85 protein-coding genes and 1 tRNA gene (2 of these 86 cut by a window edge) are annotated in these 115343 nt (G+C 38.6%); 56 read left to right on the top strand and 30 right to left on the bottom strand.

The annotated features are described in order from the left end of the window. The 3 genes in view from ACQ334_RS07940 to mce are tightly spaced (at most 12 nt apart) and all read right to left on the bottom strand, a layout consistent with a single transcriptional unit that may run on beyond the window. A protein-coding gene (locus ACQ334_RS07940; protein WP_430987652.1) for a LytR/AlgR family response regulator transcription factor crosses the window boundary here: on the bottom strand, positions 1 to 622 show its 5' portion. The gene continues 122 nt to the left of window position 1, outside the view; only the first 622 of its 744 coding nucleotides appear in the window; it begins with the start codon at positions 620 to 622; its stop codon lies beyond the left edge, outside the window. Positions 623 to 624: 2 nt separating this feature from the next. Further along, on the bottom strand, positions 625 to 3663 hold the full coding sequence (locus ACQ334_RS07935) for a histidine kinase (RefSeq protein WP_430987651.1): 3039 nt from the start codon (positions 3661 to 3663) through the stop codon (positions 625 to 627). 12 nt (positions 3664 to 3675) lie between these two features. Further along, entirely contained in the window at positions 3676 to 4077 is a 402-nt protein-coding gene (mce, locus tag ACQ334_RS07930) for a methylmalonyl-CoA epimerase (RefSeq protein WP_430987650.1), read from the bottom strand. A gap of 132 nt (positions 4078 to 4209) precedes the next feature. On the opposite strand from mce, the gene ACQ334_RS07925 reads away from it, so the two are divergent. The 3 genes from ACQ334_RS07925 to ACQ334_RS07915 all read left to right on the top strand — a co-directional run bounded on the left by ACQ334_RS07925 (position 4210) and on the right by ACQ334_RS07915 (position 6300). Further along, positions 4210 to 5427 carry an IscS subfamily cysteine desulfurase gene (locus tag ACQ334_RS07925; protein ID WP_430987649.1) on the top strand — a complete coding sequence of 406 codons (1218 nt, stop codon included), beginning with the start codon at positions 4210 to 4212 and terminating at the stop codon, positions 5425 to 5427. Positions 5428 to 5512: 85 nt separating this feature from the next. Beyond that, positions 5513 to 5932, top strand: coding sequence for a Fe-S cluster assembly scaffold IscU (iscU, locus tag ACQ334_RS07920; protein WP_430987648.1), 420 nt, complete (start codon positions 5513 to 5515; stop codon positions 5930 to 5932). Between the two features lie 11 nt (positions 5933 to 5943). After that, a complete protein-coding gene (locus ACQ334_RS07915; RefSeq protein WP_430987647.1) occupies positions 5944 to 6300 on the top strand; it encodes a HesB/IscA family protein in 357 nt (118 codons plus the stop codon). An 86-nt stretch (positions 6301 to 6386) separates the two neighbouring features. On the opposite strand, the gene ACQ334_RS07910 is transcribed toward ACQ334_RS07915, so the two are convergent. After that, complete coding sequence (locus ACQ334_RS07910) at positions 6387 to 6845, bottom strand: hypothetical protein (protein ID WP_430987646.1); 459 nt, start codon at positions 6843 to 6845, stop codon at positions 6387 to 6389. Positions 6846 to 7242: 397 nt separating this feature from the next. Between ACQ334_RS07910 and gldF the strand changes: the two genes are divergently transcribed. The 7 genes from gldF to ACQ334_RS07875 all read left to right on the top strand — a co-directional run bounded on the left by gldF (position 7243) and on the right by ACQ334_RS07875 (position 16805). Continuing rightward, positions 7243 to 7965, top strand: a complete 723-nt coding sequence (gene gldF, locus ACQ334_RS07905) for a gliding motility-associated ABC transporter permease subunit GldF (protein ID WP_430987645.1) — start codon at positions 7243 to 7245, stop codon at positions 7963 to 7965. Next, entirely contained in the window at positions 7966 to 9675 is a 1710-nt protein-coding gene (gldG, locus tag ACQ334_RS07900; RefSeq protein ID WP_430987644.1) for a gliding motility-associated ABC transporter substrate-binding protein GldG, read from the top strand. It abuts the gene before it with no gap. A 2-nt stretch (positions 9676 to 9677) separates the two neighbouring features. Next, the gene (locus ACQ334_RS07895; protein WP_430987643.1) at positions 9678 to 10628 is read left to right on the top strand and encodes a TerC/Alx family metal homeostasis membrane protein; all 951 of its coding nucleotides are present in this window, start codon (positions 9678 to 9680) and stop codon (positions 10626 to 10628) included. Between the two features lie 31 nt (positions 10629 to 10659). Continuing rightward, positions 10660 to 13140, top strand: coding sequence for a bifunctional UDP-N-acetylmuramoyl-tripeptide:D-alanyl-D-alanine ligase/alanine racemase (locus ACQ334_RS07890; RefSeq protein ID WP_430987642.1), 2481 nt, complete (start codon positions 10660 to 10662; stop codon positions 13138 to 13140). 188 nt (positions 13141 to 13328) lie between these two features. Continuing rightward, positions 13329 to 14027: a lipoprotein signal peptidase gene (locus ACQ334_RS07885; protein ID WP_430987641.1), complete on the top strand. Its 699-nt coding sequence runs from the start codon at positions 13329 to 13331 to the stop codon at positions 14025 to 14027. Between the two features lie 40 nt (positions 14028 to 14067). Further along, the gene (locus tag ACQ334_RS07880) at positions 14068 to 15888 is read left to right on the top strand and encodes a hypothetical protein (RefSeq protein WP_430987640.1); all 1821 of its coding nucleotides are present in this window, start codon (positions 14068 to 14070) and stop codon (positions 15886 to 15888) included. Positions 15889 to 15944: 56 nt separating this feature from the next. Then, positions 15945 to 16805: a hypothetical protein gene (locus tag ACQ334_RS07875; RefSeq protein ID WP_430987639.1), complete on the top strand. Its 861-nt coding sequence runs from the start codon at positions 15945 to 15947 to the stop codon at positions 16803 to 16805. Positions 16806 to 16948: 143 nt separating this feature from the next. On the opposite strand, the gene ACQ334_RS07870 is transcribed toward ACQ334_RS07875, so the two are convergent. Further along, positions 16949 to 19189: a T9SS type A sorting domain-containing protein gene (locus ACQ334_RS07870; RefSeq protein ID WP_430987638.1), complete on the bottom strand. Its 2241-nt coding sequence runs from the start codon at positions 19187 to 19189 to the stop codon at positions 16949 to 16951. A 440-nt stretch (positions 19190 to 19629) separates the two neighbouring features. On the opposite strand from ACQ334_RS07870, the gene ACQ334_RS07865 reads away from it, so the two are divergent. Beyond that, positions 19630 to 21003 carry a hypothetical protein gene (locus ACQ334_RS07865; protein ID WP_430987637.1) on the top strand — a complete coding sequence of 458 codons (1374 nt, stop codon included), beginning with the start codon at positions 19630 to 19632 and terminating at the stop codon, positions 21001 to 21003. 29 nt (positions 21004 to 21032) lie between these two features. Here ACQ334_RS07865 and fumC read toward each other — a convergent pair whose 3' ends face one another. After that, a complete protein-coding gene (fumC, locus tag ACQ334_RS07860) occupies positions 21033 to 22430 on the bottom strand; it encodes a class II fumarate hydratase (RefSeq protein WP_430987636.1) in 1398 nt (465 codons plus the stop codon). An 88-nt stretch (positions 22431 to 22518) separates the two neighbouring features. Here fumC and ACQ334_RS07855 point away from each other — a divergent pair, with 88 nt between their 5' ends. The 4 genes from ACQ334_RS07855 to ACQ334_RS07840 all read left to right on the top strand — a co-directional run bounded on the left by ACQ334_RS07855 (position 22519) and on the right by ACQ334_RS07840 (position 29165). Then, entirely contained in the window at positions 22519 to 23109 is a 591-nt protein-coding gene (locus ACQ334_RS07855; RefSeq protein ID WP_430987635.1) for a C40 family peptidase, read from the top strand. Between the two features lie 75 nt (positions 23110 to 23184). Beyond that, on the top strand, positions 23185 to 25587 hold the full coding sequence (gene galA, locus ACQ334_RS07850) for a beta-galactosidase GalA (RefSeq protein ID WP_430987634.1): 2403 nt from the start codon (positions 23185 to 23187) through the stop codon (positions 25585 to 25587). 18 nt (positions 25588 to 25605) lie between these two features. Then, a complete protein-coding gene (locus ACQ334_RS07845) occupies positions 25606 to 27030 on the top strand; it encodes an alpha-L-fucosidase (protein ID WP_430987633.1) in 1425 nt (474 codons plus the stop codon). An 11-nt stretch (positions 27031 to 27041) separates the two neighbouring features. Then, a complete protein-coding gene (locus tag ACQ334_RS07840; RefSeq protein WP_430987632.1) occupies positions 27042 to 29165 on the top strand; it encodes an alpha-L-fucosidase in 2124 nt (707 codons plus the stop codon). Positions 29166 to 29230: 65 nt separating this feature from the next. Here ACQ334_RS07840 and ACQ334_RS07835 read toward each other — a convergent pair whose 3' ends face one another. Continuing rightward, positions 29231 to 30025 carry an enoyl-CoA hydratase/isomerase family protein gene (locus tag ACQ334_RS07835; RefSeq protein ID WP_430987631.1) on the bottom strand — a complete coding sequence of 265 codons (795 nt, stop codon included), beginning with the start codon at positions 30023 to 30025 and terminating at the stop codon, positions 29231 to 29233. A gap of 11 nt (positions 30026 to 30036) precedes the next feature. Between ACQ334_RS07835 and ACQ334_RS07830 the strand changes: the two genes are divergently transcribed. The 5 genes from ACQ334_RS07830 to ACQ334_RS07810 all read left to right on the top strand — a co-directional run bounded on the left by ACQ334_RS07830 (position 30037) and on the right by ACQ334_RS07810 (position 36205). Then, on the top strand, positions 30037 to 30183 hold the full coding sequence (locus tag ACQ334_RS07830) for a hypothetical protein (protein WP_430987630.1): 147 nt from the start codon (positions 30037 to 30039) through the stop codon (positions 30181 to 30183). Positions 30184 to 30397: 214 nt separating this feature from the next. After that, the gene (locus ACQ334_RS07825) at positions 30398 to 30646 is read left to right on the top strand and encodes a hypothetical protein (RefSeq protein ID WP_430987629.1); all 249 of its coding nucleotides are present in this window, start codon (positions 30398 to 30400) and stop codon (positions 30644 to 30646) included. Positions 30647 to 31203: 557 nt separating this feature from the next. Next, entirely contained in the window at positions 31204 to 34830 is a 3627-nt protein-coding gene (locus ACQ334_RS07820; RefSeq protein ID WP_430987628.1) for a sensor histidine kinase, read from the top strand. A gap of 4 nt (positions 34831 to 34834) precedes the next feature. Further along, the gene (locus tag ACQ334_RS07815; protein ID WP_430987627.1) at positions 34835 to 35575 is read left to right on the top strand and encodes a LytR/AlgR family response regulator transcription factor; all 741 of its coding nucleotides are present in this window, start codon (positions 34835 to 34837) and stop codon (positions 35573 to 35575) included. 222 nt (positions 35576 to 35797) lie between these two features. Beyond that, the gene (locus ACQ334_RS07810) at positions 35798 to 36205 is read left to right on the top strand and encodes a hypothetical protein (RefSeq protein WP_430987626.1); all 408 of its coding nucleotides are present in this window, start codon (positions 35798 to 35800) and stop codon (positions 36203 to 36205) included. Between the two features lie 66 nt (positions 36206 to 36271). Here ACQ334_RS07810 and ACQ334_RS07805 read toward each other — a convergent pair whose 3' ends face one another. After that, complete coding sequence (locus ACQ334_RS07805; RefSeq protein WP_430987625.1) at positions 36272 to 36685, bottom strand: cobalamin B12-binding domain-containing protein; 414 nt, start codon at positions 36683 to 36685, stop codon at positions 36272 to 36274. A gap of 100 nt (positions 36686 to 36785) precedes the next feature. Here ACQ334_RS07805 and ACQ334_RS07800 point away from each other — a divergent pair, with 100 nt between their 5' ends. Next, positions 36786 to 37934 carry an ATP-binding cassette domain-containing protein gene (locus ACQ334_RS07800; RefSeq protein ID WP_430987624.1) on the top strand — a complete coding sequence of 383 codons (1149 nt, stop codon included), beginning with the start codon at positions 36786 to 36788 and terminating at the stop codon, positions 37932 to 37934. Between the two features lie 20 nt (positions 37935 to 37954). Beyond that, positions 37955 to 39457, top strand: coding sequence for a hypothetical protein (locus tag ACQ334_RS07795; RefSeq protein ID WP_430987623.1), 1503 nt, complete (start codon positions 37955 to 37957; stop codon positions 39455 to 39457). A gap of 6 nt (positions 39458 to 39463) precedes the next feature. Here ACQ334_RS07795 and ACQ334_RS07790 read toward each other — a convergent pair whose 3' ends face one another. The 3 genes from ACQ334_RS07790 to ACQ334_RS07780 form a co-directional block, all read right to left on the bottom strand. Beyond that, positions 39464 to 40690, bottom strand: a complete 1227-nt coding sequence (locus tag ACQ334_RS07790) for a hypothetical protein (RefSeq protein ID WP_430987622.1) — start codon at positions 40688 to 40690, stop codon at positions 39464 to 39466. A 41-nt stretch (positions 40691 to 40731) separates the two neighbouring features. Continuing rightward, positions 40732 to 42264, bottom strand: coding sequence for a glutamate--tRNA ligase (gltX, locus tag ACQ334_RS07785; protein ID WP_430987621.1), 1533 nt, complete (start codon positions 42262 to 42264; stop codon positions 40732 to 40734). 336 nt (positions 42265 to 42600) lie between these two features. Beyond that, positions 42601 to 43461 carry a hypothetical protein gene (locus ACQ334_RS07780; RefSeq protein WP_430987620.1) on the bottom strand — a complete coding sequence of 287 codons (861 nt, stop codon included), beginning with the start codon at positions 43459 to 43461 and terminating at the stop codon, positions 42601 to 42603. Positions 43462 to 43639: 178 nt separating this feature from the next. Between ACQ334_RS07780 and ACQ334_RS07775 the strand changes: the two genes are divergently transcribed. From ACQ334_RS07775 to ACQ334_RS07750, 6 genes are all read left to right on the top strand, one after another. Beyond that, a complete protein-coding gene (locus ACQ334_RS07775) occupies positions 43640 to 44326 on the top strand; it encodes a polysaccharide deacetylase family protein (RefSeq protein ID WP_430987619.1) in 687 nt (228 codons plus the stop codon). 402 nt (positions 44327 to 44728) lie between these two features. Further along, on the top strand, positions 44729 to 45496 hold the full coding sequence (locus tag ACQ334_RS07770; RefSeq protein ID WP_430987618.1) for a TatD family hydrolase: 768 nt from the start codon (positions 44729 to 44731) through the stop codon (positions 45494 to 45496). A gap of 37 nt (positions 45497 to 45533) precedes the next feature. Beyond that, positions 45534 to 45620: transfer RNA gene (locus ACQ334_RS07765), tRNA-Ser, on the top strand. A gap of 288 nt (positions 45621 to 45908) precedes the next feature. Then, positions 45909 to 46358: an Hsp20/alpha crystallin family protein gene (locus tag ACQ334_RS07760; protein WP_430987617.1), complete on the top strand. Its 450-nt coding sequence runs from the start codon at positions 45909 to 45911 to the stop codon at positions 46356 to 46358. Positions 46359 to 46433: 75 nt separating this feature from the next. After that, complete coding sequence (locus ACQ334_RS07755; protein ID WP_430987616.1) at positions 46434 to 47066, top strand: hypothetical protein; 633 nt, start codon at positions 46434 to 46436, stop codon at positions 47064 to 47066. Positions 47067 to 47261: 195 nt separating this feature from the next. Next, complete coding sequence (locus ACQ334_RS07750) at positions 47262 to 47726, top strand: hypothetical protein (RefSeq protein ID WP_430987615.1); 465 nt, start codon at positions 47262 to 47264, stop codon at positions 47724 to 47726. Between the two features lie 24 nt (positions 47727 to 47750). Here the strand turns inward: ACQ334_RS07750 and ACQ334_RS07745 are convergent, their stop codons facing one another. Both ACQ334_RS07745 and ACQ334_RS07740 read right to left on the bottom strand, forming a co-directional pair. Continuing rightward, positions 47751 to 49049 carry a UDP-N-acetylmuramoyl-tripeptide--D-alanyl-D-alanine ligase gene (locus tag ACQ334_RS07745; RefSeq protein WP_430987614.1) on the bottom strand — a complete coding sequence of 433 codons (1299 nt, stop codon included), beginning with the start codon at positions 49047 to 49049 and terminating at the stop codon, positions 47751 to 47753. Positions 49050 to 49135: 86 nt separating this feature from the next. Then, entirely contained in the window at positions 49136 to 50716 is a 1581-nt protein-coding gene (locus ACQ334_RS07740) for an SUMF1/EgtB/PvdO family nonheme iron enzyme (RefSeq protein ID WP_430987613.1), read from the bottom strand. Between the two features lie 743 nt (positions 50717 to 51459). Here ACQ334_RS07740 and porV point away from each other — a divergent pair. The 6 genes from porV (at position 51460) to ACQ334_RS07710 (ending at position 58073) form a co-directional block, all read left to right on the top strand. After that, positions 51460 to 52608: a type IX secretion system outer membrane channel protein PorV gene (gene porV / locus ACQ334_RS07735; RefSeq protein WP_430987612.1), complete on the top strand. Its 1149-nt coding sequence runs from the start codon at positions 51460 to 51462 to the stop codon at positions 52606 to 52608. 99 nt (positions 52609 to 52707) lie between these two features. Next, positions 52708 to 53190, top strand: coding sequence for a 2-C-methyl-D-erythritol 2,4-cyclodiphosphate synthase (gene ispF / locus ACQ334_RS07730; protein WP_430987611.1), 483 nt, complete (start codon positions 52708 to 52710; stop codon positions 53188 to 53190). Positions 53191 to 53207: 17 nt separating this feature from the next. Next, complete coding sequence (locus tag ACQ334_RS07725) at positions 53208 to 55301, top strand: T9SS type B sorting domain-containing protein (protein ID WP_430987610.1); 2094 nt, start codon at positions 53208 to 53210, stop codon at positions 55299 to 55301. Positions 55302 to 55356: 55 nt separating this feature from the next. After that, positions 55357 to 55800, top strand: a complete 444-nt coding sequence (dut, locus tag ACQ334_RS07720; protein ID WP_430987609.1) for a dUTP diphosphatase — start codon at positions 55357 to 55359, stop codon at positions 55798 to 55800. A 29-nt stretch (positions 55801 to 55829) separates the two neighbouring features. After that, positions 55830 to 56657: a DUF4292 domain-containing protein gene (locus ACQ334_RS07715; protein ID WP_430987608.1), complete on the top strand. Its 828-nt coding sequence runs from the start codon at positions 55830 to 55832 to the stop codon at positions 56655 to 56657. A gap of 93 nt (positions 56658 to 56750) precedes the next feature. Next, positions 56751 to 58073 carry a murein hydrolase activator EnvC family protein gene (locus tag ACQ334_RS07710; RefSeq protein ID WP_430987607.1) on the top strand — a complete coding sequence of 441 codons (1323 nt, stop codon included), beginning with the start codon at positions 56751 to 56753 and terminating at the stop codon, positions 58071 to 58073. 2 nt (positions 58074 to 58075) lie between these two features. Here ACQ334_RS07710 and bshA read toward each other — a convergent pair whose 3' ends face one another. Further along, positions 58076 to 59194, bottom strand: coding sequence for an N-acetyl-alpha-D-glucosaminyl L-malate synthase BshA (gene bshA / locus ACQ334_RS07705; RefSeq protein ID WP_430987606.1), 1119 nt, complete (start codon positions 59192 to 59194; stop codon positions 58076 to 58078). A gap of 213 nt (positions 59195 to 59407) precedes the next feature. Here bshA and ACQ334_RS07700 point away from each other — a divergent pair, with 213 nt between their 5' ends. Both ACQ334_RS07700 and ACQ334_RS07695 read left to right on the top strand, forming a co-directional pair. Beyond that, positions 59408 to 60793, top strand: a complete 1386-nt coding sequence (locus ACQ334_RS07700) for a M20/M25/M40 family metallo-hydrolase (RefSeq protein WP_430987605.1) — start codon at positions 59408 to 59410, stop codon at positions 60791 to 60793. 23 nt (positions 60794 to 60816) lie between these two features. Next, positions 60817 to 61248, top strand: coding sequence for a hypothetical protein (locus ACQ334_RS07695; RefSeq protein WP_430987604.1), 432 nt, complete (start codon positions 60817 to 60819; stop codon positions 61246 to 61248). A 3-nt stretch (positions 61249 to 61251) separates the two neighbouring features. Here ACQ334_RS07695 and ACQ334_RS07690 read toward each other — a convergent pair whose 3' ends face one another. Further along, positions 61252 to 61950, bottom strand: coding sequence for an SAM-dependent methyltransferase (locus tag ACQ334_RS07690; RefSeq protein WP_430987603.1), 699 nt, complete (start codon positions 61948 to 61950; stop codon positions 61252 to 61254). Positions 61951 to 62001: 51 nt separating this feature from the next. Further along, complete coding sequence (locus tag ACQ334_RS07685) at positions 62002 to 62787, bottom strand: EI24 domain-containing protein (protein ID WP_430987602.1); 786 nt, start codon at positions 62785 to 62787, stop codon at positions 62002 to 62004. 54 nt (positions 62788 to 62841) lie between these two features. Here ACQ334_RS07685 and ACQ334_RS07680 point away from each other — a divergent pair, with 54 nt between their 5' ends. Next, entirely contained in the window at positions 62842 to 63453 is a 612-nt protein-coding gene (locus ACQ334_RS07680) for a DNA-3-methyladenine glycosylase (RefSeq protein WP_430987601.1), read from the top strand. Between the two features lie 76 nt (positions 63454 to 63529). Here ACQ334_RS07680 and ACQ334_RS07675 read toward each other — a convergent pair whose 3' ends face one another. The 6 genes from ACQ334_RS07675 to upp form a co-directional block, all read right to left on the bottom strand. Beyond that, on the bottom strand, positions 63530 to 68683 hold the full coding sequence (locus ACQ334_RS07675) for a T9SS type A sorting domain-containing protein (RefSeq protein ID WP_430987600.1): 5154 nt from the start codon (positions 68681 to 68683) through the stop codon (positions 63530 to 63532). Continuing rightward, positions 68680 to 69228 (bottom strand): hypothetical protein, encoded by a 549-nt coding sequence (locus ACQ334_RS07670; RefSeq protein ID WP_430987599.1) that lies wholly within the window; start codon positions 69226 to 69228, stop codon positions 68680 to 68682. Before ACQ334_RS07670 ends, ACQ334_RS07675 begins: the two co-directional genes overlap by 4 nt. Before the next feature lie 217 nt (positions 69229 to 69445). Continuing rightward, complete coding sequence (locus ACQ334_RS07665; RefSeq protein ID WP_430987598.1) at positions 69446 to 74008, bottom strand: reprolysin-like metallopeptidase; 4563 nt, start codon at positions 74006 to 74008, stop codon at positions 69446 to 69448. A gap of 526 nt (positions 74009 to 74534) precedes the next feature. After that, a complete protein-coding gene (locus ACQ334_RS07660) occupies positions 74535 to 78881 on the bottom strand; it encodes a reprolysin-like metallopeptidase (RefSeq protein ID WP_430987597.1) in 4347 nt (1448 codons plus the stop codon). Between the two features lie 198 nt (positions 78882 to 79079). Further along, positions 79080 to 80084 carry a PorP/SprF family type IX secretion system membrane protein gene (locus tag ACQ334_RS07655; protein ID WP_430987596.1) on the bottom strand — a complete coding sequence of 335 codons (1005 nt, stop codon included), beginning with the start codon at positions 80082 to 80084 and terminating at the stop codon, positions 79080 to 79082. 129 nt (positions 80085 to 80213) lie between these two features. Beyond that, on the bottom strand, positions 80214 to 80864 hold the full coding sequence (upp, locus tag ACQ334_RS07650) for a uracil phosphoribosyltransferase (RefSeq protein WP_430987595.1): 651 nt from the start codon (positions 80862 to 80864) through the stop codon (positions 80214 to 80216). A 174-nt stretch (positions 80865 to 81038) separates the two neighbouring features. Between upp and ACQ334_RS07645 the strand changes: the two genes are divergently transcribed. Beyond that, the gene (locus tag ACQ334_RS07645; protein WP_430987594.1) at positions 81039 to 81458 is read left to right on the top strand and encodes an FxLYD domain-containing protein; all 420 of its coding nucleotides are present in this window, start codon (positions 81039 to 81041) and stop codon (positions 81456 to 81458) included. Between the two features lie 22 nt (positions 81459 to 81480). Next, positions 81481 to 82080: a hypothetical protein gene (locus ACQ334_RS07640; RefSeq protein ID WP_430987593.1), complete on the top strand. Its 600-nt coding sequence runs from the start codon at positions 81481 to 81483 to the stop codon at positions 82078 to 82080. On the opposite strand, the gene ade is transcribed toward ACQ334_RS07640, so the two are convergent. Beyond that, the gene (gene ade, locus ACQ334_RS07635) at positions 82063 to 83721 is read right to left on the bottom strand and encodes an adenine deaminase (RefSeq protein WP_430987592.1); all 1659 of its coding nucleotides are present in this window, start codon (positions 83719 to 83721) and stop codon (positions 82063 to 82065) included. The genes ACQ334_RS07640 and ade overlap by 18 nt on opposite strands. Before the next feature lie 120 nt (positions 83722 to 83841). On the opposite strand from ade, the gene ACQ334_RS07630 reads away from it, so the two are divergent. Together ACQ334_RS07630 and ACQ334_RS07625 are read left to right on the top strand one after the other, a co-directional pair. Then, entirely contained in the window at positions 83842 to 84543 is a 702-nt protein-coding gene (locus ACQ334_RS07630; protein ID WP_430987591.1) for a hypothetical protein, read from the top strand. A gap of 87 nt (positions 84544 to 84630) precedes the next feature. Then, the gene (locus tag ACQ334_RS07625) at positions 84631 to 87744 is read left to right on the top strand and encodes a hypothetical protein (protein WP_430987590.1); all 3114 of its coding nucleotides are present in this window, start codon (positions 84631 to 84633) and stop codon (positions 87742 to 87744) included. 50 nt (positions 87745 to 87794) lie between these two features. Here ACQ334_RS07625 and trmD read toward each other — a convergent pair whose 3' ends face one another. Beyond that, positions 87795 to 88469: a tRNA (guanosine(37)-N1)-methyltransferase TrmD gene (gene trmD / locus ACQ334_RS07620; protein ID WP_430987589.1), complete on the bottom strand. Its 675-nt coding sequence runs from the start codon at positions 88467 to 88469 to the stop codon at positions 87795 to 87797. A gap of 76 nt (positions 88470 to 88545) precedes the next feature. Between trmD and ACQ334_RS07615 the strand changes: the two genes are divergently transcribed. Further along, positions 88546 to 89535 (top strand): hypothetical protein, encoded by a 990-nt coding sequence (locus tag ACQ334_RS07615; protein ID WP_430987588.1) that lies wholly within the window; start codon positions 88546 to 88548, stop codon positions 89533 to 89535. Positions 89536 to 89561: 26 nt separating this feature from the next. Here ACQ334_RS07615 and ACQ334_RS07610 read toward each other — a convergent pair whose 3' ends face one another. Further along, a complete protein-coding gene (locus tag ACQ334_RS07610; RefSeq protein WP_430987587.1) occupies positions 89562 to 90020 on the bottom strand; it encodes an energy transducer TonB in 459 nt (152 codons plus the stop codon). 249 nt (positions 90021 to 90269) lie between these two features. Between ACQ334_RS07610 and ACQ334_RS07605 the strand changes: the two genes are divergently transcribed. Continuing rightward, positions 90270 to 92966 (top strand): PAS domain-containing protein, encoded by a 2697-nt coding sequence (locus tag ACQ334_RS07605; RefSeq protein ID WP_430987586.1) that lies wholly within the window; start codon positions 90270 to 90272, stop codon positions 92964 to 92966. Positions 92967 to 92974: 8 nt separating this feature from the next. On the opposite strand, the gene ACQ334_RS07600 is transcribed toward ACQ334_RS07605, so the two are convergent. Beyond that, the gene (locus ACQ334_RS07600) at positions 92975 to 93370 is read right to left on the bottom strand and encodes an RNA-binding S4 domain-containing protein (RefSeq protein WP_430987585.1); all 396 of its coding nucleotides are present in this window, start codon (positions 93368 to 93370) and stop codon (positions 92975 to 92977) included. A gap of 81 nt (positions 93371 to 93451) precedes the next feature. Here ACQ334_RS07600 and ACQ334_RS07595 point away from each other — a divergent pair, with 81 nt between their 5' ends. From ACQ334_RS07595 to ACQ334_RS07580, 4 genes are all read left to right on the top strand, one after another. Then, positions 93452 to 95659, top strand: a complete 2208-nt coding sequence (locus ACQ334_RS07595; protein ID WP_430987584.1) for a S9 family peptidase — start codon at positions 93452 to 93454, stop codon at positions 95657 to 95659. Between the two features lie 115 nt (positions 95660 to 95774). Next, entirely contained in the window at positions 95775 to 96080 is a 306-nt protein-coding gene (locus ACQ334_RS07590; RefSeq protein WP_430987583.1) for a YXWGXW repeat-containing protein, read from the top strand. A 139-nt stretch (positions 96081 to 96219) separates the two neighbouring features. Beyond that, complete coding sequence (locus ACQ334_RS07585; protein WP_430987582.1) at positions 96220 to 96840, top strand: porin family protein; 621 nt, start codon at positions 96220 to 96222, stop codon at positions 96838 to 96840. Between the two features lie 152 nt (positions 96841 to 96992). Continuing rightward, complete coding sequence (locus ACQ334_RS07580) at positions 96993 to 97715, top strand: ribonuclease H-like domain-containing protein (protein WP_430987581.1); 723 nt, start codon at positions 96993 to 96995, stop codon at positions 97713 to 97715. 68 nt (positions 97716 to 97783) lie between these two features. Here the strand turns inward: ACQ334_RS07580 and ACQ334_RS07575 are convergent, their stop codons facing one another. Beyond that, positions 97784 to 102775, bottom strand: a complete 4992-nt coding sequence (locus ACQ334_RS07575) for a cadherin-like beta sandwich domain-containing protein (RefSeq protein ID WP_430987580.1) — start codon at positions 102773 to 102775, stop codon at positions 97784 to 97786. 164 nt (positions 102776 to 102939) lie between these two features. Here ACQ334_RS07575 and htpG point away from each other — a divergent pair, with 164 nt between their 5' ends. Beyond that, a complete protein-coding gene (gene htpG, locus ACQ334_RS07570; RefSeq protein ID WP_430987579.1) occupies positions 102940 to 104814 on the top strand; it encodes a molecular chaperone HtpG in 1875 nt (624 codons plus the stop codon). A gap of 95 nt (positions 104815 to 104909) precedes the next feature. Here the strand turns inward: htpG and ACQ334_RS07565 are convergent, their stop codons facing one another. The 3 genes from ACQ334_RS07565 to ACQ334_RS07555 form a co-directional block, all read right to left on the bottom strand. Next, positions 104910 to 105581, bottom strand: coding sequence for a class I SAM-dependent methyltransferase (locus tag ACQ334_RS07565; RefSeq protein WP_430987578.1), 672 nt, complete (start codon positions 105579 to 105581; stop codon positions 104910 to 104912). Then, positions 105578 to 107281 carry a single-stranded-DNA-specific exonuclease RecJ gene (recJ, locus tag ACQ334_RS07560; RefSeq protein WP_430987577.1) on the bottom strand — a complete coding sequence of 568 codons (1704 nt, stop codon included), beginning with the start codon at positions 107279 to 107281 and terminating at the stop codon, positions 105578 to 105580. Before recJ ends, ACQ334_RS07565 begins: the two co-directional genes overlap by 4 nt. A 94-nt stretch (positions 107282 to 107375) precedes the next feature. Next, positions 107376 to 108338, bottom strand: a complete 963-nt coding sequence (locus tag ACQ334_RS07555; RefSeq protein WP_430987576.1) for a polyprenyl synthetase family protein — start codon at positions 108336 to 108338, stop codon at positions 107376 to 107378. Positions 108339 to 108623: 285 nt separating this feature from the next. Between ACQ334_RS07555 and ACQ334_RS07550 the strand changes: the two genes are divergently transcribed. The 8 genes from ACQ334_RS07550 to ACQ334_RS07515 all read left to right on the top strand — a co-directional run. Then, positions 108624 to 110267: an OmpA family protein gene (locus ACQ334_RS07550; protein ID WP_430987575.1), complete on the top strand. Its 1644-nt coding sequence runs from the start codon at positions 108624 to 108626 to the stop codon at positions 110265 to 110267. A 213-nt stretch (positions 110268 to 110480) separates the two neighbouring features. Beyond that, entirely contained in the window at positions 110481 to 111314 is an 834-nt protein-coding gene (locus ACQ334_RS07545) for an outer membrane protein assembly factor BamD (protein WP_430987574.1), read from the top strand. Continuing rightward, positions 111283 to 111624: a DNA-directed RNA polymerase subunit omega gene (locus ACQ334_RS07540; protein WP_430987573.1), complete on the top strand. Its 342-nt coding sequence runs from the start codon at positions 111283 to 111285 to the stop codon at positions 111622 to 111624. The genes ACQ334_RS07545 and ACQ334_RS07540 overlap by 32 nt, the downstream gene beginning before the upstream one ends. Before the next feature lie 83 nt (positions 111625 to 111707). After that, complete coding sequence (gene coaBC, locus ACQ334_RS07535) at positions 111708 to 112901, top strand: bifunctional phosphopantothenoylcysteine decarboxylase/phosphopantothenate--cysteine ligase CoaBC (protein ID WP_430987572.1); 1194 nt, start codon at positions 111708 to 111710, stop codon at positions 112899 to 112901. Further along, complete coding sequence (locus tag ACQ334_RS07530) at positions 112894 to 113811, top strand: DUF4835 family protein (protein WP_430987571.1); 918 nt, start codon at positions 112894 to 112896, stop codon at positions 113809 to 113811. Before coaBC ends, ACQ334_RS07530 begins: the two co-directional genes overlap by 8 nt. After that, positions 113808 to 114188 (top strand): DUF4296 domain-containing protein, encoded by a 381-nt coding sequence (locus ACQ334_RS07525; protein WP_430987570.1) that lies wholly within the window; start codon positions 113808 to 113810, stop codon positions 114186 to 114188. Before ACQ334_RS07530 ends, ACQ334_RS07525 begins: the two co-directional genes overlap by 4 nt. A gap of 2 nt (positions 114189 to 114190) precedes the next feature. After that, positions 114191 to 114898: a CoA transferase subunit A gene (locus ACQ334_RS07520; RefSeq protein ID WP_430987569.1), complete on the top strand. Its 708-nt coding sequence runs from the start codon at positions 114191 to 114193 to the stop codon at positions 114896 to 114898. An 11-nt stretch (positions 114899 to 114909) separates the two neighbouring features. Next, a protein-coding gene (locus tag ACQ334_RS07515; RefSeq protein WP_430987568.1) for a CoA transferase subunit B crosses the window boundary here: on the top strand, positions 114910 to 115343 show its 5' portion. It continues 223 nt past the right edge of the window; the window shows 434 of its 657 coding nt (coding positions 1–434); it begins with the start codon at positions 114910 to 114912; its stop codon lies beyond the right edge, outside the window.

Genomic DNA, 115343 nt, shown 5'->3' with positions numbered 1-115343 from the left:
TTACTAAATAAGCATGATGAATGCGGAAGAAACGATGGCTCAGTAAAAGATCTTCATATTCTTTTAAATTTTTTGTTGCCACAATTTTTTTATTGTTGGTAAGATAAACCAGGGTATTGTTAGCACTGGCTTCGCAATACAAAATATCGTCTACGTTAATAAGGTCGATAGAACTTAACGAAGAAATAGCAATTTTTCCCAGGTCTGTATTTCCGGTCCTGGAAGCTGTAAGTAATTCGGTAAACTGGTTATGTGTATGCGCCTGTGATGAGCGTAATAATTTTTCGATGGTTTGTTTTAATTCATCCAGGTCGATGGGCTTTAATAAATAATCAAATGCATGAAATTTTATCGCTTTTAAAGAATAGTGATTATGTGCAGAAACGAAGACGACTTTAAAATCAATAGTATTTAATTCACGCAATAATTCAAAGCCACTTTTGCCCGGCATTTCCACATCTAAAAAAACAATATCGGGTTTGTGGGTATCTATTATTTGTAAGCCTTCATCAGCATTGGACGCAATACCAACAATATTTAATTGCGGTGCATGTAATGCCAGTAATTGCTGCAGAATGCTGCGGCCCCTTGGCTCATCGTCTATAATAATTGCCCTCAACATTTTTAATTGTGCGGTAAATGTATGATAACTTTTGTACCTGCGGCATTGTTGTCTGAATCAAACAGATCAATGATTTCAATTGAAGAATCATGCGAATAACGCTGTAGTCTTTCCTTGGTAATGTCTAATCCCATACTTTGCTTATCGGGCCGTTTAGGTAATAAGGTAGCTGCTTTGCGGCCAATGCCATTGTCTGTTATTTCTATACTGATGCCATCAGTATCATCAGTAAAAATCAGCGTAATATTTTTTTTGCCCTGTTTATTAGCCAACCCGTGCCACAACGCATTTTCAATAAATGGCTGAACTATCATTGATGGAATTTCTATCTGGTTATTGCTGCAATTATTTTGTATACTGAATGTAAATTCATCAGTAAAACGAAGTTGCTCTAAACTTAAATACCATTGCATCAGTTCCTGCTCTTCTTTTAAAGGCACGGTTTCCTTACCTGAATTTTCAAGTATGCGCCTTACCAATTTAGAGAACTGTGACAAGTAACCGTATGCGGCATCTGTATTTTTTGATATAATACATTCCTGTATGGAATTAAGCGAATTAAAAATAAAATGCGGGTTCATCTGGGCTCTCAGTGCTTTCATTTCCAGTTCGCTCATTTGTTGCTGTAGTGCTGCTTTTTTCTGAATGCTCTTTATCCGGATCTTAAAAGTGCGGTAAATAAAAATACCTGCAACCAGTAAACAGGATAGAAGAAACCAGCCTGTTTTCCAGAATGGCGGATGAATAATAAAATGAATACTGATATTTTCATTGGCAAAATCGCCATTGGCATTAGCCGCACGCAATACAATAGTGTAATTGCCCGGTGAGAGATTGGCATATTGTACTTCTCCTTTGTTGCCTACATATCTCCAGCCACTATCAATACCCTGTAACCGGCAATAATATTGATTGCGGAAAGGATTGGTATAATCCGGCAAAGCCCATTCAAAAAGAAGATTGTTATTATTATAATCCAGATTGATGGTGTTGCTACCGGCAATCACATTATTTCCGTTAACAGTAAAGTTGGTAAATAAAAGAGGTGGTACTATTTGTGATGCCGCCACTATTTTCTGAGGATTGAAAGCAGTTAAAAAAAACAGGCCACCAAGAATTATTTTCCCATTTGGAGCGCAATATACAATTGCATTTAAATCGTTGCTGTATAAACCATCTGCAGTAGAAAAGCGTTTAAAAATATTTTTGTCTTCATTAAAATAAATAAGGCCGTTTTTTGTTGCAAACCACCAGTTGCCTTGCTGGTCCGGTGCAAAGTCGTAAACGAATTTTTCAATTTCAGGAGGAAAATTTTTGATGACACAGTTATTTTTATCTTTCCATTTAACAATAATATTGTTGGCAAGTGAATAAAAATAACCGCCATATTTATAAATCCGTTCTGTGTGTGCGCCTGCACCAATTTGTTTTGTAAAAGGCCTTGTAAAACTGTTGGCCTTGCGATCGTAAAAAATAATGCCTTCGTCCAGATCACAAAGCCATAAATTACCTTCATCATCTTCTGCGGCATCTGCAATTACTAATTTTTTAGTAAGGCCGGTAGTTACCGGAAAACCTTCAAATATTTTATTGCATTTTCCGGATGTAGTGTCCATCTGCCACACCCCTCCACGCCAGGGGAAGATCCATAACTTTTTTTGGCTGTCGAAAAAAAGATAGTTGATAAAATTCCTGGGTAAAGAAGTGCTGTCTGTTGCCTTATGTTCAAACCATTTGGTATAGCCTGTTGCAAGATCAAAATTTACAATGCCTTCCGAAGTACTTAACCACCACCGTGAGTCAGATACTTTTATCATGGCAAGTGCAGCACTGGCTCTTTTTTTACCCGGATTATTCTTAAACAGCATATCGCTGAAATTATGTACCAGCTTCAGGCTGCTGTCGTATTCCATGAGTATGCTGTCTCCCTGTCCGCACAGGAGTAAATTATTTTTTACAGGATTCAGCATTACTTCCTGCGAAGTGATAGAAGAATTATACACCAGCGTATTAAATAACTGACGTTGCGGATTGTAAATGTATAATCCCTGGTCCGTGCATGTCCATACCCAGTTATCCGGCGAAACATAATTGCTTTTTACTACCGGGTACTCAGGTAAAAGCAATGGTTTTTTGTATTGAAAAAAATTTGTTGTTGCAGGATTGAATCCATTTAAGTGGCCGTTTAACCAAAACAAATCACTGCCATCGGGCTGCGGCACTTTGGCAATACTGTATACAGCAGAAGGAGAACCGGGCTTATTAAAAAAACTGGTCACCCGACCTGTTTTTTTGTCAAATAATTTTAAGCCGTATTGCCAGTTGCCTACCCATAATTTATTAGTACCTTCATTAAGTGCAGTTAAAAATAAAGGATTGTAATAAGGATCGTTACCAGCAGCAATTTCTTTTTTAAAACTATTATTTTTTGTGTTGAACGACCATAACCCTTCTGCTGTGCAAAGCCAGCAAATTTTATTTTCATCAAGTAAAACATAATTTGTCTTATTGCAAAATCTTTGATTGGTAACAGGTTCTTCTTTACCACAGAGAAAAAAAATACTGCTTCCATCATCTTTTTTAAATTTAAACAGGCCGCCATCTGTGCCGCACCAGATAAATTGCCCGTCAATGGCTATCGAAAAAATAATGGCGGATGTGCTGTACGGGCTTGCCGCCAGGTAGTAATTAATAAAACGTTGTGTTTTTTTATTGTAACAATTCAATCCCAGTGAAGTAGCTATCCAGATATTACCATCTTCATCTTCTTTAATTGCATTAATCGCATTATTACTGATACTCGTACTGTCTTTATCCCGGTGTTTAAAAACTTTTATAGAAGAGCCGTTCAATAAATTCAGTCCGTCTTCAGTACCAATCCATACCAATCCCTGTTTGTCTTTAAGCACACAGGTCACATGGTTATCACTAAGGCCGTTCTCTTCATTTATTTGTGAGAAGATAAGGTTGGTGGTGTTTTGCGCCCGGCTGTAAAAAGCAGGGCACAAGAGCAAAATGATATAAAAAATTTTTTTCAGCAAGTTGAAGAGGGTTTATTTCCTTTCCATACACAATTCCACCAGCACACCATTGGTGCCTTTGGGGTGAAGAAAACAAACCATTTTATTGTCCGCCCCTTCTTTCGGGGTTTCGTTCAGCAACACGAAGCCTTCTTTTTTAAGGCGTTCCATTTCGGCTTCAATATCAGTCACGTTAAAGGCAATATGGTGCATACCCTCGCCCTTTTTTTCTATAAATTTTGCAATCACGCCGTTGGGGTCAGTGCTTTCCAGCAATTCTATTTTGGTGTCTCCGGCTTTAAAAAAGGCAGTATTTACCTTTTCCGTGGCTACCAGTTCTGTCTTGTAACACTGACTATTCAGCAGTTTTTCAAACAGCGGAATGGAAATTGCGAGGTCTTTTACGGCAATACCAATATGTTCTGGTTTAAGCATAATTATTCATATTTATCAACACCTGTTTACGAAATCGGTAAATTGAACGCCTGCAGGCGAATGGAATAGCTAAAATAGAACCTTTTGCAGTAAATTTGCTTTATTAAGACAGAAACTAAATAGATTGATTTTATGTTGAAATTACCCATCTACCTCGACAATAATGCTACCACACCAATGGATCCAAGAGTGCTGGAAGCAATGACACCTTACTTTTTGCAGCATTTTGGTAATGCGGCAAGTCGTAACCATCCTTTTGGCTGGGAGGCAGAAGAGGCGGTAGATTATGCACGTGAGCAGGTAGCCAAATTAATTGGTGCCGATCCTAAAGAGATCATTTTTACCAGTGGTGCAACCGAAGGCGATAACCTGGGTATTAAAGGCGTGTATGAAATGTATGCCAGCAAAGGCAATCATATCATTACAGCAACAACTGAACATAAAGCGGTTTTAGATACCTGCAAGCATATTGAAAAATTAGGTGGAGAAGTGACTTATTTGCAGGTAAAAGCTGATGGCTTAATTGACTTGAAAGAACTGGAAGCAGCGATAAGGCCCACTACAATTCTTATTGCCATCATGTATGCCAATAACGAAATTGGAACAGTAATGCCGATAAAAGAGATCAGCACTATTGCACGCAAACATGGTGTGCTGGTATTTACTGATGGTACACAGGCAGTAGGTAAAATTCCTGTTGATGTAAATAAAGATGGTATTGACCTGATGGCGTTCACTGCACATAAAATGTACGGGCCAAAAGGTGTTGGGGCATTGTATGTTCGTCGTAAAAATCCAAGGGTAAAAGTTACTGCACAAATGGATGGCGGTGGCCACGAAAGAGGTATGAGAAGTGGTACTTTAAATGTGCCCGGTATTGTTGGATTTGGTAAAGCCTGCGAAATATGCATGCTGGATATGGCAGAAGACAGTAAACGTATTGTGAAAATGAGAGACCATTTAGAAACAGAATTAATGAAACTGGAAGAAGCTTACGTAAATGGCAGCAGAGAACATCGTTTGCCACATGTAACCAATATTTCTTTTAAGCATGTGGAAGGTGAAGGTTTGCTGATGGGCTTCAATAAAAACATCGCATTAAGCAGCGGAAGTGCTTGTACCTCTGCCTCATTAGAACCAAGCTATGTGTTAAAAGCATTAGGTTTGGGAGATGATCTGGCACATAGTTCTTTACGTTTTGGTTTAAGCCGTTTTACTACCGACGAAGAAATTGAATACACCATCAAAGCAATCAGCGAAACCGTATTGAAATTGAGAGATATGAGCCCGCTTTGGGAAATGTATAAAGAAGGCATTGATTTGAGCACAATCGAGTGGGCAGCACATTAAATAATTTCAGATTGTAGATTTGCGATTGCAGATTTACAATCTGAATAAATAAAAAATATACAATCATAAATCTAAAATACTAATCATGGCATACTCAGAAAAAGTTATCGATCACTACCAGAATCCTAAGAATGTTGGTACGTTGGATAAATCAAGCAAGAGTGTTGGCACCGGCCTGGTGGGAGCACCGGAATGTGGTGACGTAATGCGTTTGCAAATTGAAGTAGATAATGCAACCGGTATGATTACCGATGCAAAATTTAAAACCTTTGGTTGCGGCAGCGCTATTGCATCATCTTCATTGGCTACAGAATGGCTGAAAGGCAAAAGCATTGATGAAGCGCTAACAGTAGACAATATGGATTTTGTGGAAGAATTAAATCTTCCCCCTGTAAAAATTCACTGTTCGGTGTTGGCGGAAGATGCTATTAAAGCAGCTATCAACGATTATCGTGTTAAAAATGGTATGGAAGCTATTAAGTTTGAAGAAAGTGTAATTCACTAAAATTGTAAAAGATGAGTGCTGTAGCAACAGAAAATTCCATTTTTATCAGCGATAAAGCCAAAGCCAAAGTCATCAGCCTGATGACAGATGCCGGTGTTGCAGACGATCCCTCTTATTTTTTAAGAGTGGGTGTAGTTGGCGGCGGTTGCAGCGGACTGAGTTATAAAATGGATTTTGATAACGAAGTAAAACCAATGGACCAGGTGTTTGAAGACAAAGGCGTTAAATTAGTGTGCGACCTAAAAAGTTTTTTATACCTGGTAAATACAGAGCTGGAATTCAGTGATGGATTGAATGGCAAGGGTTTCTTTTTTAATAATCCTAATGCCAGCCGCAGCTGCGGTTGTGGAGAAAGTTTTGCAGTATAGTTAAGCTCCGGCTTGACTTCCTGTAACGGCTAAAATATTAAGCCCCCGGTTTTCCGGGGGCTTTTGCTTTCATAACGGTAATATTTTTATTGCTTCGGTGGCCTTGGTGGTGGTGGCGCATCTTTCACAATTTTGGGTGGCGTAAATTTTACACCACCTTCCGGCATGGGCGGTGGCGGCGGCGGAAGTTTGCCATATTTATTTTCAAAATATTCAGGCTTGGCATTCCAAACACTCATCCGAATTTTTTGCGTTATTCCCTTTTTGGTTAATAATATTACAGGCTCATCTTTTGCAGGCTGCACTAAAATGGCATAACCTTTTTCATTAATCTTTACCGGAGGTTTGGGTGGTCTTGGTGGCGGTGGAGCATCTTTTACATTTTTGGGTGGTGTAAATTTTACTTCTTCGGGGGGAGGTGGCGGTGGTTTGTGCATGCCTTTAGCCTGGGGCGGCGGTGGCGGAGGAATTGCTTTTTGGCCGGTTTGTGCCATACTATCGGCGGCAATTATACCAACTGCCAGCACAATGATCAATTTTTTCATAAAATTTTTTTTGTGAGATGCCTGGCAGGGAATAATCCATAAAAAAAGCCTCCCGATATTCGGGAGACTTTTCAGCAGTTGGTTTTGGGTAAACAACTATTTTGGTGAAACGAATCCTAAAGCGATTGTTTGCAGGTAATAAAACTTAAAAAACTTAACCCCCTGAAAGTGCTTTAAGATCTGGAATTTTAAAAACTGTCAGTTGTTTAACAGCATATCCGGGAAATATGACAGTGGCTTTACAAAAAGTGCTGCTTAAAAAGTTAAAATTTATTTTTTAACTGGTTATTTTGAAGGGTAAAAGGTATAGCCGGCATTCATATAAAATTTAATATGGTGTATTTTATCGCTGTAAATTAACTGGTTAAGTAGTAAATTGCAGCAATTTTAAAACCACATGTGGAGTATTTGTAAAAAAGAACTGCAACAATTTTTCAGTAACCTTACCGGCTATATTGCCATCATTTTGTTTTTAGTGGTAAACGGGTTATTCCTGTTTGTATTAAAAGACAGCAATATCTTCGATTTTGGTTATGCTACTTTAGATAAATTTTTTGAGCTGGCACCCTGGATCTTGCTTTTCCTGGTTCCGGCCATTACTATGCGCACACTTTCCGATGAATTTAAAGGTGGCACTTTTGAAATTCTGCAAACCAAACCACTTACTAAATGGCAGATTGTGCTGGGGAAATATCTTTCTATTATAATTGTATTGCTGTTTGTAATTCTGCCCACTTTCATTTATGTATTTACTATAAAAAAATTAAGTGTACTGGGTGGAATTGATGGCGGCGGTATAACGGGTAGCTATATCGGCTTATTTTTTTTAGCCGCTGTTTTTGCAGCTATCAGCTTGTGTTGCAGCGGCCTTACCAATAATGCGGTGGTAGCTTTTTTGATAAGTGTATTTGGTTGCCTCATTTTATTTTTTGGTTTCAGTGCATTGAGTAAATTATCTTTTTTTGAAAATGGATTAGATTATTATGTTGAAATGCTGGGTATCGATTTTCATTACCGCAGTATCAGCCGTGGCGTACTCGATAGCAGGGATGTAATTTATTTTCTGAGCATTATCTTTTTATTCCTTTTAGTAACAGTTAAAAATCTGCATAAAAAATAAATGGGCCTGCTTAAAAAAATATGGAACAGTAAACTTTGGCTGCCAATCACACTAGTCTTGCTGGTGCTCATCAACTGGCTGGCATCATCATATCATACCAGGATAGATTTTACTGACGAAAAAAGATTTACTTTATCTAAACCCACAAAAAAAATATTAAAAACACTGGATGATGTAGTGCAGGTTGATGTGTTTTTAAAAGGAGATTTTCCCAGTGGATTTAAAAAACTGGCGAATAGCGCCAATGAAATATTAAGTGAATTTAAGGAAGTAGCGGGCAGCAAAATACAATACAATTTTATTAGCCCCGATGAAGAGATGGAAGGTACCACGGTTAAGTGGGGCGATACATTGTCTGCACTGGGCTTATATCCATACAATTTAAAATCGCAGTTAAAAGAAGGTGAAAAGCAACAGTTGGTTTACCCTGTGGCATTAATGCGGTACAAAGAAAAAGTACTGCCGGTTAAGTTATATAATGGCATACCCAATATTGGCAGGCAGGAAATAAACAGTGCCGAGGCTTTAATGGAATTTGAATTAGCCAATACCATTTACAAATTAACACATGATGATAAACCAATGGTGGCTTATTCCATTGGTAATGGCGAACCACCGGTAGGTAGTTATATTACGTATGATCTGGTTGAAAGTGTATTACGTCCCAATTATAAATTATTTACGTTCAACTTAAATACACAACCGGAAATACCGGATACTTTTAAATTACTGATTATTGTAAAACCAACACAACCGTTTAGTGATATTGAAAAATTAAGGATCGACCAGTTTTTAATGCGGGGCGGTAAACTATTATTTTTTATAGATAAGCTGAATGCAGAAATGGATAGCCTGCGTATAAAAAATGAAGTGATCGCTTACGACAGAGGGTTGGAATTAAATGACCTGTTGTTTAAGTACGGCGCAAGAATTAACAGCGACCTGGTGATGGACCTGCAAAGTGATAAACTACCTTTTGACGTAAATGGCAATGGACAATTTGAATTTCTTACCTGGAATTATTTTCCGGTGTTTGCATCAAAGTCGGATAATATCATTAATAAAAACCTTGGTTTTGTATCGGGTAAGTTTGTAAACTCCATTGATACCATAGAAGCTGAAGGAATTAAGAAAACAATTTTATTAAGTTCATCTCCCAACTCCCGTACTATTGCAACACCAGCACTTATCAGCGGAAAAGAAAATGTAAATGCGCCGGAGGATGATAAATTTAAAAAGGCCAATATTCCGGTTGCAGTTTTATTAGAAGGGAAATTTCAATCCTTATACACCAACAGGTTATCGCAGGCATTAAATGATTCGCTGCAAAAATATGATGCGGTTTTTCAGCAACAATGTTTAACAGACAATAAAATTATCATTGCAGCAGATGGCGATATGGTATTGAACAGTGTTCAAAAAAACGAACCGTTGCCAATGGGTATGAATCCCTACACTTACGGAACGCAACAGCAATTTCAGTTTGCTAATAAAGATTTTTTACAAAACTGTTTAGACTATCTCATCAATCAATCGGGGCTTTCAGAAGCAAAATCAAAAGATTACACCCTGCGTTTACTGGATTCAAAAAAAGTGACTGCAGAAAAAACCAGCTGGCAGCTGATCAATATTGCGCTGCCGGTTTTACTGGTATTTTTATTCGCCATTATTTACCAATGGTGGCGTAAAAGAAAATACACTAAAAAATAAAAATGGACAAGAACCAATTGATATACGTTGTTTTCAGTGCTGTTATAATTATTGCATTGGTTTTAGACCTGGGTTTGCTGAGCAAAAAAAATAAGACCATCAGTTTAAAAACGGCTTTAATACAAACTATTTTCTGGGTATTGCTATCTGTTGCGTTTTGCGGTTTTATCTGGTTCGAAAATGAAAACGGCAATGGTAAAGCCGACGCCATTGCATACATCTCTGCTTATTTATTAGAATGGTCCTTGTCTATCGATAATATTTTCGTGTTTATCATCATCTTTTCTTTTTTTAAAGTAAAGGAAAATAATTATTCAAGAGTATTGTTGCTTGGTATTTTGATGGCCATTGTTTTCAGGATTTTATTTATTGCTGTTGGTAGTGCCGCTGTAGCTAAATATGAATGGATCATGTACATTTTTGGCGTGTTCCTGGTATACACCGGTATAAAAATGTTTGCCAGCAATGAAGAGGCAGAATTTAATCCGCAGGAAAACTGGGCCTTCCGTTTTATGAAAAAATTTATGCGTACTACTGATGAAGAACCGCATGGCCGTTTCATCATCACCAGGAATAATAAATCCTACTTTACTAAACTATCAATGGTAGTGATAATGCTGGGTTTAATTGATATTGTATTTGCGGTGGATTCCATTCCTGCTGTATTCTCTATCATCCCTGACCCCAGTAAAAAATTATTGATCTACTCTTCCAATATTTTTGCGGTGTTGGGGTTACGCAGTTTGTTTTTTTTATTGCGTGGTGCTGCCAGCAAATTCGATTATTTACAACAAGGTATTGCTATTGTGTTATTGTTTATCGGTGTAAAAATGCTGATCGCTAACTGGGTGCATATGCCGGTTTGGGTATCGCTGCTGGTGATTGTGGTTTGTATTACAGGATCAATATTATATTCTATCTATCATAAACGTAAAGGGATCCGTGAAGATTAAGGTGAATAAACAGTTACTCTAAAACTTTTAGATGTACACCATTACAGCAATAGAAAAAATAATTGACGGTCGTTTTTTGGTAAACAAAAACCGGGATGCAGCTATTGAACATTTACTGATCGATAGCCGTAAATTATTATTTCCATCCTCTACTATATTTTTTACCATCCCCGGCCCACGCAGGCAAGGCAATGCTTTTGTAAAAGACCTATACCATAAAGGTGTACGGCATTTTATAGTTGATAAATCTTTTGTTTTTTTACCGGAAGAATATGATGGCGCCAATATTATACTGGTAGAAAGTGTGTTGGCAGCTTTACAAAAATTAACGGCATATCACCGTAGCCGGTTTAATTTTCCGGTAATTGGTATTACAGGAAGTAATGGAAAAACAATTGTGAAAGAATGGTTGTATCAATTGCTGCAGGCAGATTATACTATTGTACGCAGCCCCAAAAGTTATAACTCACAAATTGGCGTGCCGCTCAGTGTGTGGCAAATGAATGACACCTATACGTTGGGTATTTTTGAAGCTGGCATTTCTTTAGCTGGTGAAATGGAGAGGCTGGAAAAAATAATTCAACCTACTATTGGCATCTTTACCAATATTGGTGAAGCACACAGCGAAGGCTTTGAAAATATCGGGGCCAAGATCAATGAAAAAACAAAACTTTTTAAAAATACTGAAACAGTTATTTATTGCAAAGATGAAACTTTAATTGACGAAGCGTTATCAGAACTGCAACAAAAAAATAATAATACACTATTCAGTTGGGGGCAAAAAGAGGAGGCCACGCTTTGTATCAACACCATACAGGTGCAGCCATTTAATACAGTTATAAAAGCGATATTTAAAGAAAGAAAAATAAGCATCTCCATACCGTTTAATAATGATGCAGCTATAAAAAATGCTATCACCTGCTGGAGCGTATTATTGCATTTGCAGGTAAGCGACGAGGTGATACAGGAGCGCATGCTGCAACTGAAGCCTGTTGAAATGCGGTTGGAATTAAAGGAAGGCATCAACAATTGTTCGGTAATTAATGATAGTTACAGTGCCGATATCACTTCACTTTCTATTGCACTGGATTTTTTACAACAACAGCAACAACATCCAAAGCGTACAGTTATCATCAGCGACATTTTGCAGAGTGGTAAAACCAATGCTGCATTGTATGAAGAAGTGGCGGATATTCTGCAACAAAAAAATATTAACCGCCTTATTGGAATAGGAACAGAAATTTCCAAATACAGTACTTGTTTTGAAAAGATCAGGGAAACAGCCTTCTTTACTTCCACCAATGAATTTAAACAACAGTTTCCTTCACTGCATTTTTATAATGAAACCATTTTATTAAAAGGAGCCAGGATATTTGAGTTTGAACAGATCAGTCATTTGCTGGAACAGAAAAGCCACCAGACCGTACTGGAAATAAATTTAAGCGCACTCATTCATAATTTAAAAACCTACCAGCAACAATTAAAGCCCGGCGTAAAACTAATGGCCATGGTAAAAGCTTTCAGCTATGGTAGTGGTAGTTTTGAAATTGCGAATTTATTACAATTTCAAAAAGTGGATTATTTAGCGGTGGCTTATGCCGATGAGGGTGTGGAATTAAGAAGAGCAGGCATTACGTTACCCATAATGGTGATGAATGCAGAAGAAAGTACTTTTGATATGCTGGTACAATTTAACCTGGAACCGGAGTTATATTCCTTTGGTATTTTAACAGCTTTTGAAAATTATTTGCTGCAATCGGGTATCAACAATTACCCGGTGCATATAAAATTAGATACCGGTATGCACCGCCTGGGTTTTGAAGCAGGAGAAATAAAAACGTTGAGTAAAAAATTACATGCTTCGCCTCAATTCAAAATTCAATCGGTATTCTCACACCTGGCAGCGAGTGACAATAAAGTGCACGATGATTTTACAAAATATCAATCGGACCTGTTTTTAAAAGGCTGCAAAGAAATTGAAAAAAATATCAGCTACCCTTTCATCAAACACATTGCCAATACTTCTGCTATTCACCGGCATAAAGAGTTGCAATTAGATATGGTACGGTTGGGAATTGGTTTATATGGTGTGGATAGCAACCTGGGCATGCAACAGCAATTGAAAAATGTAAGCACCTTAAAAACCACCATCTCACAAATAAAAAAAGTAAAGGCCGGCGAAAGCATTGGCTATAGCCGTAATGGTATTGCTGAAAAAGATTCGGTAATTGCCACAGTGCGTATTGGTTATGCCGATGGTTATCCAAGAAGCCTGGGCAACGGTATTGGTAAAATGAATGTGAATGGTATACTGGCGCCGGTAATTGGCAATGTATGTATGGATATGACCATGCTGGACATTACAGGCATTGCTGCAAAAGAAGGCGATGACGTAATGGTATTTGGCGAGAAGCTTGCAGTAACAGAAGTTGCCCACTGGGCCAATACAATTGCCTACGAAATATTAACCGGTATATCCCAAAGGGTGAAGAGGGTGTATTATGAAGAATAGAGAGGTTACGGGTTAGAGGGGTTACGAGTTAGAAGAGTTACGGGTTAATTTTGTTTTTTATTTACATTGTTAATAGCCGCTTTGATCTCTTCGCAAACAATCAATTAACCCGTAACCCGTAACATAACTTCTAAACTGCTAAACCCTAAACTCTAAACCCCCAAACTGTCTTATATTTGCGCCTTATTATGAAAGCAAAACACATTGCATTTATTATTGCGCTGGTTGTATTGGCCGACCAGGCTTTGAAGTTGTACATCAAAACACATTATGGATTAAATGAATCGCACAATGTTTTGGGCAGCGGTTTTCAACTTTATTTTGTAGAAAACCCCGGTATGGCCTATGGTTGGAAGTTTGGCGGCAACTGGGGTAAACTGGCACTTACCGTGTTCAGATTGGTGGCCGTGGTATTTGGTACCTGGTACCTGGGCAGCATTATCAAACAGCAATACCATAAAGGATTTATCGTTTGTGCGGCATTAATTTATGCAGGCGCATTGGGTAATTTGATCGATTCTGCATTTTATGGATTAATTTTTGATAAAGGAATGGTGCCAGATCAGGCAACAGGAGAATATGCAGGGTACAGTGGTTTGGCAGTATTGGCAAAACATGGGTATGCCTCCTTTTTACATGGTAATGTGGTGGATATGCTTTACTTCCCGGTTATTCACGGCACTTTTCCTAAATGGTTGCCATTCTGGGGAGGACAGGAGTTTGAATTTTTCAGGCCGATATTTAACCTGGCCGATGCAGCAATATCAACAGGTGTAATTACAATTTTAGTTTTCCAGAAGCGCTTTTTCAAGCAGCGTAAAAGCGATGAAACTAATCATACGGTGGAAACCAAGGCTTTAGTCAACGACGAATCGCAGGTTTCATAAAAAACTTATCTTTATAAAACATTAAATTTAATACCGGGGTATGAAAATTTTTAAGTCAGTTATCCTTGTTCTGGCAATAGTTGTAGCATTTTTATCCTGCCAGAAAGAAATAGCTTTTGATAATAACGGAGTATCTGCCGGAGCTTTTAAAAAAGATGCAGGAGGCAATTGCCTTCCTGTTACTGTAACCGGTGTTTTTAAAGTGGATAGTGCATTAACCAATGCCTTATTTGTAGATATCCAGGTAAATGTAACTACTCCCGGCACCTTCGAAATTAAATCAGACACCATTAACGGGTTTTCTTTCAGCAGAACAGGCTCGGTAGTTTTTGGCACTAATACCATCAGGTTGTATGGTAGTGGCAAGCCGCTTGCAGCAGGCACCAATACATTTACCGTAAAGTATGGTATAAGCACCTGCTCATTTAGTATAACTGTAATTAACTCCAGTACATCAAATGCAGTATTTACGTTAGACGGCTCTCCCGGAATATGTGCCAGTGCATCAGTTGCCGGTACCTACACTGTTGGCGTGGCATTAACCCCCGCAAACACACTTACCATTCAGGTTAATGTAACTGCTACCGGTACTTATGCTATTGGCGCAGCTACTACCAGTGGTTTTCTTTTTACAGGATCAGGTGTTTTTACTTTACCCGGTTTACAAAATGTAACGCTAACGGGTACCGGAACACCTTTAACAGCAGGGCCTGCAACAGTAACAGTATTAAATATTGCGGGTAGCACCTGTACTTATGATATTAATGTGCTTCCGGTGGGTGGTGCAGCAGCTGTATTTACTTTAGATGGTGCACCTAATACCTGCACTAATTTTATTGTAAACGGAACCTATACAGCAACCATTCCTGTTACTGCAAGTAATAACGTTAAGCTAAATGTTACCGTAACAACGGCGGGTAGTTATTCTGTTACCACCAACACAGTTGATGGTATAACTTTTAGCGGATCAGGTACATTAGCTGCGGGTGCGCAGGTGATTACATTAACTGCCTCCGGAACACCAACAACCCTTGGTACCTTTAATACATTTAAACCAAATATCACCAACAGCTGCGATTTTGCAGTGACGGTAGCAGCGGCACCTGCCCCTGCAGTATACACGTTAAGCGGCGCTCCTTCAGCATGTGCGCCTATTACAGTTAATGGCACTTATGCCGGATCAACAGCTTTAAATGCAACCAATACTGCTGTAGTACAGGTAAATGTAAGTTCGCCAGGGTCTTACACACTTACAACAAATACTGTAAATGGAATGACATTCTCTGCAACAGGGATCTTTACCGCAACAGGCATACAGCCAGTTACATTACAGGGTTCGGGTACGCCGGGTGCTGCTGCAACCACCAGCACTTTTACGCCACAAACCGGTACTTCAAGTTGCACATTTGATGTGGTGGTAGCTGCAGCTCCAACCGGTATTCTTACTTGTAAAATTGATGGTGTTCAATACACTTTTAATTTCCTGGCGCAAGGAACTTATTTTGTACCTGGAGATTTACTGATGTCAGGATATACAACTGCAACAAATTCTGAAGGGTTGGTTTTAGATATTGATAAGTCAAGCACAGGCGGCACTGTAACCACCGGCACCTATGTGAATACATTGCTGGGAAGTACTACCGGCGGTTATATTTTAGGGGCGAATTACAAAGATTTAAATGCCGTTACCTGGTCTCCTAAAAGTATACTTTCAACTCCTGATCCGTTTACTATAATTATAACCAGCCTTACTGCTACTACTGTAACGGGAACCTTTAGCGGTACAGTGAGAGAGAATTTCGGGTCTGGAACTAATACAAAATCAATTACCAATGGCGTCTTCAATTTACCCATTCACTAAAAATTATTTATAATTAAACACAGTATTTTTTAGTATTCACCTTATTGATATTACAAATGAAAAAATTAACAGGGATAGCAGGAATAGTTACAATATTGTTTTTATCCGGTTGCCAGAAAGAATACAGTACTGAAAATGGCGGTGGCGATGGGGCAGGTGTTCTTATTGGTGCCGATTGCCGTATCAGCAAGATAGCCTTCAGCGACAGTACAACCGGTGTAAGCATAGGTTCCCTCGGTGCTACAATCGATGGCTCAGATGCGGTAACTGATATTACTAAATTCGACAGCCTTACCTTAACCATTGATTTTAATTCGGTGCCACAATATTTCAGCGATACGGTTTATGTTGATCCTGACCAATATTATGTTTTTGATGCTACTACCAAGCGCATTAAATTATTGCACGGGCTTATTGACCCCACCTTGCCAGGTTCACCCGAATTTGATGTAGCGTATAATTATGATGCAGCAGGATTCCTGATCAGCAAATCATACACTTATTCTTCGCTACCTGCTATTCCGTATCAAACTGTTACGTACACATATACTGGTGGTAACCTTACACACATGACTATGATAGATGAGTTTACTACTGGTATCATTAAAGATGCAGACCTTACCTATTACACGAATATCTCCCCTAAAAATTACCTGTATCTTTTTCCTGATGAAGATACTTATGCACCGTATAACCAGTTTTTTAATTTTGGCAGAAAATCAACCAATGCAGTTAAAAACCTGAAAGTGCGTTTTTACGATCCGGGTAATGTGGTGGTTGATTCAGCAGTGTCTGCATTCAGTTCGTATATAATGAGCCGTGATAATTACGTGGTCAGCACATATATGCTGGGTGATGATCAATCAAGCATTCCTGCAGTTGAGGGTAAATTGAAGTTCTCTTACAAATGTAAATAAAGCGTGAGTAGTGAGTCATGAATCGTCAGCAGTTTAAGAGACTGCTTATTTTACGACAGACTATTCCCGTTTCACGAAAAAAGCCCTTCCGTAGAAACGGGAGGGCTTTTCTTTTGTATTTCAAACTTCACGGCGAAGTGTCTTTATTTCATTTTAATTATTCTTTTATTGATCACCTGGTTATTGCTGGCTACCGAAAGCATATACATTCCCTGGGGCAGGTCTTTAACAATATCCAGCCTTACTTTATTCCAGCCTTTTTTACCATCTACCCATTGCTGAAATATCATGTGGCCAAACATATCTGATAACTGAATGTTTATTTTATTTTGCCTTGGTACGGTAATATCCAGGAGTATATAATCTGTAACGGGATTGGTAACTCCTTTTACTGCAAAATCAATCGACTTATTATTGAGTATGATAATGGGGCTGTAACTATGCAATCCTTCATGGTCATTTAATTTTAAGCGGTAATAAGTAAGTCCTGCTAATTTATCCGGATCGTTAAAACTATAGTTTGTTGTAATAGCGGTATTGCCCGCTTTAACAGTGCCGGCTATACTAAAATTAATACCATCAATACTTTTCTCAATTTCAAAATTAGTAACGTTACTACCCGGTGTTAAAGACCAGTTTAGATCTGCATTGGATTGTACCTCCTGCCCGGTAAATGATCGTAGATTTACATTGAGGATAACGCCGCAGTTAATAATGTTTAACATGGTACTGGCATTGTTACTGTATGCACAGTTTACATTGGTTAAGTTAGAGGGCGTGGTGGCAACTACTGCCCTGTAACGATGACCACTATCGGCCATGGTAGCTAAAAACAAAGGATAATTGGCAGTATATTCCCATTGCCCGCTCACTAATGCCGGAGAGCCAACACCACTTATGCCTGTATCAAACCAGGTGCTGCCACCGTTGGTGCTCTTTTGCCATTTGTAATACACATAATTAGGAAAGAAACAACGGATGGTGGCCGAGAGATCTATCTGTGCATCTTTACACACTTTTATTTCGGGATTATATTTTAAGATAAGGTCGGGTACACAGGTAGATAAATTCACATCATCCACTGCCCAATCATTACCACCTCCACCAGGAGAATTATTGCGTATAGATAATGTAAAAGATGTTTGTGCCCCACCGGTTAAATAAGTGAATCCTTTTTTTACCCATTGGGCATTATAAGAAATATCTCCTGTGGTATAATAATCAATACCATTTAATTGAAACGTAAGGTTGGGCTTTACACCGGGAGGATACGGCCCGTTGAATAAAGCATTTAAGGCACCACGCCCATTACTGTCGCAGGAACATTTAGAACAGATATTCCTGAACCATGCACTAAAATCGTAGTAAGTAGATGGGCATAAATTAGTAATGGTTTGCTGTATGGCCGGGTTGGTGGCATAACTGGCATTAACAATAGCCATATAACCACCTGTACTACCCACTGTTGTGGCAGGGTTACCGGCTGTGGCACTTACTGCACCGGTATGGTCGCCAATAATATCCCATACGCTAAACACTCTTGAATTATCAGGGTATGGTACACCGTTATTAGTGGCTCCGGCAGCACTGGTGTTGTTAGCAATACCATAGCTGCCATCGTTGGGTTGATTGGCCGAAAAGTTTACAAATGAATAACCAGGTACAATTGCAGAGGCACTCCTGTTCCTGGTGTTACCACTGCCAAAAGTACCGTTGTTTTCAATCACTGCATTACCACCAACATAATTAGGGCATACGCCGATATTCTGAAACACCATGATATTATTGGCAGCAAAACCTGCTGTTACCGCTGCAGCGCTTTGTGTGTAGCGGAAAGCGCCACCCGGCATAGTGATCAGACTATTATACGTAACTGCATTTTTTATTTTTACCCTGAAGGAAGCTACCATAATGCAGACACCTCCATAAAAAGAAGGTTTATCATTATAAGCAATTGTACCACCACCTGTAACAGCATTGCCTGTATTAGCAGCAACGCCTGCTGTTTTACCCATGTTGATACGCAAGGTTTGGTTGATGCCGTTAAACATGGCGGCATCATCGCTTGCTGCATCTGTATACGAACGAAAGGTTAAGCCTTCGTTAGTAATGATCTTAAGTGTACCGGGTAAATAGGTGAAGTTGGCATTGATAGTATCGTTATACCTTACTTGCGTAATAGAAAATGCGGCAAAATTACCTACAGCAATGGCCGCTCTTATTTCAAGGGTATCGCCGGGTTCAAAAGTGCCCCCGGTAATATTTTTTGAAACGTTGATATAACTTTTTCCTGTTTGTACCTGCGCATACAAATGCTGATTACTGATCAGGCTCAGCAATAAAAGTGTACCAATAAATAAAAGTTGAGGTAAATGTATTTTCATAGTGTTTCAGTTTTGGTGCTGAAATATGGATTCGGATATTTATAATGTTCATCATTATACTTTCTGTTTAATATTATCCCGTTGGGACAATTCGATTTACCAGGAGGGACTATAAGGGTAGTATCAGGCCACGGTATTTTATCGTTGTGATAAAACACATCGGGGCATAGTAAGGTTTAATCTGAAGTGTATTAATCTGACAACGTAAAAGCCATACTGTTATTTTATAAAAAGAAACCTATTTTTTCAAATTGTTTATAAAGGCTTAATAACCAGTTTTTTTACGGAAAATGCAACTGAATACTACGGCTTTTTTTACCAGGCAGTAGTAAAAAACTATAAAGAACTATAGTGTTTTTACAGGTAAATTTAACAGGGTTGCGCTTTGAAAACTGTTTTAGGGATAAAAACTTATCTTTATAAGAGTACTTATTGCTGATATGAAAGTTTTTAAAACGATACTGCTTTTAATAACAGGGGCACTGTTTTTTCAGTCTTGCCAGCGGGAATTATTTTTTGACGGCATCTCTACAGGAAAATTAAAAAAAGATGCAACCGGCAATTGCCAGCCTGTTAAAGTAAGCGGTGTGTACAATATTGATTCTGTATTCAGCAATAAAAATTTTATTGAGGTAGAGGTGGAGGTTTCTTTTGCAGGCACTTATGAAATTACTTCGGATACTATAAATGGTTTTTATTTTCACCAGGCAGGAAAGATTAATAAAGGTACCAGCACTATTCATTTAATGGCAAGCGGCAAACCCGTCACAGAAGGAAATAATTGTTTCACTATCAGGTATGGATCCAGTACCTGCAATGTTTGTATAAAAACTTCCGGACCGCAACCTGCACAATATACCCTGGCAGGAGCACCCAACAGCTGTACCGGCATATTTGCAGATGGCAGTTATGTTATTGGTAAGCCCCTTTCACCTTCTAATATTTTAAAAGTGCAGGCTATTGTTGCCACACCGGGTGATTATACTATAAACGCTACAACAACCAACGGTTTTTCATTTTCGACATCTGGAGTGTTTACCACAACCGGTTTACAGGATGTATATTTAAAAGGAACAGGTACCCCATTAAAAGCAGAAGTATCAACAGTAATAGTAAATGGTGTGGTTAGCAAATGTAATACAGGTATTACAGTGCTGTCTGATACCGCAGGTAAAGCCGTATTTAGTTTTGAAGGTTCGCCTAATGATTGTATCAACTTTACCATTGATGGCAATTATTATGTGGGTATTGCTGCAACAACAGGAAATACCGTTACCATGCATGTAAATGTAAGTAAGCCGGGTTCCTATTCTATCAATACCAATACAGCAAATGGCATTAGCTTTAGTGATGCAGGAGCTTTTGCTACAGTAGGCCAGCACACCGTGGTATTATTGGCAAAGGGTACACCTGTACGTGCAGAGTCAACAGCTTTTGTACCTAACACGGGAACAGTATCCTGTAATTTTTATTTAACTGTTGCACCATTGCCACCACCGGCAACATTTACTTTAAGCGGGGCACCTGGCGCATGTGCACCGGTTACGGTAAATGGTTTTTATATTCTTGCCAAACCATTGGATGGCGCTAACACAGTAATGATCCAGGTAGATGTGAGTAGTATTGGTTCTTATACCATTGCCACCAATTCAGTTAATGGTATGAGTTTTACAGCATCGGGAGTATTTTCGTCAACAGGTTTGCAGAATGTACTACTGCGTGGCAGTGGCGTACCAGGGTCAACGGGATCGTATACACTAACACCGAGAGTTGGAACTTCAGCCTGTAACTTTAGTATATTGGTTATACAATAAAGCTACAGGCTAAAATGCTTCCGTTTTGTTTATATTTTTCCCACCATATTTGCAGGTATCACCCATTCATCAAATTCTTTAGGCGTTACATAACCCAGTTTAACCGCCATTTCTTTTAATGTGGTTCCTTCTTTATGAGCTTTCTGTGCAATTTCTGCGGCTTTGTAATAACCGATCTTTGTGTTAAGTGCTGTAACCAGCATTAAACTATTGTCAACATGTTTTTTAATGTTGGCTCTTAATGGTTCAATGCCAACAGCACATTTATCATTAAAGCTCACACAACCGTCACCAATTAATCTTGCGCTGTGTAAAAAATTATAGATCATCACCGGTTTAAAAACGTTCAGTTCAAAATGGCCATTGCTGCCACCGATACCAATGGTAACATCATTGCCCATTACCTGGGCAGCAATCATGGTCAGTGCTTCGCATTGTGTCGGATTTACTTTGCCCGGCATAATTGATGAGCCCGGTTCGTTATCAGGAATATGAATTTCTCCAATACCACTTCTTGGTCCGCTTGATAACATGCGTACATCATTAGCGATCTTCATTAAACTAACAGCAACAGTTTTTAATGCACCATGCGCTTCTACTATTGCATCATGTGCAGCCAGGGCTTCAAATTTATTATCAGCAGTCCTGAATGGCAGCCTGGTTAATTTTGCAATATGCTTTGCCACATTCACATCATACTTTGGTGGAGTGTTGATACCGGTACCAACAGCAGTGCCGCCTAAAGCCAGCTCACTCAAATGCGCTAAAGTATTTTTTATTGCTTTTAATCCATGGTCTAATTGCGAAACATAACCACTGAATTCTTGTCCTAAAGTAAGTGGGGTAGCATCCATAAAATGTGTGCGGCCAATCTTCACCACTTTTTTAAAAGCCTTTGCTTTTTTATCTAAAGTATTCCTGAGCTTAGTAATACCCGGAATGGTAGTTTCCACTAAAATTTTGTAAGCGGCGATATGCATTGCAGTAGGAAAAGTATCGTTACTGCTCTGGCTTTTATTTACATCATCATTAGGATGCAGGTATTTTTCTTTATCAGATAGTTTGCCACCATTTAATACATGGCCACGATAAGCCACCACTTCATTTACATTCATATTGCTCTGGGTACCACTGCCGGTTTGCCAAACCACCAAAGGAAAATAATCATTCAGCTTTCCTTCTAAAATTTCTTTACATACTTTACCGATAAGGTCGGCTTTCTTTTTGGTTAAAACGCCTGCATCGTAATTGGTTAATGCCGCTGCATGCTTTAAATAAGCAAATGCAGCAATAATTTCTTTAGGCATTTTGTTGATGTCCTGTGCAATTTTAAAATTGTCGATGCTGCGCTGGGTTTGTGCGCCATAATACGCATTTACGGGTACCTGCACTTCACCCATAGTATCTTTTTCTATTCTGTATTCCATAAAATGATTTTATTGTAATTAGAGGATGCAAAATTAACACAAAAGCGCTATCAATTATAATGTAGTTTTAGGTGAACAAAACTATTTTATGAAGCTTGTTGTGATCTGCTTTTTTATTGTATTAGCCAGTTGTACCGGCAGTTCGCAAAGGAACGTTTTTACAAATGGTAGCGATACAGGTAAAGCCGTAAATAAGGATACTGTACCGATAGCAGATGCCGATAGTATAAAACCGGTTACACCTGTAATAGCAACCAGTAGGGATACTGTTGCAGTTAAGAGAAATGGGTTACAAGAGCAATTACTTGTCTATGCAGGATCGCTTATTGGCACACCTTACAAGTATGCGTCCACCGATCCTGAAGAGGGATTCGACTGCTCTGGTTTTATAACGCATGTGTTTAATCACTTTAATATTACAGTGCCAAGATCGTCGGTTGATTTTACCAATTACGGTAAAACCGTTTCGGCTGTGGAGGCCAGGCCTGCGGATTTAATTTTATTTACAGGAACAGACAGCAGCAGGATTGTAGGCCATATGGGAATCATTGTAAGTAATGATACTGCTGAAATTAAATTTATTCATTCCACATCGGGCAAAGCAAATGGCGTAACCATTACGCCATTAAACGATTACTACAAACACCGGTTTGTAAAAGTGATAAGGGTGTTTAATTAAAGTTGATAAAAATTCAATTAATTTTAAAAGCATAACTAAAGTATATTTAAATTCACTTCCTAAAAACATACATTAATGAAGCCTCTAATCTTCCTGTTGGTATTAATATTCCCGTTTTACTTAAATGCACAAACACCGGTAAGAGAAAAAATTTCCATGGATAAGAACTGGAAATTTCATTTCGGGGATGCTGCGGATACCAAAAATGATTTTAATTACAACATCAACTACAACTTAGCTAAGGCGGGCTCGGGCAGAGGTTGCATTGCACCCGATTTTAATGATTCTGCATGGCGCACACTGGATGTGCCACACGACTGGGCAGTAGAACAGGATTTTGTAAATATTAAAGATGAAGGTTTACAGGACCATGGTTTTAAAGCTGTAGGTGGTTTATTTCCCAAAACAAGTATTGGATGGTACCGTAAAACATTTACAGTAGCTGCAGCTGATTCCGGCAATAAATTCAATATCCATTTTGATGGTGTGTTTCGTAATTGCAAGGTTTTTTTAAATGGGCATTACCTGGGTAATAATGAAAGTGGCTACAGTGAATTTTTGTTGGATATTTCAGATTATGTCAACTTCCATAAAAAAAATGTATTGGTGGTAAGAGTAGATGCTTCGCAATATGAAGGCTGGTTTTACGAGGGCGCAGGTATTTACAGGCATGTATGGTTAGAGAAATTTAATCCGTTTCATGTTGCACAATACGGCACATTTGTAACGAGTACGGTTAAAGACAGTGTGGCTACGGTTGCAGTGGAAACTACTGTTGCCAATAATACTTTCAGCAGGGCATCAGGCAGTTTACAATATTTTATCTACGATAAAAACAATAAAAAAGTAACGGGCACTATTGTAGAAGGTGTTTCTGTTACTAACGGCGAAACCAAAAAAATACAGTACCAGTTTAAGATCACTAATCCAATGTTGTGGGATTTAGATAATCCCAATCTTTATAAACTGGTCACTGTCATCAGGCAGAATGATAAAGTTACGGATAGTACCAGCACTACATTTGGAATACGAACCATTATTGCGGATGCAACAAAAGGCCTGAGCTTAAATGGTAAGCCGATAAAAATTTATGGCGTATGCTGTCACCAGGATCATGCCGGTGTAGGCAGTGCATTACCAGATGCTTTGCAATACTACCGTATTAAGTTATTAAAAGAAATGGGCGTAAATGCTTATCGTACTTCTCACAATCCTCCAACACCGGAATTATTGCAGGCCTGCGATGAATTGGGCATGCTGGTATTAGATGAAAATAGGTTGATAGGAACTTCTGCCGAATACATGAGCCAGTTTGAAAGATTGTTGTTAAGAGACAGGAATCACCCCAGTGTTTTTATGTGGAGCATTGGCAACGAAGAAGGATGGATACACGGCAGCGATGTTGGGCGAAGGCTTGCACAAACTTTAATACAAAGACAAAAAGAACTGGATCCTTCCAGGGTGTGTACTTATGCAGCCAATAACGGCGGCAACCGTACAGGCATAAACGAAGTGATACCTGTAAGAGGTTTCAATTATTTTGTACAAAAAAGTGATCAGTACCATGCTGCTTATCCCAACCAGCCGGTGATGGGATCAGAAACCGGCAGTACCGTTACAACAAGAGGTATTTATGCAACTGATACTATTAAAGGGTATGTTGTTGACCGGGACTCCACACATCCTTCATGGGCAACTACTGCTGAAGAATGGTGGAAACCTAATGCACATAAAGATTGGTTTATGGGAGGTTTTGTGTGGACGGGCTTTGATTATCGTGGAGAGCCCACACCTTATGAATGGCCTTGTATCAACAGTCATTTTGGTATCATGGATATGTGTGGTTTTCCTAAAAATATTTATTACTATTATCAAAGCTGGTGGAGTAATAAAGATGTATTGCAATTGAGTCCGCACTGGAACTGGACAACAGGAGATAGCATTAAAGTATGGGTAAACAGTAATGCAGAAGAAGTGGAATTAAAATTGAATGGAAAAAGTTTAGGAAAAAAAATGATGGAAAGAGAAGGGCACCTGGAATGGAAAGTAAAATACACTCCGGGAAAACTGGAGGCCTTTGGAAAAAGAAACGGCAAAAAATTATATGCTAAAGTAGAAACCACTACAGCACCTTACCAGATTGTTTTATCACCCGACAGAACAGCGCTGAAAGCAGATGGTGCTGATGTTTGTGTAATGAATGTGACCGTTACTGATAATAAAGGAAGAGAAGTGGCAACAGCGATGAACAATATTAATTTTTCGATAGAAGGCGATGCAAAAATTATTGGAGTGGGTAATGGTGACCCCAGCAGCCATGAGCCGGATAAGTTTTTTGATAATAACTGGCAGCGAAAATTATTTAATGGTAAATGCCAGGTGATCATACAATCTGCAGAAGTAACAGGCGATATTAAATTTACTGCAACGGGTAACGGATTGCAGGCTGCAACAGTTATTGTAAAAACAAAGAAATAATTCTGTCAAAAATAAACAATGAATAAAAAAATAACCAGCCAATTTTCTTTAGTGATAATTTTAGCTTTGCTTTTTTCTTTTGCATCAGCACAGGTAAAACCTTCTCCTGCACAATTAGCCTGGCATGAAATGGAGTTTTATTTATTTGCACATTTTGGGCCTAATACATTTACTGATCTGGAGTGGGGGCATGGTGACGAAAAAGAAGAAGTGTTTAATCCTGCAAAACTGGATTGCAACCAATGGTGCCGTGTGGCAAAAGCTGCCGGTGCAAAAGGTATCATCATCACTGCAAAACACCACGACGGGTTTTGTTTGTGGCCCAGCAAATTCAGTAAACACACCGTAAGAGAAAGTAAATGGAAAAATGGTAAAGGCGACGTGTTGAAAGAATTATCTGTAGCCTGTAAAAAATATGGTTTAAAATTCGGCGTGTACATTTCTCCATGGGACAGAAACCATCCTGATTATGGTACAGAAAAATACAATGATGTTTTTGTGGGAATGATGAAAGAATTGTTTACCAATTATGGCCCGATTACAGAATTATGGTGGGATGGTGCTAATGGCGAAGGCCCCAATGGAAAAAAGCAAGTATACGATTGGAAAAGATTTAAGGAAACCGTAAGAACACTTTCGCCCAAAACTGTAGTGTTCAGTGACATTGGTCCGGGTATAAGATGGGTGGGTAACGAAAATGGCGTGGCGGGAATCACCAACTGGAACACATTGACTATTGATGGGTTTGAACCGGGCGCCAAAGCACCATCAACAGATACTTTAAACGCAGGCAATGCCTATGGTAAATACTGGATACCTGCAGAATGCGATGTCAGCATCAGGCCGGGTTGGTTTTATCATAAAGCGGAAGATGATAAAGTAAAAACACCAGAGCAGTTATTTCAATTGTATGAAAAAAGTGTAGGCCGTGGTGCCAATTTATTGTTGAATGTACCACCCGATGGTAATGGATTAATTACAGCATTTGATTCAGTTGCGTTGGTTGGCTTTAAAAAATTAAGAGACGAAAACTTTGGCACAAATATTTTTAAACATGCAGATACCTATCACTTGTTTGGCGGCATCTTAAAAAAAGCGCCTGCAGTTAGTGATGGCAATCTGCAAACGGGAGAAAAATTTACAGCCGTGGAAAGAGAATCAGTAGGCGTGGAAATTAAAGCTGATAAAAAAGTGAATTGCGTAGTGCTGTACGAAGATATTAAAGGCGGACAAAATTGTTCATCATTCAAATTACTTTTGTTTAATAAAATGGATGAACTGGTAAAAGAAATTCACGGTACTACCATTGGCAGAAAACGCATTCTTACTTTTCCTGCTGTTGATATTAATTCGATTGAGCTAACGATAGAAGGGGAGCATGGTGCAACTATCATTAAAGAAATTGAAGGTTATTTGATAAACGAAAACCTGGTTGAAAAATAAAATCATTCTCAATGAAAAAAACGATTGCTTTATTATCTCTTTTCTTTGCCGCTCAGTTAGCTGCACAAAATTATCAACCCACCTGGGAAAGTTTAGATAAGCGCCCTACACCATCCTGGTTTACAGATGCCAAATTCGGCATCTTTATTCATTGGGGTGTTTATTCAGTACCTGGCTGGAGCAGCAAAGGGCAGTATGCAGAATGGTACCAGCAAGGCTTGCAGGGGAATGATACGGCACGGCAAAAATTTCACAAAGCAAAATTTGGTGATCGTACTTATTACGATTTGGCCAGGGATTTTAAAGCAGAATTATTTAATCCGGATGAATGGGCAAAAGTATTTGAACAAAGCGGAGCAAAATATATTGTACTCACTTCAAAACATCATGATGGATTTACATTATGGCCCAGTGCAGTATCAGACAGGGATTGGGGCTTTAAATGGAATGCTGTAGATGTAGGACCAAAAAGAGATCTGATTAACGATTTGTTTAAAGCGGTTCGTAAAACTTCTGTTCATGCAGGAATGTATTATTCTTTGTACGAATGGTTCAACCCGTTATGGAAAGCAGACAAGGGAAAATTTGCAACAGAACATACCTGGCCGCAAATGAAAGAACTCATCAATAATTATCAGCCCGATGTTTTCTGGACGGATGGCGATTGGGAAGCAAGTGATTCGGTATGGAAGAGCAAAGAATTTTTAACCTGGCTGTACAATGAAAGCCCGGTTAAAAATAAAATTATTGTGAACGATCGCTGGGGTGCCGGATTACGTTTTAAGCACGGCGGTATTTACACACCCGAGTATCAACCCGATCTTGATTTTGAAGATCATGCCTGGGAAGAAAGCCGTGGCATGGGGTATAGCTATGGGTACAACAGGGAAGAAGATGCATGGGATTACAATTCCACACAATCATTGGTGTTGCAGTTGATAGATAAGGTAAGCCGTGGTGGAAATTTTTTATTGGATATCGGTCCTGATGAACATGGAAAAATTCCTCCCATTATGCAGGAGCGTTTATTGCAAATGGGCGAATGGTTAAAAACAAACGGAGAAGCGATCTATAATACTACAAGATGGAAAATACATTCGCAATGGAGTGAAGGCAACAGGGAATATAAAGACAGAAGCGGCGATATGTTATTAAAAATAACGGTTGATCCTGATCCGGGTTATGCAGTAAAAGAACTTTTTTATACTTACAATGCCAACAATAATTCTTTGTATGCCATCTTTCCAAAATATCCTGATAATAAAAAATTAGTGTTGAAAGATATAACACTTCCTGCAGGCACAGCTATCAGTTTTTTATCTACCAAAGAAAATGTTAGCTGGAAACAAAACGGTAATAATGTAGAGATCATTTTACCTGATTACAATCCCAACAAAATAAAACTGCCTTATGCATATGCAATAAAAATTGAAAACTTTGGCCGCTATACTAACAAGCCAAAAGTAAATGTGAGTTACGATGCCGCATTAAAACCCACAGCAAGCATAGAGAATATTACACCGGGAGCCGTTATACATTATACAACAGATGGTACAATGCCAACTGTAACATCAGCTGTTTACACCAGGCCATTAGTGTTTAAAAATACTACCACACTTAAAACTATAGCAATAAAAGATGGCCTTATTAATAGTGATGTGCAGGAAACAAATATAAAGGCATACGAGTTGATGAAAGCAGGTAAGCCTGCAAAATCAGTAGCCGGATTAAATTACAGCTATTTTGAAGCAGAAGATATGAGCGCAGGAAAAATGCAACAAATGCAACCTTCTGCAACAGGTGTGGCAAATAAATTCAGTCTCGATAATAAAAAACGGAAATCAAAATTTGGATTTATTTTCACAGGCTATATTAATATTGCCAAAACCGGTTTGCATGATTTTTTTGTCAGCAGTGACGACGGCAGTTTGCTTTACATTGATGATGTATTGGTGGTGGATAATAATGGCGATCATGGTATGGAAGAAAAATCAGGTAAGGCTGTTTTAGAAAAAGGCCTGCATAAGATCAAGCTTATTTATTTTGATTCTGCGGGGGATAATGGTTTAAATGTAAGTTTTAATTTAAACGGGCAAAATAAAATGGAAGTGCCTGCAGGTATTTTGTTTCATTAAAAAAAAATAAACAGGCTTTATTTTCTGTGCAATTTGTGTAACCTGCCTGCCGGCAGGTCTGTGGCTTATTTGCCCGTAAAATTGGCTTTGCGTTTTTCTAAAAAAGCAGCGGTGCCTTCTTTCATATCTTCAGTAACAAAGCAGTCGCCAAAAGCTTCAATTTCTTTGGCGTAACCGCTTTTGCCATTGTTGAAAGAACTATCGCTTAAGGCGGCAAAATTTACGCACTCCACTATTTTGCCAATTGCAAAAGGCGCTTTGCTCATAATCACATGTAAAATATCTTTTGTTTTGTCTAATAAACTTTCAGCGGCGGTTACATGATTTACAAGTTTCAATTGCAAAGCTTCTGTAGCATCAACCAAATGAGCCGTCATTTGCAGTTCCATACTTTTTCCTTTGCCTACTAGTTGTGTAAGCCGTTGTGTGCCGCCATAACCTGGTATCAACCCAAGGTTAACTTCGGGTTGGCCAAACTTTGCATTTTCGCTGCATAACCTGAAATGGCAGGCCATTGCTAATTCGCACCCACCACCTAAGGCAAAACCGTTAACTGCTGCAACAACTGGTTTTTTGCAGTTTTCAATTTTAAAAAAAATTTCCTGTCCACGTTTAGCCAGTGCCATAGCTTCATCTTTATTCAATCCGCCAAACTCGGTAATATCTGCCCCGGCAACAAATGCCTTTGGCCCGGCACCTGTAATAATAACTGATTTAATTTCCGGATTGCTGTTCACTTCATCAATAGCCGTATTTAAATCAGTAAATACCTGTTTGTTCAGGGCATTTAGTTTATCAGGACGATTAATGGTGATGATATAAATACCATTTTCAATAGTAGCCAGCAAAGTTTGGTACATGGGGTAATATTTTGCCAAAAATAGCAATAAAAAGAAGAGCCGCAATAAAAACAGCAGGCTGGTTTTACAAGATCATGATCAGTATTACAATTCCCATCGCAAGAAGGGTAAACATAATGATATCCCTTATCGTTTCTTTCTTCATTTCCGGTGCTTAAAATTTACAAGTAATAGTGGTTACGAATCAGGGCAAAACTATACCAGCAGTTAATATACCAGCACGTGATTTTAGTTAATGGTAAGTACGGATTATCCTGTGGTACAAATATGCCTTGGAGCACTTTAAGAAATTAATTTTCCTTTTAATAAACAGCAGCATCCTTTCAATAATATGCAGCTGCTGCTGTTACAAAGCCTTTCTACTTTTGATGTATGAAAAATATAGCCATCAACAAGACAATAATTCTTTCGATGCTGGCAACAGCAGGCATCTTTGCTTATAATAACTGGAGGCAGCGTATTGAGTCTTCCGTAAAACAAGACACTGGTATTATAAAAAGTATTGTACCCCAAAAAGCGGCGGTAAAAAATACTAGCGCCACTTCAGATGAAAATTCCTGGAATGATATTACAGCATACAAATACATTTCGTCAACAGGCATGCCGGTGGTGAATAATTGATAGTAAAGGAACAAAGAAAAACCGGTTAGGTGCACTAGCCATTTCTTTATGGCCCCGCAATTGAAGGGGCCATTTTATTTACCGGAAACTAAACAACAAATGCCGCAGGCTAATAAGAAAGGATATGATTGTAGTAATGTTTTTATTTTTGTTTTGGAATTAAGGAAATACTAGGTAGCAGGCGATTTTTAGTAGCAAGTATAGCCATGACCACGGCTTCAGAATAAATTAAGGTAAGTTTTTAATCCGCCTTAAACGAAGGCAGCTCCGGGCCTGTTTATGATGGAGCAGGCACAGCAGCACGGAATAATATTTAGGTTTGCAGAATGCTTTATTCTATTGCAGCAATATTATTTCAACAAGGTACAGCATTGATAAGGGTTGGCTTTAAGCCGGCCCTTTGCCGTTTAATTGGCAGCAATAACCGCAGAATAATTTTGCTGTTTTCAATATGCAGTTTCAGGATATTTTACAGCTTGTTACCCCGGTTTATAAATTAACTGCAGTATATTGTTCAGGCATGCCGCAGGTGCTTACCCGGCGTAAAAAAAATTATTTTGCTGGTACATTGGTTTAAAAAAATATCTATAACACTAGCTGTTAGTTTTTGCTGTGCAAAAAGTATTGCCCAGCCGGGCATTGCTTTTCAGCACCTTAATACCTCCAACGGACTTTCTTACCTGGGTGTAAATACCATGTGTGTGGATACAAAAGGTAATTTGTGGGTAGGCACAGGCAATGGCCTCAACATGTTTAATGGTAAAACCGTAGAAAAATATTTTGCAACGGAATACCCTGAGTTAAAGAATAATAATATTGTACAGGTAATTTGCGACAGCAGCAACAGGATTTGGGTTTTAACTGCAGGTGGTAATGTTGTTATGTTTGATGAAAGAAGGCAACTACACAGGGTGGCTTTGTATGAGAAAAATAGTTTTATTAAAACCAGGGTACTTTTAAATGCCCCGGCCGGTGCTGTAACATTATTTACAGGCAGTGGCAATTTTAAATTTAATGCAAACAGTACTTATTTAAAAACTGATTCACTTGCGCAGGGGCAATTTTCTTTTTTGCCGGTAAAAGGCTTTGATACTTTGCAGCAGAAAGGTTTCAGACAGGTGTTTTATTACGATGCGAATAATTATTTTTTTGTACAGGAAGAATTTAGCTATAAAGTAAATTACGGTACTGGCGAAGTGGAAAGAAAATATTTATTCCCCCATTGTACATTACTTACTAAATGGGGCACTAACGAGCTGCTTGTTTTCGACAGGGTAACCAGCGAAGTAAAACTTGTTGATCTTATCGCTACTACCGTTAGTTATCCGTTTAAAGATCTGAAAGACCAGTTTGGCGAAAAAATTACCGCCTCATTTACTGGCGCCGAAAAAATAAATGCTACACAATATCTTTTCACCACATTGAATTCGGGAATTTATATTTACGATAGCCACACACAAAAAATTTATAATCATACCCATAATATTGCCGATCCTTCCTCTATTGCAAATGGCGCTACTACTATTGTAATAGCAGGCGAAAAAGGATGGATATTTGTAGCCACAAACCCCAATGGTGTAAGTTATTTTAATTGCAATGATATTGTTGGCAACCAGAATATTTTTACAGATAATAAAGGGAAAGGTTATGATGGGCATATAGCTGGTATTGCTACAAAGGATAATAACACTTACTACATAGGCACTGCCGAAGGCTTACTGGAATGGAAACGAAATACCAATACCACCACCTTTATTAATTACCCCGGCGAAAAAGGAGAACCACTTTTGAAGAAACAGGAAGTATCATCTATAGCAATTGATAATAAAGACAGGATATGGGCAAGTACAGTAAGTGATGGTATTGTGGTAATAGATAAAAATTTAAAGCTGGCACGCTTGGTTAAAAATACCGGCAGCGGAAAATATATCATTAAACTTAAAAAAGTTTCCTGCCTTACACTGGCACCTGATGGTTATATATGGGCTTGTGGTGGAAATGGTATTTGTAAAATAAATCCTGAAACATTTGAAGTAGATAATTTTGAGCATTCACCATTGGCAAAACTGGACTCTATTTATTGTGTGCCATTAGTATTTACAGATAAGGATAATTTATGGGTGGCAACCTATAATTCGGGCGCCTATCATTTTAACCTGGCAACACAACAATTGGAAATACGCAATACTTCCAACGGGTTATCGAGTAATGGTATTTTTTGCATTAATGCAGACAACAAAAAAAATATTTATATCGGTTCCCGTCAGGGGTTGGATATTTTATATACTGATGGCCGGGTTAAAAACATTTCACAAAAAGATGGATTACTCATCGACAGGGTGGAAGGTTTATTGCTTGACAAACATAACCGCATGTGGATTGGTAATGATATCGGGCTGGCATGTTATAACATTACTGACAGTACTATTACTTCATATGATGAACGTTATGGTTTAAGTACTTACGGTTTTAGAGTTGGTTCGTATTTTCAAACGCCTAACGGAGAATTTATTTTTGGTACACCCAAGGGTCTGCAATATTTTCATCCGGATTCTTTGTTTAATAAAAAAATATTACTCAATGCTTTGGTCAACAGAATTGAAACTAAAAGCATCTTCTCTAATATTACAGAAACCGCCAGTTTTGAATTACCTTCTTCTGATAACCAGGTAAGTTTTTATTTTAGTTCGGTAGATTATACACCACATTTACGAACCTATTATCAATACCGTTTGGAAGGACTGGATAAAGACTGGATAAAAGTTACTGATCAGAATTTTGTACGCTACAGTTCTTTATCTCCGGGAAAATATACTTTTAAAGTAAGGATCAGTAACGATAATAAAAACTGGCAGGCTGCAGAAAATGAAGTGACTATTAATATTGCAACACCACTTTATAAAACCTGGTGGTTTAGATTATTGAGTAGTTTGTTAGGTATTCTGCTGATTATATATGTAATTAACTATTACCGCAAACAACAAATCGAAAAACGCAGTCACCTGGAAACAGAATTGGTGATCACCTATTTTGCTTCGCAGATCAACAGTCATAAAAATACGGATGAGCTGCTTTGGGATGTTGCTAAAAACTGTATCAGTAAATTAAACTTTGAAGACTGTGTTATTTATTTAAAAGACGAAGCAAGAAATGTACTGGTACAAAAGGCAGCATACGGGCCAAAAAATCCGGTTGACTTTACCATTCACGAGCCTATTGAAATACCTGTTGGAAAAGGCATTACCGGAACTGTAGCATTAACAGGTAAAGCAGAGATCATTGATAACACCGAAAAAGACAACCGTTATATTGTAGATGATGATATACGCTATTCAGAAATTGCAGTGCCTATAATAATTGATGAAAAAGTAGTAGGTGTAATAGATAGTGAACACAGGCAAAAACATTTTTTCTCCGAAAAGCATGTGATCATTTTACAAACCATTGCGGCATTATGTGCTAACCAGATACAAAAAACAACGGCAGAAGAAGAAAAGCAAAAAGCCACCATTGAATTATGGGAAAATAAACAGAAAGCAACCGAAAGCCGTTTACAAAGTTTGCGCCTGCAAATGAATCCGCATTTTTTGTTCAATGCGCTTAACTCCATTCAGCAGATGATATTGTCTAATGAAGAAATGGTGGCTACGAGATATTTATCAAGATTTTCAAAATTATTGCGGATGGTACTTTTGCACAGCGATAAAGAATCCATCACATTAAGAGAAGAAATTGATATACTGAAAATGTATATCGAACTGGAGTCGGTGCGTTTTAAAGAATCATTTTCTTACAGTATTCACTGCGATGAATCAATTGAAGTAGAAGAAATAAAAATTCCTACATTGCTCATCCAGCCATTTGTGGAAAATGCTATCTGGCATGGGTTAATGCATAAAGAAAATAACCGAAGGCTTACAGTAACGTTTACTGAGATGCAGGACTTTTTGCAATGCATCATTGAAGATAATGGTGTGGGGAGGAGTAAGGCATCGGAAATAAAAGGTCTTACGGGGAGTGATAAAAAACATACCAGCAAAGGTATTGCAGTATCTGAGGAGCGTTTGAAAACTCTCACCAATAGTTTAGGTAAAAACGGATCTATCCAGATACATGACCTTACAGATATTGATGGCGAAGGACTAGGTACCAAAGTGGTAATTAATTTTCCAATTCAAAACTAATACAATGCTTAAAGCGCTTTTAATTGACGACGAAGAAAGGGCTACAGATTCCCTAAGGCTTATGATTGAAAAAGCCGTGCCTGAAATAATGCAGGTAAAAGTTTGCAATGATTCAAGAAAAGCGGCAGAAATTATTCATGAGTTTCAGCCCGGCCTGGTATTCCTGGATATACAAATGCCACATTTAAACGGTTTTCAGATGCTGGAGAAAATGCCTAATAAAAATTTTAAACTCATTTTTACCACGGCCTATAATGAGTATGCAATACAAGCCATCCGTTTCAGTGCATTCGACTATTTACTAAAACCTATTGATGTGGAAGAACTGCAATTATCTGTACAACGCTTTTTACAAACCACACAGGATTATAAAGAACAATACGATTTGCTGAAAAATATCATGCACAATATACAATCGCCTTCTTCTGATGAGTTCAGGCTGGCACTGCCTACAAAAGAAGGCGTGCATTACCTGCAACCTGCAGATATCATACGCTGCGAAGCGGTAGGCAATTACACTAAATTTTTTACAGAAGGTGGTAAAAGTTACCTGATATCAAAAACGCTGGGTGAGTATGATGCTTTATTAACACCGCAGCATTTTATCCGCACACATAAAAGTCACCTGGTAAATAAAAAATTTATTTCCTTTATCGACCATGATGGGTTTGCAGTATTGAAAGATAAAACCAAAGTAGAAGTAAGCCGCCGGCGCAAGGAAGAAGTGATGGAAGCATTGAAATAACAAATTGCCTTTTACTAAAGTGTAAAAAAAATATAACCATTCAGCCTTATCTTCAGCTGCTTCTTTTTCAGAAGCAGCTTTTTTTATGTGTTCTGGTTTAGCCCAATACCGTTGGTTAGTCAGCTGCGTCCTTTCAATAGTTTATTTTATTCATACGTTGTATTTCTTCTTTCTTTTGCATTCAATTAAAAAATTAACCCCTAACAAAATAAAGTACATTGTATGAACACAGTATTAAAAACGCAGGTAAAGAAATTTTTGAAACAAACATTTTTCATTGGTGCACTATTTTCTGCAAGTGCATTTGCTTTTATACGTTTAATGATCTATCCGCTACCTATTGAACTGGGAGAAGACGGTATGATATTTCTAAAAACAATTTTAACAGGATGGCTGATAGTAATGATTGGTAAAGGTGCATTTGAAGGGTTGGTTTATATGGGTGAATCAGCACAAAGGTTTATTCAAAACTATATTCAATCAGCAGTTGATAGAACGAGCATTTATAAAAGCACAAATTTTGTTCAGGAATATTTATTTAAGGCAGAGGAAAAAAGACGGATTGGCCAGGTTAGATTTTTCAATAAGATAGTAAAGACAACAGAAACAAAAGCATTGGTACAAGAGTAAAAAAAATGCAGGCAACGGGTAGCAGAAAACAATTTTTTCTGCTACCAATTTAAAAATTGTAGCTGCTTAAAAACTTCTGTTCTCTTTTACCCAACCCTTAATGTAATCCGCAATATCAGTGGTCGGTGTACCTGGTGCAAATAATTTTCCTACACCCATTTCATTAAGTGTCTTCATGTCATCTTCGGGTATAATGCCACCACCGGTAAGCAACACATCAGTCATTTCTTTTTCTTTCATCAATGCAATTACTTTGGGAAAAACGGTATTATGTGCGCCACTTAAAATGCTGATGCCGATTGCATCCACATCTTCCTGTAAAGCAGCATTCACCACCATTTCAGGTGTTTGGCGCAGGCCGGTATAAATCACCTCCATTCCTGCATCACGTAAGGCGGTGGCAATTACTTTGGCACCACGGTCGTGGCCATCCAAACCTACTTTAGCCACCAAAACCCTTATCGGCCTGTTTTTTTCCATATGCAATTGATTAAAACTTTTGTAAAAGTAAATCTATTCATCAAATATCTGTAATACTTTCCTATTTTGCAGATTACTAATTTACCCTTCATTTTATTTTATGAACACATCTGTTGCCGGTGAAATTTCCGATTACTTAAAACATGGTGATTATTCTGTTGCAGTAAGAAGAACCCTGGATTATTGTTTGGATACAGGGGACGATACACTGATAGAAACTGCTATCAGCTGGAGCAGGGAGTATCATGAAAATGAAAATTCAAAATCAGAAAAGCCACTGCCTGATAATTTTATCGGCAAAGCCGAAAGCATTTTACAACAGGCAAAAACTATAACAGGTACTGCCAGTGTTTCTAATTACCCGTTAATAAGCGCCGAAAAAATTTCTAAAACTTATAGCGGCGGTAACTTTAGTTTAAAACCAATTGATCTTTCCATCGGCACAGGAAATGTGTTAGGTGTGGTGGGCGAAAATGGCAATGGTAAAACTACGTTACTGCGCTGCCTTGCCGGGCAGCTGGCACTGGATAACGGCGAAATAAAATATCATTTATTGCAACAGCCCGATGCGTATGCAATAAAAAATCATATTGCATTTATACCACAGCGTATTCCTAAATGGTATGGATTGCTGAAAGATAATTTACATTTCAGTGCATCTATTGCAGGCGTTTATGGTGCTAAAAATAACCTGATGGTGAATTTTATGCTGGAACGCTTGAACCTCAGCAGTTATGCTCATCTTACCTGGAACCAGATCAGCAGCGGTTACCGCACCCGTTTTGAAATTGCCAGGATATTATTGCAAAAACCAAGGCTGTTAATTTTAGATGAACCATTAGCTAACCTTGATATCAATGCACAGCAAACTATTTTAACCGATCTTATTTTTATGGCCAAGGGCACACATAATCCGATGGGCATTATTTTAAGTTCGCAGCAATTACATGAAGTGGAAAAAGTAGCTGATACGGTGATCTTTATTAAACAAGGTAATTGCCTGTACAGCAGCAACGACAAGGCAGAAAAAATAACCAGCAATGCAATTGAATTTGAAACCGCAACCAGCAGGGAAAGTATTGTGGAGCTGTTTGGAGAAGGTACCATAGAATTACAATTCAATGGAGGATTTTATACCATCATTTCATCTGCACTATCGGCACAGGAAATAATAGGAAGAATGATAACGGCAAATATTCCTGTTACTTATTTCAGAGACATCACTTACAGTACCAAACGCTTTTTTTAAACACTGCAACAACTACTTCAATGAATAAACGGCCATTAGTTCCTGCTTTTTTACAAAAAATTGATGACAACTTATTGCGCAATAAACCCAATACATGGGCCACAAGAACACATTTAGTTCTTTGGTTTGCGGCTTTATTTGCATTGGCATTAAGTGTGTTTTGTTACCTGGCTTTTTTTGATGCCAGGCAATACAACAGCATTGGTGGCTGGATTACATTTGTTGGCCTGTTGGCATTTATAGGTTTTGTTTTCTGGTTAATATTCCTGCTACGTTTTAATGTATTTAAGCGGTATGGTAATTGGTTTGCCTGGGATGGCTTAAAGGGTTTTGGATTGTATTTTGTATGTATCGGCGCCATGGTAGCAGTTTGTTTTATTCCTTCGGCAATAGAGACTTACCGTGCCAATCAGCAATTTGGGAATGAAGAAATTGTAAACGACATCAATGAATTAAATACCAATGCCTGTAAATTAGAATATAGTTTGTTGCCTTTAGATTGGAAAAAAGATACCTGTAAAGTGGTGAATGAATTGCCAACTGAAAATACTTCCGGAGTGCAGGTTGAAAACAGGGGCGATACAGTGGTGTATGTTGACAAACCAGTTTATCGTATTATTGATACTGCAGAGTTAAGAACAAAACTTTTTCAAACAGATAGTGTGGTGAAGATCAGCGATTCTTTGTATGTTTTTTTTGAATGCAATAATTATAATTTCGTTGGATCTTATAATGCTGATGGCTACACCACAAAAAAAGTACTACGCTCTGCAGAAATATACAGAACGGTAATAAGAAACTATCAAAAGCCAGACAGGGCAGTGCTGCTTAAAAGGATGGATGCATTAAAAATTAAGTATGCCGCTGATAGCCGCTACGGTTATTATTATGATGGCGATGATAGTTATAATGTAAATGATAATTATGAAGCAAAGATCAGGAAACAATACAGCCTATCAAGAATTGGCTATGGTATTGATAATGCAGTAACAAAAAAATATGCCTGGAAAGAAGACTGGAGCAGTTACCTGAGAATATTTTTTTACATCACCCTTGTACTGACTTTGCTGGTATTTATCTTCAGGCATAGTACTACTAAAGCTTTTTTTCTTTCCCTTTTAGCTGCAGTGATACTGATAATTTTTACGGGGTTTATGATGGTGGCAAATTACAGCAGCAGCGAAACATCAGTGCTGTCTTTTATTGTGGTGTACTATATCATATTTGCAGCCATAGCGCTTTCCATATTTGGCGCAAAAGTGCGTAAGGCCATACAAGGCATTGCGCTGAATATATTTTTATTTATGACACCATTCATTCCCTTGGTTTTTGTAGCCTTGAATGATGCAATGAAAAACCATTATGGCAGGTACCAGGCCAACGGTATTGCAGTGGAAGAACCTTATAATCTTCCTTTATATCTTTTAATTGCAGAGATAGTGGGTGTTGTAATTTTCTTAGCATTGCTGGAACCTTTATTCAGAAAGCTATACCGTAAATGGTTTGCAGCGGCTGAAGATTAATTCATTTTACAAACACTGCTTATTTAAGAATTTCAAAGTAGCCCTGTTATAATCACTGTACATCTGGTGATCGGATACAGCAAGATCAATTTGCTCTACTACAAAAAGTTTTTGTAATGCATTCAAACTATTCAATTGCGGAAATGCAGTTGGGTTAGATTGGTAAGTGGCCACAAATGCATCTGAATAACCAATAAAATAATTTTTACTGGTAAGATAACCTTTGCTTTTTAGTTCATTAAAAACAGCGGTGGATTGCGCTATGGTAATATCACCTCTTCTTGCAAAACGTTCTGCATATAAAGGCGAATGTTCTTTAATAAAATATTTACTGCAAATGCCACGGCTGGTAAATGTGCCGGAATTAGTTAATGCATCTGCATTTCCCTGCGGCCCTACAGCATCATTATTATCAAACCTGGCCATACAAAATTGAAATGGGGTAGTGGAGGTTTGTGCAACAGGCGTGCCGCTTGGGGCACAGTAACTCACACCTGCGGCGTATTTAAAAAGTGCAGATAGTGATGCAGAAAAAGCACCACCATTACTCATGCCTGCAGAATAGCGGAGTTTGGTTCTGTTAGTGATACCACGATTATAAAAAGTATCGGTAATTATTTTTATGTTGGCATAATCAACATTTGTGGTGGAATCAAAAGGGCTGTAACCCCATCTTAATTTCCCATCGCCATTGGCATCAATACCAGTTGTAGCTTCTTCTGCTTCTGTAATAATGATACCGAAATTATCATTCACCAGGTCTTTATACAATTGCTTAAACTCAAAACTATTGGCTACGTTAGCGGCATTGCCACCGGTACCATGCAACAAATACACAAAACCTTTATGCCCTGCGGGGAAATAATAATACACGGGCTTCATCCTGTCTCTGCCCCTGATCATTTCGTATTGCAAAGTAAATGGTGTAATACTTTTTACGCTGCCTGTAAATGACACAGCCTTTGCAGGCATAATAAACCAGGTATGCCATTCTTCAAACGCATTTAAAAGAGATACATCACTGCTGCTCCATTTATCAAATACCTGGGCATCAGTATAAGCAGTACTGAAAATATGTACGGTATCGCCAATTTTATATTTACCGCCACCGTAGCCATTGTTTACCGTAACTGTAAAGCTATCTGTGGTTACAACAGGAGGTAATATATCTGAAGATGTTTTTTTACAGGAAACAAAACTCAATACAAGTGCAACAATAAGCAGGTATTTCATGAAGATGATTTTGGCGATAGACTATATTTTGCAGCCCCGGTTTAAAGGGCTGAAAAAATAGCTAACGCCTTTTTAATTCTGTTTATTGTAGCGGCTGCGCCTATAGCTTCTGCAATTACAAATACCGGCGGGCCAAATTTTCCTCCCACCAGCATAATGCGTAAAGGCAATTGCAATTCGCCGGGTTTAATATTTTTTGCTGTTGCTAATTCTTTAAAACTATTTTCTAAACTAATAGTATCCCAGTTTTGTAAATTGTCTAAATTATTTATCCAGTCGGTAAAAAATAATTGTTTATCTGCATTCCATTTTGGTTTCACTGCTTCAGTATCCAATGTCTCAGGGTCTTTAAAAAAGAAAACTGATTGCTCATAAAAATCCGGCAATAATGTGCAACGGTCTTTAACTAATGCAATTACTTTATCAAGATAAATATCGTCCGCAATAGTTAAGCCGTTTAGTTCCAGCACTTCCTTAACTTTCAACTTTAAACTATCAACTTTCAACTCCTTAATCCATTCATGGTTGAACCATTTTGCTTTTTCATAATCAAACTTTGCACCACCACTATGCACACGGTCAATACTGAATTTTTCGATCAATTCTTCTTTGGTGAATAATTCCTGTTCGGTGCCGGCATTCCAGCCTAATAGGGCAAGCAGGTTTATAAATGCTTCGGGTAAAAATCCTTTTTCTTTAAATCCTTCAGTAAGCTCGTTTGTTTTAGGATCCATCCAGTTCATGGCAAAAACCGGGAAGCCGTATTTGGCCCCATCTCTTTTACTCAGCTTACCACTTGGCCCTAATATTAATGGCAGATGAGCCCATTCCGGCATCTTATCTAACCCAAATAAATATTTCCACAGCAATACATGCACAGGCGCACTGGGCAGCCATTCTTCTCCACGGAATGCATGAGTGATCTGCATTAAATAATCATCTACTACAACAGCTAAATGATAAGTAGGCATACCATCCGCTTTCAATAAAACCTTATCATCAACTAAGTCAGTTTCATTTTTTATTTCACCACGTATCATATCCACAAAGGAAGTAGTTTCTCCTTTTGGCATTTTAATTCTTATCACATGCCTTGTACCGTCAGCTAATAATTTATTTACTTCATCCGCTGTTAATGTCAATGAATTTTTCATCTTCATTCTCAAATGATGGTCATATTGCGGCGAAGGATTTTCTGCAGTCTTAAAATCATTACGCATTTTTTCCAGTTCTTCCGGTGTATCAAATGCATAATACGCATGGCCATCTGCAATTAATTTTTCAGCGTATTGTTTGTAAACACCTTGCTCTTTTCTTTCACTCTGGCGGTAGGGTCCGTATGCGCCACCGTGTAAGGGGCTTTCATCCGGTTCAATACCACACCATTTCAGGCAATCAAAAATATATTGTTCAGCACCTTCCACAAACCTTGTCTGGTCGGTATCTTCAATACGAACAATAAATTCGCCACCTTTATTCTTTGCAAATAAATAATTGTACAACACGGTACGAACACCACCTAAATGTAACCCTCCTGTAGGGCTGGGTGCAAATCTTACTCTTACTTTACTCATTTTGCAAAGATACGGGCAGGAGCAACTATATTTTGCACACGGATGACAAGGACTGGACGGATGAACACGGATTTTATTCTGCTTTGCAGAATAATTTGGATTTTTTGTGTACTCCGTCATTCTGCGAAGGCAGAATTATCAATGCTCATCCGGTTTCAGGAAGTATTAGTTGATTCAATAGGTTGTTTAGTACTTGAGAAATCATATAGAATCCATATGATCCGTTGCATCCGTGTTCTTGTTTTATTTGCTGTAACACAGCCACGAAATGATGGCAATAAAAAACCGCTCCTGCTTTGGGTCAGGAACGGTTATGAAATATCAATCATAAAAAGTTTATCGCAGTAATATTGTTCTGGGTGCCTGGCCATCAATTGAAATGGAGGCAATTCTGTCGCAGTCGCCATTGCCAAAATCTATAATGGCATAATGGCTGCCACCCTGTACTTTCAATTTACCAGCGCTGATATTATCGCAGCTGGTTTTCTTTTGCAAGGCTTCTGTAATAAAACAATCTCTTGTTTTACCTGCTGCATTAGTTACAGTGTGGTTACCGGTAACTAAAAAGATATCATCCAACAAAGTATTAGGTGTGTTTGCTCCGGCAATTTGTACAATTTCTCTCAGGCCACTGTGTACCCAATACATTCCATTGGGTGCAGTTATTTTTCCATTTTCCACTTTGCGTTGCCAGCTGCGTGTGCTGGGTATGCTGGTGTTGGTCCACGTAACAGTACCTTCTTTTTTAAAATTATTTACATAATAGTTTACAAATGTCATTACGGCTTTACTGCCTGGTTTTCTAACAGAATCAGACAACACAATATTCAATTTTCCCTTATGCACAATACCGCTTGGCGAAGTGCAGCTTCCGCTTCCAAAATCTATCACTATTGTTTTTGGAAAGCCTGAAGCAGGGCTTACAGATACCGTAGCGCAAGCCAGTAAATTGGCCGTTTCTACAGGTTGAGAGGCAAAATTGTTGCCCAAAAGGTTTTTATCTGCTGCTGCTTCCATAAAAACATTATTGGCATCTTCGGTTAAATTATCTGCAATGGCCTGGTCGCCGCTTAATTCAAAAGTAGTTTCAGATTCCGTATCTGCCGTCACAGCTTCAACGCTTGCTTTTTTACAGGAAAATAAACTGATTGTAAGTGTAGCAAGTACAAACGCAGTTAAGAGTCTATTTGTTTTCATAGGCATTTTTTAAAAATGTCGCCAGCAGGATAAGATTGAGTACAACGGATTTTACCTGGCTTTTTCTATAATGGTAACGACGCAGAATAGAGAATATTGTATGATTTTTTCATTTTATCGGCAAAATACCCGGCTTTTTCCAGCTTTTACGATGTAGATTTGTTTAGATTTTTAAAGTATGATAGCCCCCCATTTCTGGAGAGAATCCAAAGCGAAATTTTTTAGGAAAGATCTTTTCTTTATCACCACGCCTTGGTGGTTACGCAGGCTTTTTCCCGGCTGTTTGTGGGATATAAAAACTAAAGAAAAAGAGATCTACATTAGTTTTGATGATGGGCCGCACCCTACTATTACGCCCTTTGTTTTAGCTGAACTAAAAAAGTATAATGCCAAGGCCACTTTTTTTTGCATTGGCGATAATGTAAAAAAATTTCCGCAGGTATACCAGCAGGTAATTGACGAAGGTCATGCTATCGGCAATCATACCATGCACCATATCAATGGCTGGAAAACCAGTGATGATGATTACCTGAACGATATTGCAACAGCAGGGCAACAGATCCACAGTAAATTATTTCGTCCTCCATATGGCCGTGTAACAAGGTCGCAACTTCGTAAACTGCATAACGATAACGTTAAAATACAAACTGTAATGTGGTCTGTTTTGGCTGGAGATTGGATTGCCACACTTGCCCCGGAAAAATGTTTCTGCCAGGTCAGGGATGCAGTGTACCCGGGGTGTATCATCGTTTTTCACGACAGCGAAAAGGCTAATGACCGGATGAGTTATGCCTTGCCGAAATTACTGGAGCATTTTACTGCCAGGGGATATTTATTTAAAAAAATTGTGGAAAATACTGCTTGACAGGAAGGGAAAGAGGGGTCTTACCAAGTGGGAATACGCTTAAAAAAAATTGGGCCTGGGTAGAAACCCTGGCCCGTTTTTAATCCGTACCCTATGAAAACTAGGATAAATGTACAACCTTGTTTTTAAAAAAGCAATATTTTTTTTGATATTATTAACTATTTCCATGTACAAGTTGTTTTTGCAGGCTGGCAGTAGTTGCTGATAATTGCTGTATCTATTGCCAGTAAAGGGTTTCAGGCTAATGGCTTATAATGGTGTGCCAACTTTTAAAAATCACAATACAGCAGTATAATTTCTTTCAATGGCTAAACAACGGTCTGCGGCCTTTTTTACACTCCCGCAGGAAACTATTTAAGGCGATTAGTAATTTTTGATGATTTTTGCACTTCAAATACAAAAATGAACCTGATAGACACACATACCCATCTTTATTCAGAAGAGTTTGCAAGAGATATAGAAGTCGTAATGAAAAGGGCAGAACAGAAAGGAGTACAAAAATTTTACCTGCCGGCAATAGACGGCACCACTCATCAGCAGATGATTGCACTGGAAGAACAATATCCCGGTAAATGCATACCCATGATGGGCTTGCATCCCTGCTATGTAAAAGAAAATTACATCAGCGAATTGCAGGTAGTGGAAGACTGGCTGGCTAAAAGAAAATTTGTTGCTATAGGAGAGATCGGGCTGGATTTTTACTGGGACAAAACTTTTACGGCACAGCAATACCTGGCATTCAGAAAACAAATAGAATGGTCGCTGCACTATAAACTACCCATTGTCATTCATACCCGAAATGCCATGCCGGAAACCATTGCCATAGTTAAAGAATATGTAGCACAAGGCGTAAAAGGCATTTTCCATTGCTTTAGTGGCAATGCAGCCGATGCTGCTGAAATTATTGACATGGGATTTTATTTGGGTATAGGGGGTGTAATCACTTATAAAAATGCCGGACTTGCTGAGGTAATAGAAAAAATTGACCTGCAACACCTGGTATTAGAAACAGATGCTCCTTATTTAACCCCGGTGCCCTTTCGTGGAAAAAGAAATGAAAGCAGCTACCTGGGCTATATAGTGGAGAAGCTGGCCCTGGTAAAAAATGTACCTGTAGAAGAAGTCGCTGCAATAACAACTGCCAATGCAGAAAAAATATTCGGCTTATAAAGGCTGATACTGTATTTTTGCCGTCCGCTAAAAATAAGGAGACGTGTCCGAGTGGTTGAAGGAGCACGCCTGGAAAGTGTGTATAGGGGAAACTCTATCAAGGGTTCGAATCCCTTCGTCTCCGCATGAAAGAAGAAAAATTCTTTGTCTACATCCTTCAGAGCCTGAAGGATTTTTCTTTTTATATAGGTCAATGTGGTGACCTGGATTGGCATGTCAGTAAACACAATGTTGAGTTTTTTATTCGATTTCCCTATATACTTCTACATCAATAATATTGTATACTGGTTTATTTTTTAACTCCTCAATGATGACAATATTCATCATTTTTGATGACTAACATCTTTGTTTTCGCTTGTATGTAATAATACATTTGGTACATAATTATTCAACAAAACAAAAGGAGGTAATTATGTCAGCAAAAGCATTAGCAAAACGAAGTGATTTATTCCCTTCAGTTTTCAACGAATTTTTTCAACCTTGGAATGAATGGTTTGATAATTCCAAAGGTGATTTATGGGGTAACGTATTAAGTGTACCTGCAGTAAACATTGTAGAAGCAAAAGATGCTTATAAAGTATCACTTGCCATACCTGGTATCAAAAAGGATGACTTTAACATTAATGTGGAAGGCAATATGCTAACCATCAGCTCCGAAACCAAAGAAGAAAAAGAAGAGAAGGATGAAAAGTTTACCCGTAAGGAATATAACTATTCTTCTTTCAGCAGAAGTTTTACACTGCCTGAAGGTGTAATGCAGGATAAAATAGCTGCTAAATACGAAGATGGGGTTTTAAAACTTACGCTTCCTAAAACTGAAGAAACCAGGAAAATTCCGGCTAAACACATAGCCGTTAAATAAGCAGTTTAATACACTGCTTCACTAACCCTGCCGCATAGGGCGGCAGGGTATTTTTTATCTTTAAAATTTGATGTCATGAAAACAAATCATATTGGCACATTCATATTGGCTATTGTAATGTTGGGTTGTTCCAGTTCAAAAATTACTTCATCCTGGAAAGCGCCGGATGCAACAAATAAAAAATTTAATAAAGTAATGGTGGTGGGTCTTATCAAGGAATCTGATAGAACACTAAGAGAAAAAATGGAACAACATATGATCGGGGATTTAAAGGAGTTGGGTTATAACGCAGTTTCTGCCTACGAAGTGTATGGCCCAAAGGCATTTAACAACCTCGACGAAAATGCTGTGGTGGAAAAATTAAAAAATAGCAATGTAGATGCCGTAGTAACAATTGTATTGCTAAATAAAGAAAAAGAAAATTTTTACAAAGCAGGTGGTATGATGTTTACGCCTTATGCAAGCAGGTATAATAGATTCTGGGGCTACTATACTACGTTATATGATCGGATTTATAGTCCCGGTTATTATGCACCCACTACTAAATATTTCTGGGAAAGTAATTTTTACGATCTCACTACAAAAGAACTTTTATACTCAGTACAAACACAGTCTTTTGATCCGGCATCATCCGAATCATTGGCACATGAGTATGGAAAAATGATTGTAGCAAATATGGTAAAGAAAAGTGTACTGTTAAAACAGTAATTTTTTTTAGCAACGTATTTTTTAATTATGCAAGTGCTTTGGCGTTTAAGTAATTTTCAAAGCAATATTAACCTGTTTAAAAAAATTGGTACAGTTCTTGCCAAAGGGTTTTGAAAATTAATTACAACAAAATTAACCCTTCAAAACACCACAACTGTTGTGGCATTTTTTAACTAAACAACAAACACAAGCATTATGAAAAAACAAATTATTTTGGCTGCTATTATAGCGCTGTTTTCTATCTCCTCTGCAAATGCACAAAGTATGGGAAGAACCTATAAAACAGCATTGGGGGTAAAAGTACTTGATGGTGCCGGTATCACCCTTAAACATTTTGTAAACGACAAAGCCGCTTTAGAAGGTATTGGATATTTCTGGAGCCATGGTACCCGTATTACAGGGTTGTACGAACTGCATTTTGACATCAACGATGCACCGGGTTTAAAATGGTATATCGGGCCGGGAGCACATCTGGGCTTTTATAATACTAAATACGGTGGTGGCAGCTTTGCCGGTGTAGACGGCGTATTAGGCCTTGATTACAAAATAAATAATGCGCCTCTAAATCTTTCTATCGATTGGCAGCCTTCTTTTGAATTTGGTACAGGCAGAGGTTTTACCGGAAGCTGGGGCGGGCTAGGTATCAGATATACTTTTTAGTAGAAATGCTGCAGGTGGAAAAGATTATTCTAATACCTTTTCCATCTGCATACTTCTGCTGCCCTTTATTAAAAATTGAGTGTGTTTAAAATGCTGTTGATTAAACCATTCCTTAGCTTCCAGTGAGTTTGAAAAATTAATGTAAGCATGTTTTAATTTATGATAATCTCCACCCACTAAAACCACGGCCTTCCACTTATAATTATCGATCACATTAATTATTGATTGATGTTCTGGCAAGCTTTCATTTCCTAATTCCATCATTCCTCCAAGCAATAAAACTTTTTCATTGCCTTCCATCTTTGCAAAATTTTCTATTGCGGCTTTCATACTGGTAGGATTGGCATTGTAAGCATCTAATATAATTTTATTGCCATCCTTCTCTATTAATTGAGAGCGGCTATTGGATGGCGTGTAGTTTTCGAGTGCTGATTTAATATTATCATCAGCCACTTTAAAATACTTTCCTACTGCTACAGCAGCCAGTACATTAGGCAAATTATATTCGCCAACTAATTGTGTCTTTATAGTATCGATTGAAGCGCCGCCTGTTATGACAACTTCCAGAAAACCAGTGCTGTTTTTTACCACACCTGTAATTTCAGCGGCAGTGGTACCATAAGTTTTAACCGTAGCAATTCCTTTACTCATTTCCTGCAGGTACACGTAATCGTTCATGATAAAAGCGGTGCCATTATTAGCTCTTAAATAGTCAAATAATTCACCTTTACCTTTTCTTACACCTTCCTCTCCGCCAAAGCCCTCTAAATGGGCTTTGCCACAATTAGTAATTAAGCCATGTGTGGGCAAAGTAAATGTGCAATAGCTTTCAATTTCTTTTTGATGATTGGCACCCATTTCAATTAATGCCATTTCAGCATCTGCTTTTATTTTTAAAATGGTTAATGGTATGCCGATATGATTATTAAGATTGCCTTCTGTTGTATAAGTTTTGTAGGTAGTATTTAATACTTCGTGTAATAATTCTTTGGTAGTGGTTTTACCATTACTTCCCGTAACAGCAATAAACGGAACCTGCCTGCCGCCAGGCATGGTATTAAATTGCTGACGGTGGTGTTTTGCTAATAACTGCATGGTGGTTAAAACATCCTCCACCTTAATTATCCTTTCATCGCTAAGGCCGGTATCCTCGTCAACAACAGCATATGCGGCACCGGTATCCAATGCTTTTTGCGCAAAAGTATTGCCATTAAAATGGGGGCCTTTTAAAGCAAAATAAAGATCGCCGTCTTTTAATTTCCTCGTATCAGTTTGTACCGATGGGTGTTGTAAAAATATCTTGTAAAGATTTTCTATTTGCATTTTTCAAAAATACTATAGATGTTGGTAATTAATAAAATAAAAAACCTCCTGATTTTTTCAGGAGGTTTGTAGTTATTTATAAAAAACTATTTTTTCTTTTTTCTTGAGTTTTGCTTACGGCTGCCAAAAATGTTACCATCTTTAAATCCAGGGCCTTCCGGTGGACCAAGATAAGTTTGAGCACAACGGAAACCAACAGTACTAGATGCCTGGTCTTCCTGCATAAAGCGGCGGGCTCCCGGAGATAACCAGTATGGTCTGTCATTCCAGCTACCACCTTTAATTACCCTTGACTGATCGTTTATTAAAGAAGAAACACCATAACCATAATATACACCACTTGAAGAATCACCATCAAGGTAGTTGATCACATTATTTTTCTGGTAGTTGCTACGTCCTTTTACATCGTCATCAGAGATATCAACTTTTTTCAAACGGTTAACCTGTGTAGTTCCTACACTGTCTTTTTCGTATTCACCAGAACCGTTTTTGTAATATTTCTGGAATTTATTACCACGGAAATAGTTGAAATCCTGTCCATCTTCAGGCGTTAATGGCCTGTACACATCACCAACCCACTCACTAACGTTACCACTCATGTTGTATAAACCAAAGGCATTAGGGTAAAAAGATTTTACCGGGCCTGTAATAGCAGCCCTGTCATTCAAACCACCGGCAACACCCATGTTATCACCACTACCACGTTTAAAGTTAGCTAAGAACTTACCTTGCCAGCTACCACGGCGGTTATCACGTAAACCATTAGGATTATTACTCCATGAATATATTTGTTGATTGCTCAATAATTCTTCACCATTTTTACCCTCTTTTTTACGTGGAGAAGGGTTCTGTGCAAAAATACCATAAGCAGCATATTCCCATTCAGCTTCGGTTGGCAGGCGGTATCCCATGTTTAAAATACCATCATCCATACGTACAATGCCTCTTGGTTTGTTGTTTACATCTTTAAGATCAGATTTTTTAGGTTTACTTCTGCCCTGGATCATATCAGGAGCCATTAAGTAAGTTTCTGTATTAAAGGCATTTTCAGCACCACCTTTCATTTCTTTCTTAGCGGCATCTTTCTTTAAATAGCCTTTTTGTATAAGGTTCAATTCATTTACCCTGTCTGTTCTCCAAACACAAAAATCATGCGCCTGCTGCCAGCTTACACCAACCACAGGATAATAGTTATAAGACGGGTACCTGAAATAATATTCAACATAAGGCTCATTATAAGCCAGCTCTTCACGCCATACCAGTGTATCCGGAAGCGCTTTCCTCATAATATTGGTATCACCTGAAAATGTATTTTCAAGCCAGTACAGGTATTCCCTGTAGTGAACGTTAGCCACTTCGGTTTCATCTATAAAGAAAGAAGGAACTGTAACACGGCGTGGTACATTATTCCAGTCTCCCATCACATCTTCGTCCTTGGCACCCATTACGAACGAGCCGCCCTGAACAAATACCAGGCCTGGTCCGGCTTTTGGATATTTTACTTTTGCCACATGGAAATTACCCATGTTCTTATCATCATAGTTCCAACCAGTGGCAGATGACTTGGCGCTTTTCTTTTTAAATAAACCGCCGTTTTTACACGCACTTAAAGAAAATGCTGCGGCAACAAGAATGAAGAGAGTTTTACTTGACAATAGTTTTAACATGATTCGTTCGTTTATCAAATTGGTTAACGAAAGGTTTTCTTTTTTATTGTATATGGGGTGTACTGGCTGCGAATATAAATACTTTAGCTGACATACGGTTCTGCCGTACTGTTTTTTTAAACTATTTAATGACGAAATGTAAATTATTTAATGACGAATTGTAAGTTATAGAACATTTTTTTTGAAAATTTATTGTGGAGTTATAAAGTTTACGAATATGTTTAAGGATGTTGATATGTTTTACCAGAAAATAAATTGTTGATGCAACAAATAAGCAAAACCTGCTGTCTGGTTACCAGTTAATAATAAGGATAATTTAAATGTGCCGGTTTTGCAAATAATAAAAGGATATTTGTAAAATACTGCGGTTAATTAAATTAATTTCCCGAAATTAGAGTTCTGAAGTTTGATTTAAGGAAGCTGATTAAGAGTAAAATTGTAAATGAAACTTTTAATTAATTCCAAAACAATAATCAGTTACATATACCGTTTGCTAGTGGAAAAGAATACTATAAAGGTATTCGCCCTGATAAAAATATAGCAAATCATACATCAAAACCTGTGGCTTTGTTGCATTAATGAAAAGTCATTATCTTTGAAGCGCTGATTTTTTCAGTTTTTTTTAACAAGATTTTATAATTTAGTTGTTCGTTTCAAGAAAACTACTATTTTTACAATACAACAACCATTAAACTAAACGCTTATTGAGGTAAGTTCTACCTAACCAAGACAAAACAAAACGCATGAAAAGAGTAACATTAAAACTAACTACTTTAGTTGTTTTACTGGGAGGAGCATTCACTGTAGCTAATGCCCAGAGCAAAATCAACGTCGTAACATCTGCCGTTCCATTTTTACGTATTACACCAGATGCCCGTAGCGGCGGTATGGGTGATGCCGGTATTGCAACAGCACCGGATGCCAATGCATCTTTCTCTAACTTAGCAAAAACTCCATTTAATACCAGCAAATATGGTCTTGCCATTAACTATGTTCCATGGTTAAGAGACTTAGCTGTAAATGATGTATACCTGGCTTCTTTGTCTGGGTTCTACAAAATCAGCGATCAGGAAGCTATCACTGCTTCTTTAAGATATTTCAGCCTTGGTAGCATACAGTTTACTGATGGTAATGGTAATGATCTGCAAACTTACCGTCCTCGTGAATTTGCATTTGATGCAGGTTACACAAGAAAATTATCTTCTAAATCAAGCTTAGGTGTGGCTTTACGTTACATCAACTCTAACCTTGCTAAAGGCCAGGTTGGAAGCAGCGGTCCTACTTACAAAGCAGGTAACTCTGTAGCAGGTGATATTCACTACTTCCATCATGGTGCAAAAGAAAATGGCGAAGGATTTAACTGGGGTGCTACCTTAAGTAATCTTGGTGCTAAAATTTCTTATACTAATGATGCTACTCAAAAAGATTTTATACCAGCCAATTTAGGTATTGGTGGTGCCTATACAAAAGTATTTGACGAAGACAACAAAATCACTTTTGCTTTAGACCTTCATAAATTATTGGTACCTACTCCTCCAGCTATTGGTGACTCTGCCGGAATCGTTAAATATCATAACAAAGGTGTAGTTAGCAGCTGGGTTAGTTCTTTAGGAGATGCTCCAGGTGGTATTTCTGAAGAAATTCAGGAAGTAAATGCTGCTCTTGGTATTGAATACTGGTACAATAACCAATTTGCTTTCAGGGCTGGTTATTTCTACGAAAATCCTTCTAAAGGAAACAGGAAATTCTTCTCAGTAGGTGCTGGTTTAAAATACAATGTATTTGGATTAAACTTTGCTTACTTGTTCCCATCAGGTAGCGGTACAAGCCGTAACCCATTATCAAACACTTACCGTTTTGGTTTAGTATTTGATTTTGATGCTGCAAAATAATTGCCACACATCATATTTAAAAGCGTTCCTCACTAAGGAACGCTTTTTTAGTTTTTAGTACCACCCAAATTGCAGATATTTGTGTAACAAAATATTTTAATGAGCTACAGAATAGGTTCGGGGATAGATTTTCATCAGTTGGTACCAGGCAGAGATCTTTGGATAGGAGGTGTAAAAATACCGCATACAAAAGGGGCCCTCGGGCATAGTGATGCAGATGTTTTATTACACGCAGTTTGCGATGCTATGCTGGGTGCTTTATCACTTGGTGATATTGGCGTTCATTTTCCTGATACCGACGCTTCTTTTAAAAATATTGATAGTAAGATATTATTAGCAAAATGCTTTGCACTGATACAAAGCAAAGGATATAAGATAGTAAATGTAGATACTACACTATGTTTACAGGAACCTAAAATAAAGCCTTATGTGGCAGCAATGCAGCAGGTTATGGCTTCAATTTTGCAGGTAACCACCGATGATGTTTCTGTTAAAGCCACCACCACCGAAAAGATGGGCTTTGTAGGCAGGGAAGAAGGTTTAATGGCTTATGCAACAATATTACTCTGCAAAGAGTCCTGATTAAAGAAATGTTCATTTTGAGAAGACTCCTTTTTACATACTGTTTCCTGCTTGCTATTGCTCCTGCTTTAGCGCAAAAGCAGGCTAATTACTGGTATTTTGGTTCCAGGGCAGGATTGGATTTTAATCAGAATCCACCAAAGCCATTTATAACAGATGGCGCAGCCAAATCTTTTGAAGGCACTGCCTGCATGTCAGATAATAACGGGCAATTGCTTTTTTATACTAATGGTTTGATGCTGTTCAACAGGCAACAGTTAAAAATGAAGAACGGAGATGGATTAGCCGGGCACCAGAGCAGTACTAATAATTGTGTTATTGTTCCTCAGCCGGGTAATGATAGTATTTACTACGTTTTTACAACCGGTGCTGCAATGCAGGAAACACACCAGTTTCTCTATAATATAGTTAACATGAACGGTGATGGCGGATTAGGGGAAGCGGTAGTTAAGAATACCATTATTGAAGATACCATTTTTGAAAAAATAGCAGCTGTAAAGCATTGTAATAACAGAGATGTATGGGTGGTTATTCATAAATGGGGTACTGATGAGTATCATTCTTACCTGTTGAGCGCAGCAGGGCTTAGCGGAAGCCCGGTAGTAAGCCATACCGGCCTTGTAATAAACGGGGATGAGAGAAATGAAATAGGCACACTAAAATTTTCAAGTAAGGGTAATAAACTGGCTGCTGTACATTCTTTTGAAAATGATGCAGTAGAATTGATGGACTTTGACAACACCACAGGTATTATTTCTAATCCGGTAGTTTTTTATCCCAATACAAGTAACCCCCGCCAGTTATCTTATACAGGAGTGTATGGGGCAGAGTTTTCTCCTAATGGCAAGTTACTCTATGTATCTTCCAATTCTTCATCTGCAGAACCCTGTTTGTTGTACCAATTTGATATCAGCTCCAGCAATGCAGCTACAATAACATCTACCAAACAAACCATTGCCAACAAAACAGCGTGGTTTGCGGGTGCATTGCAAACCGGGCCAGACCAAAAGATCTACATGGCAATGTGGAAAGACACTTCGGTGTCAGTGATTGATAACCCAGATGTATATGGTACCGGATGTAATTTCAACTACAACAAAATTTATATTGGCCCTGTTGCATTAGAACCGGTACAGTTTGGACTTCCTACATTTATCCAAAGCTATTTTGATACTATTTCTAATCCATATGATTTTGCAAGACTGGGTAATTGTTTAGATAAAGACATCAGTTTTAAGATCAACAGGGTAAATGGTATCGACTCAGTGAAATGGGATTTTGGAGACGGGCAAAAATCGCAGGTACTGCAACCAGTAAATCATTATCTGAATCCCGGATTTTATGATGTACGATTGATTGTTTACAAAGTGGATTGTTCGGGGCAGAATGATACCATCACCAGGCGTATATGGATTGCCGGGGCTGCAGATTTTCTTGGGAAGGATACGGCAAGTTGTGATCAGCTTTCTTTACAACTTGGTATTGAAGATATTTTTGGTGTACATTATTTATGGAACACCGGTGCACTCAGTAATAAAATTACCACATCAGCTAATGGAATATATTGGCTTGAAGTGGAGCAAAACGGGTGTAAGATCAGGGATAGTATAACCGTATCTACCAAGCCTAAGCCTACTGTAAATGCAGGGCGGGATACTTCAATATGCTTAAACAACCAGCTTGTTTTAAAGGCAATCAGCACAGCTAGTCAATACTTATGGAATACCGGTGAAACTACTCCTTCCATTACCATCAATAAACCAGGCAATTATTATGTTACAGTAACAGAAAGTGGTTGCATTGGATCGGATAGCATGATGGTTATAGCCGGCGATTGCGATATTTTTATACCCAATGCATTTACGCCCAACAACGATGGCATTAATGATTACTTCAAGGTACTGGGTAGCATGATCGTTCATGATTATTCCATGAAAATTTACAACAGGTATGGCCAGGTAATCTTCAGCACCAATAATATTGCAGATAAATGGGATGGCAAATACAAAGGCAAGCCTATGTTACCAGGTGCATATCCATGGTCTGTTATTTATATTAATGGCAAAGGATACACCAAGTGGCTCAGGGGTACAGTTTTAATAGTCCGTTAACAAGCCTCATAAAAACAACGTTTTTTTATCTTTCTACATTAGTACCTTTGCGCTCATGCAAATAGTTTCTGTTAACATTATCAACCATTCTGATAATCCGCTGCCTTCTTATGCAACGGATGGTTCGGCCGGTATGGACATAAGAGCCAGTTTAGAAAGCACTGTTACACTACAACCATTAGAACGTTCACTTGTACCTACCGGCCTATTTATTGAATTGCCGGCAGGCTATGAGGCACAGATAAGGCCGAGAAGTGGATTGGCAATTAAACAAGGCATCACCTGTTTAAATACTCCCGGTACAATTGATAGTGATTACAGGGGAGAAGTAAAAGTGATACTGATAAATCTTAGTGATACTGTACAGGAAATTAATACAGGAGACCGTATTGCGCAAATGGTTATTGCTAAAACAGAAAGAGCTGAATTGTTTTTGGTACAGCAATTGAATGACACGGTAAGAGGCACTGGCGGTTTTGGCCATACAGGCGTTAAGTAACAATTACCCTCAAAAAACGTAAAACAGTAATGAAGCACTTAATTATTATTTTTTCTGCGGTACTCGCCATCACGCTATCAACAGAGAGTTGCCGGACCACTAAACATATCAGTAAGGCCATTGCGCCAAAAGACAGTGTGGTAAATATAATTCCCGAGAATACATCTGCTGCGGATTCTTTAAAAATGATACAGGCTACTATGGCAAAATTGCAAAGCCATTATATTGATTACAAAACCTTTAATGCAAAAATAAAAGTAGAGTATGAAGATAGTAAAGGTAAACAGCCTGACATTACTGCTGTGGTTAGAATTATAAAAGATAGCGCCATCTGGGTATCATTATCTGCTACTATTTTAAATTTTGAAGTATACAGGATGCTGATCACTAAAGACAGTGTTATCCTGATGAATAAAAGAGACAAAGAAGTACAATACCGCTCATTGGATTACCTGCAGGATGTAACAGAAATACCTTTTGATTATAAAACCATCCAGGATATTTTAATCGGGAACCCCATCTTTCTTGACAGTAACGTTGTGTCTTATAAAAAAGTAGATTCTAAAATACTGGTATCTACTATCGGCCAGTTTTTTAAAAACCTCCTCACACTGTCAGACGATAATAATTTATTGTTACATAGCAAGCTGGATGATGTGGATGTAAACCGTAACAGAACTGCCGATATAACTTATGACGATTTTGAGAATAAGAATGGTATAGATTTTTCAACGTACAGGGAAATAACTGTATCGGAAAAAAACAAACTGGACATCAGGATGAATTATAAACAATATGAGTTTAACAAAGAATTATCTGTTTCTTTCAGTATTCCCAAAAATTTTAAACGGAAGTAAGCGTTATTTTTAATTATACACAGGTGTGGGTTTTTAACCCGCTACATAATTCCTGTTTCAATTGTATTTTTGATAAACTCCCAAATTCGGCTAATGGTAAAAATAATCTGCACAGTTTTTTTAGTATGCTTTAGCACCATGGCTATGGCACAGCAAACCCGTGAAGAGTTGGAAAAGCAAAGAGCGCAACTGAAAAAAGAACTGGAACAGACCCAAAGAATGGTGGAAGAGAATAAAGCCAAATCAAAAGAAAGTTTTTTGAACTGGAAACTGGTTAACGATAAAGTAAATATACAGGAGCGGATAATAGACAATATTAACAGGGATATTAACCTGCTGGATGATAATATGGTTACTACCCAAAGAGATATTAACCGCTATGATAAGTTACTGGATACACTAAAACAGGAGTATGCAAAAAGTATGATATATGCTTATAAAAACAGGAGTAATTATGATTTTATAAACTTCGTTTTTTCTGCTTCAAGTTTTAATGATGCCATAAAAAGAGTTACTTATTTAAAGAGCTATCGTAATTACAGGGAGATGCAGGGAGAAAATATTTTACGTACCCAGGAACTGCGTAAAAAAAGAATTGAGGAATTAAGCGGTACCAAGCAAAAGAAAAGCATGGTATTACAGGATAAGGATAAAGAGATGAGTGCACTGGAAATACAACAGCGGGAAAAAGACAGGGTGTTAAGCGAATTGAAAAAACAGGGCAAGCAGTTAAATAATCAGTTGGCAGCAACAAGGAATCAATTAAAAAAAGTAGATAATGCTATTACCGCTGCAATTGCCAGGGCTATCAACGATGCTAAAAAACTGGCGGCAAAAAAAGCGGCAGAAGACAAAATTAAGGATGATGCAGTAGCAAAAGCCAATGCAAAAGCCAATACGAATACTAACCCCACTACCAGCCCAACAAAGCCAACTATAATTACTAAAAAGGCCGATCCTAAAAAGGCAGCACCGGAAAGTGTTTTATTAAATGCAGAGAATAAGACGATAAATACCGAGTTTATCAATAACAGGGGCGCTTTACCATGGCCTGTAGATAAAGGGTATACACTGATGCATTATGGGCCAAACACATTGGTAAGTGGTACTGTTTTGGTAAAAACAGGGGTAACTGTTGCGGCGGATATTGGAAGTTCAGTAAAATCGGTATTTAATGGTACTGTTACCACCGTTGCCAATATTGATGATATGCAGGTGGTAATTATTCAGCATGGTAAATATTTCAGTACCTATAGCAATCTAACCAATGTATCGGTACAGCGTGGCCAGGTGGTTACAACAGGGCAGGTAATAGGAAGGGTTGCTGAAAATTTAGATGGTATTGGTGCCATTGATTTTTATATCAGCGATGAAAAAGCTAACCAGGATCCTGAAAGATGGCTGCGCCACCGTTAAAGTTATATCACCCTTTTGTACAAAGCTTCGTAAACAGGTACAATATTTTCAATATCAAATTTTTTGGCCTGCTCCAGGGCATTGGTTTTAAATTGTTGCAATGTAGTATCATCTTTAAGAATAGCTAAAGCATTTTTTGCCATATCATCTATATCACCCACATTACTCATGTAGCCACAATAACCGTTGATATTAATTTCGGGTAAGCCTCCGGCGTTAGTAGATATCACAGGTACTTCAGCAGCCATAGCTTCTAAAGCAGCCAAACCAAAACTCTCGTATTCACTGGTTAATAAAAATAAATCGGCAATAGGCAAAATGTCTTCCATTTGTTCCTGCTTGCCTAAAAATTTAATTTTATCACTTATCACACAGTCCCTGCAAATGCTTTCTACATAAGGTCTTTCGGGGCCATCGCCCAGTAACAATAATTTAGCCGGCATCGTTTCCACAATTTTCATAAACACTTTTACCACATCATCCACACGTTTTACCTTTCTGAAATTACTGGCATGCACAATTATTTTTTCTCCGTTAGGCGCTACAATTTTTCTGAAAGCATCCACCGGTTTTTTATTAAAGCGTTTTACATCAACAAAGTTGTGAATCACTTCAATTTCTTTTTCAATTACAAAATTCTTATAGGTTTCTTCTTTTAAATTTTGTGATACAGCAGTAAGTATATCACTTTCATTCATAGAAAAAGTTACCACGGGGCTGTATGTTTTATCACGTCCTACTAATGTAATATCAGTGCCATGCAAAGTGGTAATTACAGGAATTCTTTTTCCCTGCTTGGCTAAAATCTGCTTAGCCATATAAGCTGCTGCCGCATGCGGTATAGCATAATGTACATGCAATAATTCCACATTATTATTCATGATCACATCCACCATAGTGCTGGCTAAAGCCGTTTCGTAAGGCGGGTAATCAAATAATGGATAAGTAGGCACCCTCACTTCATGATAAAAAATATTGGCATGAAAACCACTTAATCTTACCGGTTGCTGGTAAGTAATAAAATGAATATTGTGCCCTTTGTCGGCAAGTGCCTTACCCAATTCTGTAGCCAATACCCCACTACCGCCAAATGTAGGATAGCAAACAATTCCAATATTCATATAAAAGAAGCTTTAATAATTTTTGCAATGGTTTTAAACAGCAGGCTGCAATTTAGCATATTATTTTTCAGCATTCATTCCACTCATGTAATGAACGTTTTCGAAATCGGATATATTAGCGATGACGACAGTCAGGAAAATTGATCCGCCAGCATGATTATCACACTTTACGTATTGCCAATAAATCGTTAAGTTTGTTGCACAACTCAACTTATGTATAAAAAGAAATTGTTTTTCTCAGCTGTATTGCTATGCAGCTTTTTTACCTGCTTTTCTCAAAATGATGATTCGGTACTGATCAAAAGGATATCAGATGATATTCTGCTTAATGGTAAGGCATATTCCAATTTATATACTTTATGCAAATCTGTAGGCCAAAGGCTTAGCGGCAGCGCAGGCATGTACAAAGGAGAAGCATGGGGGCAGCAGGCTTTAAAAGATGCGGGCGCACAAAATGTTTATTTACAGGAATGCATGGTGCCGCATTGGGTAAGGGGCAAAAAAGAAGAAGCTGGTTTCAAAACGCATAAAAGAGGAATGGATCCGTCGTTTAATGTGCTGTCTATTGGCAATGCAGTGGGTACCGGTAATGCCGGAGTAACGGCTAAAGTAATTGAAGTGAAAAATTTTGCAGAACTGGAGCAAAGAAAAAATGAAGTAAAGGGTAATATAGTATTCTATAATTATCCTTTTAATAAAACCTATTTAAGAGGTGCTTATGGCGATGCTGTTAGATATAGAAGCGGCGGAGCTTCTGCAGCTGCAAAATATGGCGCCCTGGCTGTTATTGTTCGTTCTGTTACTGCGGCTACGGATGATAATCCGCATACAGGTGCATTACGTTACAATGATTCTTTTCCAAAAATTCCTGCAGTTGCTATTAGTACAAAAGGTGCAGATGAACTGAGTAAATATCTTAAAGGCAATTATAAAAATGATCAGTTTTATATAAGGACCAACTGTGTTATGCTTGCCGATACTATCGGGCACAATGTTGTTGGCGAGATAAAAGGAACTGAATTTCCTGATGAAATAATTACCATTGGGGGGCATATGGATAGCTGGGATCCTGCCGAAGGTGCCAATGATGACGGGGCAGGGATGGTACAAAGCATTGAGATTTTAAGAGCATTCAATGCCATTGGATATAAGCCCAAACGCACTATAAGAATTGTGTTATTTGCCAATGAAGAAAATGGCGGCAGAGGAGGAGATAAATATGCAGAACTTGCAAAAACAAAAAATGAAAATCATATCATGGCAATGGAAAGCGATGGCGGATCTGAATATCCCCGTGGTTTTGGGTGTGGTATGACAAAAGCCCAATTTGCAAAAGTAGAACCCTGGAAAAAATATTTTGAACCTTATGATGCCGATAAATTTTCTTTTAGTGAAGGTGGCGGTGGCGGATCTGATATAGGGCCATTACAAACTAAATTTAAAACGGCCCAGTTTGGTTTAAGTACTACAGCACAACGGTATTTTAATTTTCATCATTCTGCCATTGATGTATTTGAAAATGTAAATGCACAGGAATTACACCTGGGTGCTGCAGTAATGGCGGCAATGGTGTATTTGGTCGATAAATACGGATTATAATTATCTTACAAAAAAATAAAAACATGGAAGACATAAAAGCACCGGAGATAGTGAAACCTCAACCTAAAAAAGCAGGGGGCTTTAAAAAATTTGTACGTTGGTTTACATTTATTTTACTGGTGATATTAGGACTGTTTGGCTATTGGAAGTATTATTATAATTATGGGGACGACGGAACCAGAACAGGTTTATTACAAAAATTTTCTCACAAGGGGAATATTTTTAAAACTTACGAAGGAGAGCTGGTACTCAGCAGTGTTTCATCTACTAATAATGTAGCATTAGCATCAGAAAAATTTTTATTTTCTGTTGTAGATGATAGTATTGCTAAAGTGTTACAATCTTATGATGGAAAGAGAGTACAGCTTAAATATATAGAAAAAAATGGGGCTTTACCATGGAGAGGAGATAGCAGGTATATTGTTATCGAAGCCAAATTAGAACCCAATCAATAAAATTTATCCCTGCAATAAAAATATAACCGGCTTTTTATGAAAGTCGGTTTTTTCTTTTTTCCAATCAGCCACAGTTTTTGTTTTAATAAATTCGGTTGCGGCAGTAAGTTCAGCAGCAATGCAGAATTTTGTAGATGGCTTGCAGGTTTTTAAAACAGTTTCTATTAACTGGTTATTTCTATACGGTGTTTCAATAAAAATTTTGGTACTGTTATTTTTTGCAGAAGAGGCTTCCAGTTCTCTAATGGTTTTAATTTTTTCATTAGTATCAATTGGAAGGTAGCCCACAAATTCAAACTGCTGTCCGTTCATGCCACTGGCCATTAAGGCTAAAAGAATAGAACTTGGCCCTACCAGTGGTTTTATTACTGCATTCATTTGTTGTGCTGCAGCAATTAATATTTGCCCGGGATCTGCAATACCCGGGCAACCGGCTTCGCTGATTATAGCAATGTTTTTACCAGCAGTTATTTTTTGTTTAAAAGTACTGATCAGTTCTTCTTCTGCTTTGTGAATAGTAAACCATTCATAATTGTCAATTACAATTTCTTTGCAAATACTTTTTAAAAAGCGCCTGGCTGTTCTTTCATTCTCCGCAAAAATTACGGAGCAATTTTTTACTGCATCAATAATGTATAGAGGAATAGTTTGTGTAGCTGCTTCGTCTAATACACAGGGTACTAAATAAATTGTACTTGTCATTTTTTTTGCAGAATTTTTAAAGATATTTTAATTCGTCTGACGATTCACGCCTCACGCTTGTCTCACCATTGCTGATACACCACCCTCTTTATCACCATACAAACTGATGGTTGCTGCAATTACTGCATAACCCGGTGCCAATACCCACCCCAGTAAAGGAATAAAATGCATCATGTAAAAAACCAGGCCATTGCCAATGGCCAATCCTCTGTGCTTACCTATAAATGCAATACTTTGTGAGGTAGATAATTTATGTCTTTCGCAGCTGTAATCCAGCATCGAAAAACCAAGATAATAACATTCCACCAGCAGCGCAATTAATGGTGTTATCCAGCCGATGACCGGTATAAAGGCTAAAATAAAAATAGACACTGCATACACTGTTTGCCACAGCATATTCCGCAACGCAATTCTAACACCTCGTATAATGTCTTTTATCAATTGCGAAAAACTAAATGGAAAATCATGGCCTTCCATAATGGCTTCTGTTTTTTCACTCAGGTAAGCAAACAAAGGCGAGCCCACAATAAGAAACATGTATTTAAAAAGAGAAAAATAAAATAACAACAACACCAGGTATAAAATGATCTGGGCAAAAATCATCAGCCAGTTTAGCCAGCTGTTCTGCATTTTTTGCATCCATTCTGTAGCGCCGGTTTTTAGCAGTACAAAATCAATGGCATAATTACTGGATTTAAGAAACAGCCAGATACCTGCACAAAACAGGATTGTATATACCAGCCCGGGAATCAGGATCCATTTCCATAACCGGTGCTTTATAATAAAGCGGTGTGTTTGAAAATAGGCTTGTATAGCGGTAATAATTTCTTTAAGCATTGGGAAGGTTGGTGGCTATAGTTTTTTTATTTTAGCTTTAAAGTTAAAGATATAATGAAGAAGTTACCTGTTGAATTTTATGACAGAGATAATGTAGTGCAAATAGCCCGTGACTTATTAGGTAAAATAATAATTACAAAATTTGACGGGCATACCACTTCGGGAAAAATTGTGGAAACGGAAGCCTATATTGGTGGCCATACCGACAGGGCTTCCCATGCATATAATGGCAAACGAACAGCCCGTAATGAACATATGTATGCATCACCGGGTATTTCTTATGTGTATATCTGCTACGGCATGCACCACTTGTTTAATGTGGTAACCAATAAAAAAAATATTCCTGATGCTGTTTTGATACGGGCTGTTGAACCACTGCAGGGGATTGATATTATGCTGCAACGAACCGGTAAATTAAAACTGGATAACACTTTAACCAAAGGACCCGGCAATACAGGAAAAGCATTGGGTATTTCTAAAGAACATTCCGGACTCAATCTATTGGGTAACAAAATATTTATTTGCGATGATGATATTTTCTATGCCAAGAATGAAATTGGTATGAGTGCCCGTATTGGCGTGGAAGGTGCCGGCGATGACGCATTACACCCTTACCGCTTTTTTGTAAAAGGCAATAAATTTGTAAGCGGATATCCCAATAAATAAATCAGAACACTAAGCATTATAAATAAAAAACTCCCGCTTTTAAAAGCGGGAGTTAAAATATCAGGTGTAATCAGATCTAACGAACTAATACTTCGCCTCTCTTAATTACTTTACCATTACTGTCGCTTAACACAACATAGTACACACCGCTTCCATTTCTTCTTAAATCAACTTTAAGTAATTGGTAAGCTTGTGTAACAGGGAATTCGTTGTTGTACACTCTTTCTCCTTTACTGCTGTAAATAGTTACAATCTGTTTAGTAGTTGAGCCACCCTGGTTATAGTAAGCTACTGTAAACTGTCCGTTATTAGGACTAGGGTAGATAAACAGTTTGCTACTGGCAGAATCACTGATGGTAATTGTAGCCGGAACTGAGATACAAGAACCGATTGTTGCTACAACTGTATAAAGTCCCAGTTCATTTACCGAAACATTTACAGAATTACCCACCACAGAGATCGGCACGCCGTTTCTGGTCCACACTGTTGTAAATCCTGTTGGAGGAGTAACTGAAGCAGTGATGGTAGTGGTGAGGCCTGGTAACAATTTAGTGTAAGGTGATGCTGTTAAAGTAACTGTTGGTTGTGCACTTACTGTAAGTGCTGCACTTACTGTGTTTACTGCGCCACATGGTGCTAATCCTGAAACAACGTTGCGGTACAGGTAACCATTCATACCGGCAGTTACACCGGTTAAGGTTAATGTAGCTGTAGTTGCACCACTGTAAATTCCACCGTTGGTGATATTGCTCCATGTAGTTCCGCCATTAGTACTTTCCTGCCATTGCAGTGTTGGTGAAGTACCTGCTGCCACTACACTGAAGCTGGTAGTACCGGTAGCACAAATGGTTGCTGCTGCAGGTGGTGTGGTGATACTGATTGGAGTATACACAGTTAATATACTTGCAGTACTATTTACTGCAGGAGTACAGGTACCACTGATCACACAACGGTAACGATACGTATTCATAGTAACTGTTGCTGCTGTAATTGATAGCGTAGCTGAAGTTGCACCGCTGTACACACCACCGTTGGTGATGGCATTCCATGTTGTACCATTATCTGTACTTAATTGCCACTGATAAGTTAGCGCTGTACCATTTGCAACTACACCATACGATGTATTCTGGCCTGCACAAATAGTTGTGCCTGCTACAGGTTGTGTTGTAATGGCCGGAGCTGTATTTACAGTTAATATACCTGCAGTTGAGTTTACAGCACCACAAGAAGTAGCGCCGCTAACTATACAACGGTATTGATAAGTAGTCATACCTGCTGTAACACCAGTTAAGGTTAATGTAGCTGTAGTTGCACCACTGTACACACCTCCATTGGCGATATTGTTCCAGGTGCCACCACCGTTTGTGCTTTCCTGCCACTGGTAAGTTGGTGAGGTACCGGTAGCGGTTACACCAAATGTAGTGGTGGTTCCGGCACACACTACAGAAGCAAGCGGTTGCGCTGTAATAGCAACCGGTGTATTTACGGTTAATGTTACACAAGCTGATGTTGCAGCTGGTGTACATGTTCCACTGATCACACACTTATATGCATAACCGTTCATAGTAGTTGGAGCGCCTGTAATAGTTAGAGTAGCAGTTGTAGCTCCTGTATAAACACCGCCGTTAACCACATTAGTGAATGTACCAGCACAACCGGTTGTACTAACCTGCCATTGGTAGGTGGCAGCTGTACCTGTTGCAACAGTAGTAAAGGAAGTATTCTGCGTAGCACAAACTATACTACTCACTGGTTGTGATGTAATATTCGGCGCTGTATTTACGGTTAAGGTTGCTGCACTGGAGTTAATAGCAGGGCAACTTCCGGTAACCACACAACGGTATTGATTATTATTCATACCTGCTGTAACACCAGTAAGGGTTAAGGTTACTGTGGTTGCGCCACTGTACACACCTCCATTGGTGATGGTATTCCATGTACCACCGCCATTAGTGCTTTCCTGCCATTGATAACTGATTACAGTTCCTGTGGTAGCAACGGTGTAGCTGGTTGTTGAGCCGGCACAAACAATTGTACTTAATGGTTGTGATGTAATAGATAATGCAGTACCTACTGTAAGCGTACCGGCATTAGAGGTTGCTGATCCGGGGCAAGAACCGCTGATCACACAACGATATTGATAGGTATTCATACCAATTGTAGTTGGATTGATACTTAATGTAGCAGTTAATACACCAGAGTAAGGAGCCCCGTTAGCTAAATTATTCCATGTACCGCCGCCATTGGTACTCTCCTGCCATTGGTAGGTTAATCCACCACCTGCACCGGTTACACTAAAGGTTGCAGTATTACCTGCACATACTGATGAGTTAAGCGGTTGTGCAGTAACCGATGGTGCTGCATTTACAGTTAAGATAGCAGCATTAGAATTTAAAGGTGTACATGCACTTCCTATTACACAGCGGTATTGATTATTATTCATCACCGCAGTAACACCTGTAAGTGTAAGGGTAACGCCACCAGCTCCGCTATAAATACCACCATTAAGAATATTACCCCATGTTCCACCGCCATTGGTACTTTCCTGCCATTGATAAGTAAGAGACGCACCTGTTGCGGCTACAGTGAAACTTGTATTGGCACCTGCACAAATAGCGCTGGCCCCCGGCTGACTTGTAATTGAAGTAGCTGCATTTACTGTTAGGATACCGGCATTGGATGTGGCCGAAGTTGGTGCACAGGAACCCGTAGCCACACATCGGTATTGATAACCATTCATGCCGGCAGTTGCTCCTGTAATGGTTAAGCTGATAGTAGTAGCACCACCGTAAACGCCGCCATTGGCAACATCGGTCCATGAACCGCCACCATTAATACTTACCTGCCATTGATATCCTGTACCTGTACCGGCAATTGAGAAAGTAGCGTTGTTGGTAGCACATATTGTAGCGTTGGCTGGTTGTGATGTAATAGATGCAGATGTGCAACCAGAAGGTATTGTTGCAGTCCACAAACCTCTTCCATAAGTTGCAGCCGCAATAGTACGATCAGATGAACGGTATTTAAGCATATCGCATCTTACTGTAGGGAAACTACTTTCCGGAACCCAAACAGTGCTGGCACCATTTAACAGGTCGGTTGACCATACACCTGTTTCTGTAGCAATATATGCTTTGGTATTATCATCAGGATGATATAGGGCCCAATAAACGGGCATATCAGGTAAGTTACCATCAACCCCAGTCCAGGTGGCTCCTCCATCAATTGATGACCATACATTGGTGACACCATAACTTGAAAAACAAGCCATCAGGTGTTGTTCATCTGAGCCTGCAACAACACAGTTTTGATAGCCACTCATACCAGCACCCGTGATATTTACATCGGTAGGTGTTGCTGTATTGGCATTGTCAACTTTTACTATACGTCCGCCAGCAGTTCCAAAATAAACCCTGTTGGCTGTATATGGAGATACATAAGCAGATGTAACACTTGAACCGTTAAAATTCGGAATAGCAATATTCGTATAAGTAAAACCACTTTGAGGGTCCTCCCATCTCAAATATTGTCCTGCAGTTGTACCTGCATAAACTTTATTACCCAGATTATCATAGTCATAAGGATCGATGAACTGACCGGTATTGTTACTTGGACCAAATGACCAACTTGCACCGCCATTAGCACTTCTTCTGAAATTGGCATATACATAAGCTCCTGTTTGAAACAATGGTTCATTTTGGTCAATGGCAACATAAGCACCGTCACCACCAAAAACTTCTATACTTCCACTAAGCCCGGGGTTATTAAATTGATGTGTACCGTTATCCTGGGCACCAGTTAAATAATAATTGGTAGTAACTGGATGTATCGCAACGGCATAAAATTGCTTTAACCTTAATCCTTCATTCCTGTCACGTATTACCACTCCTCCGTCAGAGGAATAATGTATACCACCATCGCATCCGAATATTAATTTGTTACCTCCATCGTACCAAAGTGCCTTATGTTGATCGGCATGTACATATTGGCCAGCTGTGCCTACCCATGCAGAAATTTTTGTCCAGCTTGCTCCTCCATCTGTTGTTTTAAAATTATCCAGCCCTCCCACAATACATTGATTTGGATCAGAAGGATTGATATTAACTGTGAGAGCATACCATCCCTGACCACTTGCCCAGCCACTTGTAGGCTGACCTGTAGTTGCGGTCCAGTTGTCACCTCCGTCAATCGACTTATACATAGTAGGAACCTGGTAAGATGCATTGGCCGGTGCAGCATAAAGTGTGTTACCGCTAACACCAATTTCGGCTCTCATATTATAAGTTGGGAATGGCGTAGTTGGTGCAACCCAACCAGTAGATGAAGTAGCTGTTGCTGCTATGTCAGTGTAACGGTATGCCTGTGTACTGAAAATCCCTGCCACCATATGGAGCCTTGAAGCTACTGCAGTAGAAGTGATCTCAAGGTCGCAAATATTAGTACTTAAACCGGTGGGAGTGATATTTGTCCAACTGGTACCGCCATTTGTAGATCTCAATAAGCCATTACCCCTTGTAGCTAAATATACATTGCCCTGAAAATCGCAAAGTATCCTGGTACAGTAATAATAGGTTGTGGTACTTGAAAGCTGTGACCAGGTTACACCATGGTCAGTACTTTTAAAAACACCGTTACCACGAACCGCACCACCTTCAAAATAAGATTCACCCGTACAAAAGTACATGGTGTTATAGTTTGTCGGATCTTGGGTGATTGCCGAAATTGAAAGGTTACCAAAATAGTCATTCACCAGCGTCCAGGGTGAAGGTGCAATAGTTATATCGGTTGTTTTCCATAAACCACCATCCCTTCCACCTACCCATACGGTTTTATGCGTAGGGTCTAAAGAGTCCACCATCATGGCGTCTATCCTGCCGGAAGTGATGCCGCTATTGGCACGGGTATTACCGTTTGAAGGGCCTACCACATCGCTGTTAGACCCCCTTTCTATCCAGCTTAAGGCGGAAACTATATTTTGTGAATTTGCTTGCAAGTCCTTTATCTGCTGGGTTTGCAATACAGCATCCCACATCTTTTCAGACGGCACTTGCCCTGTAGAAGGATTTTTGGTGCGATTAAATTGAAATTGTGCGGCCTTATCGGGACCGTCATACATTTCATCTTCTTCTTCGCCAATGGTTTCTGCCTTATGCTGGCAACCAGTCAGCAGTATGCCATAAGCAGAAATAGCAATAAGAAAAACTAAACAACTTTTGTACACTTGTTTCATAAAATTAATTTTTGAAAATATAGATTGTTATTTGGTGGTGGTGTATTTACTTCTTTAGTAACTGTACATACAGGTGCCGTATACACCTGGAATTTTTGTGCAGTTATTGTTTTATTATTAAAAACTGTTTCCTGAATTTGCTCTGTAAAATCTGATAACTGGAATTTTATAGTGTGTTTGCCATCCTTGTTGCTGGAAGTATTGTCTGCATTAGCTTTCTCTTTTTTCAGCATATCTTCCACCAATTGCTCCTCTTTTTTATCATTTAAACAATACAAAATAGTCTTGCCGTTTATAATTTCCTTTTTAGCTACATCATACATCTGGCCATTCAGGAAAAACTCTTTCCCCTCTTCTTCCCAGGTAATTTTATCCTGGTTATCTTCTACATTAACTTGTTCCAACTGATCTTCGTTAACTGTGGAAAGTAGTTGTTCTTCGGCTTGTTCTTTAAGTTGATGTTGCTGAATGAGATATATAAAACGGTACCCTATCTGGGAGAAAAAAAGGAGGGATAAAATTAATATTGTAATTGATTTCTTCAATAGTTGCTAGTTCGATAATAAAAGTAATAAATTTTAGTGCAGGAGTAAAATTTTGTTTGCCCCGTTAACAAAAACCAGCTCAATATAGTACCACAAATGCAGTTATTCTATACTTAGTTTTAATTATATACTTCAGCTTAACAGCATTTAAAGTATCTCCCTGTAAAAACTCCCGCCTTTTACCTGGCAGGAGTTTTAATAATCAGCTTCTGAAATTCTATTTCACCAGCACTTCACCGGTTTTTATTCTGTTGCCAGTAGCATCGGTTAGCACCACGTAATAAATGCCTGCACCATTTCTGCGCAAATCAATATTAAGCAACTGGTAAGCCAATGAAACCGGGAATTCCTTGTTGTATACTTTTTCGCCTTTGCTGCTGTAAATAGTAATAACCTGTTTTACAGGTAAGCCACCTGCATTATAATAGGCAATATTAAACTGCCCGTTGTTGGGATTTGGATAGATGAACAACTTGCTATTTGCTGAATCTGCAATGGTTATTGTCTGAGATTGGTTAACGCATCCGTTGGCATCTGTAACAGTTACTCTATAATCTCCAAGGCTGAATACATTAACAGCTAATGTGCTACCTGTATTATTGATCAAAGTATTATTCTTGAACCAGAAATAAGTAATGGGGGTAGCAGCACTGGTTGCAGTAGCAGTTAGTGTAGTAACCAGGCCCGGGTAAAGGTTTTTATAAGGTGCAACACTTAAAGAAATTGTGGGCAGTGGGTTTACCACTACTGTAACATTACCTGCCATTGGCTGTGTACAACCCGTAGTAGCGTTATAAGCCACAATGGTATAAATGCCCGGGATAGTTCTGTTGCCAAAACTGATGGGGCCACCTGTACCCGCAATCGGGTTGCCTGTATTTACACCATTAAGTAATAATTGATAATTGACACCTGTTTGTGATAAACCTAAACCAACAGGCACTCCGTTATTACCCACACAATAAGACCCGCCGCCAGTTACTGTAAAAGCAAAAGGAAGGGGATTAATACTCAGCACGCCAACTCCTGAATTTACCAGGCCGCAGGGAGCCAAACCATTTACAATACAACGAAACAGGTTGTTGTTTAAGTTAAAAGGTACTCCTGATAAACTTAATGTAGGCGTTGTTGCCCCGGAGTAAATGCTGCCATTTGAAACATTGATATAGGTGGTGCCCCCATTATTGCTCACCTGCCATTGATAGGTTGGTGAAGTACCTGCAGCTGTAATACTGAAGCTGGCATTACTGTTTTCGCAAACTGTTACGTTAACAGGGTTAGCACTTACCGTTATAGGTGTGTACACGGTTAATGTTGATGATGTGGTAGTTGCCGCTGGTGCACAGGTACCACTTATAATACAACGGTATTTATAAGTATTCATACCCACTGTAGCTCCGGTAATATTCAGGGTAGCTGTGGTAACAGTAGAATACACACCGCCATTTACAAGATTAGAGAAAGTGGCACCACCATTGGTACTTACCTGCCATTGATAGGTTAAGGCTGTACCGGTTGCAGTAGTAGTGAACGATGTGTTTTGAGTAGCACAAACCGTACTTCCTGTAAGAGGTTGGGTGGTAATTGCCGGAGCAGTGTTTACCGTTAATGCTGCTCCCAGTGAGTTTATGGATGGGCAGTTACCCGAAATAACACAACGGTACCGATTATTATTAGCACTGGCAGGTACAGCAGACAAGGTTAATGTTGGCGTTGTTACTCCGGAATAAATACCTCCGTTTGCAATGTCGGTATAAGATGTTCCACCATTAGTACTTTCCTGCCATTGATAAGTAACTATTCCCGTAACTCCTACGGCGAATGATGTTGTTGCACCTTCACAGATTACAGAAGCGGCAGGTTGCGAATTAACTACCAGTGTACTTCCAACTATAAGCGAAGCATTAGCGGATGTGGTAGCAGGCGAACATGAACCTGTAGCCACGCAATGGTATAAATTACCATTTTGTGCTAAAGTGGTAACAAAAGTATAAGTGGCTGCAGTGGCACCGCCTATATTAGTAAAAGTGGTACCACCATTTGTACTTACCTGCCATTGGTAGGTAACACCAGCACCTGACGCCGCCGCAGTAAAGCTTACCGAATTGCCTGCACATGCACCAGCATTGGCAGGTTGCTGTGTAAAGGCCGGAGCATTGTTAATAGTTAATATTGCAGCTGTGGAAGTAGTAGTATTACATTGACCCGTTACCAGGCAACGGTATTGATAATTATTTTGAGTTGCAAGAATACTTGGTATAGTGTAGGTGGCACCGGTAGCACCAGCTATGTTGGAAAAGCTAACGCCTCCATTGGTGCTTGACTGCCATTGATAGCTGATGCCTGCAGCTGAAGTTACGCTGAAGGTAACACTTCCGCCTATACATGCTGACTGGCCGGTTGGCTGAATATTAATTACAGGGCCTGTTCCGGGAGCAATGGTAAAAGTTATGGTTTTGCTTTGAGTTATTGTTCCTGAAATACCAGTTATCAAAACACTATAAGTTCCAAAAGGTACAAGGTTGGTGTTGTTGAGCGTAACAATTGTATTATTTCCCGGAATAACAGGGTTAACACTAAAACTAACGGTGGTGCCTGCCGGATTTCCACTTGCAGAAAGGTTTATGGGGGTTACATAACCGCTATTTGAAACAGTACCTAAAGTAATAGCTGCAGAAGTTTCTACACCGCAGGTAACAGAAGCAGTAAGTGCAGCGGTTGTAAAATCAAAGCCTAGAGGCGGAGCTGTTATAGTAAAATTGGCATCAGAAATATCAAAGAAAATATTACCAACTGCTTCTACTTTTATCCTGGCTGTTGTGGTAATTGTTCCTGCAGGAATTACTATGGATTCAGTGCCATCATTAGGCGTGCTTGCTGCCAGTACATAAGGGAATGTATTACCCCCATCGGTAGATAAAGAGATTTTTACGTTGGCACAATTTACTGATCCGCCGGTAGAACCGTTAACAGACCAGGTTACAGTTTGAGCTGTGGTTTCAGCCCATGAAACGTTGGTATTAGGAATGGTTACTCCAAAAGGCCCTGTAGTGCCATCAACGGTTACTGTCATATCTGTAAAAGCAGTCTGGCCAACCGCAACAGGAACAGTTGAACTAAATGGATGATTATCCCTTACTGTTAACCTGAAATTTAATGTTCTAGACACGGAACTTAAAGCTTCTATATTGGTACCAGGATCACCACCTGGTAATACAGGTGTAATAAATAAACCTGCCAGGATGGTGGATAATTTAGGACACAATCTTGTTGACGATACAGCAGGACTAAATGATAACCAGTTAGCCCCAACCAGTTTACCTGGAAATGCCACACTATTAATCCCTGTTACAGTACTGTTTGCCTGGTCATTCTGTTCCCAGCAATAAGTCAGCGGATCATTATTAGCATCTGTTGCTGAACCCGTGAGTGCAAATGGAGTGCTTTTTGGAATAGTAAAATTGGCAACTGCAGCAACAACAGGTGTTGCGTTATTAGCAGTAATATTAGTGGTTACCGGGCAGGTTTTAATAGCCAGGTTATTTTGAATTTGCTGAATAGAACGTTCATGAAAAATATCAATAGAGTGAGGAGCCACATCCTGGGAAGTGATACCGGCATAACCCATTATCGTGATACCAGAACCAACTTCCACATTATTTAAACCACCAGATTCAATGGACATAGAGAAGGTATGATTGCCTCCCAACTGATGACCTACTTCATGTGCTACATAATCAATATCAAAATTATCTCCCATTGGAATATTATCTGCCGGAGAAGTAAAACCGCTTCCTTTAGAACCATTTACACAAACACAACCAATACAACCTGCGTTTCCTCCGCCACCGGATGCGCCGAACAAATGGCCGATGTCATAATTCGCTTCTCCAATAACTGAGGTTAAAGTAGATTGCAATTCACCATTCCAGGCACCACCAGCTCCAACTGCACCGGGAGAATAGGGGTCGGTTGCCGGATTATAATAAATAACATCAGTAGTATTTGCAATAAGGTTAAGGTGCAAAGCAAGATCTTTTTCATAGCAACCATTACAGCGGCTAAGGGTGGCGTTAATAGCAGCTAAAACCAATGCCACATCCGCAGAACTGAATGCGCCAAAATAATTAGAATATTCTGCTGTAACGGATTGGGCTAAACGCATTGTTTTTAATTCACCGGCCGAACTGCCCACTATATTTGAACCACCGATTTGTTTGTTGATGCCGGCAGCTACTTGTTTGTCATCAGTAGAACAGGTCCATGGCAATTGCCCTGGTTTTCTTTGTGATTTGTATACTGCATATATGGTATGGTCTTTAGAATAAGGCTCAATAAACTCATTCTCTTTTTCTGTTCTGAAAACCATTGTTTGAATACCCTGAGGAGAAATACTCAATTTTAAAGTAGCATATTTATCAGTGATTCCTCTGCCCGAAAAAGCCCTGATCTCAGGAAACCTGGCTTGCAAAGCCGGCTCAAAATTAGATGCTTCAAATACTTCAAATTGCTCCAGCTTCCCATCTGCATCTGGCAAAGAAATAATGGCAGAGTGCTTTGCACTTTTATTGTCAATAATAGAAAATAACTGCTGTTTAAAAGGTTCGAAATTTATTGTAAATAAACTCAGATCTTTAGGAAAAGATAGCCTTGCAACAGCTTTGTCAGTTGCGATGCTGCTGCGGCTTGCATTGTTAGCAGACCAGAATTGATCTGTTTGGGAAAACCCTAAAGTTGTAATTAAAGCAAAAAACAGGGTGAGCAGTAAAGCTTTTCTCATATTGTTAGTTTAGTTTTATTAAGTTTGTTTTATTCAATAATTGCTTGCAATATCACTCTTCATCAAATAACTTCATCTGATATAATACTTCCTGAGAAGTACATTTCAATTTTTCATTGGCAAAACAAGGGGGTTAATTTGGGGGATAGTGAATTTGTTGTCAAAAAAAAAGAGTGAATCCTGCAACTAAGCCAATCCCAAAATAATTTTTTTAAAACCGATTATGGTTACCAGTAAATGGATTCACTGATTGGTATTTTTTTTGTTTTCAACAGTTGCTGTTCAATACTAAAAATACATGTCAGTTACTATTGTTTCACGATGAAATTAGCAAATTTTAAAGTACGGATGAAATTTTGTTTTTACTGCATTTTACCGTGCCTGATGTAACTAAGTTTTTACTGTTTTTTTGTATGAGTAATCCTTTAATGCTATGGCTTAAACAAACAATAATAATTACATATACCATAAAAAAAACTCCTGCCGTAATTACGACAGGAGTTTTTTTATTATGATTTTCAAACAATTAGCGAACCAGCACTTCGCCTGTTTTGATCTTATTTCCATTAGCTTCTCTCAATACAATATAATAAACCCCGGCACCATTGCGGCGAAGGTCTATCTGGTGTAATTGATAAGGCTGAGAAACAGCATATTCATTATTCAATACCCTGCGTCCAAAAGCATCATAAATAGTGATGCTTTGTTTAGTGGTATTGGTTAGTGAAGCACCGGCAGTAAAATACGAAACGGTGAACCTGCCATCATTAGGGCTAGGGAAAACAAACAGTTTGGTACTTGGGGCAGCAGTAATTTCTGTAAGGCCAGAAGTACAGCTACCTGTAGCACTGGTAACCACAACGCCATATTTACCTAGTCCGTTCACACTGGCAGTAAGTGTATTTCCAGTTGCGGCAGGTAATAAAGTGCCATTCAGGTACCATGCAAAACTTAAGCCTGGTGCTGGTGTTACATTTACTGTCAAAGTGGTTTGTTGTCCTGCTAATAACGCAGTTAAAGGTGCTGCTGTTATTACCGGTTGAGGGGTAACATTTAGTACAGCACTGTTTGAGTTTACGGCTCCGCAAGGTGCGGTACCGGTAACAACATTTCTATACCTGTAGCTGTTCATACCTGCAGTAATGCCTGTTAAGGTTAATGAAGTGGTAGTTGCACCACTGTAAATACCACCATTAGTAATATTTGTCCAGGTGGTACCGCCGTTGGTACTTTCCTGCCATTGATACGTTGGGCCAGTGCCGGTTACCGCTGTAACAAATGTAGTAGCTCCTGTTGCGCAAACATTTGTAGTTGCAGCAGGCTGAGTAGTAAAGTTAACGGGAACATTAACGGTTAATGCAGAAGTGGTGGTGTTTATTGATGGAGTACAAGTGCCGCTGATTACACAACGGTACTGGTAACTATTCATTGCAGCTGTTGCAGCAGTAATAGTTAAAGAAGCAGTTGTTGCACCACTGTACACACCGCCATTGGTAATATTATTCCATGGGCCGCCGGCACCAGCTGTGCTTAACTGCCATTGGTAAGTTAATGCAGTTCCGTTTGCAGTAACGGTATAAGTTGTATTTGATCCTTCGCAAAGTGTAGTAGCTGCAACAGGCTGTGCACTAATTGCAGGAGCAGTATTAACAGTTAATACTGCATTAGCAGAATTTAATGCACCACAGGAAGTAGCACCTGATACAATGCAACGGTATTGGTAAGTACTCATACCGGCTGTAACAGCAGTCAATGTAAGGTTAGCCGTAGTTGCTCCTGAATACACACCACCATTGGTGATATTAGTAAAAGAAGTACCACCATTGGTGCTTTCCTGCCATTGGTAGGTAGGTGTGGTACCGGTAGCAACTACACTAAATGTAGTGGCAGAACCAGCACAAATAACAGCACTAAGTGGTTGTGTAGAGATAGCCACCGGAGTATTAACGACTAATGGTGTACATGCCGAAGTAGAAACAGATGGAGCACAAGTACCACTAACAATACATTTGTAACCAGCATTGTTTAAACCTGTAGTAGCACCTGTAATTACGAGTGTTGGTGAGTTAACACCGGAATAAGGAGCAGCGTTAATTAGATTAGTCATTGTAGTACATCCGTTAGTACCTATCTGCCATTGATAGGTTAGACCGGTACCCGTAGCGGCTACTGTGAAAGAAGTGTTTTGTGTAGCGCAAATTGTACTTCCTACTGGTTGTGAAGTAATTGCCGGAGGCGTATTCACTGTTAATGTAGCAGCAGCAGAATTGGTAGTATTACACTGACCTGTAACTACGCAACGGTATTGATAAGTATTCTGGGTTGCGGTAATACCAGTTAAAGTTAAATTAACTGTTGTGGCACCACTGTAGATGCCTGCATTATTAATTGGATTCCAGGTAACGCCACCGTTAGTACTTTCCTGCCATTGGTAAGATAAGGCAGTAGAAGTAGCTACGGTAAATGTAACATTGGAACCTGAACACAATACCTGTGATAAAGGTTCTGTAGTGATTGTTGGTCCGGCTCCAGGTTGTACAACATAAGAAATGATTTTGCTCTGTGTTAAAGCTCCCGATATACCGGTTACGGTTATATTGTAAGTTCCTGCACTCAGTGTATTAGTATTAGTAAGTGTAACATCGGTACTGTTACCGGGAACAACAGGGTTGGTACTAAATGTAACCGTTGTACCTGCAGGGTTTCCACTGGCAGAAAGGTTGATTGGAGTAACATAACCACCGTTGGAAATAGTGCCTAAAGTTGCAGTAGCAGAAGTTTGTGCATTACAGTTGATAGTTGCGGTAAGTGAAGCTGATGTAAAATCAAAACCTACAGGTGGGGCTGTAATAGAGAAGTTAGCATCACATATATCAAAGAAGATATTACCTATTGCTTCTATTTTTATCCTTGCAGTAGTAGTGATTGAACTTGGGATAGTAATATTTTCTGTACCATCATTAGCTGTACTTGCTGCCAGAACGGTTGGGAATGTTTGCCCGCCATCGGTAGATAAAGATATTTTTACGTTAGCGCAACTAACCGGCGCAGCAGTAGTATTATTTACATCCCAGGTAATGGTTTGGGTAGTACCGGCCGGCCAGGATACTGCAGTATTAGGTGCCGTTACTCTGAATGGGCCAGAGGTGTTGGTAACAGTTACAGTCATGTCAGAAAAAGCAGTCTGGCCTACTTTTACAGTAGGAACATAAGGAGAATTATCTCTGACGGTTAACCTGAAATTCAGGGTCCTGGCTACTGAACTCAAAGCTTCTATATTGGCGATGGCATCACCACCTGGCAGTACTGGTGTAATAAATAAACCAGAAAGAATGGTTGATAGTTTTGGACACAATCTTGTTGGTGATGTACTGGGGCTAAATGATAGCCAGTTAGGGCCAACCAGTTTAGCTGGAAATGCCACACTGTTATTTCCGGTTACGGTACTGTTTGCCTGGTCATTCTGTTCCCAGCAATATGTCAATGGATCGTTATTGGCATCTGTTGCAGAACCGGTTAATGCAAAGGGCGTACTGATAGGAATAGTATAATTTGTAAGGGCTGCAACAACCGGTGTTGCATTGTTGGCAGTGATATTAGTCGTGATCGGACAGGTTTTAATAGCCAGGTTATTCTGGATCTGTTGAATAGAACGTTCATGATAAATATCAATAGAGTGAGGTGCCACATCCTGGGAAGTGATACCGGCATAACCCATGATAGTGATACCAGAGCCGACTTCCACATTGTTTAACCCGCCAGATTCGATAGACATAGAGAAAGTATGGTTACCACCTAACTGATGGCCTACTTCATGTACAACATAATCAATGTCAAAATTATCTCCCATTGGAATACCGTCGGCGGGTGAAGTAAAGCCACTACCTTTTTGACCGTTTACACAAACACAACCAATACAACCGGCATTTCCGCCGCCGCCAGAAGCTCCAAACAAGTGGCCGATATCGTAATTTGCTTCGCCGATAACAGAAGTTAAAGTAGCTTGTAATTGTCCATTCCAGGCACCACCGGCTCCGCTGGCTGCAGGAGAATAAGGATCGGTGTTGGGATTATAATAAATAACATCAGTAGTGTTAGCTATGAGGTTAAGGTGTAAGGCCAGGTCTTTTTCGTAACAACCATTACAGCGGGTAAGGGTAGCATTAATAGCTGCCAATACCAATGCCACATCAGCAGAACTGAATGCGCCAAAATAGTTAGAATACTCTGCTGTAACAGATTGTGCTAAACGTATAGTTCTTAATTCGCCTGCAGAACTACCTACTATATTTGACCCTGTAATTTGATTTTTCAGGCTTGTGGCAGTTTGCTGGTCATCGGTAGAGCAGGTCCAGGGCAGCAGGCCAGGCTGACGCTGAGATTTATATACAGCATATATGGTATGATTTAAAGAATAAGGTTCAATAAATTCATTCTCCTTTTCTGTTCTGAAAACCATTGTTTGTATGCCTTGCGGAGAGATGCTTAATTTTAAAGTAGCATATTTATCGGTAAGGCCTTTGCCGGAATAAGCCCTGATCTCCGGGAATTTTGCTTGTAAAGCAGGCTCAAAGTTAGAGGCTTCAAATACTTCAAACTGCTCTAGTTTACCATCGGCATTGGGTAATGAAATAACCGTTGAAGAATGCCTGGAAGCCTGGTTGCCAACAATAGAAAATAATTGCTGCCTTAACGGCTCGATGTTTACATTAAATAAATTGAATGTTTTTGGAAAGGATAGCCTGGAAACAGCTTTGTCAGTGGTGATGCTGCTGCGGCTTTCATTGTTAACAGACCAGAATTGGTCGGTTTGCGCAAATCCCCAGGTGCAAACCATTGCCAACAATAGCGTTAGTAGTAAAGCTTTTTTCATGATAAGAGTTTAGTTTAAATTTAAAGTTTTTGCATTTTTTTAATAGAAATGCAGCTATAGTATTTCAACGTAATTGAGTACGTACGGGTAACGGGGGCTTGAAACTGAAATAGTGCTACCTGGAATAAAGGTAACAAAACCGGTTTCAAAATACTTTTGCTATGAGGGTTTCTTAATCAGCAAAAAAGTGTTTGCCAATTAAAATTTAGGACAAGGGATACCTTTGTTTTCGGCGGGTTGTTTGATGTAGATCAATGAGATCTCTGAACCGCCACGGGTACTGGTCGCAGCTTTTAAGCTGGAAATATTTAAATCATAACTTGCTCCAATTCTAAGCCCTCCAAATTCCAAACCAACATAAGGAACAACGGCGTCATTAAAACGGATCCAGCTGCCAAGGTAAACGCTGGTGGGTTTTTCCTCATCCTGGTTTAAGTTAGCAGCAATAGCAGCGCCTAATGTAGTTTCGCTGGCTTTATTTTGAATCTGGTGAATTACCGAAGTGTGTAATGTTAACTGATCAGACACGGGGAATGAACCACCTGCATGCACAGTGATACGGCCACTTAAAAACCAGTTTTTATCTTTAAAACTTACCTGGGGCCTGTTGATATGATACATAGAAACACCAGCATAATAGTTGTTGATACCATTACTTGAACCGGAGTATAACACACCCGCATTCACATCAAAATAACTTTGATTGCTGCCATTGGTTAATACTTCCCTTTTAGATTCATCAGTAAAACCATTTTGCGTAAGCATGGTTTCAAAAGTTAGCTTGGTAACGTCCAGGCTTAAACTGGAATAAGTGCCCTGAAAACCGGCACCAATAGTGCTGTAACCGTTTTCGTCTAAAGATTTATGATAGCTCATAGATACTGAGCCATAATTCAATTTTAAAATATTATTGGCACTGGCATCAGAGAGGCCGGAAATACCCACACCGAAAACATCGTTTTCTGCAATTTTGTTTTTTAAGATGGGAAAATCAAGTGAAGCACTTGAAGTAACATACGCTTTAGGAATAGAAGGCCACTGATCCCTGTGATTAGCTGCCAGGCGCCACAAACCGTTAAACTTACCTGTAAAAGCAGGATTTAATGTAAGCGGAGATGCAAAAAACTGCGAAAAATGCGGATCCTGCGCATTCACAATAACAGAAAATAACAGGGCAGCGGTAAAAAGGATTGATTTTCTCATTTTAGTTAACTATTCAGAAAATTAAAGATAAGGATTTACTGCAAAAAGCTGCACCAAAAATGATGAAAGTTGAAACAGTAAATTGGAAAATCACGCAATCAGCTGACTGCTAAGCTGTAAACCTTTGCCTTAGCTTTGTAATTTTGCACCAAAAGCCAGGTCACCGGCATCTCCCAGGCCGGGAACAATGTATCCTTTAGCCGTGATCTCGTCATCAATATCGCCGCACCAGATAATAGCCTTAGGTTCAGCTCTTTTTACGTACTCAATGCCTACCGTGCAGGCAATGGCGCAAACGATATGTAATTCTTTGATATTACCTTCTTCTTTTAAAAATTGAATGGATTTTACCAGCGAAGCACCTGTTGCAATCATAGGATCACTGATGATCACCACACGATCCTCAATATCAGGACAGCTCATGTATTCCAGCCTTATTTCAAAACTGCCATCGGGCTGGTGCTTGCGGTAAGCACTGATAAATGCATTATCCCCTTTATCAAAATAATTTAATAAGCCATTGTGCATGGCTAAACCGGCACGTAAAATGGTAGCTAAAACAGGTTGCTTGCTCAGTACTTTGCTGGTAGAAGTGCCCAGCGGGGTAGTAATTTCTTTTTCTTCCCAATCCAGTTTTTTGCTGATCTCATAGCCTATCACTTCGGCAATACGTTCCAGGTTTCTTCTAAAGCGCATACGGTCCTGCTGTACCTCCACATTACGTAATTCACTTACCCAGTTGCTAATTAAAGAATGCTGTTCGCTTAAGTTGATGACCATGATGTTAGTTTGGGCTTTGAGGTGATGTTGTTGCAAACAAAACTAAAATAAAAAATTTCCTTTCAGGGATTTTTTTTTGTTTCATGGTCAGACGGGACGTCAGACCATGGAACAAAAATCTTTTAACAAAGCATTTCAGAAAAATGTATTTTTATTGTAATCAAATTAAATCAAATGAAAAGTATACCGGCATTGGTATTTATTGCAGCAATAACCATAACAGCCTGCAGCAGCAGCGATAAAAAAGACGATACCAAAAAAGACAAATACGAACAAACCAAAGAAAACCTGGAAGAAACTGAAAAGAAAAACCCTACCCGTTTTTTAACTGTTACCGGCCACGATAAACGCAACCTGCTTGGCCAGACTGTTGTAAAAGGCACTTTAAGTAATACAGGGAAAGTAGCTACTTTTAAAGATGTGGAAATACGGTTGTCTTTTTATAGTAAAACAGGAACTTTATTAGAAGAAGACCCGGAAACTGTTTTTGAAAGTATTGCACCGGGTAAATCCACCGATTTTAAAACCAAATATTTTGCACCTAAGGGAACGGATAGTGTAGCGCTTAAAGTAATGGGAGCGAAGAGTGAGTAAAAGAATTTACTATACTCCCTTTTTGTGTTTTATATCATGCAATCTATTTGCACAAATTAAAATTACCACAAGAGGGGATAGTTTGTTTTATATTGGATTAGATAATGAAGTAACCATCCAATCATCTACAATTCCTGTTCAGAAATTATCAATAAAAGTAGATGGGGGTACTGTTTACGGAAAATCCGGACAATATACTGTAGCATGTGCAACTCCAAATAAAAATACAGCTATTCAGGTTTTGTATAACAATAAAGTAATTGCTGAAAAGAAGGTAGAAATTGTAAGGGTTTCTGAGTCTGTTGTATATGTTTCGGGAGATACAGCGGTTACAGGAGGCTTCATTTCAAAGAAGCATTTGCTCACTTTTGACTCATTGATCGTAAAATTAAATGTACCGTTTTTGAAGATGAGTGTTGTTCACTTTCAATTCAAAAGAATTTCAAACGGTGTGGTGGTTGATTCTTTGTATAATCACAGTTCTTATTTTTTACCACCATTAAAGCATGCTCTTCAAAAGGCTTTGAAAGGCAATATTATCTTTTTTGAAAATGCTTATTCAACCGGGCCAGATAATAGTTCTATCATTCATGAACCAATCAAACTAACTGTTACTGATTAATTTAAATTCATCCCCATCAAACAATCCCATATCACTCAACTTTAAATGCGGTATAACCAGCAAAGCCATAAAAGATAAAGTCATAAACGGTGCAGTTAAAGTACTACCCAATTCTTCTTTTACCATTTTATCAATAGCGGTATAAGCAGTGGCCACTTTGTAGCCATCATCATTACTCATTAAACCGGCAACGGGTAATGCTAAAACCATTTCTTTGGTATTACTTACTGCACTAACACCACCCTGCGCTGCAATTACTAAATTTACTGCTTTCATCAAACTTTCATCGTCTGTACCAACGGCAACAATATTATGGCTGTCATGTGCAACTGATGAAGCAATAGCGCCTTGCTTCAAGCCAAAATTTTTAATAAATGCAATGGCGACTTTTGAATGAATATACCGGTTAACAACAACTATCTTTAATACATCAATTTCAGGATTGCTGGTCATTTCATATTCATCATCTTCCACAAGCCATTCCACATCCTGCAAATATTTATTGGTAATCAGTTGTCCATCCAATGCCTCTATTACTTCTATTTCCTGTTTAGCTGGCCGGTGTATATAAAGATCTCCTTTTATAATTGGCTCACAATCGAATTGATTAATTATTGAAGATGCAACAGTCTTGATTTTTGATACGCCGTTTGCAGCAACTAACACACCATCAATATAAGTTTGCAGCACTTTAAAATTGGCGAGGTCTTCCACTACAATAAAATCTGCCGCATCACCGGCTCTCAATAACCCCACTTTCATTTTATAATGTAACGCAGGATTGATACAAGCAGCCTGCAATACTTTAAATATATCAATACCTTTTGCAACAGCCCTTGCACACAGTTGATTGATATGCCCAGCTACCAAACTATCAGGATGTTTATCATCACTGCAAAACATCATCATCGCATAATGTTCATGCATAAGTTCAATAAGTGCTTCAAAGTTTTTTGCAGCGCTACCTTCACGAATCAAAATCTTCATGCCGTAGTTTAATTTATCCAGCGCTTCAGCTGCAGTAAAACATTCATGATCGGTACTGATACCGGCATCGATATATTTTTTAGCCAGTTCACCCATCAGTCCCGGAGCATGGCCATCAACTGGTTTGTTGTATTTTTTTGATGCCGCAATTTTTTGGAGTACTGTTTCATCTGCATGTAAAACTCCCGGAAAATTCATCATCTCACTTAAATAAAAAATATCATCGCTTTGCAAAAGCGTATCAACATCGGCCACATCTAAAACGGCACCAGCTGTTTCAAAAATGGTGGCGGGCACACAACTGGGTGCACCAAAATGAAATTTAAACGGTACTGTTTTTCCATTGGCGATCATAAACTCCACACCAGCCATGCCACAAACGTTGGCAATTTCATGCGGATCGCTGATGGTGGCAACAGTGCCATGCACCACGGCCAGCTTTGCAAATTCAGATGGCACCAGCATACTGCTTTCAATATGCACATGGCTATCTATAAAACCTGGAAGAATATAGTTGAAAGTTGATGGCTGATAGTTGATAGTGGGGAGGTTTTGGATTGAGGATATTTTTCCTTCTGCAACAGTTATTTCCCCGTAAAAAATTTTCTTTTGGAAAATATCAACAATATTGCCTTGTATTTTGTAAGAATTCATAATTATTTAATGGTTGTAGTATTTTAAAAAGATGAACGGCATAAGTTACAGGATAAATGGAACACTTAAAAAGTGTCTGACTGCAAATTTAATTATATTGCAGTTCTAAATTTTTTAATAATGAAACCGATAGTAATTTTTGGCCTTTTTATCATGGCAATTGTTTTTGCTCAGTTTGCACAGGCACAAACTGTGGATGAAGTAATTGAAAAAAATATTACCGCCATGGGAGGCAAGGATAAATTAGCAACGCTCAACAGTTACAGGATGGAAGGTGCTATGACTGTACAGGGAACTGATGTAAGTATTACCGTAACCAAACTTCATACTGTGGGCACCAGGAATGATATTTCGGTAATGGGTACAGAAAACTACCAGATCATTACACCGGCAAAGGGAATTATGTTTATGCCGGTATTCGGGCAAGCATCACCACAAGACATGCCGGAAGACCAGGTTAAAGCCTTACAAAATACTTTGGACCTCCATGGCACTTTTGTAAATTATAAAGATAAAGGCATACAAGTAGAATTGTTAGGTAAGGAAAGTACTGATGGAATAGAATGTTACAAATTAAAAGCGACATTTAAGAATGGTAATGTGACCAATTATTTTATAGATACCAAAACTGATCGTTTGTATAAATCAACCACAAAAACAATGGTTAATGGCGAAGCAGTAGAAGCTTTTACCACTTTTACCAATTATAAACAAACACCGGATGGTTACTGGTTTGCTTATACCACTACCAACTCAAGAGGGCAGACAGATTTTGATAAAATTGAAACCAATATTAAAGTAGACGAAAATATTTTTAAATAAAATATATCGCACCATATCTTAAAAAGCCCTGCTGACGAGCGGGGCTTTTAATTTGATTGTGTATCTTACCAAACTAATTTACCAAACATGAAACAACTCCTCCTGCTTGCCACAACTTTTATAGTTGTATTTTTTTCTGCAGCACAAAAAAAGCAAACTGCACCTGTAATTAACGAAGACAGTATTTTATTCAGCAAAACAAAATACCGTTTGGTTGGGCCTTTTCGTGGAGGCAGAAGCGGTGCTGTAACCGGTGATACAAAAAATAAAAATACTTTTTACTTTGGTGCAACCGGCGGTGGTGTTTGGAAAACCATTGATGGCGGCAGCAACTGGAAAAATATCAGCGATAAATATTTTGGTGGCAGCATTGGCAGTGTGGCCGTTGCACCAAGCGATAATACCATTTTGTATGTGGGCGAAGGTGAAAATACTTTAAGAGGAAATGTAAGCGAAGGTTTTGGTATGTGGCGTAGTGATGATGCCGGCAGAAGCTGGAAAAATATTGGATTAAAAGATACCAGGCATATTATTAAAATTGTAATTCATCCAAAAAATCCTGACATTGTTTGGGTGGCTGCGATAGGCCATTTGTTTGGTGCCGGAGAAGAAAGAGGTATTTTTAAAACTATTGATGGGGGCAAAACATGGAAGAAAGTATTGTATGTAAATAATCAAACCGGTTGCAGCGATTTAATTATGGAGCCAGGTAACCCTGCGGTTTTGTATGCTGGCACATGGCGCATACAACGTACACCCTACAGTTTGGAAAGTGGTGGCGATGACGGTGGCATCTGGAAGAGTATTGACGGTGGAGAAACATGGAAAAATATTTCTGCTAATAAAGGTTTACCTAAAGGATTATGGGGCATTACAGGAATAACTGTAGCACCATCTAACACCGATAAAATTTATGCCATCATTGAAAATAAAGACGGCGGTTTATTTGTAAGTACTGATGCCGGTGAAACATGGACCTTGCAAAGTAGTGATAACAACATCCGTCAACGGGCATGGTATTACAGCAAAATATTTGTAGATCCTAAAAATGAAAACACCGTTTACGCACTCAATGTAAATTTTTTAAAAAGCTCTGATGGCGGTAAAACATTTAATAAAACCATCAATACTCCACATGGAGATCATCATGACCTTTGGATAGATCCTGAAGATGGCAACCGTATGGTTATTGCTGATGATGGTGGCGCACAGGTAAGTTTTGATGGCGGTGAAAATTTCAGCACTTATGAAAATCAACCTACAGCGCAATTTTACAGGGTGAGCACTGATACGCATTTTCCTTACAGGATATTAGGTGCACAACAGGATAACAGTACGATCAGGATTTTATCGAGAAGTGATGGCGGAGAAATTACACAAAACGACTGGCAGTCAACAGCCGGTGCAGAAAGCGGTTATGTGGTGGCAGATCCTTTAAATCCTGATGTGGTTTATGGCGGTAATTATAGCGGCTACTTGTCCAGGTTAGATCATAAAACAGGAGAAAACCGTGCGGTAAGTGTTTGGCCCGATGACCCCATTGGCGGTGGTGCAGATGTAAGTAAATATCGTTTTCAATGGAATTTCCCTATTTTCTTTTCGCCACACAATCCTAAAAAATTGTATGCCGGTGGCAATATGTTATTTGCAACAGAAAATGAAGGCGCCAGCTGGACGGCATTGGGTGGAGATCTTACCACTAATGATAAAATACGGCAACGCAGCAGCGGCGGACCTATTACAAAAGATAATACCGGCGTGGAAGTGTATTGTACCATTTTTACGGCAACAGAATCTGCATTGGAAAAAGATCTGTTATGGACAGGTAGTGATGATGGCTTAATAAATGTAAGCAAAGATGGCGGGCAACATTGGGAAAATGTTACACCCAAAGAAGCCGGTCAATGGATGATGTGGAATTGCGTGGAAACAGATCCTTTTATAAAAGGCAAAGCTTATTTTGTGGGTACAAAATATAAGAGTGATGATTTTACGCCTTATATTTTTAAGACAGAAGATTATGGTAAAACATGGGTGAAGATAACCAATGGTATTGGCGGCAATCACTTTGCAAGATGTTTACGTGCCGATAAAAAAGTGAAAGGTTTGTTGTACTGCGGAACAGAATACGGCATGTACATCAGTTATGATGATGGTGCCAACTGGAAATCTTTTCAATTGAATTTGCCAATGGTACCCATCACAGATCTTACTATAAAAGAAAACGATCTGATAGTTGCAACACAAGGCAGGGCATTCTGGTCGTTGGATGATTTGAGTGTGATACAACAGAAAGCTGCAGGTATTACTAATAAAAACCTGCATGTGTTTACCGTTAATGATACTTATTTGTTTGATGGCTATCAAAACCTGAACGCAAAAAATGCAGGGATGAATCCACCCAACGGAGCAGTGATCAACTATTATGTAAAAAATAGTACTGACTCTTCTAAAATAAGTATTGAAGTTTTTGATAAGAATAAAAAGGTAATAAAAACTTTTGGCACAGCTGCAAAAGAAAAAGAAGATAAGATAGAAGTGACCAAAGGCATGAACCGGTTTGTATGGAATATGTTATATCCGCCTGCAGATAAAATTGACGGGCAAATATTATGGCATGGTACAGTGCCGGGCCCTAAAGCGGCACCGGGAATTTATTCCTTCAAAATTAAAGTAGATAAAGATTCTGCAGAAGGGAATTTTGTTCTTAAAGCTAACCCCACCTATAAATTATCACCGCAGGATTATGACGACCAGTTTAATTTTTTAATTACAGTAAGAGACAAATTCAATGACATACAGAAGGCGATAAAAAATATCCGTGATGTAAGAAAACAGATCAACGATTTTACAGATAAGCAGGGAAAGGATTTGCCCGAAGCAATAAAGCAACAGGCAGATACGATCAATAAACAAATGACTGCAGTGGAAGAGGCATTGCATCAAACCAAAGCCAAAAGCGGGCAGGATGTATTGAATTTTCCTATACGGTTAGATGATAAAATATCCGGCCTGTATGGTTTTGCCAACAGTGGTAATGCAGCACCTGCAAAACAGGTTAAAGATGCTTATGCAGAATTAGCTGCACAGGCAGATGTACAATTGAATACGCTAAAGAAAATTATGGAAGATGACCTGGTAAAATTAAATGCTTTGATAAGAGAAAAAGCATTGCCCCTTATTGGATTAAAGAAAGAGTAAAGAAAATTAAATTTATAGAATAATGCGGAGCCAAAGGCTCCGCATTATTTTTAATCCAGTATATCCGGCCTTCTTTCCTTAGTACGTTGTAAACTTTGCTCTACTCTCCATTCTTCAATCAGTTTATGATTGCCGCTTAATAAAATGTCGGGTACTTTCCAGCCACGAAATTCTTCGGGTCTTGTATAAACCGGCGGTGCTAATAAATTATCCTGGAAAGAATCGGTGAGTGCAGATGTTTCATCATTTAATACACCAGGTATTAAACGGCCGATAGCATCTACTAACACTGCTGCAGCAATTTCTCCGCCGCTTAGAACATAATCACCGATAGAAATTTCCCTGGTTACAAAATGATCCCTGAATCTTTGATCAATACCTTTATAATGGCCGCAGATCATTAATAGATTATTTTTTAAAGAAAAACCATTCGCCATTTTCTGATTGAATGTTTCGCCATCCGGTGTCAGGTAAATTACTTCATCGTAAGTTGTTGTTGCCTGTAAACTTTCAATTGCATTTACCAAAGGTTCAATCATCATCACCATACCAGCGCCACCGCCAAAGGCATAATCATCCACCTGCGCCCTTGCGTATGTAGTGTGGTCTCTTAAATTAATCACATTCACTTCCAGCAAACCCTTATCCTTTGCTCTTTTTAAAATAGAGTGAGCAAAAGGGCTTTGCAACAGGTCTGGCACTACTGAAATAATATCAATTTTCATTCTGCAAATCTTTAACAATTTATTGGTTTGGCAATTCTTTTTTAGCATTTAAATTGCTGTACTAAATAAAAACCTTATGAGTAAAAAAATCTACCTGCCATTCCTTACTATATTATTTTTTTCCTGCTCCGATTACCTGCCTTATTCGTCGGCCCGGCAAACAAAATCAATTACCGATATTCCATTGAAACAATCATCGGAAAATGTTGATTGTTTTCTTAATAATCAAACTCCGCATAAACCATTTTACAAAATAAATATTGTGGAAGTAACAGGAACTGCCAATGCAAGCTACGATGAATTAATTATTTCATTAAAAAATAAAGCGAAGCAGGAAGGGCTGGATGCTGTAATGATATTAGACAAACAACAAGAGATTGCTTACGAAAACCTCAACCAGAAAATATACCTGGAAGATACTACCACTGCTAAGTATTACAGGCAGCTGGCTACAGCTTATCAAAAATTAAGTGCCGTGGGTATCAAGTATGCAGCAAATATTAATTATCTCGATACTATCGTAAAAACTGCTGCAATTGAATTGGTATGCAACAATCATAAAATTAATGGTACAATACAATTTGATTTTTATGGTAACCCAATTGCGATTGATGACAATCAGCTTGAAAAATTTTATAGAGATAGTATAGAGCCTTTTGATATTGCCCGGCACAATAATTCAGCAGTTAAAGACTGGCAATATAAAATGAACCCCCTCCTTACAGATGAAGTGGACGGGTTTAAAAAAGGAGCCGAAGGGTATGAAACAATAATTGTTAAAGCAGATGAAGCTGTTGCGAATAAATTTTATTATAAAATTTCAGACCCTGTATCTAATAAGGTTAAGAAATATACACTGGTAATTGAAAGGGATGCTGCAAAAAAAATAACTAAAAAAACATTACTTCAAAAAAGCAATATCATCTGGATTGAAGAGATTCACTATGATAAAAATATAGCCACCGGAAGCAAAAGGTATCGTGTTAATAATAATAAAGAGGAAATAATTTTCACCACAATTAATCAGTTTTATTCGGTGAATGATTTGCCGAAGCCTTTGGAGTAAATTGATATAGTAATAATTTTTTTATCCTATTCTCTTTCAATTAAAACAGTAATAGGTTGCCTGCGGTAAGCTTTAACCGGCCTGCCATCTTGTACAGCAGGAATCCAGTTCGGAGAAAGTCTCATCACTCTTTCAACTTCAGCTTGTATCAATGGGTTAACTTTGTTTTTGTTCTCAGTTGTGATATTGCAAAGGCTGCCGTCTGTACATACAATAAATTTTACTATTGCAGTTTGTTTAAAAACTTTCTTATTCGCAGGAAATTTTACCTTGTCAGAAAATTTATCAATATCCAGGTTATTCATTAAGAATGATCTCCATGCAGTATCTCCTCCCGCAAATTCTGCTTCTGTTTCAACTTCATCAAAAATAACTGCGGTATCTTTTGATATGTGTTTTGCCGGCGGCCGGTGCTGGCTTTTTACCTGGGCATAAGAACTAACGGCACAAACAAAAAATATCGTTATTGTAATTATATATTTCATCAGTTCTTATTTTTCGTAAAAGTATTACTCTTTCTATAAATTTTATAAGCTTATCTCAACTCCTTCATTTTTAATTAATAAGGAAATGGCTAACGAGGTTTGCAGTATAAACTGTTTATTAAGACAGCAGGACATCATTTTTTAATGGTATATAATTATAAAATATCTAAAAAACGGCACTTTTTTTGCTAATATTTTAAGGTTGTCGCCGTTTGCTGTTCGGGATAACCAGTATCATCCAATAAAACTATGAAATTAAACCTCTACTCCAACAAGATCTTAGGCTCAGGTATTGCACTCCTGTTACTTTCTTTTATTACCATCATTATTTTTTTTGGATACGAATACAAAAAGGTAAATGACACTGCTTTACGTGTGGCGCATACACAAGAGCAATTACTGCATTGCGAAAAGATCATGTCATTGGTTGCAGATATTGAAACGGGTACAAGAGCTTATTTAATTACAGAGCAAAGTATTTTTTTAAAACCTGTAGAAAGATCTCAAAAAGAAATTTTTACAGAGATCGCTTTATTAAAAACATTGGCCATTGATAATCCTGCACAAAAGATACGGATTGATTCCCTTTTATTTTATGCTGATAAAAGAATTACTTTTTTTAAACGCATTAAAGCCAGCTACGAAATTTTTGGTGTGAATGCCGCCCGGGAAATGGCAGAAAGCGGGGAAGGAAAATTATATGCCGACCATATCCGTTCTTTAGTTGATACTATACAACGTGAAGAAGATATTTTACAGGGAGCATATAAAGCGGATAACGAAAAAAGTATCCGCAATATAGACCGGATATTAATGTTAATAATAGTGGTCATTCTTTTACTATCTGCTGTGTTTATTCAAAAAGTAATAGCCGATAATGTAGAGAAGGGAAAAGCAGCCGCAGCTTTAAAGAAGATGAATGATGAACTGGAGCAAAGAGTGGCAGACCGTACGCAGGCATTGGATAAAAAAGAAAAACTATTCAGGGCATTAGTGGAGAATAATGAAGGCATCATCCTTTTAGTAGATGAAAAACTGAATGTGCTCTTCCGTAGCGCTTCCACAGCACTTATTACTGGCCGTGTATTTGAAGAAAATGAGAAAATTGCGATAGCTGAATATTTACATCCCGAAGACAGGGTAAAACTTAGCAAATTGATAGCAACAGCGGTTACAAGCCCGGGGATATCTATACAGGTATCCGTAAGAGTTAGGCATTTTGATGGGCATTACATCTGGCTGGAGGGTGCAGTTAAAAACATGACAGACGAGCCAGCAATAGGCGGTATCATAATTAACCTGAGAGATATCAGTGAACGAAAAAAAGCAGACCAGAAGCTCATCAAAGCTAACCGGCTGTATTTTTTTAACAGCCAGGTTAACCAGATGATTGTGCGTACCAAAGATGAAACGACTTTGTTCAGGGAAGCCTGCCAGATTGCAGTTGGTGAAGGCCGTTTTAAAATGGCATGGATAGGTATGATTGATGATACTACAAAAACAGTAATACCAGTAATGCATGCCGGCGACGACTGCGATTATCCTTCCGTTATGCGCCCCATATCAGTGAGTGATGATGCAGAAAGCAGGGGGCCGATTGGTACTGCATTACTGCAGGGAAAGTATACTGTTTGCAATGATATAGAGAGCGATGAAAGAATGATGCCGTGGAAAAAAGAAGCGTTGAACCGGGGGTACCAGTCCTTTATGATCCTGCCGGTAAAAAATTCAGGAAAAGTAATCGGGATCTTTTCTTTTTACACCGCTGTAAAAGATTTTTTTGATGCTGCAGAAATTGCGTTGCTGGAAGAAGCCACTAATGATGTATCCTTCGCCCTGGAAATATTTGAAAAAGAAAGGCTTCGCAATAAGGCCGAAGATGCCATTGTAAAAGCTGTAGAACGATACGATATTCTTGCAAGAGCTACCAGTGATACCATCTGGGATTGGGACATTGTAAATAACACGATGCATTATAACGACGGCATCGCCCAGATGTTTGGATACAGTGCTTCTGAAGTGGAGAACGTAGTAGATTGGTGGAATGAAAAATTATATCCGGATGATTTTAAAAAGGTAACAGAATTGATTGAAGAAGTTTTTGAAAAAGGATTGCAGAAATTTCACATCACTTACAGGTTTCGCTGTGCAGATGGCTCTTATAAATATATTTTCGACAGGGCCTATGTACTCTTTGACGAAAGTGGTAACCCCTGCAGGATGATTGGAGCCATGCAGGATATCACTTATCATGTGGATGAGGAGTTACGTATTTCAAAAGCTATTATAGATGCACAGGAACAGGAACGACGTTTTATAGGAGGTGAGTTACACGATAATGTGAACCAGATATTAGCTGGTTCTTTATTGGCATTGAGTATGGTAAAAAGCAGTAAAAGTTTAACCAAAAAAACATTGGAGTATGTAGAAATGGGTAAGACACATATTTTTAATGCCATTGAAGAAGTGAGAAAACTATCGCACAAACTGGCGCCAGCTGCTTTTGATGATACTTCTTTAAAAGATGCTTTTGAAAATCTGCTGCAGACTTTTAACGTAAACAACCAGTTTAATATAAAATTCGAAATGGATGACGCCTGCAATACAGTTAGCGGTGATGTGCAGATCAATTTGTACAGGATAGTACAGGAGCAGATAAAAAATATTGTAAAGTATGCAGAGGCCAGCGAAATCGAAATTTCAGTAAAGCAATCTGCTCATGCAATAAAAATGCGTATCAACGATAATGGTAAAGGTTTTGATATAAAGACCGTAAAAAAAGGTATCGGCCTCAGTAACATTAAAAAAAGGATCGAATCTTTTTCAGGAAAATTCACTGTAAATTCAGCAGCAGGAAAAGGTTGCGAAATAATTGTGGAGATACCATTATCAGGCAATTCAATTCAACAGCCTGCCAAACGTTCAAAAAAGAAAATGAACTTATAATAATTTACTCAGAGTGCAGGTGGCGTTGTCATAAAATCATCCAGGTCTCTCTTATCTTTTTTAGTGGGCCGTCCTTGTTTGCTCATTCGTTTACCGGTATGAAAAACTGCGGCCTGAAATTTAATACGGTCTAGTTCTTCGGGAGGTGTAATATCTGCATAATATTTTATCGCTTCGCTGTATTGTACACGGTGGTCAAGCAAGCCGGTAACTTTAATTACCCAGCGTTTAGCTTCGGTCTTTACCTCATACTCATCATTCACATTTACAGCCCTGGATGCTTTACAGTTATCGCCATTCCATTTTATCTTTCCATTATCACAGGCATCTCCCGCCTGGCTACGGGTTTTAAACAACCGGATAGCCCATAAATATTTATCTAAACGTAGTTTTTCCTTTTCCATTTGCCAAAATTAAATCCTTTTACACCAATGGTGATTATCGGTTAATGTATTTGCTTACTTTTATTGCCTAAATTAATACATATGAAGTTCAGGATTATTGCACTCAGTTTGTTTTTTGTTTTTGCAGTCCACCTGGTACCTGCCCAGCGCCGTGTTAACTGGACACCCGATGGTAATGCTTATACCAAAATAAAAGAAGGGAGTATTGTAAAAGTAGATGCCAAAACCGATGCTGAAACCGTTCTTATTAAAAAAGAACAATTAACCCCCACAGGAGGAAAAGCATTGTTTCCGCAATCTTATGCTTTCAGCAGCGATAATTCTAAACTGCTCATTTTTACTAATACGGCAAAAGTATGGCGTTTAAATACCAGAGGCGATTACTGGATTCTTGATATCGCTTCCAATAAACTGACACAATTGGGCAAAGGCCGTCCGGGTCAATCATTGATGTTTGCTAAATTTTCTCCCGACGGGAAAAAGGTGGGTTATGTAAGCGAACATAATTTGTATGTGGAAGAAGTAGCTACTAACATCATAAAAAGATTAACCGCTGACGGTACAAGAAAATTGATCAACGGCACATTTGACTGGGTATATGAAGAAGAATTTGGTTGCCGTGATGGTTTTCGCTGGAGCCCCGACGGAACTAAGATAGCTTTCTGGCAGGTAGATGCGACAAAGATCAGGGATTATTATATGCTGAATACTACTGATAGTAATTATTCACATGTAATTCCTGTTGAATATCCTAAAGTGGGAGAAGCGCCATCACCAGTTAAAATTGGTGTGGCCGAAGTTAATTCAGGAACAATCCGCTGGATGCAGATTGAAGGCGATCCACAGCAGCATTATCTGCCCCGTATGGAATGGACCGGCAATAATGAATTGATGGTGCAACAGCTTGATCGTAAACAACAGGAGAGTAAACTGATGTATTGCAATACCAATGATGGTAGTGCCCGTACTTTTTGGGCAGAGAATGATGAGGCCTGGGTGGATTTAAATTCAGCAGATATTTTTGGAGAGCCGGGTGGCTTTTCATTTGTTAATAAAGGCCAGGATTTTATCTGGATAAGTGAAAAGGATGGCTGGCGTCATATTTATAAGATCAGTCGTGATGGTAAAACCGAAACTTTAATAACCAAAGGCAATTATGATATTGAAAGTATTAAATGTATTGATGAAGCTAATAACCTGATTTATTTCACAGCCTCACCAACTAATGCCACACAATTGTATTTATACAAAATACGTATTGAAAACAAAGCCGGCCTTTTAGATAAATTTAAAAAAGTAAAAGAAGATGCGGAATTAGTGAGTGCCGAAAATTTAGTGGGTACACACAGTTACAATATTTCTCCTAACGGGAAATTTGCCACCCATTCTTTTTCTAATTATAATACTCCACCGGTAAGAGAATGGATAACATTACCGGATAACAAACCTGTTAATGCTGCAAAAAGTATTGCAGCAACAATAAAGACCGATAATGAAAATGATGTGGAATACATGCAGATAACTACGGAAGATAACGTAACGGTTGATGCATGGATCAACAAACCGAAGAATTTCGATCCGTCCAAAAAATACCCTGTTATTATGGAAGTGTATGGCGAGCCAGCTGCTTCTACAGTGCAGAATAGTTATGGAGCGCACAGCAATGGTTTATACAATGGAGATATCAGGGCCGATGGGTACATACAGGTATCAGTTGATAACCGTGGTACACCAATGTTGAAAGGGGCTAAATGGCGCAAAGCTATTTACAGAAAAATTGGAGTTATCAATATTCGTGACCAGGCAATGGCTATGAAAAAATTATTAGAAGCAAGGCCTTATATGGATAAAGACCGTGTGGCCGTTTGGGGTTGGAGCGGTGGAGGTTCCTCAACACTTAATTTAATGTTCCAGTATCCTGAAATTTTTAAAACAGGTATTTCGGTAGCTGCAGTAGGCAACCAGTTAAATTACGATAATATTTACCAGGAACGCTACATGGGATTGCCGCAGGAAAACATGCAGGATTTTGTAAATGGTTCGCCCATTACGCACGCCAAAAATTTAAAAGGCAACCTGTTGTATATTCATGGCACCGGCGATGATAATGTGCATTACGATAACGCAGAGCAACTGCTTAACGAACTGATCAAATACAATAAACAATTTCAGTTTATGCCTTATCCTAATCGTACCCACAGTATTTCTGAAGGTGAAGGTACATCGCTGCACCTGGCAACTTTATACACTGCCTATTTAAGAGCGCATTGCGAACCGGGAGCAAAATAATTATCAGACTTTTAGATTGTAAATGGCGGTATTTGTTACCGCCATTTTTATTTTTAATTATTTCCTTTAAACCATTGTGCATTTGTAAAGTCTGACTGGTATTAAACAAATCTTTATGAAAAAATATTTTGTAAGAATGATGATGGCATTGATGGTAACAGTATCATTTGCTATGGCAGCGGATGCGCAAATTGTGGTTAAGATACGCCCTGTGGCACCAGTACTCAGGGCAAGGCCGATGGCACCTTCGCCTGCGCATGTATGGGTGGGAGGTAATTATGTATGGCGTGGCGGACAATATGTATATGAAGAAGGGTATTGGGCAACACCGCCAAGGCGTGGCAGTATATGGATTGAAGGACACTGGAAACACAGAAGAGGCGGTTGGGTTTGGGTACCAGGTCATTGGAGAAGGCGCTAAATGCAGAAATAGTTTTAACGGGTCATAGATGTAAGCGAAGCCTGCCATGTGCAGGCTTCCTTGCGTTATATAATGGTGTTAAAATTTTACTTTGGCATAATGTTAGCTTGAGTATGTGCGTTACTACAAAAATCAACACATGAAAAACTTACTGGCAGCTTTACTTGTTTTTTCTACTTTGTCTGCAACAGCACAAAGAAATAAACTGAGCGATGACCATGAAAACTTTTTTCGCTTTGGTGTAAAAGGCGGCGTTAATGTAAATAAGATCACCGGTCAATCTTACAAAAGTGGGTTTAACTATAATTATCAGCTTGGGGCATTCATGCAATTTAATTTTGCCAGCAGGATTGGTATACAACCTGAAGTGAATTTTGTACAAACTTCAACAGAGTTTACCAACGACCCTAATGATATTTACAATGATATTTTCAGGGATGGCAGCCAGAAGAAATCCAAACTGAATTACCTGGAAGTACCGGTGCTGCTAAATGTGAGTATTGGCCCTAGTAAAAGAGTAAAATTGCAGTTTGGCCCTGCCTATGGTGGATTATTGTCGCAAACAGTGGATAGTTTGAAAACCAATGGCAATATTTATAAAAATGCCGACTGGAGTGCCATTGGTGGCTTATGGATACAGTTGCCTTTTATTAATATGGGGGCAAGATATAAATTGGGTTTGTCAGATATCAACAATATCGACAACCAGCAAACCTGGAAGAACCAGGCTATACAGGTCTTCGTTGGCGTTACCTTTTAAATATCTTCGCCACATGGTCTGACGTCTCGTCTGACCATGTGAATATCTCGTCTGCCCATAACGGTAACGGATTACCTGAAATCCGGAATTTTCCCCTGGGATTTTGGTTTTTTAAAAATGGCTTTGTATTTTACATAGTATAATCACCCGCTATGCAAAATATTATACTGGAAAATCTATTGCTGATAGATATTGAAACTGTACCTGGGCACTCTTCTTTTGATTTATTAAGCGACGATTGGAAGCAATTGTGGGAAGAAAAAACGGTACGAAGTTTACCCGATTTTACTTCCGCAGCGGAATTTTATCCGCAACGTGCCGGTGTAATGGCCGAGTTTGCAAAAATTGTTTGTATCAGTATAGGTTATTTCACCAAACAAGGCACTGTATTGCAGTTACGTTTAAAATCTTTTTTTGGTGATGATGAAAAGAAATTGCTGCAGGAGTTTGTCAGCACGGTAAATCAGATGGAAGCAAAAAATAACAAGTGGAGTTTTGCCGGGCACAATATCAAAGAGTTTGATATTCCTTTTATCTGCCGCAGGCTTTTAATAAATGGGTTGCGTATTCCTGCTTATCTCGATTTTCAAAACATGAAACCATGGGATACCAATACTGTTGATACGTTTCAATACTGGCGTTTTGGGGATTATAAAAATTATACTTCTTTAAAACTATTAGCCGCAGCATTAGGTGTCCCTTCTCCCAAAGATGATATCGATGGCAGCATGGTGGCTGATGTATATTGGAATGAAAAGAACCTGCAACGCATTGCTACTTATTGCCAGAAGGATGTGGTAACTACCGGTAATATTATTTTGCGGTTTAAGAATATGGAATTGCTGAAAGAAGAGCAGGTAGTAGTGGTGCAATAAATAATTATTCTATTTAAAAAGCCCCCAATGATTTGGGGGCTTTTGTTTGAAGATTTTATTTTATTGTACTATTGTACGATCACTTTCAGCGTGGTTACATTATCTGCATCTATAACTTTCACAAAATATAATCCTTTGCTCATACCGGCGGTATTTATCTGCAAATGAGATTGTGTGGTGTTAGTTTTATACACCATTTTGCCATCTGCGTTTAATACCTGTACAGTGGCCTGCTGATTGCCCGTTTTAGCAATGTATAGGTTGATAAAATCTTTTGCAGGATTAGGTACTACTTCGGCAGTATAGTTAGAATTGAACAATGCTTTTTTGATATCAGAATAATCATATTTGGCATCTTTATCTACTTCTTTAAGGCGGTAATAATTAATGCCTCTCATCGGTGCATTATCATAAATGCCATAGTCAGTACGATGAGAACTATTTCCTGCTGCGGCAACTGTGGCAATAGTATTCCATGTTCTGCCATCTACAGATCTTTCCACTATAAAATGGCTGCTGTTAATTTCCTGTTCTGTACTCCAGGTGATCTTTGCACTGTTGTTAATTTTTTGAACAGTAAAGGAATTTAATTTTACCGGTAGCGGGCCACCTGATGCATCATTCCTGGCATACCAGATTGGAGAAGTTACAATACGGCTGGTGCCATTAGTAATATCAATGTAATAATAACCCGTGGTGTTATCAGGTAGATTAATATCTGTAAAACGTAAACTGTTACCAATTACAGAATCGATTTTTACAGGTAATACGCCACTACCCGGTACGCCATACATCACCCTGATAATTGCACCCGAAGTTGATGTAGTAAGATCAGTTAAATTAACCGCAATGTTTGGTGCAAACCTGTCGGATATCAAAGAGCCCATGATTTTTGTGTTGATAGTAAAATCAACTTTGCTATCACAATCCTGAGTGGCATAAAAATTCATATTCTTCATACCTGTAACCAATGCTGTTTTTGTAAGTACAGGCGCAACAATAGCCGTCCTGGAATAAGTGGTATGGCCAAAAGTAGTATTGTGGTTATCATGATCAATAGTTGGCCCAAGGTGATAACCCTTTGCCAACATGGTTTGATAATACCATAAATAAGACATTGATGAACCCGGATTTGAATAAGTAGTATTGGTAGTAGTAGCCGGGCCACTTTCTACTGCCGCCCCTGTAATGGCACTATCTGCAACAATATCATAACCGGTACCAGCAATATTATTATAGTCGGTTAAGTTAGGATGAGCCAACGTGGCAAAAGTATTGGTTGCTTTATTATCGTTTACAGTTTTAAACAATCCTGTACTTCCGGTGTAGGTACTCTTCGGCACGTATACGTCGTAGTTATTAGCAGCGCCCCATGCGCCACTGCCACTTTCCCATCCCCAAAGGTTGTCCATACCATCACCATATATTACTACGTGTCCGCCACCGCTTATCACACCCCATTCCATTCCATACAATGCCAGGAAGCCCGGATGTGCATTGCTGAATGTAGTAGCTTCGTTTACACCAAGGTGATAATTAGTAACCGTATTACCCGGGTTGTTTACTGTAGAGAAATGATTGTGTTCAGATATACCCAGGTAATCCATACACTGTGCTGTCATAGCATAGGTATAATCATCTGTAGGAGTATAGCCGGGATGATCCTGGTTACCATCAGAATAATCAGAATGAGAATGCAGTGTACCAAAATAATAATTATTAGTAAGTACATTGCCTGTAACAATGCTGCTGTTTAATGAAGCGCCGGTTGCATATTTTGTACCACCCGAACAATTTTTATTGGCTGCAAATACAAAGTAATAATAAGTAGTGTTTGCAGTAAGACTGGTGGAAAGGAAGGTAGTAAGACTGCTGTTAGCAACAACTACGCCACCGCCAAAAGCATTTCCCACAGCGTAATCAGTATTGTCAACAGGAGATGCTGATAATGTTGGCGACAAACTCTGAATCACTAAATAATCATCTGCACCGGATATGCCCGTAAATGTGCCGGATACGGCAGTATTAGATGCGGTTAAATTAAGTTGTGTAGCTTGATTAGGGGGTGCAACACATGGAGGCAATGGTTGTGTAGTTTCTGTTCCGGTTAAAGGAGTAACAATATTGTAAACCGGGCCATTAATACAAGAAGATGAATTTAAACTGAAAACGAAGAAATAATACTGCGTATTCGGCAGCAAACCATTTGCAGTAAATGAAGAAGATGCACCCCTTGTTACTACAACTGCATTACCTAAAATATCTCCGGCATTGTACACTTGTGCATTCACAGGATTATTACTTAAAGTTGTTGAAGTACTTCTTAATACCAGGTATTCATCTGCAGTGGTGGCAGTAAATGAACCTTGTATAGTATTAATAGTGGGTGCAGGTGGATTAAGAATTAATCCTGTTGGTTGTGATGCAGGAGCTGCACATGGTGGTAAGCCGGCTATAGTACTTGCAGTTCCGTTAAGTACGCTGGCTGTATTGTATAAAGGTCCGCCTGTGCAAATGCTGTTTAAAGGAAATACAAAGAAATAATATTGAGTCAACGGTGTTAAGCCTGTTGCGGTAAAGCTGGTGCTATTACTTCTTGATACCACAGTACCATCGCCAAGGTTATCACCAACATTGTATATCTGTCCATCCGTTGGGTTGCCTGTAAGGCTGCTGTTAACACTGGCTACCACAAGGTATTCATCTGAAGCAGGGGCGGAGGCAGTAAAGCTTCCGGCAATGGATACGTCGGTTATTGTTCCAAAAGTTAAATTGGTTGCAGGAGCAGTTGGGCTGGCGCAGGGTGTAGTAGCTACTGCAGTAACATTTAAATTATCGATACTGATTTTAGGTCTTGAGCCAGAACCAGTGTTTCCGCTACCGTTATGATAGTAAAACCTTAGCCTTGCTGTAGCACTATTGTTAAAAATTGCTGGTAATGCAATATTTGTTTTAGAACCACTGATAGGAACATTATTAGTAAAATCAAGTACATCTGCAAAAGGTAATTCTGTAAATGTAGTACCATCCACAGTTGCATAAACTCTCAACGAACCATTTCTGTTTCCTGTTGAGTTATTTATGGTGGCATAGTCAAAACTTAAGGTGCCTGCATTTACACCAGTAAAGTCCATATAAAAATCTATCGCTGCAGAAGTGGTATTATCTGGTGAGCCGGTAGACAATAAAATAATAGATTGTGTTGGTGTGGTCTGATCAATAAAACGATGTACACCGCCTGAAGAAGTGAACGAATTGCTTTGAAAATTTGAAGTTGATGCAGTAAGCTTTATACCATCAGGGATAGTACCTGTGGCATTGGCTGAAAGACCACCAAAATGATTGGCACCATTGCCAGAGGTAAAGAAATCTCCCCAAGTACCCACATCTGTAAAATCCTGCGTATAACTTAAACCGGGTTGTAAACCCATTGGTACGGGTAAAGGTGTATTCGTAAATGCCTGCTGGGTACCGTAACTTGTACCTGCTGCATTAGTGGCATAAGCTTTAAAATAATATCTGGTATTGGGAGCAAGACCTGTAATTGTAACGCTGTAATTTCCAGCATTTAAATTTGAAGCAGCTAACGGTGTTCCTGTACCATCCGGGAAGCCAGAACTGGTACTATATTCAATGCCATAGGCTGTAACAGTAGTACAACCGTTACTGTTTATTGTTCCTGCTACAGTGGCAGTAGTTGCACTTACTGCGGAGCTTGCTCCTGTAGTAACTGTTGGTTTTGTATTAATGCCTGAACCCGTAGCTGCAACTGTATACGAAGCCGCAAGACCACCGCCACTTAAACTGATTGTACCGTTATATGATTGTACTAAAGTTGGACTAAATTTTACGTAGATAACTTTTCCTGTAAAAGCCGAGCCACTATAAGAAAAACTTAATGACGATGTAAATGTACCCGCAATTGTTTCGGAATAAGTAAACCCTGCAAGTGAGGCAATGGAAATATTACTACCATCAAGGTCTACACCGTCAAGAGTAAAAGAATTAGGCCCTGCTGTTGTGTTGATACACACATTGCTGAAGTCAGCGAGGGGAGATGTTGCAGTTAAGGTAGGTATACCTGCTGCTGCCCTTGTTACATTTACAGTATATGTCTTGGTAGTAACAGCATCTTGTGCGGTTACTACAGTGGTTATAGTATTGGAGCCAACATTTAAGGGAATTGATGCCGAAGGGTTTCCGCTTGTAACAGTATTTCCATTTACAGTTATAGTTGCATTAACATCACTTGCTGTTGGTGTGGTAGTTATTGAACTAATGTTGTTAGCCACATTAGCTGTATAAGCGGTTGTTGCTGAAGCAAAAACAGGAACCAGTGTCCCGCTGCTTAATGTTAAATTAGAAAGATCTGCATTTGAAGATATTAACGGAGTTCCGCTTATTGAGATATCATCAATTGAAAAACTTGGCCTTCCATTAGCGCCACTTACATCTCTTTGTATCCATCTTAACTGCACTACTGCCTGGTTTGCGCAGGCGGCAGGTAAAGTAAAAGTTACAGTTGTAGCATTTAAGCTTCCGGTACCGGAGGTATTGTTTGCAGCGCCATTATTTTGATAAGTGCTGCCGGTAATATTGGTAAAAGTACCCGAAGTTCCAATGCGGTATTGTACTCCTAGTTCACCAATACGATCGGTAGTCTGTTGTCTTTGAGTAGCTGCCAGGTACGAAACGGAAATGTTAGTGAGCCCCGTGGTATTTATAGCTAAACAAGCTGCTTTTATATTTGTTCCGGTTGCCAAAACCCCCAACTTGCCATTCATGTCTCCTACAAACCCAGACGTGGTAGCATTTGTTGCTCCCGCCAGTGCCTGGTCAGCAGTTGGAGCTGCAGTATTAAAACTGGTAGTTATGGCTGTAGTCCCAAATCCCCAGCCTTGAAAACCTGCCGGGAATGCGGTAGTACTTCCTGTGAGTGTACTGAAATTTTGTGTATAAGGCAATGCTTGTGCAGTAGGATTAGTTTGCGCCTGTGTGTTTATTCTCAGGATTATAAAGCATAGGAGCAGGAAAAATTTGGAAGTAAATAATTTAGTCATGATAAGGTCTTGTTTAGTTTTAGTCGAACTTCAAAACTACCCTCATAAATCAACTTAATTGTAATTTTGGTGTAAAGAATTTATTAACAATTTGACATCCTGTCAGCATTTAAAAACTGGCATTTTGTTTGACAATGGAGCATTAAATAATAACAATCAATTATATGCAAAAAGGAAACATACGTGTACAAACGGAGAATATCTTCCCGATCATTAAAAAATTCTTATATAGTGATCATGAGATTTTTATAAGGGAACTGGTAAGTAATGCAATTGATGCTACACAAAAACTAAAAACGCTTTCTTCTATTGGTGAAGCCAAAGGGGATTTAGGTGAATTAAGGATTGACGTACAATTAGACACTGAAAAAAAGACACTCACCATTAGTGACAGGGGCGTTGGTATGACAGCAGAAGAAGTGGACAAATATTTAAACCAGTTGGCTTTTAGTGGTGCCGAAGAATTTTTAGAAAAGTACAAAGGCCAGAATGAAAATAATATCATCGGCCATTTTGGTTTAGGTTTTTATTCTGCCTTTATGGTAAGTGATAAAGTAGAAGTGTTTAGTAAAAGTTTCAGGGAAGATGCAAAAGCTGTAAGATGGGAATGTGATGGCAGCCCGGAATTTACTTTGGAAGAGGTGGAAAAAGAAATCAGGGGAACTGATATTGTTTTGCATATTAATGAAGAAAGCAAAGAGTTTTTAGATAAATACCGCATTGAAGCAATGCTACAAAAATTTTGCAGGTTTTTACCGGTGCCTATTTATTTTAAAGATGTAAATGAAAAACCTGAAGAATTAAAAGAGGGTGAAGTTGCCCTGGAAGAAAAGTCCATCAACAACCCAACACCGGCCTGGACAAAAAAGCCATCAGAACTAACGGATGAAGATTATATCAATTTTTATAAAGAGTTGTATCCTTATGGAGAAACGCCATTATTCTGGATTCATTTAAACGTGGATTACCCTTTCAATCTAACCGGTATTCTGTACTTTCCAAAAATTAAACAGAGTTACGAAATACAAAAGGATAAAATACAATTGTACAGCAACCAGGTATTTGTTACTGATGAAGTAAAAGAAATTGTACCGGAGTTTTTAATGCTGATGCATGGTGTTATCGATAGCCCGGATATTCCTTTAAATGTTAGCCGTAGTTATTTACAAGGCGATCAGAATGTAAAAAGGATCAGCAGCCATATCACTAAAAAAGTTGCCGATAAATTAGAAGATATATTTAAGAACGACAGAAAACAGTTTGAAGAAAAATGGGAAAGCCTTGGCTTGTTTGTTAAGTACGGTATGATGACCGATGATAAGTTTTTAGACAAGGCCAATAAATTTCATATTCTGCAGGATGCAAAAGACAATACTTTCTACACATTGGAAGAATACAGGCTGGCAACAGAAACCCTGCAAAAAAATAAAGAAGGAAACCTCGTTATTCTGTATACAACAAATCCTGTACAACAGGATGCTTATATACAGCAAGCTGTAACTAAGGGATATAAAGTGGTGAAGATGGAGACCATCATTGACAATGGCTTTATACAACAAATGGAAATGAAATGGGAAAAGGTACAGTTTGTAAGAGTAGATAGTGACATTACTGATAATTTAATTGACAAGCAGGAAGGTGGGGATAGTGTTTTGAGTAAAGATGAAGAAGCTAAACTAAAAGAATTATTCGGCGTAAAGATTCCCGAATTAAATGTAACTGTTGAAGTAAAAGGATTAAGTAATGATACACCGCCAGTAGTAGCAACCCGGCCTGAATTCATGCGTCGTATGAAAGACATGGCAGCCATGCAGGGTGCCGGTGGTATGGGAGCTTTTTATGCTAATATGCCCGATGAAGTTACGCTAACAGTAAATGGCAACCACCCGGTATACAAAAATATCCTTTCTGCAGAGGTAAAAGAAAAACAGGAAAAATTAGTTCATAATCTTGCAGACCTTGCATTGTTATCGCAAGGGTTATTAAAAGGCAATAGCTTAACTAATTTTATAAACAGGAGTGTGGAGTTGATGAGCTAAGTATGGCATGCTGAAATTATATTTTGGCCCTCACTTTAGCAGCAATATCATAAGCATATATTCAAAGAGGATTGTCTTACTAACAATCCTCTTTTTTATTTCAATTCTAAAATTACAGCCTCCAGGTAATTCATTTTTTGTGTATGGTAGATTTGTTTAAAACCAACCTCCAGTAATTTTTCTTTGTGCAATGGGTTGGCGTAAATAAGTGTGATGGTTCTTGGGGCTATTTCAAAACTCTCCAATATATTTTCAGCCACAGCATCCATTATTATTTCATCAAAAGGGTTAAACATAAAAATGCAATCTACGTCATTGGGTATCTCAAAATAAAAAGCATCGTTATTAATTATCTTGTATTGCAGGCCGGGAAATTTTTGTTTAGTTATAGCAAGATTTACTGCAGCTGCATTGCAAAATTCTTTTGAAAAATCTATCCCGGTTACTTTTGTAAAACCATTTGCAGCGGCTACGCACATAGCTCTCCCTTTACCGCAGCCAATATCTAAAAAATGTGCTTTACTTTCTTTGGCCGGGTGGGGGCAAACATCTTCCAATACATCATAACTTACAGGCATGTAAATGGTGGAATGGTCAATTTCTATACCTTTTTTCTCCAGGGATCTTAATTCATCAGCACCTGTTGTAGTAATGCCATATTTTTCTTCACCTTTAATTTCCTGGCGCAGGATATGCAGTGCAATTTTTATATTCCAGTTGTAAGCCAGGTAAAAAAAGTATTTTATATAAGAGAGGGATTTTCTCATTCGGATAATCTTAGGTCAATAACTTTTAATTGCAATGTGGTACTACCATTCCATTCGTTTTCATCAATGGTAAACACTACATCAACAGGCTTTTGCAATTGCAGTAAATGAAACTTAGGTGCCATATTAAAGCCAATACCAGTAAAAGTAATGTTATCCTGTTTTAAAACAAAACGTATATGAAGCTCTTTTACAATTTTTGAATAACCAGTATCCGAAACATTTTTAACAACAAAAACGGGTCGCATATTTTCCGGGCCAAAAGGTTCCATCTGGCAAATGATACTGTAAAATGAAGTCGTAATTTCTTTAAACGAAACCGGGCTGTCAATAATAATTTCGGGTATTAGTAAGTGTGGTTCTATTGTAGCGCTTACTACTTCTTCAAATTTGTTTGCAAAGGCAGTTATATTTTCGGGTAACAGAGACATACCTGCAGCAGCAAAATGACCGCCGTAACCCAACAGGTATTCCCGGCAGGCGTGTATGGCTTCGTATAAATTAAAACCTGGTACACTCCTGGCACTTCCTGCAGCTACTTCACCACTTTGCGTAAGCACAACCGTAGGCCGGTAATATTTTTCAATCATTCTGCTGGCAACAATGCCCACCACGCCTTTATGCCAGTGATCTTTAAAAACTACGGTAGTTTTTTTATTGATCAGTTTTTCATCAGCTTCAATTATGGCGAGAGCCTCTTCAGTGATGCTGCTATCTGCTTCTTTGCGGTCGCTGTTATCGCTGTGTAGCATTTCTGCAAATGCCAATGCATTTTTATATTCTGGTTCAATAAAAAGCTGTACTGCTTTTCTTGCGTCGTCCATTCTGCCCGCAGCATTTACCCTTGGCGCAATTACAAAAACCACATTATTAATGGATAACTTTTTTTGAATACCACCTAAATGAATCAGTGCTTTTATTCCCGGATTAGGATTATTATTGATCTTTTCCAAACCATAAAATGCCATGATCCTGTTTTCCCCCGTCATGGGAACAATGTCTGCTGCAATTGCGGTAGCAACCAGGTCTAAATAACAATAATAATATTCTTCTTCAATATTATAATGTTGTGCCAGGGCAGTGATCAATTTAAAGCCCACTCCGCAGCCACACAATTCTTTATAAGGATAATAACAATCTTTTTGTTTAGGATTAAGAATGGCAACAGCATCAGGTATAATATCATCGGGCAGGTGATGATCGCAAACAATAAAATCAATACCTAAGCTTTTTGCATAAGCAATCAAATCAACAGATTTAATACCGCAGTCTAACGAAATAATTAAAGTAAAGTTATTGGCAGCGGCAAAATCAATACCCATTTTGCTTACACCATAACCTTCACGGTAGCGGTGAGGGATATAAAAATCTAATAAAGCCGGATCGTAAATTTTATGCAGGAACTGGTACATGCACGCCACACTGGTAGTGCCGTCAACGTCGTAATCTCCAAATACTAAAACCTTTTCTTTCTTTTCAAAGGCCGATACAATACGTTGCACAGCTTTATCCATATCCTTCATCAGCCAGGCATCATGTAAATCACTCAGCTGCGGCCTGAAGTAATCTTTGGCTTTTTCAAAACTATCAATGCCTCTTTGTACTAATATAGAGCAAAGGGTTTTGCTAACTTTAAGAGATTGCTGTAAAGCGGTTGCTTTAGTGTCATCTGCAGGTAATATATTCCAGCGTTTTTCCAAATAATAATTTGTTCAATGTTTACAATCAATACTAATACATAAACGGTTTTCATTACCATTTTAAACTTAATATAGCAAAAGGTGTAGATGAGGTTTAATATTTTCTATCGGTGGTATAGCGCACTAATTGTTCAAGAGCTCTCCTGGTTTCACCGTCCTCAAATTCGTAGAGAATGGTTAATGCTTCATCCCTGTATTGAATCATTTTCTCTGTAGCATATTTTATGCCTCCGGCTTCTACTACAGTATCAATAACAAACTTAACTTTTTTTGGATTCTTGTTCTCATTTTTTATGATATAAATTAATTCCCTTCTTTTTTTTGCATCGATTTTATTCAGGGTATATATCAGCGGTAGTGTAAGTTTTTTTTCCTTGATATCATTACCGGTAGGTTTTCCAATATCTTCTTTACCATAGTCAAAAAGGTCATCTTTTATCTGAAAAGCAATACCTGCTTTTTCTCCAAACAATTTCATTTTAGCAGTAACGGTTCCGTCTTTAGTAGTGCTGTATGCACCCACTGCACAGGCCGATGATAGTAAAGAGGCTGTTTTATTCCTGATGATCTCAAAATAAATATCTTCTTTTAAATTTAGTTTCCTTGACTTTTCTATCTGCAACAATTCGCCTTCACTCATTTGCTGCACCGCATCAGAAAGAATGTGCAAATGTTCAAAGTCATTATTGGATGTTGACAATAATAGACCTTTGGAAAGCAGGTAATCTCCTACTAAAACAGCAATTTTATTTTTCCAGATGGCATTAATTGAAAAAAAACCCCGTCTTTCCAGTGATTCGTCCACCACATCGTCGTGCACTAAGGTGGCAGTATGCAGTAACTCTACCAGGGCAGCGGCTCTGTAAGTGCTCTCATTAATACTTCCATGTAATTTGGCGCTTAAAAAAACAAACATTGGCCGCATTTGTTTCCCTTTGCGTTTAATAATGTATTTCATTATCCTGTCCAGCAAAGGCGTACTGCTTTTTACAGCTCCGGCAAATTTTTTCTCAAAAGTCTTCAGCTCTTCTCCAATAATGTCAGTTACAAATTTCATAGAAAATGAAGGCAATATAAGCCACTATAATCCGTCCTCAAACTATTTTATAAGTTTCTGCCAGCAAAATAATTGAAAAATAATTATACGGGTACCAAGAAAAACTTTAACTTTATTGCAACGAATTGTCTGAATATGACGTCTTTAACTATTTAAATACAGTATCTTATGGGTAGTTTGGTAACTAAAATTAAATATTAAAAATTTTGGTTTATAACTCTCATTCGATATTTTTGCAGTAAAATCAACTCGTACACATTTAGAAATTTTATTAATTATTAAGTTATGACAAGCAAAAAGTACAAATTTTTATTAAGCGCTTTTATGTTCCTTGCCGTGGGTGCATTTGCCCAGGTTGGAGGAAGTGGAAGTGTTTATGATTCCTCTGTTATTCCTGCTAAAAGGATGCCGCAGCAAAACGAATTCTGGAATAAATCGTATAATTTTCCAGCTAAGCCACGTAACCAATGGGAAGTTGGTGTTTCTACCGGTCTTTTCACTGTAAGTGGTGATGTTGCCGCTAAGGCTTTCACTGCACCAAACTTTGGTGTACATGTAAGAAAGGCTTTTGGTTATATCTTCTCTTTAAGGTTGCAATACATTAATACTGTTGGTAAAGGCCAAAACTGGCTGGCATCAAGCAATTTTGGTAAAAATGAAGCCTGGAATTTAAATTTACCTGCAGGTAAACGTTATTTCTCACCAGAAAGAAGTAACACAGGTGCAGTTACTTACACTGACCGTGCAGGTAATGCTTCTGCAACAGCAGACCAGGTGTATTACAATTACAAAACTAAAGTACAGGACTTAGGCCTTCAGGGTATTGTTACTTTAAATAATATTCGTTTCCACAAACAAAAAACTGGTATTGTGTTGTATGGTGGTGGTGGTATCGGTGCTACTTTGTACAATACTATGGTTAACTCATTGGATGCAAATGGTAATCCTTACCGTGCATTATTCAATGGTTTGGCAAGTGGAACATACTCAAACCGTAAAGATGTGCTGAAAGCATTGAAAAACGGAATGGATAAAACCTACGAAACACCTGCTGAAAACCAGGGTTCACGTCGTCCTAAAATTGGTAAGAATACTTTAAAACCATCTGGTACTGTATTAGCTGGTGTTGCCTTTAAATTAGGTAAAAGAGTAAATCTTGCTATTGAAGACAGGTGGACATTTACCAAAGATGATTTGCTTGATGGCCAGCAATGGCAGGAGCAGGCGTGGGGTGATGCTTCTTTAACTGGTGATTTCGATTCTTATAACTATGCTTCTATTGGTTTAAACTTTAATTTAGGTGCTAAATCTGTAGAACCATTATGGTGGCAGAATCCATTGGATTATGCTTACGATGAGTTAATGAACCACCGCAATGTTAAGATTCCGAAAATGGAATGTCCTGATACTGATGGTGATGGCGTTTGTGATCACTTAGACAGAGAACCAAATACTCCTGCAGGTTGCCCGGTTAACACTCATGGTGTTACTGCTGATACTGATGGTGATGGTGTTCCTGATTGTAAAGATAAAGAGTTAATTACTCCAACTTCTTGCCAACCAGTTGATGCTGATGGTGTAGGTAAATGCCCAGATCCTGAATGTTGCAAAAATCCTAAAGTAGTGGTTCCTCCATGTCCTACTGACTACCCAAGTCTTTCATTTAAAGGTAACAGCCCGGCATTAACTGCAGATGCTAAATCAATGCTTGCAACTTGTGCAGCTAAACTAAAAGGCAGCCCAACTTGTACAATCACTGTAACTGGCTATCCAGAAGCATCTAAAGCTTCTCAGGCTAATTGCAACAAAAGATTAGAAGCAATTAAAAACTATCTTGTTGAAAAAGAAGGTATTAGTGCAGACAGAATTACTACTAACTGCGAAGTTGGTGGTGGTGACAAGAATACGGTTGATATAAAATCTAACTAATAGATTTTCAAACATTTCACTTTTTGCTCAATGATAGCCCTTCCGGTTTCGGGAGGGCTTTTTTTTGGAATGGTTAATGATTTGTAAGCGCCAGCCAATAATTATTACTCATCAACTAACCGCTATTTATCAAAGTCTTAACTAGCAATTTTTGGCTGATTGTTTATTTACTGGCATTTTTGACTAAATTCCATTAATTTTGCATTCCTTTATATGAGAGTAACTAAGATTGTATTGACGGGCCTCGTTTTATTGATTATTGCAGTATCCTGTAATAATAAGTATAACAAAGTGTATAAAAGTAAAGATTACGAGTATAAGCTTAAAATGGCTGACGAATTCTTTGCTAAAAAGAAATACAAAGTTGCGCAGCAATTATACGAAGAACTGTTCCCTGTATTTAAAGGAACGGTAAAGTTTGAGGAGTTGTATTATAAAGATGCTTATTGCTTTTATTACATGAAGGATTACCTGCAGGCACAGCAATTATTTAAGGGGTTCCTGGAGGTTTTTCCTAATAGCCCTAAAGCTGAAGAAGTAGATTACCTGCATGCGTATTGTTTTTATAAGCAATCGCCGAAGCTGGAATTGGAACAGGTAAATACCACCAAAGCAATTGGAATGATGCAGACTTTTATTAATACGCATCCGGGATCGGAACGTATTAAAGAGGCTACTGAGATCATTGATAAGTGCAGGATAAAGCTGGAACAAAAAGAATATCGTTCTGCAGAGTTGTATTACAACCTGGGGCAATACAGGGCAGCAGCCTTAGCTTTTACCAATTTAATGAACAATTATCCTGAATCACCTAGTGGCGATGAGTATAAATTGAAAATTGTAAAAGCCTGGTATAAATTTGCCAAGCTAAGTTTTGAGGAAAAACAAATTGAGCGTTTTGAAAAAGTGACCAGTGAATACCAGGACTTTGCTGACCGTTACCCGGAAAGCAAATTATTAAAAGAAGCAGAAAGCTATAGTAACTTAAGTCAAAATCACATTAAAGTAATAAAAAATGAGCAAACTACGTCGTCAGTTAAGCGGTAATACCAGTAGTTCGGTAGAGCCTAAAAGTTTATATGATATCAAGATGAAAACAGGTAATGTGTATGAATCTATTGCCATAATTGCAAAAAGGGCAAACCAGATCAACATTACAGTTAAAGAAGAATTGCACAATAAACTGGAAGAATTTGCCAGTCATACAGACAGCCTGGAAGAAATTCACGAAAATAAAGAACAGATTGAAATTTCTAAAGCTTATGAACGCATGCCTAATCCGGCATTATTGGCAACTACGGAATTTATGGAAGACAAAGTGTACTTCCGTAAAAACGATGAAGACCTGTTCAGCTAAGAAAAGCAATAAATTAGCAATATTATTAACAGAAGATGTTATAATTTTATCCCGTTCCGCCTCAAAGCGAAACGGGATTTTTTATGCTACAAGGAAAAAAGATAATACTGGGGATTACAGGCAGTATTGCAGCTTACAAAACTGCGGTACTGGTAAGGTTGCTGGTAAAACAAGGCGCTGAAGTAAAAGTAATAATGACCACTGCGGCAAAAGATTTTGTAACGCCCCTTGTACTATCCACTTTATCTAAAAACGATGTGCTATCTGATATTGCCAATAATGATAGCTGGGCCAATCATGTAATGCTGGGCCGCTGGGCCGATATTATGCTGATTGCGCCATTGAGTTGCAATACGCTGGCTAAAATGGCCAATGGCTTGTGTGATAATCTCCTGATGGCAGTTTACCTGTCTGCCACCTGCCCGGTAGTAGTGGCGCCAGCAATGGACGAAGATATGTGGCATCATACCTCTACAAAGGATAACCTTAAAAAACTAAGCTCATTTAGTAATCACATCATTCCTGTAGCAAATGGTGAACTGGCAAGTGGGTTAATTGGTGAAGGGAGAATGGCTGAACCCGAAAATATCGTTGAGTGGCTTGACCATTTTTTTTTGAATAAACTTGAACTGAAGGGTAAAAAGATTTTGGTAACGGCAGGACCAACCTATGAAGCTTTAGATCCTGTTCGTTTTATCGGAAATCATTCATCAGGTAAAATGGGTATTGCCTTAGCTGCAGAAATGCAAAGCCGTGGAGCTAATGTTACGTTGGTATTAGGTCCGTCTATAATTACGGCACCCGAAAATATAGAAGTGATAAAGGTCAAATCGGCCAGTGAAATGTATGAAGCTTGTATAAGTCGTTTTGACAAAATGGATATTGCAGTAATGAGTGCGGCTGTGGCAGATTACACACCAGTAAATATTGCTTCAGAAAAAATAAAAAAGAACGACGACAGTTTTACTATTGAATTAACCAAAACAAAAGATATTTTAAAATCTCTGGGCGAAAAAAAAACTGATAAGCAGTTCCTGGTTGGTTTTGCCCTGGAAACCAATAATGAAAAGGCGTATGCACTGAAAAAACTGCAAACTAAAAATGCCGACATGATTGTATTAAATTCTTTAAATGACATAGGTGCAGGATTTGGCCATGACACAAACAAAATCACTATTTTTGACAGGGGAGGAAAGGAGTATAATTTTGATACCAAATCAAAACAGGAAGTGGCAAAAGATATTGTAAACACTATTATTAAATTACTACATGCGTAAATTGTTTTTTTTGATCCTCCTTGTTTTTACTACCGGGCTTTTACAAGCACAGGAGTTAAGAGCTACTATTTCAATAGTAAGCAACCAGGTGGGTAATTCGGTTAACCCCGGAGTGTTTAAAACACTGCAAACGGCATTGAATAATTTTATGAATAATCGCAAGTGGACAAGCGATAACTTTCTTCCCAATGAAAAAATAGACTGTAATTTTTTACTAAACCTGGAGGCTACTGCAGAAACCAATGTATATAACGCCAGCTTAACTATACAAGCAGCAAGACCCATCTTTAATACCTCATACCTTTCTCCGATTATTAATTTCAGGGATGAGAGTATTACGTTTAAGTATGTAGAATTTCAACAACTTGATTTTAACGAAAACAGGGTAACAGGTTCCGATGCCCAGGCATCAAACCTTACAGCAGTATTTGCTTATTATGCTTACATGATACTGGCTTTTGACTACGATTCATTTTCTCAGCATGGTGGCGATGCCTATTTTCAAAAAGCACAGAACATTGTAAACAATGCACCTGATGGCAGAGGGATTTCAGGCTGGAAAGCATTTGACGGTACACGTAACCGTTACTGGCTGGTGGAAAACATGCAGAACAGCCGCTACACCATAATGCATGATGTGTATTATAATTATTACCGGCTTGGTATGGATAAATTTTATGAGGATGAAAGTACTGCAAGGTCCGAAGTAATGAATGTACTTAACCTCCTGAATAATTTTAATACCGACAACCCTAATAAAATGATCAACCAGTTTTTCTTCCAGGGAAAATCTACAGAGCTGATCAAACTTTTTTCGAAAGCACCACAACAGGATAAAGCAAGGGCATCGGAACTATTGCAAAAAATGGATGTTACCAATGCCAATAAATATAAAGATGAGCTGAAATGACGTTGAAACACATTGTATTGCTGAGTGCTCTTTTTTTATTTTCCTGCGGAAGTAAAAATGAAATACCCAAAGGGATTTTAAAACCTGCACAAATGCAAACGGTGTTGTGGGATGTCCTACGTGCTGATGCATTCACCTTTAATTTTATTACCAAGGACTCTTCAAAAAAAACAGAAGTGGAAAATGTGAAACTGCAGCAGCAGATATTCGCTGTGCATAAAACATCCAGGGACGAATTTTATAAAAGTTATGAATTTTATAAAACACACCCGGAATTAATGCAAACGATATTGGACAGTATGATAAATAAAGCCACGAGAGACAAATTTATTAATACAAAAGGAAAGCAATTTAGAGACACGCTAAAGACAGAATAGTAATGAACAAAGTATATAAAAATGCAACCGAAGCTATAGCAGGTATTAGCGATGGAGCAGTAATTATGCTGGGAGGGTTTGGCCTGTGCGGAATACCTGAAAATTGCATTGCGGCTTTGGTGGATAAAAAAATAAAAGACCTTACCTGTATTTCCAATAATGCAGGTGTAGATGATTTTGGCATTGGCCTCATGCTGCAACAAAAGCAGGTAAAGAAAATGATCTCTTCTTATGTAGGTGAAAATGCGGAATTTGAACGGCAGTTATTAAGCGGTGAACTGGAAGTGGAGTTAATACCGCAAGGAACTTTAGCCACACGTTGTATGGCTGCAGGGTATGGTATGCCGGCAATTTTTACACCTGCAGGTGTTGGAACAGAAGTAGCTGCAGGAAAAGAGACCAGGACATTTAATGGTAAAGAATATTTAATGGAATATGCTTTTGATGCAGACTTTGCAATAGTAAAAGCATGGAAGGGTGATACTGACGGCAATTTAATTTTTGCAGCCACCGCAAGAAATTTTAATCCCTTAATGGCAATGGCAGGAAAAATAACTATTGCAGAAGTAGAAGAACTGGTTCCTGCCGGAGAGTTAGATCCTAATCATATTCATACGCCGGGTATTTATGTACACCGGATTTTTAAAGGAGAGAAATACGAGAAAAGAATTGAGCAAAGAACAACAAGACCTGAACCTTTACACTCCTAAACTACTTTAAAGTGGCTTTATCAAAAGAACAAATAGCACAACGTATTGCACAGGAACTTAAGGATGGTTACTACGTTAACCTTGGTATTGGTATACCAACATTGGTAGCTAATTATATTCCTGCTGGTATAAATGTGGTGCTGCAAAGCGAAAATGGATTACTGGGTATGGGGCCTTTTCCTGTTGCAGGACAAGAGAATCCTGACCTTATTAACGCAGGTAAACAAACGATAACCACCGTGCCAGGCTCTGCATTTTTTGATAGTGCTATGAGCTTTGGTATGATACGTGCCGGTAAGGTTGATTTAACGGTATTAGGTGCCATGGAAGTAAGTGAGCAGGGGGATATTGCCAACTGGAAAATACCTGGTAAAATGGTGAAAGGAATGGGTGGAGCTATGGACCTGGTGGCCAGTGCAAAAAATATTATTGTAGCTATGATGCA

This window comes from Ferruginibacter sp. SUN106 (genome assembly GCF_050611765.1).
In the GTDB taxonomy this organism is placed as follows: Bacteria; Bacteroidota; Bacteroidia; order Chitinophagales; family Chitinophagaceae; genus Ferruginibacter.
Note: the sequence above shows the minus strand (reverse complement) of the source record. Positions and strands in the feature narration are given on the sequence as shown.

Bases quoted from the DNA above. Each gene is read 5' to 3' on its own strand.
- ACQ334_RS07540 (WP_430987573.1), top strand. From the start codon at position 111,283: ATGAGCAAACTACGTCGTCAGTTAAGCGGTAATACCAGTAGTTCGGTA.
- ACQ334_RS07885 (WP_430987641.1), top strand. From the start codon at position 13,329: ATGAAAGCAAAACACATTGCATTTATTATTGCGCTGGTTGTATTGGCC.
- ACQ334_RS07870 (WP_430987638.1), bottom strand. From the start codon at position 19,189: ATGAAAATACATTTACCTCAACTTTTATTTATTGGTACACTTTTATTG.
- htpG (WP_430987579.1), top strand. From the start codon at position 102,940: ATGCAAAAAGGAAACATACGTGTACAAACGGAGAATATCTTCCCGATC.
- ACQ334_RS07595 (WP_430987584.1), top strand. From the start codon at position 93,452: ATGAAGTTCAGGATTATTGCACTCAGTTTGTTTTTTGTTTTTGCAGTC.
- ACQ334_RS07875 (WP_430987639.1), top strand. From the start codon at position 15,945: ATGAAAAAATTAACAGGGATAGCAGGAATAGTTACAATATTGTTTTTA.
- ACQ334_RS07665 (WP_430987598.1), bottom strand. From the start codon at position 74,008: ATGAGAAAAGCTTTACTGCTCACCCTGTTTTTTGCTTTAATTACAACT.
- ACQ334_RS07760 (WP_430987617.1), top strand. From the start codon at position 45,909: ATGTCAGCAAAAGCATTAGCAAAACGAAGTGATTTATTCCCTTCAGTT.
- ACQ334_RS07780 (WP_430987620.1), bottom strand. From the start codon at position 43,461: ATGAAAACAAATAGACTCTTAACTGCGTTTGTACTTGCTACACTTACA.
- ACQ334_RS07810 (WP_430987626.1), top strand. From the start codon at position 35,798: ATGAACACAGTATTAAAAACGCAGGTAAAGAAATTTTTGAAACAAACA.
- ACQ334_RS07600 (WP_430987585.1), bottom strand. From the start codon at position 93,370: ATGGAAAAGGAAAAACTACGTTTAGATAAATATTTATGGGCTATCCGG.
- ACQ334_RS07925 (WP_430987649.1), top strand. From the start codon at position 4,210: ATGTTGAAATTACCCATCTACCTCGACAATAATGCTACCACACCAATG.
- ACQ334_RS07610 (WP_430987587.1), bottom strand. From the start codon at position 90,020: ATGAAATATATAATTACAATAACGATATTTTTTGTTTGTGCCGTTAGT.
- ACQ334_RS07700 (WP_430987605.1), top strand. From the start codon at position 59,408: ATGTATAAAAAGAAATTGTTTTTCTCAGCTGTATTGCTATGCAGCTTT.
- upp (WP_430987595.1), bottom strand. From the start codon at position 80,864: ATGGTCATCAACTTAAGCGAACAGCATTCTTTAATTAGCAACTGGGTA.
- ACQ334_RS07715 (WP_430987608.1), top strand. From the start codon at position 55,830: ATGAAGCACTTAATTATTATTTTTTCTGCGGTACTCGCCATCACGCTA.
- ACQ334_RS07710 (WP_430987607.1), top strand. From the start codon at position 56,751: ATGGTAAAAATAATCTGCACAGTTTTTTTAGTATGCTTTAGCACCATG.
- ACQ334_RS07585 (WP_430987582.1), top strand. From the start codon at position 96,220: ATGAAAAACTTACTGGCAGCTTTACTTGTTTTTTCTACTTTGTCTGCA.
- ACQ334_RS07890 (WP_430987642.1), top strand. From the start codon at position 10,660: ATGTACACCATTACAGCAATAGAAAAAATAATTGACGGTCGTTTTTTG.
- ACQ334_RS07790 (WP_430987622.1), bottom strand. From the start codon at position 40,690: ATGAAATACCTGCTTATTGTTGCACTTGTATTGAGTTTTGTTTCCTGT.
- porV (WP_430987612.1), top strand. From the start codon at position 51,460: ATGAAAAGAGTAACATTAAAACTAACTACTTTAGTTGTTTTACTGGGA.
- gldG (WP_430987644.1), top strand. From the start codon at position 7,966: ATGGGCCTGCTTAAAAAAATATGGAACAGTAAACTTTGGCTGCCAATC.
- ACQ334_RS07565 (WP_430987578.1), bottom strand. From the start codon at position 105,581: ATGAGAAAATCCCTCTCTTATATAAAATACTTTTTTTACCTGGCTTAC.
- ACQ334_RS07695 (WP_430987604.1), top strand. From the start codon at position 60,817: ATGGAAGACATAAAAGCACCGGAGATAGTGAAACCTCAACCTAAAAAA.
- ACQ334_RS07840 (WP_430987632.1), top strand. From the start codon at position 27,042: ATGAAAAAAACGATTGCTTTATTATCTCTTTTCTTTGCCGCTCAGTTA.
- ACQ334_RS07575 (WP_430987580.1), bottom strand. From the start codon at position 102,775: ATGACTAAATTATTTACTTCCAAATTTTTCCTGCTCCTATGCTTTATA.
- ACQ334_RS07745 (WP_430987614.1), bottom strand. From the start codon at position 49,049: ATGCAAATAGAAAATCTTTACAAGATATTTTTACAACACCCATCGGTA.
- ACQ334_RS07655 (WP_430987596.1), bottom strand. From the start codon at position 80,084: ATGAGAAAATCAATCCTTTTTACCGCTGCCCTGTTATTTTCTGTTATT.
- ACQ334_RS07525 (WP_430987570.1), top strand. From the start codon at position 113,808: ATGACGTTGAAACACATTGTATTGCTGAGTGCTCTTTTTTTATTTTCC.
- ACQ334_RS07845 (WP_430987633.1), top strand. From the start codon at position 25,606: ATGAATAAAAAAATAACCAGCCAATTTTCTTTAGTGATAATTTTAGCT.
- ACQ334_RS07770 (WP_430987618.1), top strand. From the start codon at position 44,729: ATGAACCTGATAGACACACATACCCATCTTTATTCAGAAGAGTTTGCA.
- ACQ334_RS07555 (WP_430987576.1), bottom strand. From the start codon at position 108,338: ATGAAATTTGTAACTGACATTATTGGAGAAGAGCTGAAGACTTTTGAG.
- mce (WP_430987650.1), bottom strand. From the start codon at position 4,077: ATGCTTAAACCAGAACATATTGGTATTGCCGTAAAAGACCTCGCAATT.
- ACQ334_RS07615 (WP_430987588.1), top strand. From the start codon at position 88,546: ATGAGTAAAAAAATCTACCTGCCATTCCTTACTATATTATTTTTTTCC.
- ACQ334_RS07685 (WP_430987602.1), bottom strand. From the start codon at position 62,787: ATGCTTAAAGAAATTATTACCGCTATACAAGCCTATTTTCAAACACAC.
- ACQ334_RS07645 (WP_430987594.1), top strand. From the start codon at position 81,039: ATGAAAAGTATACCGGCATTGGTATTTATTGCAGCAATAACCATAACA.
- ACQ334_RS07520 (WP_430987569.1), top strand. From the start codon at position 114,191: ATGAACAAAGTATATAAAAATGCAACCGAAGCTATAGCAGGTATTAGC.
- ACQ334_RS07625 (WP_430987590.1), top strand. From the start codon at position 84,631: ATGAAACAACTCCTCCTGCTTGCCACAACTTTTATAGTTGTATTTTTT.
- galA (WP_430987634.1), top strand. From the start codon at position 23,185: ATGAAGCCTCTAATCTTCCTGTTGGTATTAATATTCCCGTTTTACTTA.
- gltX (WP_430987621.1), bottom strand. From the start codon at position 42,264: ATGAGTAAAGTAAGAGTAAGATTTGCACCCAGCCCTACAGGAGGGTTA.
- iscU (WP_430987648.1), top strand. From the start codon at position 5,513: ATGGCATACTCAGAAAAAGTTATCGATCACTACCAGAATCCTAAGAAT.
- ACQ334_RS07800 (WP_430987624.1), top strand. From the start codon at position 36,786: ATGAACACATCTGTTGCCGGTGAAATTTCCGATTACTTAAAACATGGT.
- ACQ334_RS07915 (WP_430987647.1), top strand. From the start codon at position 5,944: ATGAGTGCTGTAGCAACAGAAAATTCCATTTTTATCAGCGATAAAGCC.
- ACQ334_RS07590 (WP_430987583.1), top strand. From the start codon at position 95,775: ATGAAAAAATATTTTGTAAGAATGATGATGGCATTGATGGTAACAGTA.
- ACQ334_RS07825 (WP_430987629.1), top strand. From the start codon at position 30,398: ATGAAAAATATAGCCATCAACAAGACAATAATTCTTTCGATGCTGGCA.
- fumC (WP_430987636.1), bottom strand. From the start codon at position 22,430: ATGGAATACAGAATAGAAAAAGATACTATGGGTGAAGTGCAGGTACCC.
- ACQ334_RS07630 (WP_430987591.1), top strand. From the start codon at position 83,842: ATGAAACCGATAGTAATTTTTGGCCTTTTTATCATGGCAATTGTTTTT.
- ACQ334_RS07545 (WP_430987574.1), top strand. From the start codon at position 110,481: ATGAGAGTAACTAAGATTGTATTGACGGGCCTCGTTTTATTGATTATT.
- ACQ334_RS07815 (WP_430987627.1), top strand. From the start codon at position 34,835: ATGCTTAAAGCGCTTTTAATTGACGACGAAGAAAGGGCTACAGATTCC.
- ACQ334_RS07690 (WP_430987603.1), bottom strand. From the start codon at position 61,950: ATGACAAGTACAATTTATTTAGTACCCTGTGTATTAGACGAAGCAGCT.
- ACQ334_RS07895 (WP_430987643.1), top strand. From the start codon at position 9,678: ATGGACAAGAACCAATTGATATACGTTGTTTTCAGTGCTGTTATAATT.
- ACQ334_RS07550 (WP_430987575.1), top strand. From the start codon at position 108,624: ATGACAAGCAAAAAGTACAAATTTTTATTAAGCGCTTTTATGTTCCTT.
- ACQ334_RS07805 (WP_430987625.1), bottom strand. From the start codon at position 36,685: ATGGAAAAAAACAGGCCGATAAGGGTTTTGGTGGCTAAAGTAGGTTTG.
- ACQ334_RS07855 (WP_430987635.1), top strand. From the start codon at position 22,519: ATGAAGCTTGTTGTGATCTGCTTTTTTATTGTATTAGCCAGTTGTACC.
- bshA (WP_430987606.1), bottom strand. From the start codon at position 59,194: ATGAATATTGGAATTGTTTGCTATCCTACATTTGGCGGTAGTGGGGTA.
- ade (WP_430987592.1), bottom strand. From the start codon at position 83,721: ATGAATTCTTACAAAATACAAGGCAATATTGTTGATATTTTCCAAAAG.
- ACQ334_RS07795 (WP_430987623.1), top strand. From the start codon at position 37,955: ATGAATAAACGGCCATTAGTTCCTGCTTTTTTACAAAAAATTGATGAC.
- ACQ334_RS07910 (WP_430987646.1), bottom strand. From the start codon at position 6,845: ATGAAAAAATTGATCATTGTGCTGGCAGTTGGTATAATTGCCGCCGAT.
- ACQ334_RS07865 (WP_430987637.1), top strand. From the start codon at position 19,630: ATGAAAGTTTTTAAAACGATACTGCTTTTAATAACAGGGGCACTGTTT.
- ispF (WP_430987611.1), top strand. From the start codon at position 52,708: ATGAGCTACAGAATAGGTTCGGGGATAGATTTTCATCAGTTGGTACCA.
- ACQ334_RS07605 (WP_430987586.1), top strand. From the start codon at position 90,270: ATGAAATTAAACCTCTACTCCAACAAGATCTTAGGCTCAGGTATTGCA.
- ACQ334_RS07775 (WP_430987619.1), top strand. From the start codon at position 43,640: ATGATAGCCCCCCATTTCTGGAGAGAATCCAAAGCGAAATTTTTTAGG.
- ACQ334_RS07580 (WP_430987581.1), top strand. From the start codon at position 96,993: ATGCAAAATATTATACTGGAAAATCTATTGCTGATAGATATTGAAACT.
- dut (WP_430987609.1), top strand. From the start codon at position 55,357: ATGCAAATAGTTTCTGTTAACATTATCAACCATTCTGATAATCCGCTG.
- trmD (WP_430987589.1), bottom strand. From the start codon at position 88,469: ATGAAAATTGATATTATTTCAGTAGTGCCAGACCTGTTGCAAAGCCCT.
- ACQ334_RS07680 (WP_430987601.1), top strand. From the start codon at position 62,842: ATGAAGAAGTTACCTGTTGAATTTTATGACAGAGATAATGTAGTGCAA.
- ACQ334_RS07835 (WP_430987631.1), bottom strand. From the start codon at position 30,025: ATGTACCAAACTTTGCTGGCTACTATTGAAAATGGTATTTATATCATC.
- ACQ334_RS07675 (WP_430987600.1), bottom strand. From the start codon at position 68,683: ATGAAACAAGTGTACAAAAGTTGTTTAGTTTTTCTTATTGCTATTTCT.
- ACQ334_RS07880 (WP_430987640.1), top strand. From the start codon at position 14,068: ATGAAAATTTTTAAGTCAGTTATCCTTGTTCTGGCAATAGTTGTAGCA.
- ACQ334_RS07660 (WP_430987597.1), bottom strand. From the start codon at position 78,881: ATGAAAAAAGCTTTACTACTAACGCTATTGTTGGCAATGGTTTGCACC.
- coaBC (WP_430987572.1), top strand. From the start codon at position 111,708: ATGCTACAAGGAAAAAAGATAATACTGGGGATTACAGGCAGTATTGCA.
- ACQ334_RS07755 (WP_430987616.1), top strand. From the start codon at position 46,434: ATGAAAACAAATCATATTGGCACATTCATATTGGCTATTGTAATGTTG.
- ACQ334_RS07530 (WP_430987571.1), top strand. From the start codon at position 112,894: ATGCGTAAATTGTTTTTTTTGATCCTCCTTGTTTTTACTACCGGGCTT.
- gldF (WP_430987645.1), top strand. From the start codon at position 7,243: ATGTGGAGTATTTGTAAAAAAGAACTGCAACAATTTTTCAGTAACCTT.
- ACQ334_RS07740 (WP_430987613.1), bottom strand. From the start codon at position 50,716: ATGTTAAAACTATTGTCAAGTAAAACTCTCTTCATTCTTGTTGCCGCA.
- ACQ334_RS07750 (WP_430987615.1), top strand. From the start codon at position 47,262: ATGAAAAAACAAATTATTTTGGCTGCTATTATAGCGCTGTTTTCTATC.